The organism is Streptomyces sp. NPDC000594 (genome assembly GCF_040299965.1).
GTDB lineage: Bacteria > Actinomycetota > Actinomycetes > Streptomycetales > Streptomycetaceae > Streptomyces.
Window position 1 is genome coordinate 1 of sequence record NZ_JBEPCY010000012.1, and the last position, 112,515, is coordinate 112,515.

Annotated in this window: 102 protein-coding genes and 1 pseudogene; 45 read left to right on the forward strand and 58 right to left on the reverse strand. The window is 72.8% G+C overall.

Going from position 1 to position 112,515, the window contains the following annotated elements; translation table 11 throughout:
• Positions 1–169: 169 nt before the first annotated feature.
• The gene (locus ABT354_RS18320; protein WP_351495249.1) at positions 170–706 is read right to left on the reverse strand and encodes a DUF4245 domain-containing protein; all 537 of its coding nucleotides are present in this window, start codon (positions 704–706) and stop codon (positions 170–172) included.
• Positions 707–840: 134 nt separating this feature from the next.
• Between ABT354_RS18320 and glpX the strand changes: the two genes are divergently transcribed.
• Positions 841–1,872, forward strand: coding sequence for a class II fructose-bisphosphatase (glpX, locus tag ABT354_RS18325; protein ID WP_351494877.1), 1,032 nt, complete (start codon positions 841–843; stop codon positions 1,870–1,872).
• A gap of 109 nt (positions 1,873–1,981) precedes the next feature.
• On the opposite strand, the gene ABT354_RS18330 is transcribed toward glpX, so the two are convergent.
• Together ABT354_RS18330 and ABT354_RS18335 are read right to left on the reverse strand one after the other, a co-directional pair.
• Entirely contained in the window at positions 1,982–2,335 is a 354-nt protein-coding gene (locus ABT354_RS18330) for a WhiB family transcriptional regulator (RefSeq protein ID WP_351494879.1), read from the reverse strand.
• Positions 2,336–2,511: 176 nt separating this feature from the next.
• Complete coding sequence (locus tag ABT354_RS18335; protein WP_351494881.1) at positions 2,512–3,192, reverse strand: DUF1707 SHOCT-like domain-containing protein; 681 nt, start codon at positions 3,190–3,192, stop codon at positions 2,512–2,514.
• A gap of 283 nt (positions 3,193–3,475) precedes the next feature.
• Here ABT354_RS18335 and ABT354_RS18340 point away from each other — a divergent pair, with 283 nt between their 5' ends.
• Positions 3,476–5,158 (forward strand): fumarate hydratase, encoded by a 1,683-nt coding sequence (locus ABT354_RS18340; RefSeq protein ID WP_351494883.1) that lies wholly within the window; start codon positions 3,476–3,478, stop codon positions 5,156–5,158.
• Between the two features lie 101 nt (positions 5,159–5,259).
• Here ABT354_RS18340 and ABT354_RS18345 read toward each other — a convergent pair whose 3' ends face one another.
• Entirely contained in the window at positions 5,260–6,795 is a 1,536-nt protein-coding gene (locus ABT354_RS18345) for a ricin-type beta-trefoil lectin domain protein (protein ID WP_351494885.1), read from the reverse strand.
• Positions 6,796–6,940: 145 nt separating this feature from the next.
• Here ABT354_RS18345 and ABT354_RS18350 point away from each other — a divergent pair, with 145 nt between their 5' ends.
• The 4 genes from ABT354_RS18350 to ABT354_RS18365 all read left to right on the forward strand — a co-directional run bounded on the left by ABT354_RS18350 (position 6,941) and on the right by ABT354_RS18365 (position 13,079).
• Positions 6,941–8,338: a class II fumarate hydratase gene (locus tag ABT354_RS18350; RefSeq protein ID WP_351494887.1), complete on the forward strand. Its 1,398-nt coding sequence runs from the start codon at positions 6,941–6,943 to the stop codon at positions 8,336–8,338.
• A gap of 104 nt (positions 8,339–8,442) precedes the next feature.
• A complete protein-coding gene (gene fomD / locus ABT354_RS18355; RefSeq protein ID WP_351494889.1) occupies positions 8,443–9,123 on the forward strand; it encodes a cytidylyl-2-hydroxypropylphosphonate hydrolase in 681 nt (226 codons plus the stop codon).
• Positions 9,124–9,512: 389 nt separating this feature from the next.
• Entirely contained in the window at positions 9,513–11,393 is a 1,881-nt protein-coding gene (locus tag ABT354_RS18360; protein WP_351494891.1) for a SpoIIE family protein phosphatase, read from the forward strand.
• 222 nt (positions 11,394–11,615) lie between these two features.
• Positions 11,616–13,079 (forward strand): catalase, encoded by a 1,464-nt coding sequence (locus ABT354_RS18365; RefSeq protein WP_351494893.1) that lies wholly within the window; start codon positions 11,616–11,618, stop codon positions 13,077–13,079.
• Positions 13,080–13,169: 90 nt separating this feature from the next.
• Here ABT354_RS18365 and ABT354_RS18370 read toward each other — a convergent pair whose 3' ends face one another.
• Positions 13,170–15,434 carry a transglycosylase domain-containing protein gene (locus ABT354_RS18370; protein ID WP_351494895.1) on the reverse strand — a complete coding sequence of 755 codons (2,265 nt, stop codon included), beginning with the start codon at positions 15,432–15,434 and terminating at the stop codon, positions 13,170–13,172.
• A 347-nt stretch (positions 15,435–15,781) separates the two neighbouring features.
• On the opposite strand from ABT354_RS18370, the gene ABT354_RS18375 reads away from it, so the two are divergent.
• The 5 genes from ABT354_RS18375 to ABT354_RS18395 all read left to right on the forward strand — a co-directional run bounded on the left by ABT354_RS18375 (position 15,782) and on the right by ABT354_RS18395 (position 20,947).
• Positions 15,782–16,729, forward strand: a complete 948-nt coding sequence (locus ABT354_RS18375) for an SPFH domain-containing protein (RefSeq protein ID WP_351494897.1) — start codon at positions 15,782–15,784, stop codon at positions 16,727–16,729.
• A complete protein-coding gene (locus tag ABT354_RS18380) occupies positions 16,726–17,016 on the forward strand; it encodes a type II toxin-antitoxin system antitoxin (protein WP_351494899.1) in 291 nt (96 codons plus the stop codon). Before ABT354_RS18375 ends, ABT354_RS18380 begins: the two co-directional genes overlap by 4 nt.
• Before the next feature lie 154 nt (positions 17,017–17,170).
• Positions 17,171–17,782 carry a PadR family transcriptional regulator gene (locus tag ABT354_RS18385; protein ID WP_351494901.1) on the forward strand — a complete coding sequence of 204 codons (612 nt, stop codon included), beginning with the start codon at positions 17,171–17,173 and terminating at the stop codon, positions 17,780–17,782.
• A complete protein-coding gene (locus ABT354_RS18390) occupies positions 17,779–18,465 on the forward strand; it encodes an ABC transporter ATP-binding protein (protein WP_351494903.1) in 687 nt (228 codons plus the stop codon). Before ABT354_RS18385 ends, ABT354_RS18390 begins: the two co-directional genes overlap by 4 nt.
• Positions 18,466–18,490: 25 nt before the next feature.
• On the forward strand, positions 18,491–20,947 hold the full coding sequence (locus ABT354_RS18395) for an FtsX-like permease family protein (protein ID WP_351494905.1): 2,457 nt from the start codon (positions 18,491–18,493) through the stop codon (positions 20,945–20,947).
• A gap of 3 nt (positions 20,948–20,950) precedes the next feature.
• Here the strand turns inward: ABT354_RS18395 and ABT354_RS18400 are convergent, their stop codons facing one another.
• The gene (locus ABT354_RS18400) at positions 20,951–21,901 is read right to left on the reverse strand and encodes a LysR substrate-binding domain-containing protein (protein ID WP_351494907.1); all 951 of its coding nucleotides are present in this window, start codon (positions 21,899–21,901) and stop codon (positions 20,951–20,953) included.
• 250 nt (positions 21,902–22,151) lie between these two features.
• Between ABT354_RS18400 and ABT354_RS18405 the strand changes: the two genes are divergently transcribed.
• Positions 22,152–22,706, forward strand: coding sequence for a peroxiredoxin (locus ABT354_RS18405; RefSeq protein WP_351494909.1), 555 nt, complete (start codon positions 22,152–22,154; stop codon positions 22,704–22,706).
• Between the two features lie 4 nt (positions 22,707–22,710).
• The gene (locus tag ABT354_RS18410) at positions 22,711–23,244 is read left to right on the forward strand and encodes an alkyl hydroperoxide reductase (RefSeq protein ID WP_351494911.1); all 534 of its coding nucleotides are present in this window, start codon (positions 22,711–22,713) and stop codon (positions 23,242–23,244) included.
• Between the two features lie 104 nt (positions 23,245–23,348).
• Here the strand turns inward: ABT354_RS18410 and ABT354_RS18415 are convergent, their stop codons facing one another.
• The 4 genes from ABT354_RS18415 to ABT354_RS18430 form a co-directional block, all read right to left on the reverse strand.
• Positions 23,349–24,698 (reverse strand): AI-2E family transporter, encoded by a 1,350-nt coding sequence (locus ABT354_RS18415; protein ID WP_351494913.1) that lies wholly within the window; start codon positions 24,696–24,698, stop codon positions 23,349–23,351.
• 107 nt (positions 24,699–24,805) lie between these two features.
• Positions 24,806–25,540: an aggregation-promoting factor C-terminal-like domain-containing protein gene (locus tag ABT354_RS18420; protein WP_351494915.1), complete on the reverse strand. Its 735-nt coding sequence runs from the start codon at positions 25,538–25,540 to the stop codon at positions 24,806–24,808.
• A gap of 525 nt (positions 25,541–26,065) precedes the next feature.
• Positions 26,066–27,397, reverse strand: a complete 1,332-nt coding sequence (gene phoH2 / locus ABT354_RS18425) for an RNA 5'-3' helicase PhoH2 (protein ID WP_351494917.1) — start codon at positions 27,395–27,397, stop codon at positions 26,066–26,068.
• A 357-nt stretch (positions 27,398–27,754) separates the two neighbouring features.
• Entirely contained in the window at positions 27,755–28,516 is a 762-nt protein-coding gene (locus ABT354_RS18430) for an isoprenyl transferase (protein ID WP_351494919.1), read from the reverse strand.
• A 283-nt stretch (positions 28,517–28,799) separates the two neighbouring features.
• Here ABT354_RS18430 and mgrA point away from each other — a divergent pair, with 283 nt between their 5' ends.
• Positions 28,800–29,837: an L-glyceraldehyde 3-phosphate reductase gene (mgrA, locus tag ABT354_RS18435; protein ID WP_351494921.1), complete on the forward strand. Its 1,038-nt coding sequence runs from the start codon at positions 28,800–28,802 to the stop codon at positions 29,835–29,837.
• Between the two features lie 403 nt (positions 29,838–30,240).
• On the opposite strand, the gene ABT354_RS18440 is transcribed toward mgrA, so the two are convergent.
• The 3 genes from ABT354_RS18440 to ABT354_RS18450 all read right to left on the reverse strand — a co-directional run bounded on the left by ABT354_RS18440 (position 30,241) and on the right by ABT354_RS18450 (position 33,292).
• Positions 30,241–30,597, reverse strand: a complete 357-nt coding sequence (locus tag ABT354_RS18440) for a winged helix-turn-helix transcriptional regulator (RefSeq protein WP_351494923.1) — start codon at positions 30,595–30,597, stop codon at positions 30,241–30,243.
• Between the two features lie 77 nt (positions 30,598–30,674).
• Positions 30,675–32,282: a DUF2079 domain-containing protein gene (locus ABT354_RS18445; protein ID WP_502983442.1), complete on the reverse strand. Its 1,608-nt coding sequence runs from the start codon at positions 32,280–32,282 to the stop codon at positions 30,675–30,677.
• 224 nt (positions 32,283–32,506) lie between these two features.
• Entirely contained in the window at positions 32,507–33,292 is a 786-nt protein-coding gene (locus ABT354_RS18450) for a prepilin peptidase (RefSeq protein ID WP_351494927.1), read from the reverse strand.
• 87 nt (positions 33,293–33,379) lie between these two features.
• Between ABT354_RS18450 and ABT354_RS18455 the strand changes: the two genes are divergently transcribed.
• A complete protein-coding gene (locus ABT354_RS18455) occupies positions 33,380–33,751 on the forward strand; it encodes a DUF192 domain-containing protein (RefSeq protein ID WP_351494929.1) in 372 nt (123 codons plus the stop codon).
• Positions 33,752–33,811: 60 nt separating this feature from the next.
• Here the strand turns inward: ABT354_RS18455 and ABT354_RS18460 are convergent, their stop codons facing one another.
• The 15 genes from ABT354_RS18460 to ABT354_RS18530 all read right to left on the reverse strand — a co-directional run bounded on the left by ABT354_RS18460 (position 33,812) and on the right by ABT354_RS18530 (position 47,210).
• The gene (locus ABT354_RS18460) at positions 33,812–35,164 is read right to left on the reverse strand and encodes a hypothetical protein (protein ID WP_351494931.1); all 1,353 of its coding nucleotides are present in this window, start codon (positions 35,162–35,164) and stop codon (positions 33,812–33,814) included.
• A gap of 120 nt (positions 35,165–35,284) precedes the next feature.
• On the reverse strand, positions 35,285–35,926 hold the full coding sequence (locus ABT354_RS18465) for an OmpA family protein (RefSeq protein ID WP_351494933.1): 642 nt from the start codon (positions 35,924–35,926) through the stop codon (positions 35,285–35,287).
• Positions 35,926–36,534 (reverse strand): hypothetical protein, encoded by a 609-nt coding sequence (locus ABT354_RS18470; protein ID WP_351494935.1) that lies wholly within the window; start codon positions 36,532–36,534, stop codon positions 35,926–35,928. Before ABT354_RS18470 ends, ABT354_RS18465 begins: the two co-directional genes overlap by 1 nt.
• 23 nt (positions 36,535–36,557) lie before the next feature.
• On the reverse strand, positions 36,558–37,268 hold the full coding sequence (locus ABT354_RS18475; protein ID WP_351495251.1) for a pilus assembly protein TadG-related protein: 711 nt from the start codon (positions 37,266–37,268) through the stop codon (positions 36,558–36,560).
• The gene (locus ABT354_RS18480; RefSeq protein ID WP_351494937.1) at positions 37,265–37,498 is read right to left on the reverse strand and encodes a hypothetical protein; all 234 of its coding nucleotides are present in this window, start codon (positions 37,496–37,498) and stop codon (positions 37,265–37,267) included. Before ABT354_RS18480 ends, ABT354_RS18475 begins: the two co-directional genes overlap by 4 nt.
• A 234-nt stretch (positions 37,499–37,732) precedes the next feature.
• Positions 37,733–38,656, reverse strand: a complete 924-nt coding sequence (locus ABT354_RS18485; RefSeq protein WP_351494939.1) for a response regulator — start codon at positions 38,654–38,656, stop codon at positions 37,733–37,735.
• Between the two features lie 47 nt (positions 38,657–38,703).
• On the reverse strand, positions 38,704–40,107 hold the full coding sequence (locus ABT354_RS18490; RefSeq protein ID WP_351494941.1) for a sensor histidine kinase: 1,404 nt from the start codon (positions 40,105–40,107) through the stop codon (positions 38,704–38,706).
• Between the two features lie 66 nt (positions 40,108–40,173).
• On the reverse strand, positions 40,174–41,061 hold the full coding sequence (locus ABT354_RS18495; RefSeq protein WP_351494943.1) for a DUF5936 domain-containing protein: 888 nt from the start codon (positions 41,059–41,061) through the stop codon (positions 40,174–40,176).
• 10 nt (positions 41,062–41,071) lie between these two features.
• The gene (locus tag ABT354_RS18500) at positions 41,072–42,010 is read right to left on the reverse strand and encodes a type II secretion system F family protein (RefSeq protein ID WP_351494945.1); all 939 of its coding nucleotides are present in this window, start codon (positions 42,008–42,010) and stop codon (positions 41,072–41,074) included.
• 114 nt (positions 42,011–42,124) lie between these two features.
• Positions 42,125–43,465 carry a TadA family conjugal transfer-associated ATPase gene (locus ABT354_RS18505; protein WP_351494947.1) on the reverse strand — a complete coding sequence of 447 codons (1,341 nt, stop codon included), beginning with the start codon at positions 43,463–43,465 and terminating at the stop codon, positions 42,125–42,127.
• Positions 43,466–43,555: 90 nt separating this feature from the next.
• Positions 43,556–43,957, reverse strand: coding sequence for a TadE/TadG family type IV pilus assembly protein (locus ABT354_RS18510; RefSeq protein ID WP_351494949.1), 402 nt, complete (start codon positions 43,955–43,957; stop codon positions 43,556–43,558).
• Positions 43,954–44,364, reverse strand: coding sequence for a TadE/TadG family type IV pilus assembly protein (locus tag ABT354_RS18515; RefSeq protein ID WP_351494951.1), 411 nt, complete (start codon positions 44,362–44,364; stop codon positions 43,954–43,956). Before ABT354_RS18515 ends, ABT354_RS18510 begins: the two co-directional genes overlap by 4 nt.
• A gap of 31 nt (positions 44,365–44,395) precedes the next feature.
• Complete coding sequence (locus ABT354_RS18520) at positions 44,396–45,643, reverse strand: CpaE/TadZ family protein (protein WP_351494953.1); 1,248 nt, start codon at positions 45,641–45,643, stop codon at positions 44,396–44,398.
• Positions 45,644–45,650: 7 nt separating this feature from the next.
• Entirely contained in the window at positions 45,651–46,364 is a 714-nt protein-coding gene (gene cpaB / locus ABT354_RS18525; RefSeq protein WP_351494955.1) for a Flp pilus assembly protein CpaB, read from the reverse strand.
• A 21-nt stretch (positions 46,365–46,385) separates the two neighbouring features.
• Positions 46,386–47,210, reverse strand: a complete 825-nt coding sequence (locus ABT354_RS18530) for a hypothetical protein (RefSeq protein WP_351494957.1) — start codon at positions 47,208–47,210, stop codon at positions 46,386–46,388.
• 445 nt (positions 47,211–47,655) lie between these two features.
• On the opposite strand from ABT354_RS18530, the gene ABT354_RS18535 reads away from it, so the two are divergent.
• Together ABT354_RS18535 and ABT354_RS18540 are read left to right on the forward strand one after the other, a co-directional pair.
• The gene (locus ABT354_RS18535) at positions 47,656–49,335 is read left to right on the forward strand and encodes a chitinase (RefSeq protein ID WP_351495253.1); all 1,680 of its coding nucleotides are present in this window, start codon (positions 47,656–47,658) and stop codon (positions 49,333–49,335) included.
• 348 nt (positions 49,336–49,683) lie between these two features.
• Complete coding sequence (locus ABT354_RS18540; protein WP_351494959.1) at positions 49,684–51,027, forward strand: M14 family metallopeptidase; 1,344 nt, start codon at positions 49,684–49,686, stop codon at positions 51,025–51,027.
• Positions 51,028–51,136: 109 nt separating this feature from the next.
• On the opposite strand, the gene ABT354_RS18545 is transcribed toward ABT354_RS18540, so the two are convergent.
• The 4 genes from ABT354_RS18545 to ABT354_RS18560 all read right to left on the reverse strand — a co-directional run bounded on the left by ABT354_RS18545 (position 51,137) and on the right by ABT354_RS18560 (position 55,106).
• On the reverse strand, positions 51,137–52,597 hold the full coding sequence (locus ABT354_RS18545) for a GntP family permease (RefSeq protein WP_351494961.1): 1,461 nt from the start codon (positions 52,595–52,597) through the stop codon (positions 51,137–51,139).
• A gap of 134 nt (positions 52,598–52,731) precedes the next feature.
• Positions 52,732–53,142 (reverse strand): RidA family protein, encoded by a 411-nt coding sequence (locus tag ABT354_RS18550; protein WP_351494963.1) that lies wholly within the window; start codon positions 53,140–53,142, stop codon positions 52,732–52,734.
• A gap of 177 nt (positions 53,143–53,319) precedes the next feature.
• A complete protein-coding gene (locus tag ABT354_RS18555) occupies positions 53,320–54,072 on the reverse strand; it encodes an IclR family transcriptional regulator (RefSeq protein ID WP_351494965.1) in 753 nt (250 codons plus the stop codon).
• Positions 54,069–55,106 carry a sugar kinase gene (locus ABT354_RS18560; protein ID WP_351495255.1) on the reverse strand — a complete coding sequence of 346 codons (1,038 nt, stop codon included), beginning with the start codon at positions 55,104–55,106 and terminating at the stop codon, positions 54,069–54,071. Before ABT354_RS18560 ends, ABT354_RS18555 begins: the two co-directional genes overlap by 4 nt.
• Before the next feature lie 209 nt (positions 55,107–55,315).
• On the opposite strand from ABT354_RS18560, the gene ABT354_RS18565 reads away from it, so the two are divergent.
• Entirely contained in the window at positions 55,316–56,638 is a 1,323-nt protein-coding gene (locus ABT354_RS18565) for an amino acid deaminase (RefSeq protein ID WP_502983448.1), read from the forward strand.
• 12 nt (positions 56,639–56,650) lie between these two features.
• A complete protein-coding gene (locus tag ABT354_RS18570; RefSeq protein WP_351494969.1) occupies positions 56,651–58,264 on the forward strand; it encodes an N-acyl-D-amino-acid deacylase family protein in 1,614 nt (537 codons plus the stop codon).
• Positions 58,265–58,328: 64 nt separating this feature from the next.
• On the opposite strand, the gene ABT354_RS18575 is transcribed toward ABT354_RS18570, so the two are convergent.
• Positions 58,329–58,553, reverse strand: coding sequence for a hypothetical protein (locus tag ABT354_RS18575; protein ID WP_351494971.1), 225 nt, complete (start codon positions 58,551–58,553; stop codon positions 58,329–58,331).
• 167 nt (positions 58,554–58,720) lie between these two features.
• Between ABT354_RS18575 and ABT354_RS18580 the strand changes: the two genes are divergently transcribed.
• Complete coding sequence (locus ABT354_RS18580) at positions 58,721–58,990, forward strand: chaplin (RefSeq protein WP_351494973.1); 270 nt, start codon at positions 58,721–58,723, stop codon at positions 58,988–58,990.
• Between the two features lie 116 nt (positions 58,991–59,106).
• Here the strand turns inward: ABT354_RS18580 and ABT354_RS18585 are convergent, their stop codons facing one another.
• The 3 genes from ABT354_RS18585 to ABT354_RS18595 all read right to left on the reverse strand — a co-directional run bounded on the left by ABT354_RS18585 (position 59,107) and on the right by ABT354_RS18595 (position 61,218).
• The gene (locus ABT354_RS18585; RefSeq protein WP_351494975.1) at positions 59,107–59,967 is read right to left on the reverse strand and encodes a tyrosinase family protein; all 861 of its coding nucleotides are present in this window, start codon (positions 59,965–59,967) and stop codon (positions 59,107–59,109) included.
• Positions 59,968–60,092: 125 nt separating this feature from the next.
• Positions 60,093–60,578 (reverse strand): tyrosinase family oxidase copper chaperone, encoded by a 486-nt coding sequence (locus ABT354_RS18590; protein WP_351494977.1) that lies wholly within the window; start codon positions 60,576–60,578, stop codon positions 60,093–60,095.
• Between the two features lie 136 nt (positions 60,579–60,714).
• Entirely contained in the window at positions 60,715–61,218 is a 504-nt protein-coding gene (locus tag ABT354_RS18595; protein WP_351494979.1) for a hypothetical protein, read from the reverse strand.
• Between the two features lie 258 nt (positions 61,219–61,476).
• On the opposite strand from ABT354_RS18595, the gene ABT354_RS18600 reads away from it, so the two are divergent.
• Positions 61,477–62,703 (forward strand): cytochrome P450, encoded by a 1,227-nt coding sequence (locus ABT354_RS18600; RefSeq protein ID WP_351494981.1) that lies wholly within the window; start codon positions 61,477–61,479, stop codon positions 62,701–62,703.
• A gap of 50 nt (positions 62,704–62,753) precedes the next feature.
• Here ABT354_RS18600 and ABT354_RS18605 read toward each other — a convergent pair whose 3' ends face one another.
• On the reverse strand, positions 62,754–63,254 hold the full coding sequence (locus ABT354_RS18605) for a DUF5949 family protein (RefSeq protein WP_351494983.1): 501 nt from the start codon (positions 63,252–63,254) through the stop codon (positions 62,754–62,756).
• 118 nt (positions 63,255–63,372) lie between these two features.
• Positions 63,373–63,933, reverse strand: coding sequence for a DUF4352 domain-containing protein (locus tag ABT354_RS18610; RefSeq protein ID WP_351494985.1), 561 nt, complete (start codon positions 63,931–63,933; stop codon positions 63,373–63,375).
• Between the two features lie 429 nt (positions 63,934–64,362).
• Between ABT354_RS18610 and ABT354_RS18615 the strand changes: the two genes are divergently transcribed.
• The gene (locus tag ABT354_RS18615) at positions 64,363–64,605 is read left to right on the forward strand and encodes a hypothetical protein (RefSeq protein WP_351494987.1); all 243 of its coding nucleotides are present in this window, start codon (positions 64,363–64,365) and stop codon (positions 64,603–64,605) included.
• Between the two features lie 115 nt (positions 64,606–64,720).
• Here the strand turns inward: ABT354_RS18615 and ABT354_RS18620 are convergent, their stop codons facing one another.
• Together ABT354_RS18620 and ABT354_RS18625 are read right to left on the reverse strand one after the other, a co-directional pair.
• Positions 64,721–66,004 (reverse strand): NAD(P)-binding domain-containing protein, encoded by a 1,284-nt coding sequence (locus tag ABT354_RS18620; RefSeq protein ID WP_351494989.1) that lies wholly within the window; start codon positions 66,002–66,004, stop codon positions 64,721–64,723.
• A 137-nt stretch (positions 66,005–66,141) separates the two neighbouring features.
• Complete coding sequence (locus tag ABT354_RS18625) at positions 66,142–67,671, reverse strand: ATP-grasp domain-containing protein (RefSeq protein ID WP_351494991.1); 1,530 nt, start codon at positions 67,669–67,671, stop codon at positions 66,142–66,144.
• 211 nt (positions 67,672–67,882) lie between these two features.
• Here ABT354_RS18625 and ABT354_RS38085 point away from each other — a divergent pair, with 211 nt between their 5' ends.
• Positions 67,883–69,688, forward strand: coding sequence for a glycoside hydrolase family 26 protein (locus tag ABT354_RS38085; RefSeq protein WP_502983443.1), 1,806 nt, complete (start codon positions 67,883–67,885; stop codon positions 69,686–69,688).
• 6 nt (positions 69,689–69,694) lie between these two features.
• Here the strand turns inward: ABT354_RS38085 and ABT354_RS18635 are convergent, their stop codons facing one another.
• The 9 genes and pseudogenes from ABT354_RS18635 to ABT354_RS18675 all read right to left on the reverse strand — a co-directional run bounded on the left by ABT354_RS18635 (position 69,695) and on the right by ABT354_RS18675 (position 82,350).
• A complete protein-coding gene (locus ABT354_RS18635) occupies positions 69,695–70,855 on the reverse strand; it encodes a GNAT family N-acetyltransferase (RefSeq protein ID WP_502983449.1) in 1,161 nt (386 codons plus the stop codon).
• Entirely contained in the window at positions 70,852–71,520 is a 669-nt protein-coding gene (locus ABT354_RS18640; RefSeq protein ID WP_351494994.1) for a YveK family protein, read from the reverse strand. Before ABT354_RS18640 ends, ABT354_RS18635 begins: the two co-directional genes overlap by 4 nt.
• A 761-nt stretch (positions 71,521–72,281) precedes the next feature.
• Positions 72,282–73,463, reverse strand: a pseudogene (locus ABT354_RS18645) (glycosyltransferase); the annotation flags it as partial.
• A 6-nt stretch (positions 73,464–73,469) separates the two neighbouring features.
• Positions 73,470–74,306, reverse strand: coding sequence for a polysaccharide deacetylase family protein (locus tag ABT354_RS18650; RefSeq protein WP_351494996.1), 837 nt, complete (start codon positions 74,304–74,306; stop codon positions 73,470–73,472).
• Positions 74,296–76,185 (reverse strand): lipid II flippase MurJ, encoded by a 1,890-nt coding sequence (locus ABT354_RS18655; protein WP_502983450.1) that lies wholly within the window; start codon positions 76,183–76,185, stop codon positions 74,296–74,298. The genes ABT354_RS18650 and ABT354_RS18655 overlap by 11 nt, the downstream gene beginning before the upstream one ends.
• A 557-nt stretch (positions 76,186–76,742) precedes the next feature.
• Positions 76,743–78,233, reverse strand: coding sequence for an O-antigen ligase family protein (locus ABT354_RS18660; protein ID WP_351494998.1), 1,491 nt, complete (start codon positions 78,231–78,233; stop codon positions 76,743–76,745).
• 2 nt (positions 78,234–78,235) lie between these two features.
• The gene (locus ABT354_RS18665; protein ID WP_351495000.1) at positions 78,236–79,780 is read right to left on the reverse strand and encodes an exopolysaccharide biosynthesis polyprenyl glycosylphosphotransferase; all 1,545 of its coding nucleotides are present in this window, start codon (positions 79,778–79,780) and stop codon (positions 78,236–78,238) included.
• Positions 79,777–81,072: a glycosyltransferase family 4 protein gene (locus tag ABT354_RS18670; RefSeq protein WP_351495004.1), complete on the reverse strand. Its 1,296-nt coding sequence runs from the start codon at positions 81,070–81,072 to the stop codon at positions 79,777–79,779. The genes ABT354_RS18665 and ABT354_RS18670 overlap by 4 nt, the downstream gene beginning before the upstream one ends.
• Before the next feature lie 111 nt (positions 81,073–81,183).
• The gene (locus tag ABT354_RS18675; RefSeq protein WP_351495006.1) at positions 81,184–82,350 is read right to left on the reverse strand and encodes a DUF3344 domain-containing protein; all 1,167 of its coding nucleotides are present in this window, start codon (positions 82,348–82,350) and stop codon (positions 81,184–81,186) included.
• A gap of 397 nt (positions 82,351–82,747) precedes the next feature.
• Here ABT354_RS18675 and ABT354_RS18680 point away from each other — a divergent pair, with 397 nt between their 5' ends.
• The 6 genes from ABT354_RS18680 (at position 82,748) to ABT354_RS18705 (ending at position 87,289) form a co-directional block, all read left to right on the forward strand.
• Positions 82,748–83,041: a hypothetical protein gene (locus ABT354_RS18680; RefSeq protein ID WP_351495008.1), complete on the forward strand. Its 294-nt coding sequence runs from the start codon at positions 82,748–82,750 to the stop codon at positions 83,039–83,041.
• A gap of 177 nt (positions 83,042–83,218) precedes the next feature.
• Positions 83,219–83,629, forward strand: coding sequence for a rodlin (locus ABT354_RS18685; protein ID WP_351495010.1), 411 nt, complete (start codon positions 83,219–83,221; stop codon positions 83,627–83,629).
• Positions 83,630–83,921: 292 nt separating this feature from the next.
• Positions 83,922–84,332 carry a rodlin gene (locus ABT354_RS18690; protein WP_351495012.1) on the forward strand — a complete coding sequence of 137 codons (411 nt, stop codon included), beginning with the start codon at positions 83,922–83,924 and terminating at the stop codon, positions 84,330–84,332.
• 308 nt (positions 84,333–84,640) lie between these two features.
• Positions 84,641–84,871, forward strand: a complete 231-nt coding sequence (locus ABT354_RS18695; RefSeq protein WP_351495014.1) for a chaplin — start codon at positions 84,641–84,643, stop codon at positions 84,869–84,871.
• Positions 84,872–85,496: 625 nt separating this feature from the next.
• A complete protein-coding gene (locus tag ABT354_RS18700) occupies positions 85,497–86,708 on the forward strand; it encodes a pyridoxal phosphate-dependent aminotransferase (RefSeq protein ID WP_351495016.1) in 1,212 nt (403 codons plus the stop codon).
• A gap of 176 nt (positions 86,709–86,884) precedes the next feature.
• Positions 86,885–87,289 carry an SCO4983 family protein gene (locus ABT354_RS18705; RefSeq protein ID WP_351495018.1) on the forward strand — a complete coding sequence of 135 codons (405 nt, stop codon included), beginning with the start codon at positions 86,885–86,887 and terminating at the stop codon, positions 87,287–87,289.
• A 139-nt stretch (positions 87,290–87,428) separates the two neighbouring features.
• Here ABT354_RS18705 and ABT354_RS18710 read toward each other — a convergent pair whose 3' ends face one another.
• Entirely contained in the window at positions 87,429–89,318 is a 1,890-nt protein-coding gene (locus ABT354_RS18710) for a phosphoenolpyruvate carboxykinase (GTP) (RefSeq protein ID WP_351495020.1), read from the reverse strand.
• 477 nt (positions 89,319–89,795) lie between these two features.
• Here ABT354_RS18710 and trhA point away from each other — a divergent pair, with 477 nt between their 5' ends.
• Both trhA and ABT354_RS18720 read left to right on the forward strand, forming a co-directional pair.
• Positions 89,796–90,470 carry a PAQR family membrane homeostasis protein TrhA gene (trhA, locus tag ABT354_RS18715; RefSeq protein WP_351495022.1) on the forward strand — a complete coding sequence of 225 codons (675 nt, stop codon included), beginning with the start codon at positions 89,796–89,798 and terminating at the stop codon, positions 90,468–90,470.
• Between the two features lie 134 nt (positions 90,471–90,604).
• Entirely contained in the window at positions 90,605–91,285 is a 681-nt protein-coding gene (locus tag ABT354_RS18720; RefSeq protein ID WP_351495024.1) for a TetR/AcrR family transcriptional regulator, read from the forward strand.
• A gap of 58 nt (positions 91,286–91,343) precedes the next feature.
• Here ABT354_RS18720 and ABT354_RS18725 read toward each other — a convergent pair whose 3' ends face one another.
• Positions 91,344–93,359, reverse strand: a complete 2,016-nt coding sequence (locus ABT354_RS18725; protein ID WP_351495026.1) for a thioredoxin domain-containing protein — start codon at positions 93,357–93,359, stop codon at positions 91,344–91,346.
• A gap of 253 nt (positions 93,360–93,612) precedes the next feature.
• Here ABT354_RS18725 and ABT354_RS18730 point away from each other — a divergent pair, with 253 nt between their 5' ends.
• The 3 genes from ABT354_RS18730 to ABT354_RS18740 all read left to right on the forward strand — a co-directional run bounded on the left by ABT354_RS18730 (position 93,613) and on the right by ABT354_RS18740 (position 94,987).
• Positions 93,613–93,855 carry a type II toxin-antitoxin system VapB family antitoxin gene (locus ABT354_RS18730; RefSeq protein WP_351495028.1) on the forward strand — a complete coding sequence of 81 codons (243 nt, stop codon included), beginning with the start codon at positions 93,613–93,615 and terminating at the stop codon, positions 93,853–93,855.
• On the forward strand, positions 93,855–94,274 hold the full coding sequence (locus ABT354_RS18735; protein ID WP_351495030.1) for a PIN domain nuclease: 420 nt from the start codon (positions 93,855–93,857) through the stop codon (positions 94,272–94,274). Before ABT354_RS18730 ends, ABT354_RS18735 begins: the two co-directional genes overlap by 1 nt.
• A gap of 146 nt (positions 94,275–94,420) precedes the next feature.
• Positions 94,421–94,987: a Uma2 family endonuclease gene (locus tag ABT354_RS18740; protein WP_351495032.1), complete on the forward strand. Its 567-nt coding sequence runs from the start codon at positions 94,421–94,423 to the stop codon at positions 94,985–94,987.
• A 73-nt stretch (positions 94,988–95,060) separates the two neighbouring features.
• Here ABT354_RS18740 and ABT354_RS18745 read toward each other — a convergent pair whose 3' ends face one another.
• The gene (locus tag ABT354_RS18745) at positions 95,061–95,414 is read right to left on the reverse strand and encodes a hypothetical protein (RefSeq protein ID WP_351495034.1); all 354 of its coding nucleotides are present in this window, start codon (positions 95,412–95,414) and stop codon (positions 95,061–95,063) included.
• A 134-nt stretch (positions 95,415–95,548) separates the two neighbouring features.
• On the opposite strand from ABT354_RS18745, the gene ABT354_RS18750 reads away from it, so the two are divergent.
• The gene (locus ABT354_RS18750; RefSeq protein ID WP_351495036.1) at positions 95,549–95,998 is read left to right on the forward strand and encodes a hypothetical protein; all 450 of its coding nucleotides are present in this window, start codon (positions 95,549–95,551) and stop codon (positions 95,996–95,998) included.
• 148 nt (positions 95,999–96,146) lie between these two features.
• Positions 96,147–99,437, forward strand: coding sequence for an AAA family ATPase (locus tag ABT354_RS18755; protein ID WP_351495038.1), 3,291 nt, complete (start codon positions 96,147–96,149; stop codon positions 99,435–99,437).
• Between the two features lie 118 nt (positions 99,438–99,555).
• On the opposite strand, the gene ABT354_RS18760 is transcribed toward ABT354_RS18755, so the two are convergent.
• Together ABT354_RS18760 and mca are read right to left on the reverse strand one after the other, a co-directional pair.
• A complete protein-coding gene (locus ABT354_RS18760; RefSeq protein WP_351495040.1) occupies positions 99,556–99,879 on the reverse strand; it encodes a hypothetical protein in 324 nt (107 codons plus the stop codon).
• Position 99,880: 1 nt separating this feature from the next.
• Complete coding sequence (gene mca, locus ABT354_RS18765) at positions 99,881–100,762, reverse strand: mycothiol conjugate amidase Mca (protein ID WP_351495042.1); 882 nt, start codon at positions 100,760–100,762, stop codon at positions 99,881–99,883.
• A gap of 239 nt (positions 100,763–101,001) precedes the next feature.
• Between mca and ABT354_RS18770 the strand changes: the two genes are divergently transcribed.
• Entirely contained in the window at positions 101,002–101,406 is a 405-nt protein-coding gene (locus ABT354_RS18770; protein WP_351495044.1) for a DUF4307 domain-containing protein, read from the forward strand.
• Between the two features lie 228 nt (positions 101,407–101,634).
• On the forward strand, positions 101,635–102,132 hold the full coding sequence (gene greA / locus ABT354_RS18775) for a transcription elongation factor GreA (protein WP_351495046.1): 498 nt from the start codon (positions 101,635–101,637) through the stop codon (positions 102,130–102,132).
• A 202-nt stretch (positions 102,133–102,334) separates the two neighbouring features.
• Here greA and ABT354_RS18780 read toward each other — a convergent pair whose 3' ends face one another.
• From ABT354_RS18780 to ilvA, 3 genes are all read right to left on the reverse strand, one after another.
• Positions 102,335–103,192, reverse strand: a complete 858-nt coding sequence (locus ABT354_RS18780; RefSeq protein WP_351495048.1) for an ABC transporter permease — start codon at positions 103,190–103,192, stop codon at positions 102,335–102,337.
• Entirely contained in the window at positions 103,189–104,214 is a 1,026-nt protein-coding gene (locus ABT354_RS18785) for an ATP-binding cassette domain-containing protein (RefSeq protein ID WP_351495050.1), read from the reverse strand. The genes ABT354_RS18780 and ABT354_RS18785 overlap by 4 nt, the downstream gene beginning before the upstream one ends.
• Before the next feature lie 176 nt (positions 104,215–104,390).
• Entirely contained in the window at positions 104,391–105,626 is a 1,236-nt protein-coding gene (ilvA, locus tag ABT354_RS18790) for a threonine ammonia-lyase (protein WP_351495052.1), read from the reverse strand.
• Positions 105,627–105,781: 155 nt separating this feature from the next.
• On the opposite strand from ilvA, the gene ABT354_RS18795 reads away from it, so the two are divergent.
• The 5 genes from ABT354_RS18795 (at position 105,782) to ABT354_RS18815 (ending at position 108,497) form a co-directional block, all read left to right on the forward strand.
• Entirely contained in the window at positions 105,782–106,285 is a 504-nt protein-coding gene (locus tag ABT354_RS18795; protein WP_351495054.1) for a MarR family winged helix-turn-helix transcriptional regulator, read from the forward strand.
• Positions 106,286–106,594: 309 nt separating this feature from the next.
• Complete coding sequence (locus ABT354_RS18800; protein WP_351495057.1) at positions 106,595–107,137, forward strand: SigE family RNA polymerase sigma factor; 543 nt, start codon at positions 106,595–106,597, stop codon at positions 107,135–107,137.
• Positions 107,134–107,337 (forward strand): hypothetical protein, encoded by a 204-nt coding sequence (locus ABT354_RS18805; RefSeq protein WP_351495059.1) that lies wholly within the window; start codon positions 107,134–107,136, stop codon positions 107,335–107,337. The genes ABT354_RS18800 and ABT354_RS18805 overlap by 4 nt, the downstream gene beginning before the upstream one ends.
• Before the next feature lie 317 nt (positions 107,338–107,654).
• Positions 107,655–108,131 carry a ricin-type beta-trefoil lectin domain protein gene (locus ABT354_RS18810; protein ID WP_351495061.1) on the forward strand — a complete coding sequence of 159 codons (477 nt, stop codon included), beginning with the start codon at positions 107,655–107,657 and terminating at the stop codon, positions 108,129–108,131.
• 174 nt (positions 108,132–108,305) lie between these two features.
• The gene (locus ABT354_RS18815) at positions 108,306–108,497 is read left to right on the forward strand and encodes a DUF1059 domain-containing protein (protein ID WP_351495063.1); all 192 of its coding nucleotides are present in this window, start codon (positions 108,306–108,308) and stop codon (positions 108,495–108,497) included.
• A gap of 158 nt (positions 108,498–108,655) precedes the next feature.
• Here ABT354_RS18815 and ABT354_RS18820 read toward each other — a convergent pair whose 3' ends face one another.
• Positions 108,656–109,816: a cystathionine gamma-synthase gene (locus tag ABT354_RS18820; RefSeq protein WP_351495065.1), complete on the reverse strand. Its 1,161-nt coding sequence runs from the start codon at positions 109,814–109,816 to the stop codon at positions 108,656–108,658.
• An 87-nt stretch (positions 109,817–109,903) separates the two neighbouring features.
• Here ABT354_RS18820 and ABT354_RS18825 point away from each other — a divergent pair, with 87 nt between their 5' ends.
• Both ABT354_RS18825 and ABT354_RS18830 read left to right on the forward strand, forming a co-directional pair.
• A complete protein-coding gene (locus ABT354_RS18825) occupies positions 109,904–111,010 on the forward strand; it encodes a hypothetical protein (protein WP_351495068.1) in 1,107 nt (368 codons plus the stop codon).
• A gap of 297 nt (positions 111,011–111,307) precedes the next feature.
• Positions 111,308–112,426, forward strand: a complete 1,119-nt coding sequence (locus ABT354_RS18830) for a hypothetical protein (protein ID WP_351495070.1) — start codon at positions 111,308–111,310, stop codon at positions 112,424–112,426.
• Positions 112,427–112,515: the final 89 nt, after the last annotated feature.

Below are 112,515 nucleotides of genomic sequence, written 5' to 3' on the forward strand. Positions count from 1 at the left end.
AGCGCCCCTCGCTGTCCTGCTCCTCACCGTCCCGGGGGGCCTCGCCGTGCGGTTCGGCCCGGTCCCGCAGCCAGGCGAGCGCCGCCGTGCGGCGGCCCCCACGGTCATTCCCGGACCCACGGTCATTCCCGGACCCTCAGGCCTCCCGGACCCTCGGGCCTCCCGGGCCTCAGGCCCCCGGGGCCACCCTCTCCGGCGCGGGTCGCAGCTCGGTGACCATCCGGGCCAGCTGCTCCATCGGCGCCGTCCCCGTCACCACGGTGATGGAGCCCTTGTCCTCCCGGACCAGGGCGTCGTACTTGGGCCCCTCCCAGCGCTGCCAGGTCTCACCGTCGATCCGGCGCGTCTCACCGGTGTCCTCGGCCTGGTGGGTGACGCGCGGGACGAACTTGCCCTTGCTCTCGGTGGACTGCTCGACCGCCACATACTCCTGGTCCGGATCGAGGAAGCCCAGGTGCCAGGAGTCGTCCGCGTACCCCTTGTACGAGACCGAGGTGGCCTTCCACCCCTGCTTCTCCAGCCCCTGGGGCGCCAGCAGCGGATAGGGGGCGGCGCGCTGGGCCGTCACCAGCTCCACCTGATAGTCCAGGGCCTTGATCGGGTCGGCGTCGTCCTCGTCCGGAAAGAAGAAATAGACCACTCCGACGACCGCACCGATGGCCATCATCGAAAGAATCATGTCGCGGATCGTCTGTTTGCCTCGCATACCTGCCACGCCCCCATCGTCGCATCCCCCTCCCGCGCTCATACGTGGGCCCCGCTGCTCATTCTGTCGACAGCGGGATAGAGTCGAAGCACCCTCAATCACGGCCGTCGCGTCGTACAGAAAGGTGCGCTCCGATGACCGAGCACGCTATGCCGTCCCAACTGGAGGTCTCGCCGGAGGCCCCCGACCGCAACCTCGCCCTGGAGCTGGTCCGGGTCACCGAGGCCGCCGCCATGGCCGCGGGCCGCTGGGTGGGGCGCGGTGACAAGAACGGCGCCGACGGAGCGGCCGTGAAGGCCATGCGGACCCTCGTCCACACCGTCTCGATGAACGGCGTCGTCGTCATCGGGGAAGGGGAGAAGGACGAGGCCCCGATGCTCTTCAACGGAGAGCACATCGGCGACGGCACCGGCGCCGAGTGCGATATCGCCGTGGACCCGATCGACGGCACCACCCTGGCCGCCAAGGGCATGCCGAACGCCATCGCGGTGCTGGCCGCCGCCGACCGGGGCGCGATGTTCGACCCGTCCGCCGTCTTCTACATGGACAAGCTGGTCACCGGCCCGGAGGCCGCCGACTATGTGGACATCGACGCACCGGTCTCCGTCAACATCCGGCGGGTCGCCAAGGCCAAGAACTCCTCCCCCGCCGATGTGACGGTGGTGATCCTCGACCGGCCGCGCCACGAAGGCGTCGTCAAGGAGATCCGGGAGACCGGCGCACGGATCAAGTTCATCTCGGACGGCGATGTCGCGGGCGCGATCATGGCGGTCCGCGAGGGCACCGGTGTGGACATGCTGATGGGCATCGGCGGTACGCCCGAGGGCATCATCACCGCCTGTGCGATCAAGTGCCTCGGCGGCACCATCCAGGGCAAGCTGTGGCCCAAGGACGAGGCGGAGCGGCGCCGCGCCCTCGACGCCGGCCATGACCTCGACCGGGTGCTCTCCACGGACGACCTGGTCAAGGGCGACAATGTCTTCTTCGTCGCGACCGGGATCACGGATGGCGAGCTGCTGCGCGGGGTGCGCTACCGCTCGGAGACGGCGACCACGCAGTCCCTGGTGATGCGGTCCAAGTCCGGCACCATCCGGCAGATCGACTCGACCCACAAGCTCTCCAAGCTGCGGGCCTACAGCCAGGTGGACTTCTCCCGCGCCCAGTGAGCCCGGACCCCGAAAAAGGAAGAAGGGCCCCGAGGGCCCTTCTTCCTTGAGGGTGCGGCGGTCCGGCGCCGGCACCGGGGAGCACCCCGGCCGGCCCGGCACCTCCGGCTCAGGCCGCCGACTGCGCCTTCTTCACCTCGATGTCATGCCGCCTGCGCCGGGCCAGCACCACCCGGCGCTCGGCGGCGGTCAGCCCGCCCCAGACGCCATAGGGCTCGGGCTGGAGCAGGGCGTGTTCCCGGCACTGGACCAGTACGGGGCACCGGGCGCAGACCCGCTTGGCCGCCTCCTCCCGGGAGAGCCTCGCGGCCGTCGGCTCCTTGGAGGGGGCGAAGAACAGTCCGGCCTCGTCACGTCGGCAGACCGCCTCCGTATGCCAGGGCCCGTCCTGATCTTCCCTCGCGGGGACACGCTGTGGGGGTACAGCGGTCACCTGCGAGGACTGGTACGACAGTTGCAGCACGGTCTACTCCTGACGACGGCTTCGCGAGCGAGAGACGACGCAGCACTCCCTACCCGCTGTACGCACTCCTATGCACTGAGTGGCACACCGGTCTGAGGTGCGGAACCGCGCATGGGCGCCCACGGCCGAAAAGCGCTCCGGGGCGGAGCCGTCCGAACCGGGCGTCGCACGCCGCCTCAGCCGAGGAAGTACTTCCGCATCCGGTCCTGGAGATCGGCGACCCGCCGTCCCCGTCGGGGCCGGGCCTCGACGGTGCCGAAAACGGAGTAGCCATGGATCGTGACGACCGGGGCGTCCGGCTCCACCGATTCCAGGGTGCGCACCTCGAAACTGCCGAAGACGCCGTTCCCGTTCCCCCGCAGGGTGATGTTCTCCGGCACCCTGACCTCGACACTGCCGAAGATCGAGGTCGCGTTGATCACGGTGTGACGCTGCTCGAAGAGGGCCCGGGTGAGATCGATCTCGACACTGCCGAAGATCGCGAAGGCATTGGTGCGGCGGCTGACCCGCCAGCGGCCCTTGCGGACGGAGCTGGAGAAGACCGCCACCAGATTCTCGGCGGCGCCCCGCGGGCCGGGGACCCCGGCGGGCAGCGGCCGCTCCGGGGCCTCGCGCGCGGCGGGCAGATCCCGCACCAGTGGCTGAAGTTCACCCATCGTCTTGGCGGTGTAGACCGCCTCGATGCGCTCGGCATGCTCCTCGGCGTCCAGTCGGCCCTCCGCCAGGGCCTCCCGGAGGATGTCGGCGAACCGGTCCCGGTCGGCGTCCGAGGCGCGCAGGGTGTCGGTGGCCGGGGCGGCACCGGCGCCGGCGCCGGCGGGGACGACGGGCTGAGGGGGCTGCTTTTCGAGGTCCACGACCTCAGCGTAGCGAAACGCGATAGATCGCGACCAGGGGCAACACCCGGCGAAAACAGCCCGGATCACCCCGATCACACCGTCCGCGCTTCCCTCCGCAGCACCGCCGGGGCGCTCCCCGTACCGCCGGAAACCACCCCATGACCTGCCCGGATGCCGACTGAGCCTTACCTCACACGGGCGACTCCCCAGGGGCGCTCTACGCTGGGACGCGCGTCGCTCATCGCGACGCCACGCCGGGTCCGCCAGGCCCGCCGAGTCCGCTGAGTGAGGAATGGCCGTCATGCCGGAGTTTACGTACTCAGATCTGCTCCCCCTGGGAGAGGACACCACCCCCTACCGTCTGGTCACGGACCGGGGTGTCTCCACCGTCGAGGCGGGCGGCCGTACGTTCCTCAAGGTCGAGCCGGAGGCGCTGCGGCTGCTCGCCGCCGAGGCCATGAAGGACATCTCGCACTTCCTGCGCCCCGACCACCTCACCCAGCTGCGCCGGATCGTGGACGACCCGGAGGCCTCCGGCAACGACAAGTTCGTCGCGCTCGATCTGCTGAAGAACGCGAACATCGCGGCGGCCGGCGTGCTCCCCATGTGCCAGGACACCGGCACCGCGATCGTCATGGGCAAACGCGGCCAGAACGTCCTCACCGAGGGCGGCGACGAGGAGGCCCTCTCCCGGGGCGTGTACGACGCGTACACGGAGCTGAACCTCCGCTACTCCCAGATGGCCCCGCTGACCATGTGGGAGGAGAAGAACACCGGCTCCAATCTGCCCGCGCAGATCGAGCTGTACGCGACCGACGGCGGCGCCTACAAGTTCCTCTTCATGGCCAAGGGCGGCGGCTCGGCCAACAAGTCCTTCCTCTACCAGGAGACCAAGGCGGTCCTGAACGAGACCGCCATGATGCGCTTCCTGGAGGAGAAGATCCGCTCCCTGGGCACCGCCGCCTGCCCCCCGTACCACCTGGCCATCGTGGTCGGCGGCACCTCCGCCGAGTACGCGCTGAAGGCCGCGAAGTACGCCTCCGCGCACTACCTGGACGAGCTGCCGACCGAGGGCTCCCCGACCGGTCACGGCTTCCGCGACACCGAGCTGGAGCAGAAGGTCTTCGAGCTGACCCAGCGGATCGGGATCGGCGCACAGTTCGGCGGCAAGTACTTCTGCCATGACGTCCGGGTGGTGCGGCTGCCGCGCCACGGCGCCTCGCTGCCGGTGGCCATCGCCGTCTCCTGCTCCGCCGACCGCCAGGCCAAGGCGAAGATCACCGCCGAGGGGGTCTTCCTGGAGCAGCTGGAGAAGGACCCGGCGCGCTTCCTTCCGGACACCACGGACGAGCACCTCGCCGAGCAGGCCGGGGAGAGCGCGGGCGATGTGGTCCGGATCGACCTGAACCGGCCGATGGACGAGGTACTGGCGGAGCTGACCAAGTACCCGGTGAAGACCCGGCTCTCGCTGACCGGCCCGCTGGTGGTGGCGCGGGACATCGCGCACGCCAAGATCAAGGAGCGGCTGGACGCGGGCGAGGAGATGCCGCAGTACCTGAAGGACCACCCGGTGTACTACGCGGGTCCGGCGAAGACTCCCGAGGGGTACGCCTCGGGCTCCTTCGGGCCGACGACCGCCGGGCGGATGGACTCGTACGTCGAGCAGTTCCAGGCGGCGGGCGGCTCCAAGGTGATGCTGGCGAAGGGCAACCGCAGCAAGCAGGTCACCGACGCCTGCGGGGCGCACGGCGGCTTCTATCTGGGGTCGATCGGCGGCCCGGCGGCCCGGCTGGCGCAGGACTGCATCAAGAAGGTCGAGGTCGTCGAGTACGAGGAGCTGGGCATGGAGGCGGTCTGGCGGATCGAGGTGGTGGACTTCCCGGCGTTCATCGTGGTGGACGACAAGGGGAACGACTTCTTCACCGAGCCGGCGCCCGCGCCCACCTTCACCTCCATCCCGGTGCGGGGCCCGGGGCTGGGCTGAGGTCGGGGGCTGGGCCGTGCGCACGGGCCCCGGGGACCGATGACCCCCGGGGCCCGTGCCCCGCACTCAGTACTCAGTGGCGCAGTGGCTCGGTGCTCCGGTCAGGCGAAGCGCTGGTTCGCCGCTCCCGAGCAGCTCTGGAGCCGCAGCGCGTCCCGCGCCGACGCGTGGGTGACACACATCCCCCGGGCCGCGTCGGGCCGGAGGGTGTCCCCGTCCTTCACGAAGCGCTGGTTGGCGGCGCCGGAGCAGTTCCACAGGACCAGCGCGGCCCCCGCCCGGTAGTCGCCCCGGGGCACGTCCAGACAGCGGTCCTGGGTCAGCTCGCTGTGGACGGAGCCCCGGGCCGGGTCCTGCCACCAGCCCTGGTTGCGCCCGCCGTGACACTCCCAGCCGAGGATCGCGGTGCCGTTACGGGTGACCGCGCGGTCGATGTCGGCGCAGGCGCCCGTGGCGGCGTTGCGCAGCGGCTTGTAGTGGTCGTCCCAGGCGCCCGCGCGCAGCACCGGGCGGCCGTCGGAGCCGGACTCGGCGCAGCCGGCCTCGCGCAGCCCGGAGTCGTACAGCTGGGTGAGGCAGGAGGCGAAGGCGGCGTGGCCGCGGGCGTTGGGGTGGAAGGACTGGCGGACGGAGTTCTCGTCCGGCGGGAAGTGGCCCATGTCGATGTAGAGGCCGCGGACCCAGGGGTCCTCCATACAGACCTCATGGCCCTGGAAGAGGCGTGAGTTGTCGAGGTAGACGGCCCCGGTGGCGCGGGCGACCTCGCGCATGCCGCGCTGGAAGGCGGGGACGGCGGTGTTGCGGCCCCAGACGGTGTCGGCGTCGTAGCCCATGCCGCCGCAGATCAGCTTGCCGGGGAAGTTGGGATTGTCGCGGAAGTCGGGTCCGATGGGGCTCGGGTAGCCCATGACGACCAGCTTGTAGTCGCCGTCGGCGTAGCCGGCGTCCCGCATCACGGTGCGCAGATCGCGGACGGTGGACTGGACCTTGGGGACGAGCCGGTCGACCCTGGCCTGCCAGCCGCCGGAGTACTTGGGCTCGCAGGGGCCCTGGAGGGTCACATAGCGGATGACGCAGTCAGTCATCACGGGGCCGAACTGGAGGTCGTCGTTGGCGCCCGCGACCAGGAGCACCATCTTGATGCGGGTGTTGCGGGCCTTGATGGCGAGATTGTCGCTCTGGACGAGTTCATCGGCGTACTGCTTGGTGCCGCCGATCCGGATGTTGCCGGTGTACGCGCCGGAGCAGGAGACGTTGTACGTGATGTCGGCGGCGATGCCGGTGCGGTGGATGGCCGCGTCCGGGGAGCGGTGGCACCAGTTGTCGGGGCCGTCGGTGCCGGGTTCGTAGGTGCCGACGCCCTCGCCGGAGATCTCGCTGTCGCCGAGGGAGATCAGGCCGGTCTTGCGGGTGGCCAGGGGGCGTTCCGCGGGGCTGCCGTAGAGCTTGACCGCCTCCGCCGCCCTGACCGCCTCCAGCTGGGGCGGGAGCGGTACGGACGCGGTCCTTAAGCTCCCGGGGGCGGCGGGGGGTCCGGCGGCCCCGGCGGCCGGGGCGGTGAGCCCCAGGAGCCCCGCGGTCAGCGCGCCGGCGGCGAGTGCCGCCACCGCGCGAAGTCGTTTCCGGGTCTGTGTCATTGCGCCTCCGCGGTAGTGGGTTACCCCAGGTATTTACTGGTGGGTAGCGCGGATGGGAATAGGGCGTACCGGATCCGCGCTCAAGCGGACGCGGGCAGCGGCCCGCGACAACCGGGGCTGCCCGAGCCAGGAGGACGCGAGAGCGATGACCGAGAACGGCGACCGGACACGGGTCGAGCACGATTCCATGGGCGAGGTGCGGGTGCCCGTACACGCCAAGTGGCGGGCGCAGACCCAGCGCGCGGTGGAGAACTTCCCCGTCTCGGGACAACGGCTCGAACGGGCGCATATCGCGGCACTGGCCCGGATCAAGGGCGCCGCCGCCCGGGTCAACGCCGACCTGGGGGTGCTGGACCGGGAGACCGCCGAGGCCATCGCCGCCGCCGCCGAGGAGGTCGCGGAGGGCCGCTGGGACGACCACTTCCCGGTCGATGTGTTCCAGACCGGCTCGGGCACCTCGTCCAATATGAACACCAATGAGGTGCTGGCGACGCTGGCGGGTGAGCGTCTGGGCCGCCCCGTCCACCCCAACGACCAGGTCAACGCCTCACAGTCGTCCAATGACGTCTTCCCGTCCTCCATCCATGTCGCCGCGACCGCGGCCGTGACCGGGGAGCTGATCCCGGCCCTCGGTCATCTGGCGGAGGCGCTGGAGCGCAAGGCGGCGGAGTTCGCCGGGGTGGTCAAGGCGGGGCGTACCCATCTGATGGACGCCACCCCCGTCACCCTCGGACAGGAGTTCGGCGGGTACGCCGCCCAGGTGCGCTACGGCGTGGAGCGGCTGACCGCCGCCCTGCCCCGCCTCGCCGAACTGCCGCTCGGCGGCACCGCCGTGGGCACCGGCATCAACACCCCGCCCGGCTTCTCCGCCGCCGTGATCGCCGAGGTCGCCCGGGTCACCGGGCTGCCGCTCACCGAGGCGCGCGACCACTTCGAGGCGCAGGGCGCCCGGGACGCCCTGGTGGAGACCTCTGGCCAGCTGCGGGTGATCGCCGTCTCGCTCACCAAGATCTGCAACGATCTGCGCTGGATGGCCAGCGGCCCGCGCACCGGGCTCGCCGAGATCACCCTGCCCGATCTCCAGCCCGGCTCCTCCATCATGCCCGGCAAGGTCAACCCGGTGGTCCCCGAGGCGGTGCTGATGGTGGCCGCCCAGGTCACCGGGAACGACACCGCGGTCGCCGTCGCCGGGGCCGCCGGGAACTTCGAGCTGAATGTGATGCTCCCGGTGATGGCGAAGAACCTGCTGGAATCGGTCCGGCTGCTCACCAACGCCTCCCGGCTGCTCGCCGACCGGACCGTGGACGGGATCCGCGCCGATGTGGAACGGGCCCGGGAGTACGCCGAGTCCTCCCCGTCGGTGGTCACCCCGCTGAACAAGTACATCGGGTACGAGGAGGCCGCGAAGGTCGCCAAGCGGTCCCTCGCCGAGCGCCGGACGATCCGTGAGGTCGTCCTGGACGAGGGGTATGTGGAGCGCGGGGCGCTGACCCTGGAACAGCTGGACGAGGCGCTGGACGTGCTGCGGATGACCCGCCCGTGACGCGGGAGGGCCTGACGGCACCGGTGCGCGGACCGTCGGGGCCGCTGGGACCCCGGGAGGACGGCATCGGTGCGCGGACGGGGCCGTCCTCCTAAAATCTGCTCATGACAGGCACGGAACGCTTTCAGCGCTGGGCCCCCGGGGATCACATCCTCTGGCGATACCGGGGGCACGGCCCGCACCCCTCGGGACGGGAGCATGTGGACATCTGCCGCCCCGTGACCGTCGTCCAGGACAGTGCCGAGACGCTCGCCGTCTGGATGGCGCCGGGAACCGAGTGCGTCAAGCCGGTGCTGGCCGACGGCACCCCCGTACACCAGCAGCCCCTCGCGACCCGCTACACGGCACCGAGGACCGTGATGCGCGACCGCTGGTTCGGTACGGGGGTGCTCAAGCTCGCCCGGTCCGACGAGCCCTGGTCGGTCTGGCTCTTCTGGGATCCCGGCTGGAAGTTCAAGAGCTGGTACGTCAACCTGGAAGAGCCACGCACCCGATGGGCTGGCGGTATCGACTCCGAGGATCATTTTCTGGACATCTCGGTCTACCCCGATCGCAGCTGGCTCTGGCGGGACGAGGACGAGTTCGCCGAGGCCCAGCGGGCGGGGCTGATGAGCCACCGGAAGGCCCGCCGGGTGCGCGCCGCCGGGGCCGCCGCCGTGGAGGTCATCCGGGCCTGGGGACCGCCGTTCGCGGACGGCTGGGAGCACTGGCGGCCCGATCCCCGCTGGCGGGTGCCGGAGCTGCCGGCCGACTGGGGCAGCGTCCCCGCGCGGCTGGCGTCATGAGCGGGGGCCACGGCGGCGCCTTGGGCGGGTCTTCCCGGACCGGGTACGGGAGTCTTCGCGGGCCAGCTGCGAGGGTGTCCCCGGACCGGGTGCAAGATGTCCGACTCCCGTCCGGGAACCCGCTTCCGCGCAGAGGGGGCCATGAGACTCTTGATACGCCCCCTGGGGGCAAACGTAGGATCGTCGTCCGCAGGGCTGCGCCGCTCGGCAGGTGTGCGGTAACCATGGAGCGCAGCACCGGACCTGACCACACGTCATCATGAGTCACTTCGAGGGGGTGGAGCCGTGCCGGATGCCCGCCACCCTGTCGACGCCACCTTGAGAGCGGGTATACCGCCTCACGAGGCGTTTGCATCGCACACCCGGCCCAGACGGACGGAAGCCCACGCGTGACGGAGCAGCCCACCTCCCACGAAGGCCGACAGCCCTTGGCTGCCCGGCCGCAGGAACGCGCCCGGCCGCGCGCGGAGTCGGCCGGAGCCTCGGCCGCCGTGCCCGGCCCCGCCGTCCCCACCCCTGGCGGGCCACCGCAGGATCTCCAGGACCTCGCGGTGACGGCCCGGCGGGAAGGGGACCGACTGCGCTTCGTCGGCGCCGCCACCCGCAGGATCGCCCGGGGCATAGACCTGGACGAGATCGTGCTGGGGCTGTGCCGGGCGACGGTGCCGACCTTCTCCGACGCGATCCTGGTCTATCTGCGCGACCCCCTGCCGGTGGGCGACGAGCGCCCGGTGGCGCCGTTCGTGCTGCGGCTGCGGCGCACGGACCGGCTGCGTTTAGCTGAGGACGTGGTCGACTTCGGCGCCGCGGTGACCGCGGTGCCGGCCGTCGACCCCCACTACGACCTCACCCCCGCGTCCGATCTGTGCGAGGTCCGCTCCGGCGGGGCACTGTCGGAGGTGCTGCGCGGGGTGCGGCCGGTCTTCGGCGACTCCGCGGCGGCCCGGGCGGCCCTGCCGGAGCTGCTGGGGGCCGACCGCACGGTGCCCGCGGGCCATCGCGCCATCCTGGCCCCGCTGCGCGGGCGCCGGCGGGTGATCGGTGCCGCGGTCTTCCTGCGCCGCCCCGACCGGCCCGCCTTCGAGCCGAACGATCTGCTGGTGGCGGCCCAGCTGGCGACGCACACGGCGCTCGGCATCGACAAGGCGGTGCTGTACGGCCGGGAGGCGTACATCGCGGACGAGCTGCAGCGCACCATGCTGCCGGACTCGCTGCCGCAGCCCACCGGGGTGCGGCTGGCCTCGCGCTATCTGCCCGCCGCCGAGACGGCCCGGGTGGGCGGTGACTGGTACGACGCGATCCCGCTGCCGGGCAGCAGGGTGGCGCTGGTCGTGGGCGATGTCATGGGCCACTCGATGACCTCGGCGGCGATCATGGGCCAGCTGCGGACCACGGCCCAGACCCTGGCCGGTCTGGATCTGCCGCCGCAGGAGGTCCTGCACCATCTGGACGAGCAGGCCCAGCGGCTGGGCACGGACCGGATGGCGACCTGCATGTACGCGGTGTACGACCCGGTCTCGCACCGGATCACCATCGCCAACGCGGGCCATCCGCCGCCGGTGCTGCTGCATCTGGGCGGGCGGGCCGAGGTGCTGCGGGTGCCCCCCGGGGCGCCCATCGGGGTCGGCGGGGTGGACTTCGAGGCGGTCGAGCTGGACGCCCCGGCCGGTGCCACGCTGCTGCTCTACACCGACGGCCTGGTGGAGTCCCGGCTGCGGGACGTCTGGACCGGGATCGAGCAGCTGCGCGAGCGGCTGGCCGCCACCGCCCAGCTCACCGGGCCCGACCACTCACCGCCGCTGGAAGCGCTCTGCGACGATGTGCTGGACATGCTCGGACCGGGTGACCGGGACGACGACATCGCCCTGCTCGCGGCCCGCTTCGACGGGATCGCACCCAGCGACGTGGCCTACTGGTTCCTGGAACCGGAGGACGCGGCACCGGGCCGGGCGCGCCGGCTCGCCCGGCGGGCGCTCTCCCGCTGGGGGCTCGAAGAGCTGAGCGACTCGGTCGAGCTGCTGGTCAGCGAGGTGGTCGCCAACGCGGTGCGGTACGCGGAGCGGCCGGTGATGCTGCGGCTGCTGCGGACCGATGTGCTCCGGTGCGAGGTCGGGGACGACTCCCCGCAGCTGCCCCGGCAGCGCAAGGCCCGGGAGACGGACGAGGGCGGACGCGGCCTCTTCCTGGTCAACCGGCTGGCCCGGCGGTGGGGTGCCACCCGGCTCTCCAGCGGCAAGGTGGTCTGGTTCGAGCTGTCCACCCGGATCTGACCGGGCAGCGGCGACCTGAGCGGCGCGGGACCCCTGCGGGGGCCCGCGCCGCTGTCATTCCCGGCCGGACCATTCGCTCACTCGACGTGATCGACAAAGCGGGACAAATGTTGCCGACCCTCTGTCGGCGGAGTTGACTGGGGTACGCGCGGTGAAGCGGCCGACCGTATCCGGCCTGCCCCGCGCCCGACCTGCCCCGCCCCCTTCGACGGGAGGACGCTCGTGACCGAGTCAGCCCGTAAGGTTCCGTACACGACCGACAACGCCGGGATCCCGGTGGAGAGCGACGAACACTCGCTCACCGTCAGCCCCGACGGCCCGATCCTGCTCCACGACCACTATGTGATCGAGAAGATGGCCCAGTTCAACCGCGAACGGGTCCCGGAGCGGGTGGTGCACGCCAAGGGCGCGGGCGCCTACGGCTTCTTCGAGGTCACCCAGGACATCAGCCAGTACACCAAGGCCGTCGTCTTCCAGCCGGGCACCCGTACCGACCTGCTGGCCCGCTTCTCCACCGTCGCCGGAGAGCAGGGCTCCCCCGACACCTGGCGGGACCCGCGCGGCTTCGCGCTGAAGTTCTACACCGAGCTGGGCAACTACGACATGGTCGGCAACAACACGCCGATCTTCTTCATCCGCGATCCGCAGAAGTTCTCCGACTTCATCCACTCCCAGAAGCGCCATCCGGCCACCGGGCTGCGGAACAACGACATGCAGTGGGACTTCTGGACCCTCTCGCCCGAGACCGCGCACCAGGTCACCTGGCTGATGGGCGACCGGGGCATCCCCAAGTCGTACCGCTTCATGAACGGCTACAGCTCGCACACCTATCTCTGGGTGAACGGCGGCGGCGAGCGGTTCTGGGTGCGGTACCACTTCAAGACCGACCAGGGCGTCGACTTCTTCACCCAGGCCGAGGCCGATGAGCTGGCCGGGCACGACGCCGACCGGCACCGCCGGGATCTGCATGAGGCGATCGAGGCCGGGGACGCGCCGAGCTGGACCCTGAAGGTGCAGATCATGCCCTTCGACGCCGCCCCGGACTACCGCTTCAACCCCTTCGATCTGACCAAGGTGTGGCCGCACGGCGACTACCCGCTGATCGAGGTGGGGCGGATGACCCTCAACCAGAACCCCGAGGACTACTTCGTCCATATCGAGCAGGCCGCCTTCGAGCCCTCGAACCTGATCCCGGGCATCGGCCCGTCACCGGACAAGATGCTGCTGGGGCGGCTCTTCTCGTACCCCGACACCCATCGGTACCGGATCGGCCCCAACTACGCGCAGCTCCCGCCCAACCGGCCGCGGACGGCGGTGCGCTCGTACGCCAAGGACGGTCCGATGCGGTACGAGCCCTCCAACACCGCGATGCCGTACGCGCCGAACTCCTACGGCGGGCCCGCGGCGGATGTGGCCGCGTACGGCGAGCCGGCCGGCTGGTACAGCGCCGGTGACATGGTGCGGCACGCGTACACCCTGCACGCGGAGGACGACGACTGGGGGCAGGCGGGCACCCTGGTCCGGAAGGTGATGGACGACGCCGCCCGGGACCGGCTGGTCTCGAATGTGGCGGGCCATCTCCAGCAGGGCGTCTCCCGGCCGGTGCTGGAGCGGGCGTTCCAGTACTGGCGCAATATCGACCAGGACGTGGGCGACCGGATCGCCAAGACGGTCAACGGCGGCTGAGCACGGCACGCCCTGTGCCGAGGGCCCCGGGGAGATCGCTCCCCGGGGCCCTCGGTCCGTCCTGTCCGTCATGCGCTCCGCGTGCCGGTGTCAGCGGCGGAAGTCCTCGTCCTGCTGGCCGCCGGGCCGGTCCCCGCCGCCCGGCCGGTCCGGACGGCCGGTCGCGGAAGGGCTCCCGGTGGGCGTCGGCTCCTCCGGGCTCTCGGTGGGCGGGGCCGAGGAGGCCGGCGGCTCCTCCGGTTCCTCGGTCGCGGGCCGGGTGGCGGAGGAGGCGGGCGGAGAGGTCTTCTCCTCCTCCTCGCGGGTCGGCTCCTCGACGGGCTCCGAGGGTTCCAGGGAGGGCGTCATCGAGGGGGTGGCGGGCGTCCGGGGGACGGTGGGCGCCTTCACGTCCAGATCGAACCGGGCTCCGGCGTCGCCGCCGAGCGCCCTGGTGGTGTACGCCTTCCAGATCTCGGCGGGGATGCCACCGCCGTTGACCCGGCCCTCGCCGATGGTGTCGGTGAGGGAGACCTGGCGCTTGCCGTCGGGCGACGCGCCCAGCAGACCGACCACGGTGACCAGCTTGGGCGTGTACCCCGCGTACCAGGCGGTGACATTCCGCTCGGAGGTACCGGTCTTGCCCGCGGCCTGGTAGGCGCCCTGGGCGGCGGTGCCGGAGCCCTGGGTCACCACCTTCTGGAGGGCGGAGGTCACGGTGTCGGCGGTCTCCCGGCTGACGGCCTGGCCGCCGATGGGGTCCTTGAGGACGGCCTTGCGGACCCGGTGCTCGGCGGAGTTCACGATCGAGGGCGTGACCTTCTTGCCGTGGTGGGCGAGGGTCGCGTAGACCCCGGCCATGTCCCAGGTGGAGGCGTTCATCGTGCCCAGCGACATGGCGGGCCGCTCCAGGAAGCCGCTGCCGTCGCGCATGCCCATGGCGAGCGCGGTGTCCTTGGTCTTCGCCGGGGTGACATCCACGATCATCTGGGCGTACACCGAGTTGACCGAGTTGTTGGTGGCCTCCTGGATGCTGATGGGGCCGTGGTCCCGGTCGTTGATGTTCTCGGGGGCGAAGGGGATGTCGCTCCCCTCGACCGGGCGCTTGCTGTCGCCGTCGTAGATCGTCTCCAGGCCGATGTCGTCGCCGTCCTGCGTCTTGGACTCGTTCTCCAGCGCGGCGGCGAGCACGACGGGCTTGAAGGTGGAGGCGGGCTGGTAGTCGCGGCGGGTGGCGTTGGAGAGCCAGTGCTCGGTGGCGCCGACCCCGCCGTAGAGGGCGACGACCTCACCGGTCTCCGGGTCCACCGAGGTGGCGCCGGCCTGGACGGTGGCGTGCTTCTTGTTGCCCTTGCGGTCGAGCTTGGACTCCAGCTGGTCGCGGACGGAGCGCTCCAGCGCCTGCTGCCGGCCCTTGTCGATATTGAGGGTGATCGTCCAGCCGCCGGCCCGGATGTCCTCCTCGCTGATGCCCTGGCGCTCCAGCTCGGAGTTGGCGGCGTCGACCAGATAGCCGACCTGGCCCTCCATACCGGGGGCGGCACGGGGCTCCTTGGGCACCGGGAAGGTCTGCTCCCCGCGGGCGGACGGCTCCAGCCAGCCCTCCTCGACCATGTTGTCGAGGGTGTACGCCCAGCGGTCCTTGGCCAGCCGCTTGCCGGTGTCCGTGGCGATGGCCCAGTCGTACTGGTTGGGCGCCTGGAGCAGCGCGGCGAGATAGGCGCCCTGGGCGAGGGTCAGCTCATCGGCGTCGACCCGGTAGTACGCCTGGGCGGCGGCCTGGATGCCATAGGCGCCCCGGCCGTAGTAGCTGGTGTTGATGTACCCGGCGAGGATCTCTTCCTTGGTCTTCTCCCCGTCGACCTTGAGGGAGATCACCAGCTCCTTGAGCTTGCGGCTGAAGGTCTGGTCCTGACTGAGGTAGTAGTTCTTCACATATTGCTGGGTGATGGTCGAGCCGCCCTGCTTGCCCTTGCCGGTGACGGTGTTGAGCAGGCCGCGGGTGGTGCCCTTGAGGTCGACGCCGGAGTCCTTGAAGAAGCTCTTGTTCTCGGCGGCGACAAAGGCGTACTGGACGTCCCGGGGTATCCGCTCCAGGCCGATGATCTCGCGGTTGAGCTGGCCGGTGCGGGCGAGGATGGATCCGTCGCGGTACTTGTAGACGTTGCTCTGGAGCTCGGCCTCGGCGTTGGCCTTGGGCACCGGGGTCATCACATAGACCGCGTAGAAGGCACCCATACCGAGGACGCAGACGCCGAGGAAGGTGCCCAGCAGCTTCTTCCAGGTGAAAAAGCGCCGCAGTCCACGGGGCCTGGCCGCCTTCCTGGCGGTGCGTGCCTCGCGCTCCCGCTCCCGTCGCGCATCCGCTCGGCCCATCGCTCGCTCCGCTCCGCTCTTCCGTTCCAGGTCCGTGCCGCCCCCCGTTGCGGGCAGCTCAGCAAGCTAACACCGGCGGCTGTGACAAAGGTCGACCGATCCGGACTTTCCCGACGTGACAATCAGCACCCTGATGCACCGGCGTTCGGCTGAACCCTCTCCCCTCCCTCTGCCCGCCCTCTCCACGCCCTCTCCCCTGAACCGACTCCCGATGGGTGCACAAGGTTGCCGCATCGATTAATGTGTAATCACATTGCTAGCGATGAGCTAGCCCGCCGGTGCTCCCCCATGGAGCCACCGGCTTCGGGAGCCCGTGGGGGCACGATCGAGGAACGACGGGGGACGCCATGGCGAGCAAGATCACCTGGACCGAGGAGGGCCGCCGGGAGGACGCGGCGATACGACGGGAGCCGCAGATCAGAGAATTCCCGGCGCGGAGCATCGCCGGCGGGGCCGCGCTCCTGCTCGGGCTGGGCGGGCTGGGTGTCGGGGTCGCCCTGATCGCACTCGGCGCGGTCGCCGGGGCCACCGCGGCCAAGGTGACCCTGATCCTCACCGGGGTGCTGCTGATCCTGGCCGCCTTCTTCTCCCTGTGCGGGCTGAACAACGTCGCCCCCGGCGAGGCCCGGGTCGTCCAGCTCTTCGGCCGCTACCGGGGCACCATCCGCACCGACGGGCTGCGCTGGGTCAACCCGCTCACCTCCCGTGAGGCGATCTCCACCCGGGTGCGCAACCACGAGACCGCGGTACTGAAGGTCAATGACGCCTACGGCAACCCGATCGAGCTGGCCGCCGTGGTGGTCTGGCGGGTCGAGGACACCGCACGGGCCCTGTTCGAGGTGGACGACTACGAGGAGTTCGTCTCCACCCAGGCCGAGGCCGCGGTCCGGCACATCGCGCTCGAATACCCCTATGACGCCCATGGCGAGGACGATCTGTCGCTGCGCGGCAACGCCGAGGAGATCACCGAGAAGCTCGCCGCCGAGCTGCTCGCCCGGATCGCCCAGGCCGGTGTCCAGATCATCGAGTCCCGCTTCACCCACCTCGCCTATGCTCCGGAGATCGCCTCCGCGATGCTCCAGCGGCAGCAGGCCGGTGCCGTGGTCGCCGCCCGCCGCCTGATCGTCGAGGGCGCGGTCGGTATGGTCGAGGAGGCGCTCCACCGGATCGCCGAACGCGACCTCGTGGAACTGGACCCGGAGCGGAAGGCGGCGATGGTCTCCAATCTGCTGGTGGTGCTGTGCGGTGACCGCTCGGCCCAGCCGGTACTGAACACGGGCACGCTCTACCAGTGACCCCGCCGCCGGAGCGCAAACAGGTACTGCTGCGGCTCGACCCGGTGGTGTACGAGGCGCTGGCCCGGTGGGCTTCGGACGAACTGCGCAGCGCCAACGCGCAGATCGAGTTTCTGCTGCGGCGGGCGCTGGCGGAGGGGGGACGGCTGCCGGGCGGGGTGGCGCCGATCGCCCGGCGGGGCAGGCCGCCCAAGCCGCCCGTACCGTCCGGGGATCCGCCCGCACCGTCCGGAAATCCGCCGGCGGCGGACCCGCCCGCGGACGGGGCGTCCCCGCCGCCGGAGTGACCCCCGCCCCAGTACGGCACAGGGTCGGAAGCACCCATTCCGGGCGGTACTCGACAGGGGCGGAAGCACCGGCGCGGAACACCGTTCCCGGTGCCCCCATCCGCCCCCTCAGCACGGTACGCCTCGGGTATACACACCACGTACAGTGCTGGGCATGTCCATCGGTCACACCCTCCTCGCGCTGCTGGAGTCCGGCCCGCGCCACGGCTACGACCTCAAGCGGGCCTTCGACGAGAGGTTCGGCCACGACCGCCCGCTCCACTACGGGCAGGTGTACTCGACCATGTCGCGGCTGCTGCGGAACGGCCTGGTCGAGGTGGACGGAGTGGAGCCGGGCGGCGGGCCGGAGCGGAAGCGGTACGCCATCACCGCCGCCGGGGTCACCGATGTCTCCCGCTGGCTGCACCAGCCCGAGCGGCCGGAGCCGTATCTCCAGTCGACGCTCTACACCAAGGTGGTCCTCGCCCTGCTCACCGGGCGCGGCGCCGCCGAACTGATCGACCGTCAGCGGTCGGAGCATCTGCGGCTGATGCGCATCCTCACCGACCGCAAACGCCAGAGCGGCCTGGCGGACCAGCTGATCTGCGACCACGCCCTGTGCCATCTGGAGGCGGATCTGCGCTGGCTGGAGCTGACCTCGGCCCGGCTGGACCGGCTCGCCACCGAGATCGGCACCGGGACCGGGACCCTGCTTGGGCCCGGCTCGGAGCCCGAACCGGAGCCCGTACCGGCCGTCGTGGAGCCCCGGCGGGAGCCCTCCGCGTGATCCCCGCCGGTTCGCTCCTCGTCGCCGAAGGACTGCACAAGAGCTTCGGCCGCACCACCGCCCTCGACGGGGCCGAATTCTCCATCCACCCCGGCGAGATCGTCGCCGTCCTCGGCCCCTCCGGCTCCGGCAAGTCGACCCTGCTCCACTGCCTCGCCGGGATCGTCGCCCCCGACACGGGCACGGTCAGCTACGACGGGCACGAGCTGAGCGCCCTGCCCGACCGCGAACGCAGCGCCCTGCGCCGTACCCACTTCGGCTTTGTCTTCCAGTTCGGCCGCCTGGTGCCCGAACTGACCTGCGTCGAGAATGTGGCCCTGCCGCTGCGTCTCGCGGGGGTACGGCGCCGGGCCGCCGAGCGCACCGCCCAGGAGTGGCTGGAACGGCTGGAGGTCGCGGACATCGGCCGCCACCGCCCCGGCGAGGTCTCCGGCGGCCAGGGCCAGCGGGTCGCGGTCGCCCGCGCCCTGGTCACCTCACCCCGGGTGATCTTCGCCGACGAACCCACCGGCGCCCTCGACTCGTACAGCGGGGAACGGGTGATGGAGCTGTTCACCGAGGCCGCCCGGTCGGCCAGTACCGCCGTCGTCCTGGTCACCCATGAGCCCCGGGTCGCCGCCTACTCCGACCGGGAGATCGTGGTCCGTGACGGCCGCACCCGGGATCCGGACCTGCCCCTGTGACCGGACCTGCCCCTGTGAAGAGCCCGTGAGAACCCTGCCGAACCGACGGCCCCCGACGGCCGGCCCCCTTCCCCCCACCGCCCCCGGACCACTCCACCGCTGGGCCATCGGGCTGGGGCTCGGCCTCCGCTTCGGCGCCTTCGGCGGGCGCGAGGGGTGGACCCGCAACGCGCTCACCGCCGTCGGCGTGGGCCTCGGCGTCGCCCTGCTGCTGATCGGTTCCGCCCTGCCGCGAATCATCGACAACCGTGAGCAGCGGACGAACGCCCGGCTGGCGAGCGCCCTGTTCCTGGCCTCGGCCGAACCGGTGACGCCCTCCGCGACCTCCCTCGTCACGACCGATGTGTCCACCGAGTACCGGTCCGAGAGCGTCACCGGGCATCTGCTGCGCCCGGACGGCGACCGGCCCGCGCTGCCGCCCGGACTCGCCCGGATGCCCGCGCCGGGCGAGATGGCGGTCTCCCCCGCGCTGGCCCGGCTGCTCCGCTCGACCGAGGGCGCGGCACTGGCCGAGCGGCTCGGCCACCGGATCACGGACACCGTCGGCCCCGCCGGGCTGCTCGACCCGGGCGAACTCCTCTACTACGCGGGCAGTGCCACCCTGACCCCCGGGGAGGAAACCGTCCGCACCGAGGGCTACGGCGGCGAGGAGCTGGGCACCTGGCCGGTCGACTTCGCCTTCGGCGCGCTCGGCACCCTGGTCACGGTGGTCCTGCTGGTGCCGCTCGGGGTCTTCATCGCCACCGCCCTGCGCTTCGGCGGCGAACGCCGGGAGGCCCGGCTGGCCGCGCTGCGGCTGGTCGGCGCGGACACCCGGACCGTCCGCCGGGTCGCGGCGGGCGAGTCGCTCTTCGGCGCCCTCCTCGGGATGGCCGTCGGGCTGGTCCTCTTCGCCGCCGCCCGGCTGCTGGCCGGGTCGGTACGGATCTGGGGGGTGAGCGCCTACCCCTCCGATGTGGTGCCGGTGCCGTATCTCGCGGTCCTGGTGACGGTGGCGGTCCCGGCGATGTCGGTGGTGACGGCGCTGATCGCCACGGGCTCGGTGGCGATCGAACCCCTGGGGGTCGTCCGGGGCTCGGCGCCCCGCCCCCGCCGGCTCGGGTGGCGGCTGCTGATGCCCGCGGCGGGGGTGGCGATCCTGCTGCTGTCGGATCCCCTCGCCCGGCGGGCCGGGCAGGAGGGGATCCGACCGGTTCCGCTCGCGGTCGGTGCCACCCTGGTCCTCCTGGGGGTCGTCGCACTCTTTCCCTGGCTGATCGACGCGGTGGTGGGACGGCTGGGCCGCGGACCGCTCTCCTGGCAGCTCGCGGTGCGCGCGCTCCAGCTGCGCGGCGGCGGCGCCGACCGGGCGATCGGCGGGATCATGGTCGCCGTCTCCGGGGCCATCGCCCTCCAGATGGTCGTCGCCGGGATGCACGAGGAGCTCAGACGGGTCACCGGGAGCAGCCCGGCCTGGGGTCTGGTCCATCTCGCCCAGGCCGATCCGGAGCCGGCCGGGCGGATGGAACGTGAGCTGCGGAGGACCCCGGGGGTCAGCGGAGTGCTGGCCCTGACCACGCTCACGGCCCGGCCGTCCGGACCCACCGCCGGGTCCGCGGACCGGGCGGCCACCGGGGAGGCCACCGGGGACGAGCCCGCGCCGACCGCCGCCCTGACCATCGCCGACTGCTCCGTCCTGCGGCAGCTGGCCCGGATCACCTCCTGCACGGACGGCGACACCTTTGTCGCCCACAGCCGCTCCGACAGCTGGTCCAACGACTGGGTGGACCGGACCGCGCGCAAGGGGGAGCGGATCCTGCTCGGCCGGCTCTCCGACCAACCGGAATCCACCGGGCGGTGGACCCCCTGGACCCTTCCCGAGGACTCCCCCACCGTCACCGCCCGCACGGACATCGCGGGGTGGGAGTACACCGGCGTCTACGCCACCCCCGGGGCCGTCGCCCCCGAGGTCGTGCGGTACGGGGAGACGGAGCTGGTGGTCAGGCTGGACGAGGGCGTGCCCGACGCCGAGGACCGGGTCCGTGACGCCGCCGCCCGGATCGATCCCGCCCTCCGGATCTGGAGCAGCCGCACACCGGAACGGGACCGGGACTACCTCAGCGTCCGGACCGGGCTGCTGGCGGCGACGGCCGCCACGATGGTGCTGATCGCGGCGTCCATGGTGATCGCCCAGATCGACCAGGTGCGGGAGCGCCGCCGGCTGAACTCCGCACTGCTGGCGTTCGGTGTACGACGCTCCACGCTGATCCGGTCCCAGTTCTGGCAGACGGTGGTCCCGGTGCTCCTGGGGACGGTGGTCGCGGCCGGGGGCGGGGTGCTCCTGGGCAGGGTCCTGCTCCGGATGATCGGCAAACCCCTGGCGGACCCCTGGCTCTTCCTGCCGGTGGCGGCGACGGGTGCCGGGGTGATCCTGCTGGTGAGCCTGGTGAGTCTGCCGGTGCTGTGGCGGACGATGCGCTCGGACGGCCTGCGCACCGAGTAGCCGCTACCCCTGACCGTCGGCGATACGGACCGGCAGCGTGGTCAGCGCCCGGCGCAGCGCCCCGGCGAACTCCTCGAACTCGCCCTGCCGGGCCGCGCCCGCCCGCATGGCGAGGGCGATCCTGCGGGACGGGGCCGGCTCCGCGAAGTACCCGGTCTGGAGACCGGCCCGGCCGGTCTCCACCTCGACGGCGGTCCTCGGCAGCAGGGTCACCCCGAGCCCGCCCGCTACCAGCTGCACCAGGGTGGGCAGCCCGGCGGCGGTGGTGGTCACGGGGGTGTCGTCCCCGCGCCCGGCCTCCCGGCAGATGTCCAGGGCCTGGTCGCGCAGGCAGTGCCCCTCGTCAAGCAGCAGCAGCGGCAGCTCGCGCAGCGCCTCCCGGGGCAGATCGGCCCGCCCGCCGAGCCAGTGGTCCCCCGGGGTCACCAGGACGAAGTCCTCGTCGAAGAGGGGCAGCTCGGTCACCCCGGGCACCCCCAGCGGCACCGCGAGCAGCAGCAGATCCAGCCGCCCGGTGGTGAGCCCGTCCAGCAGGGAGGCGGTCTGCTCCTCATGGACCTGGATATCGAGATCGGGGTAGTCGCCATGGACCAGCCGCAGCACGATGGGGAGCAGATAGGGCGCGACGGTGGGGATGACCCCGAGCCGCAGCACCCCGGTGAAGGGCGCGCGCACCGCCTCGGCCTCCTCCATCAGCGCCCCGACCGCGTCCAGCACGGTCCGCGCCCGCCCGGCCAGCCGCTCCCCCGCCGGGGAGAGCAGCACCTTGCGGGTGGTGCGCTCCAGGAGCTGCACCCCGAGCACCTCCTCCAGCGCGGAGACCGCCCCGGAGAGCGCGGGCTGGCTCATGCCGATCGCCGCGGCGGCGTCCCGGAAGTGCAGATGCTCGGCGACGGCGGTGAAGGCACGCAGCTGGACGATGCTGGGCTGCTTGGCCCGGTGCGTCTGGCTCATGGGGTGTTCTCCTCCGTCGTCACGGGACCGTCCTCCCGCAGGGCCTCCCGCGGGCCTCCCGCGGGCCTCCCGCGGGCCTCCCGCGGGCGTGCTCCCGGGTGGGTGCTCCCGCGTTCGTACTCTCTCGTACGAGCCTAATGGATTGATAGGACGCCCTGATCACAGTGACCTGATTGATCGATTTCCGTGAGCTGTGAGGGGTGTGACAGGGTGCAGATGTCCAACCCCTTATGCACCCTGGAGTAACACTGTGCTCACTGTCGGCGACCAGTTCCCCCCGTTCGAGCTGACTGCCTGTGTCTCGCTGGAGAAGGGCAAGGAGTTCGAGGTCATCACCCACAAGTCCTACGAGGGCAAGTGGAAGGTCGTCTTCGCATGGCCCAAGGACTTCACCTTTGTCTGCCCCACCGAGATCGCGGCCTTCGGCAAGCTGAACGACGAGTTCGCCGACCGTGACGCGCAGGTCCTGGGCTTCTCGGGCGACTCCGAGTTCGTCCACCACGCCTGGCGCAAGGACCACGCTGACCTGCGTGACCTGCCCTTCCCGATGATGGCCGACGGGAAGCACGAGCTGATGCGCGACCTCGGCATCGAGGGCGAGGACGGCTACGCGCAGCGCGCCGTCTTCATCGTCGACCCGAACAACGAGATCCAGTTCACGATGGTGACCGCCGGTTCCGTGGGCCGTAACCCCAAGGAGGTCCTGCGGGTGCTGGACGCGCTCCAGACCGACGAGCTGTGCCCGTGCAACTGGAGCAAGGGCGAGGACACCCTGGACGCCGGCGACCTGCTGGCCGGTGAGTGATCACATGTCCCTCGACGCGCTGAAGTCCGCGCTGCCGGAGTACGCCAAGGACCTCAAGCTCAACCTGGGCTCGGTCATCGGCAACAGCCCGCTCTCGGAGCAGCAGCTCTGGGGCACCGTGCTCGCCACGGCCATCGCCTCGCGCAGCCCGATCGTGCTGCGGGAGCTGGAGCCCGAGGCCAAGGCGCAGCTGAGCCCGGAGGCGTACACCGCCGCCAAGGCCGCCGCCGCCGTCATGGCGATGAACAACGTCTACTACCGGACGCGCCATCTGCTCTCCGACAAGGAGTACGGCAACCTCCGGGCCGGTCTGCGGATGAATGTCATCGGCAACCCGGGTGTGGAGAAGGTCGACTTCGAGCTGTGGTCGCTGGCCGTCTCCGCGATCAACGGCTGCGGTATGTGCCTCGACTCGCACGAGCAGGTGCTCCGCAAGGCCGGGGTGGAGCGGGAGACCGTCCAGGAGGCGTTCAAGATCGCTTCTGTGGTCCAGGCCGTGGGGGCGACCCTCGACGCCGAGGCCGTGCTGAACGCGTGACCGTCCGCTCCCCGTGAGCGTACGAGGGCCCCGTCGCCCATCAGGTGAGTACCACCGGATGGGGGACGGGGCCCTTCGTCGTGACCGTCGCCGTCAGCGGGGCATCAGCCGGGTTCCCCCTGCTGCGGCACCTGCTGCGGTACGGGTTGGGGCACTTGCCGCGGTACGGGGGCGGGCTCCAGGGTCTTCGCCCGCTGCCGGGCCGCCGCCGCGGCGGCCAGCGCGTTCTGCTGCCGGACATGGGCGTGCAGATGGACCACGACCGTATTGACCACCGCCACCAGCGGTACGGCGACCACCGCGCCGCCGATCCCGGCGATCACCCCGCCCACCGCGACGGAGAGCACCACCGCGAGGGGATGGACCCGTACCGCCCGGCCGAGGATGAACGGCTGGAGCACATGGCCCTCGATCTGCTGCACGGCCAGCACCACGATCATCACCATCAGCGCGGTGAACACCCCCTGGGTGACCAGCGCGACCACCACCGCGAGCGCCCCGGAGAAGACCGCGCCGACCAGCGGGATAAAGGCGAAGAGGAAGATGAAGACGGCCAGCGGGACCGCCATCGGGACATCGAGGAACCAGATCCCGAGGCCGATGAAGACGGCGTCGATCAGTGCCACCAGGACGGTGCCCCGCACATAGGCGGTGAGCGTCGCCCAGGCACGCGGCCCCGCGCTCGCGACCCCCGGACGCGCCTGGGCCGGGACCAGCTTGAGGGCCCACTGCCAGATCCGCTCCCCGTCATGGAGCAGGAAGAGCGTGGAGAACATCGCGAGCAGCGCCCCGGTGAGGAACTCCACCAGTACCGTCACACCCTGGAGCCCCGCCGAGGTGATCTCGTCGGTGTTGCTGGCGATGGTGTCGCTGAGATTGTCGGCGATGTCGTTGATCTGGCTCTCGGAGACATGGAAGGGGCCTTCCAGCGCCCAGAGCTTCAACTCCTCGATACCGTCCCGGACCCGGGCCGAGAGGGTGTCCAGATTCTCCATCACCTGCCAGATGACGAACCAGCCGACCAGCGCCATCACCAGGAATCCCGCGATGGCGGTGACCGCGGTGGCCAGCCCCCGGGGCAGCCCGATCCGCTTGAGCCGGGCCACGGTGGGGTGGAGCAGCGCGGTGATCAGCAGGGCCGCCACAAAGGCGAGCACCACCAGCTGAACGGCGCTGATGACCCGCATCAGCACCCAGAGGGTTCCGGCGAGGACCAGCAGCCGCCAGCCCGCCTCGGCGGCGACCCGGATGCCCCAGGGGATCACCGTGACCGGTTCGGGCCGGTGGCCGGCGCCTTCGACGGCCGGAGGCTCCTCGGCCCCCGCCGCCGGGGCGGTCTCCACCGGGGGGCCGGGCTCCGGCTCCTCGTCCGTGTCCCGCCGTTCGCCCATCCGCTCGGCGAGCCGGACGATCCCCGCTCCCAGTCCCGCGTACCAGCGCGGCAGTCGTGGCATGTCGTTCCCTCTTCCCCCATGGCGCTCCCCCGAGAACGAAGACGGTACACGCAACGGAGCCCCCCACCGCCATCGCGATGAAGGGCTCCGCCCGGCTCGGGACCGGCTCAGTACCAGCGGTTGGCCTGCCAGAACGACCAGGCGCCACAGGGGCTGCCGTACCGCTCGTTCATATAGCTGAGGCCCCACTTGATCTGGGTGGCGGGGTTGGTCCGCCAGTCGGCACCGGCCGAGGACATCTTGGTGCCGGGCAGCGCCTGGACCAGGCCGTACGCACCCGAGGACGGGTTCTGGGCCTTGTAGTTCCAGGTGGACTCGTGCATCACGATATTGCTGAAGCACTGGAACTGGTCGCCGGGGATGATCTGCCGGGCGATGGACTTGACCTGTTCCACGGTGTACGAGGACTGCTGGGCGAAGCTGCCGGAGTCGCGGGCCGTGTCACGGCTGGCGCGCTCGGCCTTCTCCTTCTCGCGCTTCTCCTTCTCGGCCTTCGCCTTGGCCTTGGCCTCGGCGTCCTTCTTGGCCTGGGCGTCGGCGGCGTCCTTCTTGGCCTGGGCGGTCTGGGCAGCCTTGACGCGCGCCTCGTCCTCCGCGGCCTTCCGGGCGGACGCGTCGGCGGCGGAGGCCTGGGCGTCGGCCTGCTCCGCCAGGGACGAGACCTGCACCTGGGCCTGCTGACCCATCGGTATATCGGCGAGGAGGGTCGCGTCGGCGGCCGTTGTCTCAAGATTCTGGCTTGAGGACTGGGGGTCGCCCGAGGCGACGCCGACGACGGCTCCGACGGTGGTGACCGCGGTGGCTGACGCCACGGCGAATCCCCGGACCGAGATCCGGCTCACACGGTTTCCTTCCAGCATCACCCGCACGGTGACCCCGCGGGTGAATCGTGCCCCTGGCGCGGGCCTCCTCATGCATGGGGTCACAGGAGGCGCTGGCCCGTGGTCAACTCCCGGCGGGAGAGGCCGATACAGCTCGCGGGCGGCACACGACGGCAGGTGTTGAGTTGTACGGCGATGCCGTCGACACCACGGATGGTGCCCTTGTGTCGTGTGCGGGGCCTGACGGAAGCAAGACTCTGCCGGAACCGGCGGGCGCAAGGCAATTCTTCGTTGCGTGGGAAAGGTCACACCCATTCGGGTCTGGAGTTCGGCGGAAAACCTCCCCTGGCCCGATGTCGCCCCAGTACGCTGCTCCGTTCCGCACCGGCGCCGTCCGGTACCAACTGGTGCCGCACGGAGCGGAGTCCGCCGGGGCGGGCCCGGCGGACTCCTTCAGGACAACGGGGCGCTCCTCAGGACATCAGCGCCCTCTTCCTGACATCGGGGTGTTCCTGCGGGACAACCCGCGTCAGGGGACAACCCGGGTCATCCGTAGGAAAGCGGCCCTTCCTCCAGCATCTCGGTCACCAGCGCGGCGATCGGGGAGCGCTCCGAACGGGTCAGGGTGACATGGGCGAAGAGCGGATGGCCCTTCAGCTTCTCCACCACGGCGACCACACCGTCGTACCGTCCGACCCTCAGATTGTCCCGCTGGGCCACATCGTGGGTGAGGACCACCCGCGAGTCGGCCCCGATCCGGGAGAGCACCGTCAGCAGGACATTGCGCTCCAGCGACTGGGCCTCGTCCACGATGACGAAGGCGTCATGGAGCGAGCGGCCCCGGATATGGGTGAGCGGCAGGACCTCCAGCATGCCGCGGCCCAGCACCTCCTCGATCACCTCGCGCCCGGCGACCGCCGAGAGGGTGTCGAAGACCGCCTGCGCCCAGGGGCTCATCTTCTCGGCCTCGGTGCCCGGCAGATAGCCCAGCTCCTGGCCGCCCACCGCGTACAGCGGCCGGAAGACCATCACCTTCCGGTGCTGCTGGCGCTCCAGTACCGACTCCAGACCGGCGCAGAGCGCCAGCGCCGACTTGCCGGTGCCGGCCCGGCCGCCGAGCGAGACGATCCCGACCTCCGGGTCGAGCAGCAGATCGAGCGCGATCCGCTGCTCGGCGCTGCGGCCGTGGATGCCGAACGCCTCCCGGTCGCCCCGCACCAGCCGGACCCCGCCGTCGGGGGTGACCCGGCCGAGTGCCTTGCCCCGCTCCGACTGGAGGACCAGACCGGTGTGGACGGGCAGCGACCCGGCCTCCGGGACGTACAGCCGCTCCTCCGTATAGAGCAGATCCACCTGTTCGGCGGAGAGCGGCAGCTCGGCCATCCCGGTCCAGCCGGAGTCGGTGATCGCCAGCTCGGCCCGGTACTCCTCGGCGAGCAGACCCACGGAGGACGCCTTGATGCGCAGCGGCAGGTCCTTGGAGACGACCGTGACGTCGTACCCCTCGGCCTGGAGGTTACGGGCCACCGCGAGGATCCGTGAGTCGTTGTCACCGAGCCGGAAACCGGCGGGGAGCAGGGCGGGGTCGGAGTGGTTCAGCTCGACCCGGAGCGTGCCGCCGAGATCGCCCAGGGGGATGGGGGCGTCCAGGCGTCCGTGCCGGATCCGGAACTCGTCCAGCAGTCGCAGGGCCTGGCGGGCGAAGTAGCCCAGCTCCGGATGGTGTCTCTTGGCCTCCAGCTCCGTGATGACCACGATCGGGAGCACGACTTCATGCTCGTCGAAACGGGTCGGTGCGTTCGGGTCGGCCAGCAGGACGCTGGTGTCGAGAACATAGGTGCGCCGGTCGGGCAGGCGGCGCTTTGTGCTGTTCACCACGGAAGGACGTACCCCCTCGGATGAGGTGCGGCGCGGTGCGACGCCGTCGTGGGCCAGTCGGCCGCGCTGCCGGGGAGCGGCAGCCGGCCGCCCCGCCTGGGGCGGGGGAGGGACCGGGATTCCGGCCACTGTGCGCGGGCCGGCTCCCGACCCGTGGTCCGGTCCGCACCCGGGGTGCGTTCCTTGGTGCGCAAAGGGCCTCCCGGGTGGGCGGTCAGGGCCGCCCACTTGCGAGTGCGACGTACGTGGATCGGACGTCGACCTGGAGGGGATATGCCCTCGAACACCCGCCGCCATGCCGGTCGTCGGGACGACGGGCCGATGAACAGCGGGTGATGTGGTGTGGTGAAAAGCCGATCAGTTGCCGTAACGGCGGTGCCGGGCCGCGTAGTCGCGCAGTGCGCGCAGGAAGTCCACCTTGCGGAAGGCGGGCCAGAAGACCTCGCAGAAGTAGTACTCGGAGTGGGCGCTCTGCCAGAGCATGAAGCCGGACAGACGCTGCTCCCCGCTGGTGCGGATGACGAGGTCGGGGTCGGGCTGGCCCCGGGTGTAGAGGTGCTCGGAGATGAGGTCGATGTCGACGGTCTCGGCCAGTTCCGCGACGCTGGTGCCGCGTTCGGCGTGGTCCAGCAGGAGGGAGCGGACCGCGTCGGCGATCTCCTGCCGTCCGCCGTAGCCGATGGCGACGTTCACCAGTATCCCGGTGTGGTCGAGGGTGTCCTGCTCGGCCTCCTTCAGCACCGTCTGGGTGCGGGCGGGGAGGATGTCGAGGGTGCCGACATGGTGGACCCGCCAGCGGCCGTCGGCGGCGAGCGCGCGCACCGCGCCCTCGATGATGCCGAGCAGCGGGATCAGCTCGTCGTCCGGGCGGTCCAGATTGTCGGTGGAGAGCAGCCAGAGGGTGACGACCTCGACATCGGTCTCGGCGCACCAGCCGAGCAGCTCCTGGATCTTGCTGGCGCCGGCCTTGTGACCCGCCTCGGGGGTGCCTCCGGAGGCGCGGGCCCAGCGGCGGTTCCCGTCGAGGATGACTCCGATGTGCTTGGGCACCTGGGCGTGGTCCAGGCGGCCTTCCACCCGACGGGCGTAGAGCCTGTAGACCAGGTCACGCAGGTTCACGGAGTCCACCTCTCGGTTCTTCGGTTCTGTCGGGCCCGTCCGCCACGAGGTGCCCGGAGGCCGGGGCGATGGCGGTGGCGGTGGCTCGAACGGATCGCTGAGGGGGTACGCCCCCGGGCGCGACGGCACGGGTGCCGGGCCCGGACACCGGCGTCTCCGACCGGGCCGGAGACATACGGCACTCCCCCGCGCCGTACGGCATCCCCTGAGGTCGTCAGCGTACTGCGCGCCGCCCGGCGCCACCCAACCCGGTCTGTCACAAGTCCGTGATAAAGAGGGATGTGTGATTGATTCCTCGACCTACCTCGCTTCCGCCGACCGTTACGACACGATGGAGTACCGCCGCAGCGGCCGTTCGGGGCTGCTGCTGCCCGCCGTCTCGCTGGGTCTGTGGCACAACTTCGGCGACGACCGCACCCTGGAGTCGCAGCGCGCGATCCTGCGCCGCGCCTTCGATCTGGGGATCACCCACTTCGACCTGGCGAACAACTACGGACCGCCGCCGGGCTCCGCCGAGCTGAACTTCGGCAAGATCTTCGCCCAGGACTTCGCCCCGTACCGGGACGAGCTGATCGTCTCCACCAAGGCGGGCTATCTGATGCACCCCGGCCCGTACGGGGAGTGGGGTTCGCGGAAGTACCTGCTCTCCTCGCTGGACGCGTCCCTGAAGCGGATGGGTCTGGAGTACGTCGATGTCTTCTACTCGCACCGCTTCGACCCGAACACCCCGCTGGAGGAGACGATGGGGGCGCTGGCCTCCGCCGTCCAGCAGGGGAAGGCGCTCTATGTGGGCGTCTCCTCGTACAACTCCGAGCAGACCGCCGAGGCGGCCCGGCTGCTGCGGGAGATGGGCGTACCGGCCCTGATCCACCAGCCCTCGTACTCGATGATCAACCGCTGGACCGAGGACGACGGGCTGCTGGACACCCTGGAGGCGGCGGGGATGGGCTGTATCGCCTATGTCCCGCTGGCGCAGGGACTGCTCACCGGGAAGTACCTCCAGGGGATCCCGGAGGGGTCGCGGGCCACCCAGGGCAAGTCGCTCGACCCGGGGCTGCTCTCGGACGAGGTGCTGCGCCGGCTGCGCGGGCTGAACGGGATCGCGGCCCGGCGCGGCCAGTCGCTGGCGCAGCTGGCGCTGAGCTGGGTGCTGCGGGATCCGCGGATGACCTCGGCGCTGATCGGGGCGTCCAGCGTGGCGCAGCTGGAGGAGAATGTGGCGGCGCTGGCGGGGGCGGAGCTGAGCGCGGCGGAGCTGGCGGAGATCGATGAGTTCGCCGTGGACACCGAGGGTGTGAACATCTGGGCCAAGCGGGGCTGAGCCCGGCCGACCCACCGATCCACCGACCCGTCGCTGCCCCGGGGCCCCGACCTGCCGGGCCGGGTCGCCCTGGGGCCGGGAAAGAAACCGGGCCGGTCCGTGGGGGGGGATACGGACCGGCCCGAGGGGGGGTTTCCACCATAACGCGTCACTCGTGATCGTGCGCGCCACCGGCGGGACGTCCGCGTGTCGCGGCGACGGCGGCGCTCGGACGCCCGGGGCCGGGGCCCCGCACGGGCGGGGCGGACCGGCCGGTGTGTCCCCCGGGGCGCCGTCCCCCTGAAGGGTGACGCACCCCGGGGCCGGGGGTTGACGCCCGGGCCGGGCACCCACCGGGTCGCGGTGCCGGGCGCGGTGTCCGACACCGTGCCGGGCCCGGCGGGGCGGGCCGTCGGGCGGGGTGTCAGGCCACGTCGTCCTGGGTCTTGTTGGCGATGATCTGCGCCATGTACGTGGTGCCCCAGTCACCCAGCGGGCCCAGCGCCGCGTTCAGCTCCCGGCCCAGGTCGGTGAGGGAGTACTCGACCCTCGGGGGCACCTCCCGGTACACCTCGCGGTGGACGATCCGGTCCGCCTCCAGCTCGCGCAGCTGCTGGATCAGCATCTTCTCGCTGACCCCGGTGACACTGCGGCGCAGCTCACCGAAGCGCAGGGTGCCGAGATCGTGCAGGGCCCACAGGATGAGCGGCTTCCACTTCCCTCCGACCACATCGACAGCGGCGTCCAGTCCGCACTGATAGGACGGCTTGCTCCTGGTCACGGCCACTCCCCTGAGGTCGGTACGGAGGTTTCCGCCAGTACACCACCGGCGGAGGGCGAGGGGCCACAGCGGAACGGTCAGGGGCCGCCCCGGCCCGTGCCGGTGGGGCCGGTACGGCGCAGCAGGGTGATGCCGTCGCGCTCGGCGACCCGGCGGTAGCCGTAGGAGCGCTGTGCGGCCGCCAGCTCGGCGGCCTGCTGCTCGGCGGGGTAGGGCCAGTGCCCGGTCCGGTACGGCCAGGCCTCCGGCGCGTGGCGGTCGTGGACGATCCATTCGGCGGTGGGGCGCGGCAGCCGGTCCCGGTCGTAGCGGTAGAGCCGGGCGTCGACCGGGAAGGCGGGGAAGAGGACCACCTCGCACCGGGAGGTCAGCTGGGGCACCAGCCGGTTGGAGGCGGCGACGGTCGCCCCGTCGGGGATCCTGGCGAGCAGCGCGCGGGCCGCCTCGGCATGGGCGGTGGTCCGCCAGGTGGCGCGCTGGGCCAGCTGGGCGAGGGGGAAGGACGGTACGAGGACCAGTGTCACCGCCAGCGCCACGGCGAGCGAGGCCCGGACATGGCGGACCGCGGCCGGCGGGGCGCCCGGGGTGTGCCACGGCCGCAGCGCGTCGATCAGGGCGGCGACCACCACCGGCATCAGCACCGCGCTGTAGTGGAACGAGGTGCCCCAGTGGAAGCCGTTCTGGGAGAGCATCCGCCAGGCGAGGGTGGGCACGGTCAGCAGGGCGATCGGGGACCGCAGGGCGAGCAGCGCGGAGGGGGCGAAGACCAGGATCAGGGTCATGGCCTTGATGTCCGGCCGCAGGGCGTCCAGGGGGGCGAAGGCGACCGTGGTGAGGAGCGAGGTGTGGGCTCCCTCGGCGAGGTTGGCACCGTGGGCGTACCCCCCGGCCGGGTGGAGGGCGGGCAGGAGGACCCGTACCTCGACGGCGGAGGCGAGCACCCCGCAGGCCGCCGTGACCGCTCCGAGGCGGCGCGGGCCCTGCCAGGCGATGACGGCGCCGACGGCGGCGAGGGTGAGCCCCAGGTCCTCCTTGACCAGGACGAGCGGCGCGGCCCAGGCGACGGCGGCCCGCCAGCGCCGGCGGCCCAGCGCGGTGGCGGCGCAGGAGAGCAGCGGGACGGCGAGCGCGACCTCGTGGAAGTCGAAGGCGGCGGCGGAGGCGATGCCCCAGCTCGCCCCGTAGACCAGGGCGACGGCATGGGCGGCGCGGCGGCCCAGCGCGGTCAGCGCCCAGGCGCAGAGGGGGACGACGGCGAGGGCGAGCAGCGCGGACTGGGCGACCAGCAGACAGAGCGGGGACGGCCAGAGGCGGTAGAGGGGGGCGAGGACGGCGAGCGCGGGGTGGAAGTGGTCGCCGAGGAGGTTGAAGTCCTCGCCGCGCAGCGGGGCGAGCGGGGGGCGGAGATGGGCGTAGGCGCGGACGGCCTGTTCGAAGATGCCGAGGTCGTATCCCGTGGTCCGCAGCAGGAGATGGCGGCGGACGGCGACGGTGGCGTAGAGGGTGAAGAGGGCGGCGGCCCAGCCCCAGGGGAGCGGGACGGTGGGGAGGCGGGCCGGGAGGCGGGATCCGGCCGGGGGCGCGGGGGCCGGGGTCACCCGGGGTGCGGGACCGCCCTGAGCAGCCTGGTGGTCAGTCCGGTTGCCGGCCTGACGATCAGCCTGACTGTCAGAGGATGTCCGCATAAGTCATGACTCTAGAGGGGGCGTCGAAAGCCCGGGAGCCTCAGCCGGGGGTGTGTCCCGGCTCAGCCCGCCACCCCCCTGCGGAGGGCCCCCGCAGACCGGCTCAACGCGCAACCCCCCTGCGGAGGACCCCGGCGACCGACTCAACCAGGTACCCCCCTGCGGAGGGCCCCCGCGGACCGGCTCAACCAGGTACCCCCCTGCGGAGGGCCCCGCAAAATGACTCAACCAGGTACCCCGTACCCACCGAGCAGCAGCCCCGCCAGCGCCCCGCCGATCATGAACGGGCCGAACGGGATGGCCGTCCGCCGCCCCGCCCGCCCCAGCGCCATCAGCCCGAACCCGTACACCGAACCGAAGAGGAACCCGGCGAAGGCCCCCAGGAACAGCGTCCCCCAGCCGTACCAGCCGAGGACCACCCCGAGCGGCAGCGCCAGCTTCACATCGCCGAACCCCATGCCCCCGGGATGGATCACGAAGAGCAGGAAGTAGGCGCCCCCGAGGACGAGCCCGCCGAGCAGCGCCCGGCGCCAGGAGCCCGCCGCCCCCGGCACCACCGCCGCGAGACCCAGCAGGACCACGGCCGCGCCGGCGAGCGGCAGGGTCAGCCGGTCGGGCAGCCGGTGCACCCGGCGGTCGACCAGCGCCAGCAGCACCGCGACGGGCGTGAGCGCCAGCCAGACCGCCAGTTCGGGGCGGGGCCCGGTGGCGGCGGCGAGCGCGGCACAGGCGAGCGCGCCGACCCAGGCGGCGGCCGGGACACCCCTCTCCGGCCGCTCCCCGCCCGCGGCGCCCCCCGGACCGCCCCCGGGCACCCGGGCGGAGGCGCACTCCCGGCAGCGCACCCCGCCGAGCCAGCCGCGCACCGACCCCCCGAAGGAATGACCGGCCGGGCAGGCGGCGCGCCACTCCTCGTCCGGGCGGACGGAGAGCCGGTACGCGGCGCGCGGGACCAGCAGCCCGGTGACGGCTCCCCACAGGGCGGCGACGGTGATCAGCGTGGCGTACACGGCGACGAGCGTAGGACGCCCGACCGGGCCCGTCATGGGTCCGGGGGCCCACTCCCCCGCCGGGCGGCCGGGCGCTACGGTCGGCCCATGGCGCGAGGACGGCGATGGCGGGACGGCACGGCCGAGTTGTGGACCCCCGGGCGGGCGGAGCCGCTCCCCCTGGAGATCGCGGCGAGCCGCGCGGCCCGGCGGCGCGGACTGCTGGGACGGGACGGCGTCACCGGCGCGATGCTGATCACCCCCTGCGGCGGGGTGCACACCTTCCGGATGCGGTTCACCATCGATGTGGCCTATCTCGACCGCGAACTGCGGGTGCTGGATCTGCACACCCTGCCCCCGGGACGGCTGGGCCGGCCCCGGCTCCGGGCCCGTCATGTCCTGGAGGCGGAGGCCGGCGCGCTGGCCGCCTGGGGGGTACGGGCGGGTACCCGGCTGCGGATCGACGTGCCCGGGGAGTGACCCGTACCGGCGAGGAGTGCCACGGACAGGAGCGACCCGACCAGGTGTGACCCGTCGCCCTCACAGGCTGGCGTGACGGCCCCGCTTGCGGCCGAGGCCGAGGCGGGCGAGGGCGGTCCAGCCGAGGAGGCCGAGGACCAGGGCGGTGCCGAGGCCGATCCCGGCGACCCCGACCACGGTCAGCAGCGCCTTCCGGGTGTCATCGTCGTCGTCCAGGGCCGCGCCCTCCCCCGCGGCGGCGGACGCAGCCCGCTCCCTGTCCTTGTCCAGCACCCCGAAACCGGCCGGGAAGGGGTCCCCGTCGTACTCCGGGGCGCCCTGGGGCTCCCCCTCGATGTCCACCCGCAGGATCAGCGGCAGATCGTCGGGGATCGCCCGGTCGGCGGAGACCCGGATGTAGTACCAGCCGGCGAACCGCATGCCCCGGGTCTCGTCGTCGTCGGAGGACCGGTTGGCGAAGGCGACCGGCTCGGTCGCGAGGGAGACCTGGGTGGTACGGGTGCGGTGGTCGCCGTCGGCGTCCTGGACATGGCCCCGCGCGGTGTTGAAGACGGTGATCCGCACCCCGTCGTAGACCGCCCGCCCCGGCGGCTCCTTCCCGCCGAACTCGGCGTCCACGAAGAGCTGCTGCCCCCAGTCGAGGGGCACCCGGTAGAAGCGGCTCTCACCGCGCCCGATGCCGTCGCTCGACACACCCTGTCCGATCGTGGCGGCGTCGTTGAACCCGCTGCCGCCCCGGACCGGCTCGGCGTCCCCTCCCACATGCCCGGGGGTGTGGCTGTGGGTGCTCACGGGGGCGTCGGGGACGGCGGAGCCGCCCTTGAGCCCCGGCTCGACCATGTACTTCAGCTCGATGGGCCACTCGGCGGCGGACCCGGAGGTGGGGCCGATCCACTCGACCGAGTAGAGATACCGGCCCTCCGCCTGGCAGGCCCGGCCGGGGCCGATCCGCCGGGTGAGATAGTCGGCGATCGGCAGCGAGGTGGACCCGCCGAAGACGATGTCCTTGCGGTCGCCGCAGGCGGTGCCGTCCGGGGCGACCAGGGAGACCCGTATCCCGTCGGCGGCACCCACCTTGCGGCCGGGCGGCGGGGCCAGCACGGCGGAGAGATAGGCGTTGGAGGTGGCGTCCAGCTCCACGTGGTAGAACTTCTGGTCGCCCGGGGCGATGGTGTCGGTGTACGTACCGGGCACCAGCCGGGGCGCGACGGCGGCGCGCGGCGAGGGGCTGCCGATCACCGCCCGTGCCTGGGGGTCGGTCTGATAGCCGGTGAGCCTGCCGCCCATGACCGCCTCGGCGGTCATGGGCGTCTGGAGGAGCGCGCAGGACACCCCGACGGCGAGTCCCCTCCTGAGGGTCGTCACCCGTGCCGCCACCGCTCCGACGGCCGCAGCCGTCCTGCCCCGCCTCATCCGCGTGCTCCTCGGCCCACTCGTTCGACAGTCGGCCCGCAGCGTACTGCGGGCCGACCGCCTCCCGTACAGCCGCCGCGGCCGGGATGTGCGGGAGGGACCTGTCCTCCGGCGCCGGGATCAACTCCCTCCGTCGGTGGGGAAGGAGACCTCCACCCTGCGGTTCTTCTTCCGTCCCTCCTCGGTGGAGTTGTCGGCGATGGGGAAGTCCTCGCTGTACCCCCGGACGATGTACGTGACGGCGGGGTCCTCCAGTTGATCGCCGAGCATGCCGTGGACGGCGTCGGCGCGCTTGCGGGAGAGGATCCGGCCGTGCCGGTAGCTGCCGAGGTTGTCGGTGAAGCCGAAGACCCTGACCTGCTGGGCGTCGTTCTTCCGGATCTCCTCGGCGATGGCGGAGATCCGGCTGTTGGCCTGCGGGCTCAGATCGGCGCTGTCCTTGCCGAAGAGCACCTCCGCCTGGAGGGCGAACTTCAGTGAGGTGGTGGTCTGCTCGCGCCGTTCCTCACCGCCCTCGGACTCCACGATGGAAACGATGTCGAGGACCCGGGGGCGCTCCAGGGTGGCGCCCTCGCGCATCCTCAGCTCGGGGTCGTCGCCGTCGATCTCCGGCGGGGTGTAGGTCCGGCCGGCCGGGACCAGGGGGTCGTCGGGGTCGTCCGCCGCCGCCGCGGAGGAGTGCAGCTGGACACCGGCGACCAGCAGGATCACGGCGAGGGTGACGGCCGCCGGCCGCCGCCGTGCCGCGCTGGGGCCCGCCATCAGCTCAGCTCGATCGTGGCGGTGGGCATCAGGGGGATCTGGAGGTCGACCGAGCCGGTCTCCTTGGGCGGGGCGGGGAACTGGGCGAAGAAGTCCACACTCTGGCCATCGGCGAAGGCGGTGAGTCCGGTGGTGGTCAGCGGAAAGCCGTCGGTGTCCCGCAGCACGTAATAGCGCTTCTTGTCCGTCTTGTCGACCAGGGTCATTCCGGCGAAGGACCGCCCGGTCCGCTTGACCTGGGTCTCCTGGCCGTTCCACTGGACGGGTGGCGCCTGCGACTTTCCGCTGGTGTTCCTGACGGTCCCGGTGAGGGTCAGGAAGCCGCCGTCGTCGCGCTCGGCGCGGGTGACGGTGAACTCGAAGCCATTGCTCCCCTTGACGGTGGCCAGGGCGTCGACGGGCTGCTCGGGGGCGCCCTCGCCGTCGTCCTTCTGCTGCGGCTGGCGCTCACCCGCCGGGGTGGCCGAGGAGACCGCGCCGCTCCCGGTGTTCTTCTTGTCCGAGCCGTCGTCGTCACCGCCGCACGCCGTCAGGGCGAGCCCGAGCACGGCGGCGGCCAGTGCCGCGGTCACCGCCCGAGCGGTACCGGCTCCGTACAGCTTTCTCATCAGTGCTGGTCCTTTGCGTTCGGTCACAGTCGGTCCCGGTCGAGGCGGACGGTGAAGAGGTCGGACATCTCGGGGAAGAGATCCGGGCGCGCGGGGTCGAGGTCGAAGTCCCGGTCGTCGCAGCGGAGCAGGCCGGGGGCGACGGGCTCTTCCGGCTCCCCGGGCTCCTCGGGTTCTCCCGGCTCCCCGGGCCCGCCCGGGTCCCCGGTCTCCTCGGGCGGTTCCGGAGTGCCGGAGGGCTGCTCGGAGGGCTCGTCCGAGGGCTCGAAGAGACAGCGGGGCTCGACCACGGCGGTGGCCCTGGAGACGGCCCGCCCGCTCTCGGTGCCCGGCACCAGGGTGTCCCCCACCGGCTCCACGGCCTGGGTCTCGACGGTGTACCCCCAGCGGCCGTCGGGGAGTTCGGCGCACTCCCGCACGGTGGTGCCATTGGCGGCGGCCAGTGCGTGGGCCGCCGCACAGCCGTCGTCGGCCCGGTCCTGGGCGCCGTCGCCGAAGAAGTCCCGCAGGAAGTCCGGGTCCAGGATGTTCTCCAGGAAGGACCCCTCCAGGGAGTCACGGGACTCCTGGGCGGCGGCGAGCGCGGCGGCGTCCGCCCCGGACTGGGTGCCGTTGCGGTTGGCCCCGGCCTGCCCCACGGCGAGGAAGACCAGGGCGAGGAAGAGCGTCCCCACGATCATCGTGAGATAGAGCGGGGCAGCCTGCCCCGCGTCGCGCCCACGGCCCTCGATCAGCTGCCGAGGATCTCCTGGACCTGGTTGGACAGCCCGTTGGCGATGTCGTCGGCGACCCCGGAGCCCACCAGCGCCGCGATGATCGCCGCCACCAGCACGATCACGCCCACGTACTCGACCGAGTCCTGGCCCTCGTCCCGGCGGTCCTTCACCGCCCGGCCGATCTCCGCCCACCGCGCCGCCATGTGGAGACGGGCCCTGACCACGGCCTTCAGCGTCATGTTCGACATTGGCTACCCCTCCGGCGCCGACAGCGCGATGACCGCGCGGCAGTTGCGAGTCCCTGGCGCCGCCCACCGGGTCCCGGTCCTGCGACCGGCCGCCCCGGACGGCGGCGTGAGCACTGTACGCCCGAAGGACGCCGCCGGACATGGGCCCTGGGGCCCAACTCCCCTCGGAGGAAGCGGAACCTTCCCCGGGGACCGGTCCGGGAGGGGTCGTGGGGTCCGCCGGACGGTGGTCGCTCATACCGGCCCGGCCCCCCTCCGTGCCAGCCGGTGCCAGAGGGCGATGGCCTCGCCCCGGCTGCCGGTGTTCAGCTTGGCGAAGATCCGGTTGATGTGGTTCTTGACCGTCTTCTGGCTGATGAAGCAGGCCGCGGCGATCTGCTGATTGGTCATGCCCGCCGCGATCAGCTCCATCACCTCGGCCTCCCGCCGGCTCAGCCCGGTCAGCACGGTGCCCCGCTCCCCGTCGGGTCCCGCAGACGAATGTCCCACAGTCGCTTGCGAAAGCGAAGAGAAGGAGAGGCATTCGGCGGATGCGGAATCCGTATATCCGTCAAGCGGGGCAAGGGTCATGACACCCGATCGGAGATCCCCGGTGAGGTCATGATGTGCGGAAGCAGACGATATGGATGCCGCGGACGATATGGAGGTACCCGACGGGTACCGTGGCGGTCCCGCGCGGTCCGGGGCCCCGGTGAGCGCCCGGACGGCAGACGGAGACAGGACCGCACGGCCCGCCGCGGTCTCCCGTACCGAGGTGATCAGTTCATCGGCGGTGAACTCGCCATGGACCAGATAGCCCGCGGCACCCCCGTCCAGCGCCGCGCGGACGGTCGGGGCCTCCCCGCTGTACGTCATCATCAGCACCGGGGCGAGCCCGGCCAGCCGGGGCAGGACCGTCAGTCCGTCGGCGCCCGGCATCCGGACATCGAGCAGGACGGCGTCGGGGCGATGGCGCTCCGTCTCGGCCAGGGCCCGGCGGCCGTCGGCGGCCTCGGCGACCACATCGAGTCCGGGGTGGGCGCGGAGCAGAGCGGTCAGCCCGGCGCGGACGACCGGATTGTCGTCGGCGACCACGATCCGCAGTGGTCCGGTGCGGTGGTGGGGCGGGGGATGGGGATACGGGTACGGGGGCGGGGGCCCGGCGGCGGTGTCCGGCACGGCCTCGGCCTCCTCTCGGCAGACGGGGTACGGGGTACGGGGGTGCTTCACGGCAGGGACAGGGGCAGATCCGGCGGCGGCGACAGATCCAGGCGGGGTGACGGCTCCGGCGACGGCCCCGAGGGCCGAGACAGGGGCAGGGGCAGGGGCAGCTCCAGGCGTACCTCCGTACCGTGCCCGTCCGCGCCGCCGCCGACACGGATCCGGGCCCCGATGGACCCGGCCCGCTCGGCCATGCCCACCAGGCCGAAGCGGCCGGCCCGGCGCAGGGCGGCGAGGGTGGTGCCGGGCGGCAGTCCGGGCCCTTCGTCGGTGATCCGGACGGAGAGCGCGCCGCCGGTCGTCCCGGCCGTCACGGTCACCGGGCCGGATCCGCCGTGGCGGTGGGCGTTCTCCAGCGCCTCGGCGGCGATGGTCAGCAGCTGACGGGCGACGGCGGCGGGCAGCGGGGGGACGGGGCCGGTCTGCCGCAGCTCGGCCCGGACCCCCGTACGGCGGGCGAACTCCCGGGTCCGGGCGCGGAGCAGGGCCACCACATCGACCGCCGTGCCCTCGGGGCCGTACGGCTCCCCCGCCGATTCCGCCCCGGAGTCCCGGCGCAGATCGAAGAGGATGTCCCGGGACTCGGCGGCGGCCCGGCGGGCGGCGCGGGAGACCAGATCGGCCTGTTCCCGTACGGTGCCGGGGTCCGTCCGGCCGGCGCTGTGGGCCAGCCCGTCGGCGGCGAGCGCCAGGCCGTGCAGGGTCTTGGCGACCGAGTCGTGCATCTCCCGGGCGAGCCGGGCCCGCTCCTCCGCCACCGCCTCGGCGGCGGCCAGCCGGGCGCGGGTCTCGGAGAGCGCCTGGCTCGCCGTGCCGAACCGCAGCATGAGGGTGCGCAGCGTACTGCCCAGCGCTCCGGCCAGCACGCACAGTCCGGGCAGCAGCAGGGCGGTGTAGTGGGCGTCGGCCCGGTCGTTGACCACATAGGCCCCCGCGACCAGCGCGGACTGGAGCACGGCGAGGACCGCGCCGCCGAGCGGCCCGGATATCAGCCCGCCCAGCAGCGGGGTGCAGAGGGTGACATAGGCGAGGGTGGAGTCGGGTGAGGCGGTGACCAGGAGCAGCGCGCCGAAGGCCATGTCCGCGCCGAGCAGCCAGGGGTGGCGCAGCAGGACGGGCCCGAAGCGCTCCCAGTCCCGTAACAGGGCGTACGAGGTCATGAAGGTGACCAGGGCCGCCGCGCCGACCAGCCAGGTGGCGGGGCCGGGGGCGGTTCCGGCGAGGGCGAAGGGCACCGCCAGGGCGATCATGGCCAGCCGGCAGCCGAAGACCTGGCGGCAGAGCGCCTGGAGGGCGTTGACCTGGAGCGGGAGCGACGGATGGCGCGGGGCTGCGCCGGGATCCGACACGGGTACGTCGGGGTCCGGGGGGAGTACGGAAGGGTCCGGCGGGGGTGCGGTGGGGGCCATGGGGTCACCTCCTGGTCGCGGTCGGGCCCGTACCCCCGTACGGGAGGGGGGAGCGGGCGGGGGGCGTCAGCCGCCGAGGACATCGCCGAGGTCGACCCCGGAGCCGTAGTAGAAGCTGGCCACGATCAGGATCAGCGTGGCGGGCAGCATGACCAGCGTGACGACCAGGGTGGACTTGGGCACCGCGCGGGCGGCCTCCCGGCGGGCGTTCTGGGCGTCGGTGCGGCGCATGTCGGTGGCGATCTGGATGAGGGTGTCCACGATGGGGGCGCCCAGCTCCTCGCCCTGCTGGAGCGCGGTGACGAACATCGACACCTGTTCGGAGTCATTGCGGCGGCGCAGCTGGTCGAAGGCGTCCCGGCGGCTGACGCCCATGTCCATCTGGCGCAGGGTGATGCGCAGTTCATCGGCCCAGGGGCCGGCGTACTTGTCGGCCACCCGGTCCAGCGCCTGCCGGAAGCCGAGTCCGGCGGAGACCACGACGGCGAGGACATCGAGGAAGTCGGGGAGGGTGCGTTCGATGTCGGCGCGGCGGCGGCGGATCGCCGCCCGGATGATCACATCGGTCCAGAAGAGGCCGAAGACCAGCAGGAAGGCGCCGATGGCGAACTGGCCCCTGGCCGTCATGGAGAGGGCGGCGAGGACGCCGAGGAAGCCGTAGACGGCGCGGCGGGCGGCATAGCGGTCGACGGTCATCCCGCCGGGGTTCCCGGCCATGTCGAGCCTGCGGCGCAGGGCGTCCACCCGTTTGGGGCCCATGGCGCGGAGCACGGCGGGGGCGTAGCGGATCCCGAGCCGGTCGATCACGGAGCCGACGGCGGTGGTGCGGGTGGCGCCGACTTCGAGGGCGAGCGCCAGATCGCCGGGGAGGCGGGCGTCGGCCCGGTACATCCGTATGCCGTGGAAGATCCCGTACACGGAGAGGGCGAGGAGGGCGGCGAGCAGAAGGGCCATGGGTGTCTCCTCAGACCTGGATCCGGGAGATCCGGTGGATCAGGAAGGCGCCGAGGCCGTAGAGGCCGAAGGCGATGAGGGTGGCGGCCTGGCCGACCACGGAGCCGGTCATCCGGTCCAGGGCGCCGGGGGCCATGCTGTTGATCATCAGCAGAAAGCCGAGGCCGAGCAGGGGGACGGCGACGGCGGTGACCTTGATCTGGGAGAGCATGGTGGTGACCTCCCGGCGGGTCTCCTTCCGTTCCTCCAGTGACTGGGTGAGGTTCCGCAGGGAGCTGACGACCTGTCCGCCGGCCCGGTTGGCGAGGATCAGGGTGGTGACCAGGACCATCAGCTCGCGGGACGGGAGTCGTTCGGCGAGGGCGCCGAGGGCGTCGTCCAGGCTCTGGCCGACGGCGAGCTGGTCGGCGACGATGGCGAGTTCGCTGCCGGCGGGGTCGTCCAGCTCCTCGGCGGCCATGGCGAGGGCGGTGCGCAGGGCGAGTCCGGCCTGAGTGGCGTTGGCGAGGACCCGGGTCAGCTCGGGGAGCTGGTTGATGAAGGCCTCGGTGCGCTTCGCCCGCTGCCAGGCGAGATGGCCGCGGGCGCCCCAGAGGGCGAGCAGGGCGGCGACGACGCCGAAGAAGGGGGCGAAGACGGCGCCGACGACCAGGTAGACGGCGACGACGACGGCGAGGACGGCGAGGGTGTACTCGCCGGGGGTGATGTCGAGTCCGGTGGCGGCGATCCGGCGTTCCAGGCGGCGGCCCCGGGCGGTGGCGCGCAGCCGGCGGTCGAGGGCGTGGAAGCGGCGGCGCCCGGGGCCGGCGGTCAGCTCCCCGGTCTGGGTCATCCGCTCGACCAGGGCCTGTCGCTGGGCCCGGCCCGAGGCATAGGTATGGACGCCGAGGACGGCGAGCACACCGGCGAGGAGGGTGACTCCTGCCGTCAGGAGCGGGAGGTTGTCCATGGCGGGCGGGGACCTTCTTCGTTCGGGGCTCGGGGCGATACGGCCCGGTGCGGCGGTACGGGCGCCGCGCGCGGGGCGCCGGGGCACGGGACAGGGGGGCCTGGGTACGGGGGGTCAGAGGACGGTTCCGCGGACGGCGAGCCCCTCGTCCGAGTCGGCGACGCCGAAGACCGGGGGCAGCGGCTCGTTCTTCAGATAGAGGCGTTCGGCGACCCTGCGGGGTACGGGGTAGTAGGCGAACTGGCCGTGGACCCGGCCGTCGGCGGACATCGGGCGGGCGTGGAAGCGGCAGACGGAGACGATCCGGTACTCCTCCCGGCCGGTGGAGTCGACGAGGGCGACCTCGGTGACCCGGCGGGTGCCGTCGGCGTGCCGGGTGAGCTGGACGATGACATCCACGGCGCTGTTGATCTGGTCCTTGATCGCGGCGAACGGGATGTCGACCTCGGACATGGAGGCCAGCGTCTGGAGCCGCATCAGGGCGTCCTCGGCGCTGTTGGCGTGGACGGTGGCGAGGGAGCCGTCGTGGCCGGTGGACATGGCCTGGAGCATGTCCAGGGTCTCCCCGCCGCGGACCTCGCCGACGATGATCCGGTCGGGGCGCATCCGGAGGGAGTTGCGGACGAGGTCGCGGATGGTGACCCGGCCGTTGCCCTCCACATTCGGGGGGCGGCTCTCCAGGGTGATCACATGGGGCTGCTGGAGCCGGAGTTCGGCGGAGTCCTCGATGGTGACGATCCGCTCGCCCTCGGGGATCAGTCCGGAGAGGGAGTTGAGGAGGGTGGTCTTCCCGGTGCCGGTGGCGCCGGAGACGATCACATTGAACTTGGCCCGGACCAGTCCGGCGAGAAGAAGGGTCATCTGCTCGTCCAGCGAGCCGATGGCGATCATCTCCTGGAGGGTGAAGGCACGGGGGAAGCGGCGGATGGTGAGGATGGGGCCGCTGAGGGAGAGCGGGGGGATGATCACATTGACCCGCTCCCCGGACGGGAGCCGGGCGTCGACCATGGGGTTGGCCTCGTCGACCCGGCGGTTGACGGTGGAGACGATCCGCTCGATGGTCTGCATCAGCTGGTCGGCGGAGGAGAAGCGGAGCGGCAGCAGCTCCAGCCGGCCGCCGCGCTCCACATAGACCTGTTCCGGGCCGTTGACCATGATCTCGCTGATGGAGGCGTCCTCCAGGAGCGGTTCCAGGATGCCGAGGCCCAGCGCCTCGTCCACCACCCGGCGGATCAGCTGGGAGCGTTCGACGGTGGAGAGGACGGGGCCCTCACGGCTGATGATGTGGCCGAGGACCCGCTCCAGCCGGGCCCGGCGCTCGGCCGCCGCCAGGGAGGACATCTCGGCGAGGTCGATCTCCTCCAGCAGCTTGGCGCGGTAGACGACGACGAGGCGGTTCTCCTCGCTGTGGCCGCTCACCGGCTCGGGGCTGCTGATCCGCGCCCGCAGGCTCATGTCCTCATCTCCCTGGTGGTACGGGGTCCTGCCGTCGGTCGGGGTGCTGGGGGTTCTCAGTCTCGGGGGCGGCGGGCGGCGGGCGGCTGCTCAGTCGCAGGGCATGGTGACGCTCCGCTCGGCCGTGCCGAAGTCGAAGAGGGGGATCAGCGCGGGGACCTCCACCGAGACGGTCGCGGTGACCTGCTCGCCGCAGCCGGGGACACCGACGGAGGCCCCGTCGCGGAGCCAGCCGCTCATCGACGCCAGACCGGCCTCCTGGGCCTGCCCGGCGTCGGCGTCGGGCAGGGCGGCGGCACGGGCCGCCGCGCGGGCGGCGGTCCCCGCCTGCTGGGCGGTGTACGCGACGACCCCGAGCTGGAGGGCGGCGAGGGCCACGATCAGCAGCAGGGTGAGCACCCCGGCGTACTCGATGGCGGCCTGCCCGCGCTCGCGCTCACCCCGTACACCCATCAGGACTGCCCGGTCCCGCCGTTCCCGTGGGCCCGTCATGGCCACTCCCCCGGCTTCTCGTAGGGGGCGGCGGCCTCTCCGGTGAACTCGAAGGGCAGATCCGCCGCGCCCGGCAGCAGCAGCGGTACGGAGAGCGTCACCCGGGCCCGGTAGAGGTCGCCGGAGGCGCCGCAGTCGGGCTCGGCCGTCCAGGCCCCGGGGAGATCCTCCAGGATCGCCGCCGCACAGGCCGCGTCGTCCCCTCCGGCGGCGCCCGCGCGGGCCCCCTTGTCGGCGGCGTTCCCCGCCAGCGAGAAGGTGTAGCCGATGAGCGCGGCCTGCCAGAGCAGCGCGAAGGTGATCAGGATGACCGGCAGGGTCCCGGCGAACTCGACGGCGGCGGCGCCCCGGTCGTCACCCCGGCGGGGCAGCCGGTGCCACCGCCGCCCGTGCTCGGATCCCCTCACCCCGCACACCCCCTCACCCGGCCGCGGGCCGTCATCGCGACCGTGCCCGCCGGACCCGGACCGAACCCCGGTCCCCCCGGAATCTGCCCTGCTTCTGCTCGTTCTCCCCCTCCGCGACCAGTCCCAGTTCGCCCGCCAGCGCCCACAGCGCCTGCTTCACGGTGGACTTGGCCTCCAGATCCTGCATCCGGCCGGCGTCCACCACCGGCTGGAGTTCCTTGTAGGCGGCCGGGACGGTGGTCCGGGCGACCCGGGTGCCGGTGATCTTCTCGATCAGCGCGGGCTGGATCTCGGTGGCGCGGTTGTGACGGTTGACCACGGCCACGGTCCCCTCCGCCTTGCGGATCTGGAGCCGGTCCCAGAGCCGGACCATGCGCTTGGCGCCCCGTACCGCGATGACATCGGGAGTGGTGACCAGGAGTGCGATATCGGCCATTTCCACGGCGGCGGCGTTGGCGTTGTGCATCTGGGTGCCGCAGTCCACGACCACCACCTCGTAGCGGTTGCGCAGGGCGCTCACGATCTGGCGCACGGCCCGGTCGTCCACCTCCTCGCCGCGCTCCCCCTCGGCGGGGGCGAGCAGCAGACCCATCCCGGTGTGGTGGGCGAAGAGGGCGTCCTGGAGGACCCGGGGCGAGATGTCCTGGATCCCGGCGAGGTCGGCGGCGGAGCGCCGGAACTGGACATCGAGATAGGACGCCACATCCCCGGACTGGAGGTCCAGATCGGCCAGGGCGACGCTCCGCCCGGAGGCCTGGGCGGCCAGGGCCAGCTGGACGGCGGTCACGGTGGTGCCGACCCCGCCCTTGGCCCCGCAGACGGTGACCACGGTGCCGCCGGGCCCGGTGAAGGTCTCCGCGCCCTGGCCGAGATGGCGCCGTACCCCGGTGGACCAGCCGGCCGCCGCCTGGATCCGCTGGGCCAGTTCCTCGTACGAGAGCGGCAGCCCCACCAGTCCGCGCGCGCCGGAGTCCATGGCCGCCGAGTAGAGACCGGGCGAGGCGTCCACGGTGACCAGGACGACGCCGACGGCGGGGAAGCGCAGGGCCACCTCCCGGATCAGTTCGAGGGCGGGCACCGGTCCGATCCGCTCATGGACGAGGACGACCTCGGGCAGTTCGTCCAGCGACTCGGCGGCGAGCCGGGCCAGGGTGTCCAGGAGCGTGGTGGAGTCGCCCACCGGGGCGGCGGGCTCCGCGTCGGGGAGCTGGCTGAGGAGGGTGGTGATGGAGCGGGCGGCGTCGAGGTCGCCGACCGCGGGCAGAACGCGTGTGCTCATGCAGCCCTCACCTGTTCTTGTCTTCGTCAAGGGTGTAGGTGCTGTCGCCGGAGCGGGCGGCGCCGGAGCCGCCCCTGGCGAGCAGGGCCAGCCGGACGTGCTCGGCGAAGGACTCGGCGTGGGCGACCCGCTGGGCGTCCTGGGTGCCGAGGGCGAAGGTGATGGGCACCGCCTCGCGCACCCGGGTACGCCGGTCCTCGCCGCGCTGGTCGAAGGGGGTGAGCCGGCCGACGTCGATGACCCGGGCCCCGGCCACGATCAGCCGGGACTGGTCCGGGGCGCCGTCCGTCTCCCCGGCGAAGGTGGCGTAGATGTTGACCCGGTCCCCCGGGGTGATCTTGCCCGCGACCCCGGTGGCGGCGTCGATCATGATGGCGATCTCCTGCTGGCCCTCCGCCAGGGCCGGCCGCGCCACGATCATGTCGTCCTGGAGCAGGGAGCCCTTGCGCAGCTCGGTGACGGCGATCTTCCCCCGGAGCGCCGAGAGATCGGTGACGGCGGTCCCGGGGAGCCAGCGGCGGGGCATCGACACCTTCTCGAACTGGGACGCCCGCAGGGTGGTGTACGGGGCCACGTCCGAGGCCACCCGGTAGGCGGAGACCTCGGGTCCCACCTTGGAGTTCACATCATTGATCACCGATATCACGCCGGCGAACGCGCCCAGGGCGCACAGGACCGAAACCAACAGAAGAATGACGCCGCGTCGTTGGCGTGAATTCATGAGCCGCTTGACCTCGTTCGTTTAGGCGGGGGTGCCGTGCTTGAGGACGCCGGACTCCCGGCCCTGCTGCCCTTCGCCCGCGAGCGGGGCCGAGCAGAATCCGCAGCGGTCACCGATGAGTTCGACACCGCACCAGGTGCACACCTCTCTCCGTACCGACGCCACCAGCTGGTAGAGGACCGAGATCTCCGGCAGGAAGGCGGCGAACTCGACCAGCTTCCCGGTGCCCCACCAGCCGGGCGACTCCTCCGGCAGCGGGACCTCCTCCATGCCCTGGGCCCGCCATTCGGGGACGAGGGTGTGCTCGATCCAGTCGGACTGCAACTGCCCCTTGGCGAGCGCCATCCGGGTGGGGAACTCGGGGCCGCCGGGCACCTCGCCCCCGCCGCCGATCCTGATCAGCTCGGGGGCGGGGTTGGTCCGTACCGCGAAACGGGCGCCGGGCAGCCAGGACTTGGCATGGGCCTTCATGCTCACCGGCACCCGGTCGAGACGGGTCACGGAGGAGAGCTGGGCCCCGGCGTAGATGTAGTGGGAGAGCAGCCGGGCGGCGGAGGCGATGACCCCGGGCCCGAAGTCGCAGACGGACAACTGCCGCAGCTGACGGGCGAGTACGGCGGTGCCGAGCGGGGGCAGGTCCACCTTGAGCAGGGCGATGCGGTTGCTCTCCAGGACCGACCGTACGGTGTGCAGCCGCCGCTCATGGGCGACGGGGACGGTCGACGGATAGACCGCCACCACGGAGCCGTGCTGTTCGAGCAGCAGGCTCATGTCGGACAGGGCGGCGTCCAGGGACTGGTCCTGGGGGGAGTGCAGCAGGGCGGCCGTGGGTGTGTGCTGGTCCATCGGCGGTAGCACCAGATCTGCGCTGGTGACAGCTATTGCGGTCGGCACGCTGGTTCCCCGTTCGGCTCCGGTCGCCGGGGGTCCCGTGACCGCAGATACGTACTGCTCGCTGCTCCTGCACGAGCACTGTATCCGCGACTTCACAGGCAGAGAACACCTTGCCGCACCCAGCGCCGCGTCCCGTGCACGCTCCGCACAGAGCAAACGTGAGCAAAGGCTGACGTTCCCCCACACGCGTGGCAGGGGAGGGGAAGGGCCCCCGGAGCGGCGCATGGCCAAAAACCGATGTCCCGTCCCGGGGGTCAATCCCCGGCCGGGGTCTTGACAGATGCATTGGTCTGGACCAACTTTACGCCCAACGGTGGCCACCGTTCATCCCCCTCCTGCTTCTCTCCCCTCCCCCCAACTCCCCCACTGGAGGCAGCACGTGGACCGCAGCACAGCCATGCGGAGATGGCTCGGCGGGGGTCTGTCCCTCGCCCTCGGCGCCGGACTCTCCCTCACCGCGATGACCGGAACCGCCCAGGCGGCCGACATCAATGTGGCCAAGAACGCCGGCTTCGAGAGCGGGCTGTCGAGCTGGACCTGCTCCGGCGGCAGTGGCGCCAATGTCACGACGCCGGTACGCACCGGAACGTCCGCCCTGCGGGCGACCCCCGCCGGCCACAACAACGCCCGCTGTTCCCAGACGGTGGCGGTCAAGCCCAACTCCACGTACCAGCTCTCCGCCTGGACCCAGGGCGGCCACGCCTATCTGGGCGCGAGCGGCACCGGTACCACGGACGTCTCCACCTGGTCGGCGGGGAGCGCGGGGTGGCAGCAGCTCTCCACCAGCTTCCGTACCGGCGCCTCCACCACCTCGGTGACCGTCTACACCCATGGCTGGTACGGCACGCCCGCCTACCTCGTGGACGATGTGAGCGTCTTCGGCCCCGACGGCGGGGGCGGCCAGGACCCGGATCCCGTGGTCCCGCCGGTACCCACCGCCCTCGCGGCCGGTGCGGTGACCTCGTCCACCGTCGCCCTCAACTGGGGCACCTCCAACGGCGCCACCGGCTACAACGTCTACCGCGACGGCACCCGGGTGCAGTCGGTGACCGGCACCTCGGCGACCGTGACCGGGCTGACCGCGAACACCTCGTACCAGTTCCAGGTCACCGCCACCAACAGCGCGGGTGAGTCCGCCCGCTCCACCGGTGTCACCGCCCGCACCTCGCCCGACACGGGCCAGCCCGACCCGGTGGTGCCCCGGCACGCGGTGACCGGCTACTGGCAGAACTTCAACAACGGCGCCACCGTGCAGAAGCTGCGGGACGTCCAGAACTCGTACGACATCATCGCCGTCGCCTTCGCCGACGCCACCAACACCCCCGGCCAGCTGACCTTCAACCTCAGCCCGGCCCTCGGCTACTCCTCGGTCGCGGAGTTCAAGTCCGACATCGCCGCCAAGAAGGCCGCCGGCAAGTCGGTCATCATCTCCGTCGGCGGCGAGATCGGCAATGTCACCGTCAACAGCGACGCCTCCGCCACCGCCTTCGCCAACAGCGCCTGGGCGCTGATGCAGGAGTACGGCTTCAACGGCCTCGACGTCGACCTCGAACACGGCATCAACTCGACCTATCTGACGAAGGCGCTGCGGCAGCTCTCCGCCCTGGCGGGCCCCCGGATGGTGCTCACCATGGCCCCGCAGACCATCGACATGCAGTCCACCTCGACGGAGTACTTCAAGCTCGCGCTGAACGTGAAGGACATCCTCACCGTCGTCAACATGCAGAACTACAACAGCGGTTCGATGCTCGGCTGCGACGGCAAGGTCTACCACCTGGGTTCGGTGGACTTCCTGACCGCGCTCGCCTGCATCCAGCTGGAGAACGGGCTCGACCCGTCCCAGGTGGGCCTCGGTGTCCCGGCCTCCACCCGGGGCGCGGGCAGCGGCTATGTCAGCCCCTCCGTGGTGAACGCCGCGCTGGACTGCCTCACCCGCGCCACCAACTGCGGCACCTTCAAGCCCCCGCGGACGTACCCGAGCCTGCGCGGTGCGATGACCTGGTCCACCAACTGGGACGCGACGGCCGGGAACGCCTGGTCGAACGCGGTGGGACCGCACGTCAAGGCGCTGCCGTAGGGTTCGCGTCCGGGAACGGCCGGCGGCCGTCCCCGACCGGGGAACCCTGAGCACCACCTCTCCAACGCAGCAACAGTCCCTGGGCCCGTCCGGCATCGCGCCGGGCGGGCCCTTGGGGTACCCGGGACCGGGACTTCGGTATGCGCGGGACCTCGGCACAGGCGGGCCCTCGGCGCACGCGGGACCGGGCGCCGGGCAGGGGTCCCGTACGCGTGGAGCCATCCGGCGGCCGAAGCGCGCCTCTTGACCTGACCATGTCAGCACTCCACGATGTGTGCCCACACCGCACCTGTCCCACCGCGCCACCGGTGCGCCCCGGCAACCCCCCACTCCACCCCAGGAGACAGCATGCGACTACGGATACGCGGCAGCGGCCGGAAGGCCGCCGCCCTCAGCGCCCTGCTGGCGCTCGCGGTGGCGGCGCCCCTCACCGCCAACGCGGCGCCTCCGCCGGACCCGAAGCCCTCCGCCGGGCAGGCGGCCGTCGCCGATGAGCTGATCCGGCAGTACGAGATCAAGGGCAAGGCGACCCGGGCCTCCCGCAACGCCATCGCCGCCGTCGGGGTGGCGATCGACGAGGCGGACGCCCGCTCCACCGTGGTCAGCGCCGACGGCGGCCAGGCCAGACGGCTGCGCGAACTGGGGTACGAGCTGTCGGTGCTGCCCGCGCCGCCCGCACGGACCGGCGGCGAGCCGGTGAGGGCGATGGACTTCCCGCCCGCCGACGCCCGCTACCACAACTTCGCCGAGATGACCTCGGTCATCAATCAGCGGGTCGCCCAGTACCCGAACATCATGAGCAAGCGGGTCATCGGCCGCAGCCATGAGGGACGCGAGATCGTCGCCATCAAGATCAGTGACAATGTGGCGACGGACGAGAACGAGCCCGAGGTGCTCTTCACCCATCACCAGCACGCCCGGGAGCATCTGACCGTCGAGATGGCGCTCTATCTGCTCCGGGAGTTCGGTGAGGACTACGGCACCGACGCCCGGATCACCAACGCCGTCAACAGCCGGGAGATCTGGATCATCCCGGACATCAACCCGGACGGCGGCGAGTACGACATCGCCACCGGCAGCTACCGCAGCTGGCGCAAGAACCGGCAGCCCAACACCGGTTCGACCTTTGTCGGCACCGATATGAACCGCAACTGGAACTACCGCTGGGGCTGCTGCGGCGGCTCCTCCGGCTCCTTCGGCTCGGACACCTACCGGGGACGGACCCCCGAGTCCGCGCCCGAGGTGAAGGTCGTCGCCGACTTCGTGCGCAGCCGGGTGGTGGGCGGCGCCCAGCAGATCAAGACGGGTATCGACTTCCACACCTACAGCGAGCTGATCCTCTGGCCGTTCGGTTACACCACCGCCGACACCGCCCCGGGGATGACCCAGGACGACCGGAACGCCTTCGCGGCGGTCGGTCAGAAGATGGGCGCGAGCAACGGCTACACCCCGGAGCAGTCCAGCGATCTGTACATCACCGACGGGTCGATCGACGACTGGCTCTGGGGCAACCAGCGGATCTTCGGCTACACCTTCGAGATGTACCCGACCGGCTTCGGGGGCGGCGGCTTCTACCCGCCCGACGAGGTGATCGAGCGCGAGACCAGCCGCAACCGCGACGCGGTGCTCCAGCTGCTGGAGAACTCGGACTGCATGTACCGCTCCATCGGCAAGGAGGCGCAGTACTGCTGAGGCACCGCTGAGGCTGAGGCACCGCTGAGGCACTGCCGAGCCGTACGACGGCCGGGGCGGGCCGCCCGGGGAGCACCCCCGGGCGGCCCGCCCCCTTGTACGGACCCCGCTAGACGACCAGGCTGAGCGCCGCGGCGACCACGAACCCGGCCACGGAGAGCACCGACTCCAGGACCGTCCAGGTCTTGAGGGTGTCCCGCTCCGAGATGCCGAAGTACTTGGCGACGATCCAGAATCCGCCGTCGTTGACATGCGAGGCGAAGATCGAGCCCGCCGAGATGGCCATGATCACCAGGGCCAGGAAGGGCTGGGAGTGGTCCCCGCCCTCCACCAGCGGCAGCACGATGCCCGCCGTGGTGACGATCGCGACCGTCGCCGAGCCCTGGGCGACCCGCAGCACCAGCGAGATCAGATAGGCGAGGACGATCAGCGGCAGCCCCACGTCCTCGAAGGTGTCGGAGAGCGCCTGGGCGACCCCGCTCGCCTTGAGGACGGCGCCGAAGACCCCACCGGCGCCGACCACCAGCAGGATGTTGCCCACCGGCTTCAGCGAGGAGGTCGACACCTGCTCCAGGGAGGCCCGCGACCAGCCGCGCCGGATGCCCAGCAGGTAGTACGCGAGGATCAGCGCGATCGTCAGCGCGACGAACGGGTTGCCGAAGAACTCGATCACCGAGCGGAGCGTGGACGGGTCGAGCCCGATGGAGGAGAAGGTGGCCGCGAGGATCAGCACCAGCGGGGTGCCGATGATGAGCAGCACGGTGGAGAGGGCCACCGGGGACTCCTCCGCGGTGCCGCGCTCGGCGGCGACCGCCGCCTTGGCCTCCTCGGCGGCGTCCAGCATGTCCTGCGGCACCTCGACGAAGACCCGCTTGCCGATCCAGTCGGAGAAGACCCAGGCGGCGGCGACGGCGGGCAGTCCCACGACCACGCCCATGAGGATGACCCAGCCCAGCGAGACATCGAGCAGTCCGGCGGCGGCGACCGGGCCGGGGTGCGGTGGCAGGAAGGCATGGGTCATCGAGAGTCCCGCCAGCAGGGGCATGGCATAGAGGACGACCGATTTGCCGGAACGTTTCGCCGCAGCGTAGACGATGGGCGCGAGGACGAAGATGCCCACATCGAAGAAGACCGGGATACCGAAGATCACACCGGTGAGGCCCATCGCCAGCGGGGCGCGCTTCTCCCCGAAGAGATCGAGCAGCCGGCGGCTGAGCACCTCGGCGCCGCCGGAGACCTCCAGGATGGCGCCGAGCATGGTGCCGAGGCCGATGATGATGGCCACATGGCCGAGGATGCCGCCCATCCCGTTCTCGATGACGGATTCGGCGGCGGAGCGCTGGACCGTACCGAAGAGTTCGGTGACGGAGAGACCGGCGGCGAGGCCGACGGCTATGGAGACGGCGAGCAGCGCGACGAACGGCTGGAGCCGGAGCTTGATGATCAGTACGAGGAGGAGCGCGATGCCGAGGGCGGCGACGGTCAGCAGGCCCGCTGTCCCGTCGATCAGCAGCAGCAGTCCTCCGGTGTGCGGTGGCGCCTCGGGTGCGGCGCCGGCAGCGAACAACATGTACGACCCCAATGTCGGTGGAGGGTTTCGGGGTAGGGCGGAGCGCGGCACGGCGCTCCGGAGGGGAGCACCGTGCCGTGCGGTGTTGCGCTGTGGGGGATGGGTGGAGCGTCAGTCGGTGCCGGGGCGGCGGATCAGCCCAGGACCGCCAGGGCGTCGATCTCGATGAGCAGCCCGGCGGGCAGGCCGACGTAGACCGTGGTGCGCGCGGAGGCCGGGGCGGTGAGGCCCTGGGCCTCGAAGTACTCGTTGTAGATCTGGTTCATCTCGGCGAAGTGGTCGACGTCGGTGAGGTAGACGCGGGTCATCATCACGTCGTCCCAGCTCGCGCCGCCCTCCTCCAGGATCGCCTTGACGTTGGCGAAGGTCTGGAGGGTCTGCTCGCGCAGGGTGGGGCCCGCCGGGGTGGGGGCCTGGCCCTCGACCGCGGGGAGGAAGCCGACCTGGCCGGCGACCTGGAGGATGTTCCCCTTCTTCACCCCGTGGGAGAACTTGGCGGGCGGGGTGGTGTGGGTGGCGGGGGTGAGCGCGATCTTCTCGGTCATGTTCTGTCCTGTCCTTGCGTACCCGGCCGGTCCGGCCGGTGGAGGGTGGTGCGGTACGAGGGTGCTGCGGTACGGAAGTGGTGCGGTACGAGGGTGCTGCGTTACGAGAGTGCTGCGGTACGGAAGTGGTTCAGTGCGGGGACGGTTCGGTGCGGGAGCGGCCAGTGCGGGAGCGGTTCAGTGCGGGGTGACCGAGCCGGAGTACTCCCGGCTGATGGCGTCCGCGGTGCGGCGCACCAGGGGGAGCAGGGTGAGCAGTTCCTCGGCGGTGACCACCACGTTGGGCGCGGAGACCGACATGGCGGCGACGACCCGCCCGGCGGCGCCCCGGATGGGCGCCCCGATGCAGTTGATCGACTCCTCGTGGCCGCCGAGGTCGGTGGCCCAGCCCTGGTCGCGCACGGCCGCCAGCTCCTTGAGGAAGGCGGCGGCGCTGGGCGTCGAACGGGACGTGTACAGCGGGTAGTCGAGCTTCTCGGCGATGGCGCGCCGCTCGTGCTCGGGGAGGTCGGCGAGGAGGAGTTTGGCCACGGCGGCGACGGTGATGGCGACCGGTTTGCCGATCCGGGAGTACATCCGTACCGGGTAGCGGCTCTCCACCTTGTCGATGTAGAGGACCTCGCTCTCCTCGTACACGGCGAGATGGACGGTGTGCCCGATCTGTTCGTTGAGGGTGACGAGATGGGGGTGGGCGATCTCCCGGACGTCCAGGTTCTCCACGGCCTCCTGGGCGAGGGCGAAGAGCCGGGCGCCCAGGCGGTAGCGCTGGTCCTGCTGGCGGTAGACCAGCCCGTGGTCATGGAGGGTGCGCAGCAGCCGCAGCGCGGTGGATTTGTGGACGCCGAGGCGTTCGGCGACCTGTCCGAGGTCGGCGGGGCCCTCGGCGAGCAGCGGCAGGATGCTCAGGGCGCGGTCGACGGTCTGGCTCATGGTGCGTGTCCCTCCTCCTCCCCGGCGGTGGTCCAGCCGGGGCCGAGTCGAAGTGTCCCCCAGGCGTCGTCGGCGAGGGCCGCCAGCCGGTCGGCGTGGCCGGTGGCGGGCGGTACGGCGACATCGCCGGGGACGGTGAGGGCGGCGGCGGCCATGAGATGGCCGTGGCGGAGGCGGTCCCGGGCGGGGAGGGCGCGCAGCAGGGCGGAGAGATATCCGGCGGCGAAGGCGTCCCCGGCGCCGACGGGGGCGGCGATCTCCACGACGGGGGCGGGTTCCCCGGTGACGGTCCCGGCGGTGTCGGTGGTGTCGGTGGCGCCGTCGTAGACGCCGGTGAGGGGTGCGGTGCCGAATCCCGTACGGGCGTACTCGACGGCGCCGTCCGCGCCCCGCTTGACGACCACGGCGGCGGGTTCGGGCAGGGCCGCGCGGATCGCCTCGGCCCCCTCGACCCCCCAGGCGTCGGCCGCCTCGTCCTCGCCGACGAAGACCAGGTCGGCGCCGCGGGCCAGGTCGAGCAGGATCCGGCCGCCGCCGGGGACCCGCCAGAGCCCCGGGCGGTGGTTGACGTCGAAGGAGACCAGGGGCCTGCCGGGGCGGCGGGCGGTCAGCCGGCGCATCAGGGCGAGGCAGTCGTCGGAGAGGGCGGCGGTGATGCCGGAGAGATGGAGCACCCGGGTCCCGGCGAGGGCGGCGGCGGGGACGGTGGCCGGGGACATCGCGGAGGCGGCCGAGCCGCGCCGGTAGTAGACGACCTCATGGGCGTCGGTGGAGCGGTCGGTGGCGGTGCGGAAGTAGACACCGGTGGGGCGGTCGGGGTCCCGGCCGACGCGGGAGGTGTCGACGCCATGGGCGGCGATCTCCCGGATGAGATGGTCGCCGAAGCCGTCGGTGCCGACCCGGCCGACCCAGCGGGCCCGGTGTCCGGCGGCGGCCAGCGCACAGGCCACATTGGACTCGGCGCCGCCGATGGAGCGGTCGAAGGAGGGCACATCGGCCAGCCGGCCGGGCCGGGAGGGAAGGAACGTGACCATGGACTCGCCGAGGCAGATGACATCGGTGTCGGTGACATCCACGGCTGCGGTTCCGGTCAGGCTGCTCACCTGGGGCTCCTCAACGGGTCCGGTGCCGGTTCCATTGACCCGGCGCTGGGCCGGATGTTAGACAGCAACGAGCGATATGCGCAATGAGCGTTGCAGACAGTGCAACGCGTACGGTCCATGTCGCCCCTTTGCCGTTCGTCATGCCGCCCGAAGGAGGCACCGTGACCGCCGACCAGCCCGGTCAGCCGGAACAGCCCGAACAGCCGGACACCCACCGGCTCGAACGCGTCGACCACCGGTTCAAGGCGCTGCCCCCGGACGCCGACGGGCTGACCACCGGCGAGCTGGCCGCCCAGCGCCGCAACCTCTTCACCGGCGGCTTCACCACCCCGGTCCTCGCCCTCTCCGCCGAGTCGGTCGAGCACAACCTCACCCTGCTCCAGACCTACTCCCGGCGGCACGGGCTCTCCTTCGCCCCGCACGGCAAGACCTCCATGTCGCCGCAGCTCTTCGACCGCCAGCTGGCCCACGGGGCCTGGGGCATCACGGTCGCCGTCCCCCACCAGGCCCGGGTCTGCCGCGCCCACGGGATCTCCCGGATCTTCCTCGCCAATGAGGTCGTCGACGCCGCCGCGCTGCGCTGGCTCGCCGGGGAGCTGGCCGACCCCGACTTCCGCTTCATCTGCTACGTGGACTCGGTCCGCGGCGTGGAGCTGATGAACGAGGCCCTGACCGGCGCCGATGCCCCCCGCCCGCTGGATGTGGTGGTGGAGCTGGGCGCGGGCGACGGCGCCCGCACAGGAGCCCGTACCGAGGCCGACTGCGCCGCCGTCGCGGACGCCGTGGCCGCCGCCCCCGCCCTGCGCCTCGTCGGCGTCGCCGGATACGAGGGCGAGGTCCCCGACGCCGACGGCGAGCGGGTCCGCACCTGGCTGCGCCGGCTGAACGCGCTGGCCGCCGCCTTCGACACGGACGGCCGGTTCGCGGAGACCGACGAGATCGTGGTCAGCGCGGGCGGCAGCGCCTGGTTCGACGCGGTCGCCGATGTCCTCGCCGAGCTGCCCCCGCTCTCCCGGCCGGTGCTGAAGCTGCTGCGCTCGGGCGCCTATGTCTCCCACGACGACGGCCACTACCGCCATCTCACCCCCTTCAACCGGGTCCCCGAGGAGGGCGCGCTCCAGCCCGCCTTCCGGCTCTGGGCCCAGGTGGTCTCCCGCCCCTCGCCCGAGCAGGCGTTCCTCAACGCGGGCAAGCGCGACGCCGCCTACGACCTCGACCTGCCCGAGGCCCAGGTGGTCCGGGACGGCCGCACCGGCGAGATCCGCCCCGCCACCGGGATCACCGTCACCGGCCTCTCCGACCAGCACGGCTGGGTGCGCACCGAGCCCGGCGCCGCGCTGGAGGTCGGCGACTGGCTCGGCATGGGGCTCTCCCACCCCTGCACCTCCTTCGACAAGTGGCAGCTGATCCCGCTGGTCGAGGCGGACGGCACCGTCACCGACTACATCCGCACCTTCTTCTGACAGGGGACGTCCATGGACCTGGTCATCCGCAACACCCGTGTCATCGACGGCGGCGGCGGCCCCTCGTACCGTGCCGATGTCGGCGTGGACGGGGGCAGGATCGCCGCGATCCGCCGCGAGGGCGAGTCCGCGCTCACCGGCCGGCGCGTCCTCGACGCCTCCGGCCTCGCGCTCTCCCCCGGCTTCATCGATATGCACGCCCACAGCGATCTCGCCCTGCTGCGCGACCCGGCGCATGAGGCGAAGGCGGCCCAGGGGGTGACCCTGGAGGTCATCGGCCAGGACGGGATCTCCTACGCCCCGGTGGACGACCGCACCCTGGAGGGGGTGCGCCGCGCCATCAACGGCTGGAACGGTGGCGGTCCCGGCGACGACTCCGTCGACTTCGACTGGCGGACCGTCGGCGAGTATCTGGACCGCCTCGACCGGGGCATCGCCGTCAACGCCGCCTATCTGATCCCCCAGGGCACCGTCCGGATGCAGGTGGTCGGGTGGGACGACCGCCCCGCCACCGACGACGAGCTGGACCGGATGCGGCGGCTGGTCGCCGAGGGCCTCGAACAGGGCGCCGTCGGCATGTCCTCCGGCCTGACCTACACCCCCGGGATGTACGCCAAGGACGCCGAGCTGACCGAGTTGTGCCGGGTGGTGGCCGCCTACGACGGCTACTACTGCCCGCACCACCGCTCCTACGGCGCCGGGGCGCTGACGGCCTACGAGGAGATGGTGCGGCTCAGCGCCGACGCGGGCTGCGCCCTCCATCTCGCCCACGCCACCATGAACTTCGGCGTGAACAAGGGCCGGGCGGGCGATCTGCTCGACCTCCTGGACCGGGCGCTCGCCGACGGCGCCGACATCTCGCTGGACACCTACCCGTACACCCCCGGCTCCACCACGCTGGTCGCGGTGCTGCCCAGCTGGGCGGCGGAGGGCGGCCCGGACGCGCTGCTCGCCCGGCTCGCCGACGACACCACCGCCGAGCGGATACGCCACCATCTGGAGGAGATCGGCTCCGACGGCTGCCACGGCGTGCCCATGGAGTGGGAGACCATCGAGATCTCCGGGGTCACCGAGCAGCGGCTCGGGGGGTATGTCGGGAAGACCATCGAGGAGTCCGCCCGGGAGCGGGGCGAGGACCCCTGGGTGACGGCCCGCCGGCTGCTCATCGAGGACCGGCTGGGCTCCACCATCCTCCAGCATGTCGGCCATGAGGAGAACGTCCGGGAGATCATGCGCCACCGGGTCCACACCGGCGGCAGCGACGGCATCCTCCAGGGCGCCAAGCCGCATCCGCGCGCCTATGGCACCTTCCCGCACTATCTCGGCCGCTACGCGCGGGAGCTGGGGGTGCTCTCCCTGGAGGAGACGGTCGCCCATCTCACCTCCCGGCCCGCCGCCCGGCTGCGGCTGCCCGACCGGGGTCTGGTCCAGGAGGGATACCGCGCCGACCTGGTCCTCTTCGACCCGGAGACGGTGGCGGCGGGCTCCACCTTCGAGGCGCCGCGCACCCTGCCTACCGGGATCCCGTATGTCCTGATCGACGGACGGTTCGTCATCCAGGACGGGGTCCGCACGGATGTCCTGGCGGGCCGCTCGGTCCGCCGGGTCCCGGCCCGCAAGGGCTGAACCTCGACCGGGGGGCGGGTACGGCGCGAACGCCGCCCGCCCCCCGGTCGTCAGCTCCGGGTGATCAGGCCTTCGGGACGAGCCCGAGCTGGCCCAGCAGATCGGTGGCGGGCGCCAGCACCCCGCCCGGCGGGGGCTTGAGGAGATTCCGGTCCACCTCGCCCGCGGCGGTCGCCGTGGCACGGGAGGGAGCGGCGGAAGCCGGGACGGCGACCGTCAGCGGGACGGAGAGGGCGCAGACGGCGGCGGCGAGGGCGGCGGCGCGCTGGGAACGGATCGAACGGATCATGCGCTGTCCAACGCCCGAGAGCCCCACGGGTCACGTTGGACACCTGTGCCACTACGGCAAGCGCGGTCACTTTCGCCTTCCGCCGTTACCGCCCGGGGGTCGCGGCGTTGAAGCAGCGTAAGGCCGCAAGTCCTGTGGCTGGTGTTTCCAAAGTGCAAGGAGAACTGATGTCGCGTATCGCCAAGGCAGCCGCCGTCATCGCGGGCTCGGGAGCCCTCCTGGTCGGCGGGGCCGGTCTGGCCGTCGCCGACGCCGGAGCGCAGGGCGCCGCCGTGGGCTCGCCCGGTGTGCTGTCGGGGAACCTGGTCCAGGTGCCGGTCCACATCCCGGTCAATGTCTGTGGCAACACCATTGACATCATCGCGCTGCTCAACCCGGCGTTCGGCAACACCTGCGTCAACGCGTCCGACGCGCCGCAGCCGGCCTACGGCCACTGAGCGGTACCCACCCCGAGCATCGAGGTCCCCCCGTCGTCTCCCAGGACGGGGGGACCTCGTTCGTCTCCGGCCCCCGCCCGGCGGGCCCGGTCACCCCTGCCCGGTGGGGCCCGGTGCTACGCGTACCGGTAGAGACGGCTGTGGTCCAGCAGCGCCGAGGGCCGTACGTCCCAGGGCGGCATCGGATCGTCCAGCGCGAAGATCCGCCCGGCCTGCGGGTCCCCGGCGGGCAGCCGGGTGTGCGGCAGATAGGGGGCGGCCCGGGGGTGGGCCCTGCGCCAGCGCACCCAGAGCAGATCGATATAGGCGTGGTGGAGCCAGAAGACCGGGTCATTGGGGGAGGTCGCGCCGGTCATCAGCCCGCCCACCCAGCGGTGCACCCGGTTGTGCAGGCGCCAGCGCTCCCCGTCGACGTTCCACCCCTCCACCGCATTGCGGAAACCCGAACGCACGGTCGAGTTCCAGGGCGGTGCGTCATAGACCGGCTGCCCCAGGGCCCGGTCCACATCGGCACGGGTGGGCAGGGCGAGCGGATCCGAGGGGCGGCCGAGGTTACGGGTGAGATAGCGGCCGTCGGAGATGCGCGAGTTGATCCGCCAGCCGCCATGGCGGTGGGCGAACGGGCCGTCCATCACCTGGCGGTCGCCGATCCGCCCGGTGCCGCCGAGGAAGTCGTCGGCCCAGAGGGAGGAGACGGGCGAGCGGTCGGCGGTCCAGTCCCAGTAGGGGACGGTCACCGACGGGTCGATCCGCTGGAGCGCCTGCTCGAACTCCAGCAGATACCGCCGGTGCCAGGGGAAGAACGAGGGGGTCATATGGGCCGGCCGGGGCCGGGCCTCGGCGTCGGTGACATAGAACTCGCCGTGCATCCGGACGAACTCGTCGTACTCGCCCCTGCGCTTCAGCTCCAGCACGGCCTCGATCAGCCGCCGCTTCTCGCCGGGGGTGAGATCGCGCTGGTTCTTGCGGATGTGCACCGGGGTCCGCTCCTCGGGTCGCTCGGTCCGATCTCTCGGCCGGGTCGCTCGGCCGGGTCTCTGGTTCAGGTCGCTCGGTCAGGTCGCTCGGTCAGGTCGCTCGTTCGGGTGACGGAGACCGGGGTTCAGTGGCCGTGGCCGTGGGCAGGGGTGAGCGCCAGCCGCTGCGGTCCCAGCTCGTCCACGGCGGCGCGGGCCAGCGCGCGCAGGGTCGGGTGGGACTCGTAGTGGTCCACCGCGCTCAGATAGCTGCCGTCGGCGCGGCGCAGCACCGGGAGCGGACGGCCGTCGATCCGCACCTCGGCACTGGGCGCGCCACGGGCCGCGCCGGGGCCGCCGCCCGCCGGGACGAGGACGGTCGTCCCGCCCTCGATCCGCCGCCCCCGGTAGATCTCGGCGAAGCGCTCGGACCCGGGGGCCGCCGGGTCCGGCCGCTCCCGGTCGTCGCGGCTCTCCCCGTCGCCGGTGGTGTCGCTCCCGTCGCGGACGGTGTCGTCGGTGCGGTGGGCGAGGAGCGGGGAGAGCGCCCCCGCGGCGGCGCCCAGGACCGAGACGGTGAAGAGCCCGCGCAGCACGGCACGGCGGGCGCGGGTACGGGTACGGGGTCGCATGGGCCCCTCCTTCCGGTGGTCGCTGTGGTTCCCGCGGTCCTCGCAGCTCCTGCGGTTCCCGCGCGACGGCGGGTACGGCGGTACGGGTACGGGCTCCGCGCGCGCGGCGGCCCCGTACCCGTACCGGTGACCCGGCTCAGCCGAAGAGCAGCGCCGCCCCGGGAGCCCCCTGGAGCGCCGGGGTGAGCAACGCGGCCTGCGGCAGTACCGGGGTGGGCTGCCCGGCCAGCTCGGGGCGGGGCGCCGAGACGGGCGCGCCCAGGTCGAGACCGGGCGAGGTCAGCGACAGCTCCTCGGCGACCGAGGCGAGCGTGGCCACCCCCAGATTCCCCTCCTGGAGCGGGTGCTCCAGGGGGAGCGCGGCGACCGTACGGGGCAGCTCGGCGGTGAGCGGGATCTGCGGCAGCAGCCGCTCGGGCAGCAGCCGTCCGGGCGAGTGCCGGGGCCCGTCCGGCGCCCCGGGCACCGGCACGGGCACCCCGGTGGACAGCTTTGGCGCCTGGATCGGCACCACCGTCTCCAGACTCTCCAGCGGCAGGATCACCGGCACCGAGGTGCCCGCGACGGCGGGCGCGGCGCCCACCGCCGATGCCATACAGGCCAGTACCGCCGCGAGAGTCCCGCGCGTTGTCGACTTCATCGGTCCCTCTGTCCCCTCATGTCTGCTCGGTGTCCCGCACCGCCCCACCGTGCCGGTGGTCGCCGGGTCCTCCGCCGACATCAACGAGCCGGACGGCGGAATCACTGCAAAGTTCCCCCCTCCGCAGCAGTGCACGCGGGCGCGCGGCGGTCGCGCGAAGGGGGTAAATCCCGCGCGTCCCGGGCCGCGCCGGGGGTGCGGGGGCGCCCGGGTGGGCCAGCATGGCCGCGCCCCCGCCCCCCTCCAGGAGGTCCCGCCGTGCCCGCTCCCGCCCGCTCCGCCCTGGCCGACCTCGGTGACCCGGCCTTCTGGGCGCTCCCCCGCGACCGCCGGCTCATCGCCTTCGCCCGGCTGCGCTCCCTGGACGCGCCGGTCCGCTTCGGTCCGCCGCCCGGCTGGTGGGCGCTGGTGCGCCACGCCGATGTACGGGAGGCGAGCCGCTCGCCCCGGGAGTTCGCCAGCGCCCCCGGGGTCACCGTTCCCGAGCCCGCGCCCTGGGCCAAGGCGCTCTTCGGCAACTCGATGGTCAACATGGACGGCGCCGACCACGCGGCGCTGCGCCGGATCGTCTCCCGTGCCTTCACCCCCCGGCTGCTGGCGGCCACCGAGGAGAGTGTGCGCGAGCGGGCCGACCGGATCGTGGCGGAGGCGGTACGGGAGGGCCCCGGCGACTTCGTGAGCGCGGTCGCCTCCCGGATGGCGTTCGGGGTCATCTGCGATCTGATGGGGATCCCGGAGCCGTACCGGGAGGGGATCGCCCGGCGGGTCGACGGCGCGTCCGAGCATGTGGGGGTCGCCCGGCGCGGGCTGCGGATCCCCGGGAGCGGGCTGCGGGCGCTGGCCCGGCTCCAGTGGCTGATGGGCCGGCTCGCCCGGGAGCGCCGCCGCCGGCCCACGGACGATCTGATCTCCGCGCTGGTCACGGCGGATGTCGACGGCGATGCGCTCACCTCACGGCAGCTGGGCGCCTTCTTCTCGCTGCTGCTGGTGGCCGGGGTGGAGACCACCCGTAACGCCCTCGCCCATGGGCTGGACCTGCTGACCCGCCATCCGGAGCAGCGGGCGCTGCTGGAGTCGGACCCCGGGCGGTACGCGGACGGCGCGGTGGAGGAGATCGTCCGTCACTCCACACCGATCATCCAGTTCCGGCGGACGGTGGTGAGCGAACGGACGCTCGGCGGACGGGTGTTCCACCCGGGGGAGAAGGTGGTCCTGCTGTACGCCTCCGCCAACCGCGACGAACGGGTCTTCGACGACCCCGACGCCTTCGACATCACCCGGGACCCCAACCCCCATCTGGGGTACGGGGGCGGGGGCCCGCACCACTGTCTGGGTGTCCATCTGGCCCGGCAGGAGATGAAGGCGCTGTTCTCGGCGCTGCTCACCCGGGCGCCGGGGATCCGGGCGGCGGGGGCGGCGCGGCTGGTGGACTCCCGTTTCGACAACCGGGTGGGGGCGCTCCCCTTCGACCTCGGCACCGGCTGACGGGCCGGGGCCGCGCTGTTGGCCGTGGGCTGTGGGCTGTGGGCGATAGGTCAGCGCAGTCGGCCGATGGTCACCAGGGCGTGTCCGGCGGCGAGCAGGATGTCCTCGCGCCCGACATAGGAGTGGAGCATCTCCTCGGTGACGGGGTGCCCGGGGACCGCCTGCGGCCAGGGCACACTGCCGATGATCAGATGAGCGTGGCCCCGCTGGGCGGCGGCGTCCAGCCACTCGGGCGGCGCGGGGCACTGGGCGCTGACCGCGGGGAGGTTGAGGACCGCGTACCCGCTCTGGAGCAGCAGCCGTACGGGCGAGGAGGAGCCGGGGGCGGTGGCGTCGACCATTCCGCCGCCGGTCCGCAGCCCGGCCTCCTGGATCAGCGCGGCCATGGCGGCGACCGAGGCCTCGGGTCCGGCCGCGCCGTCGCCGAGCGAGTAGAGCAGCAGATACGGGGTGTCGTACCCGGCCCCCGGGTCCCCGGTCCAGGCGAGCAGCGAGACCGTGCCCAGATGGCCGCGGTGGACGGTGCTTCCGGCGGAGTGCGCAAGAGTCATGGCTCGGCACCCTAGCCCCGGCCCGCCGCCCCGCCGCACCCCGTTCACCCGCCCGGGGGCACCCCCGCGCACCCGAGCGAACCCGCGCACCCCGGGCGGACGATCCGCCCGGGCGAGGTCAGCGGGTCGGGGGAAAGCGGAGCTGCCAGGTGGCCCGGTGGGGGCCGAGGGTGGCGTGGAGGCGGGCGAGACGGGTGCGGTCGGGGAGTTCGAAGACCAGCCAGCCGTCGCGCTGCTCGCCGACCGCCAGGGTCCTCCACGCCAGCGGGCGACCCGTCGTCAGGGTCCCGGTGGTGACCGGGGGGTGGCGGCGGCCCTCCGTGTCCTCGGCGCGAACCCGGGCGCGGGAGGCGTCGAAGGGCCGGCCGCCGAAGTTGAGCGCGGTGATCCGGGCGCCGACCCGGCGTTTCCCCGCGGCCGGTCCCGGGTCGGCGGCGCGGGCCGTCACCGCGGGGTCGACCTGACCGGTCACCGTGAGCCGCAGATGCTCCCCGTACCCGGAGCCCGTAAGGTCCACCGGGTCGCCGACCCAGACCACCGCACCGGGCCCCTTGGCGTCGAGCCGCCCGGCACCGGGCCGGGCCGCCGGGCGCTCCCCGGCGGTGCCGAAGGGCCCGGGCAGGGTCTGACAGGCGGTGGCCCCCAGCGCGAGCGCCGACAGGAACAGCGCCGAAGCCATGTGTCGCATCGCTCCCCTTGGGCAGACGGCCGGCCCTCGGCGGTACGGGTACCCCTCAGCGGGCCGGCGGGCCGGCGGACGGTACGGGCCCCGTGGACCGACAGGCCGTTTTCCGTATCATCACCACCCCGGGCGCCCGGCGCGGCCCTTGGACGCCGTGTCGCGCACATGTCGTGCCCCGTATCGCCCGGGGGGACGCACCGGAGCACCCGGAGCGCCCGCGGACACCGGGGCGGACACCGGGGCGGACGGCGGTACGGAAGCGCACGGCGGTACGGGAGCGGGCAGAGGTACGGGAGCGTGCGGGGAGGCGGCCGGGGGCGGACGGTGCGCACCGGCTCACTCCGGAGCGCCTCCGGTGGCGCCCCGCGCTTCCGGTCTCCCCCCGCGAGCCGGTGACGCCGCCGGACCGCGGGCCGTTGGCGACGCATGGCGAGAACTTCCCCCGCTGCCCCGGGGCAGCGCCCCCCTCGGCGACCCCAGGGCCCTTCCCCCGCCGCCCCCCGGCCCGCCGGGCGCGACGAGAGCCCCATCTACGAACGGCTGGCCCGGGAGTGGGCCGGCTCCGGCCGTACCCTGCCCGGGGTGCCCGACCGGGAGTGGGCGCGGCTGATCCGCTACCCGGAGCTGCTGCGCCGCCCGGCCGCACCGCGTCCCCCCGGCCGGTGGTGACCGCCGTGCGCCCGCACCCGGGCCCGTGACGACACACCCGTAACGACCGCACCCGTAACGACGCACCCGGGTGGGCCGGGTCGCCTGGAGCGGCCCGGCCCGTGCACCGGGCGGCTCAGCCCTTGCGCACCGAGCCCGGGGAGCCCGACCCCGGGGAGACGAAGGCGGGCGTCGCGGGCCTCGGCAGCCGTACCGCCGTCCTGGCCCGCAGCCGCCTGCGCACCCCCGTGACCAGCCGGTGCGCGGTGAAGGTGGCCCCGTGCACAAAGCGCATCGCCGGGCCGAAGGAGGGCGCCGTCAGCAGCCCGGCGAAGAAGAGGCCCGGGCAGGAGGACTCGAAACCGGCGCTCAGCTCGGGCGCCCGCCCGCCACCCGCCGTGGTGATGATGGTCCGCCGCAGCGAGGTGTCCAGCAGATCCAGCCGGGCCAGATCCGGCGTGAAGCCGGTCGCGGCGATCACATGGTCGGTCTCCACCGTCATCGCCCCGCCGCCCGGAGTGTTCAGCCGGAGCACCACCCCGCCGCCCCGGGCCTCGGCGCTGCGCAGCCCGTGGCCGAGGAGCGCGGGCACCCGCCGCTCGTAACGGTCCCTCAGCCACCAGGCCCCCGCCGGGCCCAGCGCGGTCCTGGCGATGTGCTGCCGGGCCGACCCGGGCAGCTGCCGTACCGCCCAGGGCGCCTCCGACCAGACCCAGCTGGACCAGCCGGTGCCCAGACCGCTGTGCGGGGTCCGCAGGGTCCGCAGCGGGCCGCGCTGGAGCGGTTCGGGCGGTGTGTTCCAGTTCAGCCGGGCGCGGCGGGCCACCAGCCGGGGCCGGGCGCCCTGTTCGGCCAGGAGGGTCGCGGTCTCCAGGGCCGCCTGCCCGGCGCCGAGCACGGTGACGTCCAGCCCCCGGAAGCAGCTGAGGTCCCGGTGGCCGCTGCTGTGGGAGGCCAGCGTCGGGGGCAACCCGGCGAGCTGGGCGGGGACGGTGACAAAGGGCATCACCCCCACGGCGAGGACGGCGGTACGGGCGAGCACGCGCTCACCGTCGGCGGTCTCGATCCCGAAGCCGTTCCCGGCGGGCGCCACCCGGACGACGGTCCGTTCGTCGACCCCGGGCACGGCGTGCTCGGCGAACCACATCCCGTACTCGGTGAAGGCGGCGACGGGCAGCGGACGCCCGTGCACCGCCTCGAACCCGTGCTCCTCGCTGAAGTGGCCGAGGGTGTGGGCGCCGGACGGGTCGGAGAGATGGGACGCCCAGGGTTCCGACTTGAGGAACATGCCCTCGGGCATATGGTCCCGCCAGGAGGCCATGGTCCTGCCGAAGACCTTGAGGCTCAGTCCGGCGGCTGCCGCGTGCGCCGCGATGGAGAGCCCGTAGGGGCCGGCGCCGATCACTGCCAGGTCGTACATGGTGGGTCCGTTCCTTCGGTCGGTCGGGGTGGGAGCACCGGGGCGCCGGGGCTCCCGGGAGGGAGAAAGCACGGGGGTACAGGGGTACGGGGATATGGGGGTACGGGTACGGGTCCGGGGGCCGTCCGGCCGGAGCCTCACCGGGGGCGGGCGGCCACGTCGGCGGTCGCCGGAGCGGGCACGGAGGCGTGCGGCACAGGCCCAGCACCGGCACCGGCACCGGCAGCAGGGCCGGGGCCGGGGCCGGGGCCGGAAGGCACGGGGACGGCGACGGGGAGAGGGCCGGACGACGGGCCGGTCGGGGCGGGCCGCAGCCGGTCGGCGGCCTTGGCGGTGCCCCGGGCGACCCAGGCCCGCGCCATGGCGAGGAACGGCCCGGGGTCGTCCGCCGCGTACCAGGCCGTCTCGGTGCCGGGCCGCCCACCGCCCGGCACCGGGGCCCGCAGGGCGCGCCGCCACACGGCCGGCCCCCGGCCGCGTACCGACGCGAGCGCCGACAGCAGGGCGTAGTTCTCCGCGACGAAGACCCGGCCGGGGCGGGCGGCGTGCGCCGGGACGGGCCGCCCGGTGAGGTCGAGATAGAGCGCCCGGACCACATCCAGCTCCGGTCCGCCGCCGCCCGGCGCCCCGCCGGACCCCGCGAAGAGCCGGAACTGCGCCCCGGGCCGGGGGTTGGCGTCCAGCAGCTGGAGCACCCCCGTCGCCCGGTCCCGCCGGAAGTCGAGATCCAGGATGCCCCGGTAGCCGACATGGGAGACCAGCCGGAGCGCGGCGGCGGCCAGCTCCGGGCGGTGCTCCCACCTGCCCTTCGCGGTGAGCCCGGCCCGGGGCGGCCAGGACAGCTCCTTGCGCCCGCTGCCCCCGGCCAGCAGGACCGGGTCGGCGCCGCCGCCGAAGCAGCCGTGGAAGAACCAGTCCGTGTCCGGCCCGTCGGGGAGATAGCGCTGGAGGAGCAGGGCGCTGCCCGCCGCCCCGGCCCGTGCGCAGAGCGCCCGTACCGCCGCCGGGGTGCGGACCACGGTGGTGCTGCGCAGCCCGGTCGCGGCCGGGAGCAGCCAGGGGCGGCTCCACTTCGCCACCAGCGGCAGCCCCAGCCGGCGGACCGCGCCGGGCACGTCGTCCGCCCCGGCGATCAGCAGACCGGCGGGGTGCGGGATGTCGGCCGCCGCGCAGACCGCCGCGAGCGCCGCCTTGTCGGCGAGGAGTCCGGGCAGCCCGGGGGGCTGGGCGGGCAGCAGGAAGCGGTCGCCGAGCCGGCCCGCGGCCTCGGCGGTGTGGACGGCGCTCAGATCGTCCATGGCGATCAGGACGGCGGGCCGGCCGATGCGTTCGGAGACCCGGCGCAGCAGGGTTACGGTCTCCTCGGGCCCGATGGCCCCGCGCCCGCCCCGGCCCGCCGCGCCCGCCGGGCCGGCCGCCGGGAGGAGTCCGGGTACGGGGTGCGCGGCGCGGAGATGGCGGGAGCGGGTGACCGGGCTCGCCGCCGACTCGACCACGGCGTGCACCTCGACACCGGCCCGGCCCAGGGTTCTGACCGCGCCCAGGGTGCCGTGGTGGAACGGGTTGCGGTCGAGGCGGAGCACCAGTGCGGGGACCCCGGAGTCAAAGGGCGCTCCGGCCGGAGCCGGGGATCCGACGGGCGGCATCGGCGTCACTGCCTTTCTCATCTGTTCCCGGCCGGGACGGGCCCGGCCGATGACGCGAATGGGGTACTGACGTGCTGTCAGCGCTGTCAATCTGCGCATAAGTAGGAATTACTTCATACGGTCGACCTGATGCCGTTTTTCTGTGGCGGCACACACCGACCCGGACAGCTTTCCGTGCTTGCTGTGCTTTCTGTGCTTGCTGCGCTTTCCGAGCTCCTCAAGGAGGAACACCATGGCCCGTCGTCGCCGTCGTCTCACCACTGTCTGCGTCGGGCCCGTCGCCATCGGCCTGCTGGCCTCCGGAGCCGTATTCACCCAGCAGGCGGCGGGGGTCACCCAACCCGATACGGTGAATACCCGGGCGCCACGCGGCGCGTCAACGGTCGCGATGGGCGCCTATCTCGATTACGGGCCCGCCGGGGTGCTCCGGATGAACCAGCTCTCGCAATGGCTGGGGGGCCGGGAACTGCGGGTCGGGCACACCTATCTGCCCGGTGACCGCTGGAGCAACATCGAGGGAGGGCTCGGTTTCCTGGCGGACTGGGCGCGCTGGCGGCAGGAGGCGGCGGACCGGCTCTTCGTCCTGAACGTCCCGATGCTCGACCGGAACGAGGCCCGGGTCCCGGACTGGCTGGTCCGCTGGAAGCTGCGGGCGGGCGCGGCGGGCCGCTTCGACCACCACTTCCGGGCGCTGGGCGAGCGGCTGGTCTCGCTCGGGGTGCCGGACACGGTGATCGTGCTGGGCTGGGAGATGAACGGCACCACCTATACGCATCGCTGCGGACCGGACCCCCGGGCGTGGCGCATGTACTGGCGGCGGGCGGTCACCGCGATGCGTTCCGTTCCGGGGCAGCGGTTCCGTTTTGATTTCGCACCCAATCGGGGGCGGGACGCGGTGCCCTGGACCCTGTGTTACCCGGGTGACGACGTCGTGGACATCATCGGTATGGACTCGTACGACCAGGCACCGGGCCGGACTTTTGAGGAACAGGCGTCGACTCCCTTCGGGCTCCACGATCAGGTGGCATTCGCCAGGGCGCACAACAAGGAGATCTCCTATCCGGAGTGGGGGTTGTTCCGCAATGGCGACAACCCCGATTACATGCGGGGAATGCTGGAGTGGATCGAGCGGCACAGGCCGCTTTATCAGACCATCACGGATTACTGTCCGCATGGTGTCTGGCAGTGCGATGACAACCCCAAATCGTCACGAGTGTTCCACGAGATGCTGGCGAAGCCGGTCACGGTGACGCCGGTGTCCCCGGTGGCGCCGGTGGTGCCGAGTCCGGTGGCGCCGACGCCGGTCCCCGGGGTGACGCCGGGAGAGGTCCCGCTGCCCGGGGCGGCGGAGCCTGTCCCGGCGGGCGGGCCCGGCGCGCCGGGGCCGTCGTCGGCCCCGGCCACGGTCCAGACGCTCCCGGCCCCGGCGCTCCCGCTCCCGACACCGACTCCGACTCCGACTCCGAGCCCGGTGCCGACTCCCACCGCGACCCCGACCCCGACACCGGCGCTGTCCTCGGCACCGACATCGACGCCGACGCCGCATCCGGTCCCGGTGGCCGCGCCGGGGCCCACCCGTACCGCCCCGCCGGCGGCCGTGACCCCGGCGGCCCAGCTCTCCGCGCCACCGCTCGTTCCGCCATCCGTACCTCCGTCGGCGCCACCCGCCGTGCTCCCTCCGGTCAGGCCGTCCGTACCGCCCTCGACTCCAACGCCGCAGCCCGCCCGGACGACACCCTCCGTGACCGCACCGACGCCGACGGACCCCTCGGGCACGGCGGGCCTCCCGGCGGCGGCCCCGGCGACCGGACCGGCACCCCTGGCACCCGGCCTGCTCAAGCCCGATCCGAAGCCGGTGCCGCCGGCCGCCGCGCCGGGCGTGACGGCCCGGCAGCTGAACTCACGGCGCTGGTGCGTACCGGTGGCCCTCGGGCCCTGGCTCTCCCGGTGGATCGACCCGGAGAGCTTCTGTGTCGAGCTGCCCCCGTTCGTCGGCGGCTCCTTCATCTGGTGGCGGGAGACGACCCCGGGGCGGTGACACCGGCTACTCCCGGGGACGGTGGCGGGCGGCCCGCAGATCGCCGACGCGGGCCCGCCACTCCTCGGCGGCGGGCAGCCGGGCCCGTACGGTCCGTGCGGCACGGTCCCGCAGGGCGGCGCGGGCCGCGTGCAGCCGCAGCGCCGGTTCCAGCGCCGCCGGGGCCAGCAGCAGCCGCTGATTGCCCACCTCCTCGGGGTGCCAGTGGCTCTTGTACGGCTCCCGGCCGCGCAGCATGCTGAGCGTCCGCCGCCCCGAGCGGGCCGCCCGGTCCGCCTCCTGGCGCAGCAGCATCGCCGTCACATCGACCTTCCGCTCGCGCAGCGCCGGATCGGCACCGTAGAGATAACCGCCGGTCAGCGCGGCGGAGTCCAGGGCGACACTGGCCGCCACCACCTCGCCGCCGCACCGGTACTCGGTCAGGACGGCGTCCCCGTCCGGGGCCATGCGGCAGGCCGCCCGGGTGAGATGCTCGGCGAAGCGGGGGCGCAGATGCTCCACCGTCACCCCGCGCCCCCGCCACTGGAGTTCATGGAGCCGCAGCAGCCGTCCGACCGCCTCCGGGATCTCCTCCCGGGGCACCGGGCGGGGTTCGATGCCCAGGGCGTCGATCCGGCGGAGCTTGGCCCGTACCCGCTGGGCGGGCTTGGCGGCGAGCCGCTTCACCAGCTCGTCCATGGGGACGGCGGGCAGTTCGAGACAGACCGAGTCGGGCAGCCGCCGTTTGCCGCCGGGCCAGCTGGCGTAGAGCGCCTCGGCGGCGGCGCCGGGCCGGACCTCGCGCAGATCGATCACGGCATGGCGGGCGGCCCGCCCGAGCCCCCGGGCGAGCGCGGCGGCGCCGCACCCCTGGTGGGCGTCGTCCACGAGGACGTCCCCGTAGTCGGAGACGGCGCCCCCGAGGAGCACCAGCAGCGGCAGCGGCCGGTGGACCAGCATCAGCGGGGCGGCGGCGATCAGCCGGCCGTCGAGGCGGACCAGGACCGTCCGCAGCCGTCCCCGGGCCCCGTACGCGAGCCACCAGGACTCCAGCCAGGCATGGCTCTGGAACGGGGTGGCGCTGGAGCAGCGCCGCTGGAGGGCGTCCCACTCGGGCCGCAGCCGGGCGAAGGCGTGCGGGTCCCGGCAGAGGGTGACCCGCAGCCCCGCCCCCGCTTCCCCCATCAGACCCGCTCCCGCGCGACGGCGTCGCCCGCCCCGGCCGGGGCGGGCAGCGGCACGGCGGCGGGCCGGGGCCGGGGGCGCGGCCGGATCAGCAGCACCAGCCCGCCGATCAGGCCGCCCGCCGCACAGCCGACGACCGCGCCGAGGCGCGGCCCGGCCGAGACGGGCTCCCGGGGCGGGATGGCCTGCGAGAAGCCGACGAGCTGGACACCGGTGCTCTTGGTGACCTGATTGCCGCTCACGAAGACGGCGTCCGCGACGGCGTTGGCGATATCGGCGGCCTCGGCGGGCCGCCGTGAGGTCCCCGTGATCGCGATCATCGGCGAGTCGGGCGAGGTCTCGGCGCGCACCCGGGTCCGCAGCACCTTGGCGGGGAGCCCGGCGGCGACCCGCGCGTAGGCGATGGTGGAGTCGCTGGTGGCGATCCGCCCGTACGCCTGCGCGAAGCCGAGCGCCGCGCCGGCGGGGGCGTCCTTGGTGGGCACGGCGACGACATAGCTGGTGGCGGCGTACTGGGGCGGCACGACCACCCCGTACCCGACCCCGGCGGCGGCCCCCGCGAACGCGCAGACGGGCAGCGGCCACCAGCGCAGCACCGCGCCGATCCGCGCCCGCAGGCGCCGCTTCTCGCGGGGGGCGGTGGTCTCCTGCTCGTTGGTGTCGGTCATGTGCGTGCTCTCCCGGTCGGGTCGGTCGTTTCCGTTACGTCGTCGGTACGGGTCCCAGCGGTGTGTCCCCCGGGTCCGGCCGGGCGCCCCGCGCCGGTCCGCGCCCCGGCGGTGGGCGCCCTCGCGGGGACGGGATCGCCCGGGACGGTCGCCTCGGCCACGGGCGGGTCACCCACGGCGGTCGCCCCCGGTACTGCGGTGGGGTCCACCACAACGGCCGGTTCGGCCACGGCGGTCGGGGGCGGCGCGGCAGCGCGGTACGCCGCGACCGTCGGGCCCGCCAGGGCATCCGCGTCTGCCACAGCGGGCAGCTCCACGACGGTCGCGGGGCCCCTCACGGGGGCCGGATCACCCACGGCCGTCGGGTCCGCGCGGGCGGACAGGGCACCCTCGGCGGCGGGCACCGCCATGGCAAGCGGGGTGCCCACTGCGGTCGCCCCCGGCGCGGCGGTCGAGGGCGTCACGGCAGCGCGGCCCTCCGCCAAGGCGCTCGTGTCCGCCCCAGCGGTCGTGCCCCACGCGGCGGAGCCCGCCCTGCCGGACCGGTCCGCCGGAGCGATCGGGGCGGCCACGGCGCCCGGGTCGGGCGCGGTGGTGGGGTCCGGCGGGGCCAGGGCGCGGCGAGGGTGGGGGCGGCGGGTGCGGGGGGTGGTGGTGAGGCGGGTGTACAGCTCGGTCAGGCGGGCGCCGCCGTGGGCGATGTCGTAGTGGCGGACGGCGGGCGGGACCTCCAGGCGGCGGGGGGCGCGGGTCCGTTCGTCGCGGAGGGCCGCCGTGAGGCCCGCCGGGGAGGTGTCGACCCGGCGGGCGCCCGGGGCCTGGTCGCCGGGGAGGTCCTCCACGGCGGGGCAGGGCCCGTGGAGGACCGGCAGCCCGGCGGCGAGGGCCTCCACCACGGCGAGACCGAAGGCCTCCTCCCGGGAGGCGGAGACAAAGACGTCCACGGCCGACAGCAGCGCGGGCACACTCGGCACGGAGCCGCCGGGTGCGGCCCGCCGCCCGTTGGGCCGGGCGGATCCCGGCCCGCCGCGCCCCGGGTGCCGCACCGCAGCCCGGGGCCCGCCGCACCCGGACGCATGGGACGGACAGCCGCCGGGCACCCGGGGTCCCCCGCATCCGGCGGGACCGGCGACGGGACCGGGGGCAGGACCGGGGGCGGGGCGCGCCGGGGGTGGTTCCGGGGCGCACTCGCCCAGGAAGCGGATCCGGTCGCCCGCCCCCAGCCGGACCGCCAGGGCCTCCAGCGCGGGGCGTTCCGGCCCGTCCCCGGCGATCAGCAGCACCGTGCCCGGCAGCACCGCCACCGCCCGGACGACCGCGTCGAACCGCTTCCCCGGCACCAGCCGGCCGACCCCGCCCACCGCGAACGCCCCGTCCGGGATGCCGAGCGCGGCCCGGACGGCGGCCCGTGCCCGGGGGTCGAAGCGGAAGCGCGCCGCGTCGATCCCATTGGGGACGACATGGATCCGTTCCCCCGCGACCCCCCAGGCCCGCAGCCGGCCCGCCACCGTGTGCGAGACGGCGACCGTGGCCGACCCCAGCCGTTCCGTCCCCAGATAGAGCGCCCGCGCGGCCCCGGTGAGCGGGCGCCCCTCGATCTCCGACTCGCCGAGCGAGTGCTCGGTGGCCACGGTGGCCCGTACCCCCGCCATCCGCGCGGCGACCCGACCGTACACACACGCCCGGTACAGATGGGTGTGGACCAGGTCGTACCGCCCCCGCCGGATCAGCGCGGTGAGCCGGGGCAGGGCCCGCAGATCGCGGTTGCCGCGCATCCCGAGGTGATGCACCCGTACCCCGTCCGCGCGCAGCCCCTCCGCGACCGCGCCCGGGTTGGTCAGGGTCACCACCTCGCACTCCAGCGGCAGATGGCGCAGGAGCAGCCGCAACTGCTGCTCCGCCCCGCCCACACCCAGCCCGGTGATGACATGCAGCGCCCTCATCGGCCCTCACGCCCCCAGCCGGTGACGCAGCCGCTTCACCCGGAGCCGCAGGACCCGGTCGGCCTGGCTGACATGGGTCCGGGGCAGGGCGTACGGATCCTCCGGTCCGCTCCCGTCCCCCGGTCCGCTCCCGTCTCCCGGTCCGCTCCCGTCTCCCGGCGCGGGCGGGCGGATGGCACAGGCATAGCCGTATCCGGCGGCCCGTACCGCCGCGCGGGCCCGGAGGTTCACCGTCCCGTACGGATAGCAGAACCCGCTCGGCGCGGTACCGGTCAGCTCCCGCAGCCAGGCCCGGCTGCGTACGGTCTCGTCGGCGAGGAGGTCGTCCCCGACGGTGGTCAGATCGACGTGGTACAGCCCGTGCGAGCCGATCTCCGTACCCGCCGCGAGCGCGGTCCGCAGATGGCGCTCGTCCACCAGGGACCGGCGCGGCCCCGCCGGGTCCCAGTCGTTGCGCCCGCCGAGCCGCCCGGCCAGGACGAAGAGGGTCGCCGTGCAGCCGTGCCGCCGCAGCAGCGGCAGCGCCTCCTCGGTGAAGTCGGTGTATCCGTCGTCGAAGGTGAGGCCGACCAGACCCCGGTCCCGGCCCTCGGCGCGGGCGCGCAGCAGGGTGGCGACGGTGACCCCGGTGAGCCCCATCCGGGTCAGCGCGCGCAGCTGGCGGTCGAGCCGCGCGGGGGAGACCGTGATGCCGTACGGGTCGTCACCGGGGTCGGCGACGGCGTGGTACATCAGGATCCACGGCCGGCGGCGGGTGCGCTCGCCCCGGGCCACGAGCCCCGCGCGGCCGGCGGGTGCCGGGCCGGCGGGGGGCGCGGCGGCGGTCACGGTCTCAGCGGACATGGCGGAACCTCCGTCGGGCGAGGGCCAGCAGATGGACGACCTCCGGGGCGCGCACGGCGTGCCCGGTGGCGGCGAAGGCGGCGGTCACCGCGGCCGTGCCGAGCACCAGGCCCGGGAGCGCCGCGCCGGTCAGCGGGGCGACCAGCAGCCCGGCGGCGGCCCCCGCGGTGGTGGCCGCGGCGAGCCGGGCGAGGGTGAGGGTGACGGCGCGCACCTCGACGGCGACGACCCGGGGGCCGAGCCCGCGCAGCAGCAGCACGGCGGTGACACAGATCCCGGCGGCGTTGGCGGCGGCGATGCCGTGGATCCCGAGGGCGTCGACGGTGAGGGCGCCCGCGCCGATGGTGACGGCGAGTCCGACGGCCATCGCGGCGGCGGGGAACCAGGTGGGCCGCCCGGAGGAGAAGAAGGGGCGGCCGAGCGCGCCGACGAGGGTGTGGCCGATGAGCCCGAGGGCGTAGACCCGCATGACGGAGGCGGTGGCCCCGGTGTCGTGGTGGTCGAAGGCGCCGCGTTCGAAGAGGACCTCGACGATCTGCGGGGCGCAGCCGAAGACGATCGCGGTGCCGAGGAGGACGACGAGTCCGGCGAGGGCGAGGTCGTGTTCGACCCGGCTGCGGGCGCGTTCGTGGTCGCCCTCCGCCACCGCCTGGGCGACGACGGGGAAGGTGACGGTGCAGAACATCAGGGAGAGCACCATCGGCATCTGCGCGATCTTCTGGGCGTAGTTGAGATGGGAGATCGCCCCGCCGGGGAGTGCGGAGGCGAGATGGCGTTCGACCAGGACCTGGGCCTGCCGGCTGATGGCGAAGAGCACGATGGGGGCGAGGAGGGCGAGGCCGACGAGGGGGACCGCGGGCGGGCGCGGGCGCCTCCCGAGCCCGCGCAGCGCCTCCCTCAGATGTCCCGTGCGTCCCTTGCGGCCCGTGAGCCCCGTGCGCCGGGGCGGGGCGACATGGCGCAGCACCGAGGGGAGCTGGACCAGGACCATCAGCAGCCCGCCGACGGCCACCCCGGTCGCGGCGCCCCGTACCCCCCAGAAGGAGTTGAGGAGGAGCGCCGTGCCGATGATGCCGACATTGGAGGCGATGTAGACGGAGGCGGGCGGCAGGAAGCGGCCGTGGGCGCGGAGGGCGGCGCTGAAGTATCCGGCGAGTCCGTAGGTGAGGACGGTCAGCGCGGTGAGGCGGGTGCAGTCGACGGCGAGCGCGGGTTCGGGGAAGCCGGGGGCGAGGGCGTGGACGAACTGGGGGGCGAGGACGACGAGGGCGCCGGTGGCGGCGGTGAGCACGGCGAGGAAGCGGGGGAAGGTGGTACGGAGCAGTTCCCGTACGGGGTCGCCGGTGTGCGTGCGGGCCGCGCGGGCGGCGATGGCATGGCTGAACGCGGGGACGAGGAGCAGCGCCATGGCGTCCTCGATGAGGAGGGTCGCGGCCATCTCGGGGACGGTCCAGGCGATGAGGAAGGCGTCGCTGTCGGTGCTGGCGCCGTAGATCTGGGCGATGGTCTGGTCGCGTACGAGCCCGAGGGCGGCCCCGGCGACGGTCAGCCCGGCGGTGACGGCGGCGGCCCGCGCGAGGACGTTCCCGAGCCGCCCCCCGGCCTCCGGCACACCGACCTCCGGCCCGGACCCGGAGGGGGCCCCCGGCACGGGCGCCGCTCCGGTGGCCGGGTCCCCGGACAGGGCCACGGGCACGGCCCCCGGCGTGGGTGCGAGCGCGCTCGCGGCTCCGGAGAGGGGCACGTCCCCGGGTACGGGCGCTGCCCCGCCCGGCACCGGTACGGGTGCGGCTCCCGGCACGGACCCGGGCGAGGCACCTGGCGCCAACGGCGGGACGGTCACGGGTACAACCCCGGACCCCGCCCCCGGCACGGGCATCGCACCGGCCGCGCAGGGGGCGCCCGGCACGGACTCCGCGCCGGGGCCGAACACACCGGCCGCTCCGGACGCGGGCACGGACTCCGACGCCGGTACGGGCACGGCCCCGGGCCCAGGGCCCGCCCCGGGCCCCAACGCACTCGCCGCCCCCGGCACGGCCATCGCACCGGACGCGGGCACGGACAAGGCATCCGACACCTGCGGGGATCCGGTCCCCGACACGGGTACGGCATGGGGCACGGCCCCGGGCCCAGGGCCCGCCCCGGATCCGGTCGCGCTCGCCACCCCGGACCCCGCCCCCGGCACGGGCATCGCACCGGCCGCGAACGGGGCCCCCGACGCCGACTCCGCGCCGGGGCCGAACGCGGTCGCCACTCCGGGCACGGGCCGGGGCAGGCCCTCCGGCATCGGCGCGGGACCGCCGGGTCTCCGCCCGTTCAGGGCCCCGCCCCGCCGGGCGGGGGACCACCACCGGATCCCCGTACGGCGGCCCGTACCGCCCGGTGGCCCCCCGGGGCGCGGGGCCCCGGAGGGTTCCGGGGGGCGCGGGGTGGTGGTCATCGCGGGGCGGCCCCGTCACGAGCGGCCCCACCGAGCGGCGCGCCAGGCGCGGGAGACACGGGCGCCAGCGCCCACCACGCGGCCAGGCCCAGGACGATCCCGGTCAGCACCGTGGAGGGCCCGCCGATGTCCGCGTACAGGAAGTCGACCGTCTGCCAGACCATCAGCCCCACCGCCGCGAGCCCGCAGTCCGCCGCGGTACGGCGCCCCGCGCCCGCGCGGCGGCGCAGCCTCCGTACCGCCCCGATCAGCAGCGCCCCCCAGCTCCCCGCGAACGCGACCAGCCCGATCAGCCCCTGCTCGCTGAGGATCAGCAGATACATGTTGTGCGGCGAGAGCAGCGGCTGCCGCCTAAAGGCGTGCCCCGCTCCGCCGGTCTCGCCGCCGGAGGAGAGCGCGATGGAGGCATGGCCGTCCCGGTGCGCCGGGAAGCCCTTGAGGCCGACCCCGGTCACCGGCTCCTCGCGCCACATGGAGACCGCCGCCGCCCACATGGTGTAGCGGTCGTTGACGGAGCGGTCGGGCGCGGCCGTGACCTGGGTGATGCTGCCGAGGCGCTGGGCGATCTGCTCGGAGCCGACGCCGAGGCCGCCCACCAGCACCACCCCGGCCGCGGCGAGCACCGCCAGCGTTCCCACGGCCCGGCGCAGGCCGGTCAGGACCAGCATCACCAGGGCTCCGGCGGCGGTCGCGATCCACACCCCCCGGCTGAAGGAGAGTGCCAGCGGTACGGTGAGGGCGCCCGCGGCGACGGTCGCGGCGGGGACCAGCAGCCGGTGTGCCCCGGTCGGCGGGCGCAGTGCGAGGGCGGCGGCGGCGAGCAGCCCGTAGCCGACGACGGTGGCCATGCCCATCACATCGGTGGGTCCGAAGGTGCCGACGGCCCGGACGCTCTCGCCCATGTAGAGCGCGCCGGTCCCGGTGGCGTACTGGTGGACGCCGACCGCTCCCTGGACGAGTGCGAGCACCACCAGCGCCCCGGTGACCGCGCGGAAGTCCCGGGCGTCCCGCAGGAGCAGCAGCACCGCGCCGGGCACCAGGACGAAGACCTGGAGATAGCGGACGAGTCCGGGCAGCGCGGCCCCGGGGTCGGCGGCGGTGACCACGGCGACCGCGACGGCCGCGGCGGGCAGCGCGAGGACGGCGGCGGCGAGCGGGGTCAGCGGGCGCCTTCGCTCCCGTACCACCCGGATCAGACACCAGAGGACGAGCAGCGCGGAGGCGATGTCCGCGGGGGCGATCCGGCCGGAGCCCGCCTCGCTGCCCCTCGGCAGGGGCGCCGCCAGCAGCAGCACCGTCACCAGCAGGGGCAGGAGGACGGCCCCGTGCGCGGCCGTCCTGGCGGCCCGGCGGGCGGGGGTGTCGCCCCGGGCGTCCGGCTCCGTCCAGCGGGCGAGCGCGGTACGGACCCGGGGGATGACCACGGTACGGACCCAGGGGGCCCACCGTGCGTGCGCGGCCTCGTCCGCGGCCGGGGCGAGGGCCATCGTCAGCTTCCTCCGAGCCGGAACAGCGACACGGCCGTGCGGGCGATGATCCGCACGTCCTGCCAGGGGGTCCAGGTGTCGATGTAGAGGTTGTCGAAGCGGGCCCGTTCCTCGATGGAGGTGTCGCCGCGCAGCCCGTGGATCTGGGCGAGCCCGGTGACGCCGACCGGCATCCGGTGGCGGGCCTGGTAGCCGGGGTGGGCCCGGCTGAACCGGGAGACGAAGTAGGGGCGTTCGGGGCGCGGCCCGACCAGGCTCATGTCGCCGCGCAGCACATTCCACAGCTGGGGAAGCTCATCGAGCGAGGTGCGCCGCAGCAGATGGCCGGTGGCGGACATCCGCCGGTCGAAGGCGACGTTCCAGCGGGTGGCGGACTCGCTCTCGTCGACCGGGCACAGGGTGCGGAACTTCAGCAGGGTGAACGGGCGGCCGTGGAGCCCGACCCGTTCCTGCCGGAAGACGACCCCGGGCCCGTCGGCGATCCGTACCGCGAGCGCGCACGCCGCCAGCACGGGCGCGGCCAGGACCAGGGCGACGGCGGCGAGCAGGATGTCGAGGACGCGTTTGACGGCGCGTCCGAGGGGCCGGTACGGGCCGTCCCGCAGGGGCAGGACGGCGAAGCCCCACACATGGTCGTGGCCGCCCGCCCGCCACCAGCTCCCGGCCGCCGCACCGCCGTCGACCAGCCACAGCCGGCAGCCGTGCCGGGTGAGCAGCCCGATCAGCGCGGCCGCCCGCGGGTCGGGAGCGGGGCCGGGGTCATGGGTGAAGAAGGCGTCCCCGACCCCGTCCCGGACCACCGTCCGTTCGACCTCCTGCGGGGTGGTGAGCACCGGCGGCGCCGGGGAGCCCTCCTGACGGGCGGTCACCACGGTGACGGGGGCGCCGGTGTGCGGGGCCGGGGCCCGGGGCGGTTCGCCGGGGGCGGGGCCGTCCGGGGCGGGGACCCGGATCCGGGCGACGGGCCGCATCCCGTACTCGGGGTGGCCCTGGAGGGCGCCGGTGACCTGGCGGGCGATCGGCCCGTCCCCGATCACCAGGGCGGAGCGGGGCCGGTGCGCGGCGGCCCGGCGGGCGCCCCGGTGGGCCATCGCGCGGGCGGCGCAGCAGAGCACCGTATGGAGGGCGGCGGCGAGCAGCGCGGCGGCCGGGGCGAGGGCTCCGCCGTGGCCGAGGAAGCGCAGCCCTTCGGCGAGGATCAGCCACTGGAGCAGGGCGAGTCCGGCGACGGTGGGGATCTCGGCGAAGGCGGACGGGACCAGCCGGGGGCGGTACAGGCCCCGGCAGGCGTACAGCGCGGGCTGGAGCAGGGCGAGCGGGAGCAGGGCGGCGGCGAGCGGGGCCGGTGGCGCGGGGGGTGCCAGCAGGGCCCAGGTCAGCAGCGGGGCGAGGACATCGGCGGCGATCAGCCCGGCGGGGCCGGTGCGCGGCGCCGGCCGGCGGGCGGGCGCCGCGACGGTCCTCCCGGGCGCGGCGGCGGTCGTCTTCCCGGGCGCGGCCGCCGTCTCCCGGGCGGTGTGGGGCGCTGGAACGCTCTCCGTCGTCATCGTGTCGCGCTCTTCCTCGTCGGGGGGCGGGGGGAGGAAAGAAGGAGGTCCTGGTAGAGGCCGAGGACGGCGGCGGCGGTCCGCTCGGCGTCGCCGTTGGCCCGTACATGGGCACGGGCCTCGGCGCCGAGCGCGGCCCGCAGGGGGGCGTCCCGGAGCAGGGCGACGACGGCGGCGGCGAGGGCGCGTGGATCGTCGGGGGGTACGAGGCTGTGGGCGGCGTGGCCGGGCGGCAGGCTCTCCCGGGCGCCGCTGACATCGGTGACGACGACGGGCCGGGCGCAGGCCATGGCCTCCAGCGGGGCGAGGGCCATGCCCTCCCAGCGGGACGGGAGGACGACGAGGTCGGCGGCGCGGAGGAAGGGCACGGTGTCGGTGACGGCTCCGGCGAGGATCACTCCGGGGGGCGCGGACCGGGCGAGCCGGGGACCGTCGGGGCCGTCGCCGACGAGGAGCAGGGTGGCGCCGGGGATGTCGCCGCGGACCCGGGGCCAGGCGTCGAGGAGGACGTCCTGTCCCTTCTGGCGGCAGAGGCGGCCGACGCAGACGACGAGGGGGGTGCCGGCGGGGATGCCGGGCAGCAGGGGCAGGGCGGCACGGGCGGTTCCCCGGTCGGACCCGGACCCGGCGGTCGCGGCTTCGGGTCCGGTACCGGGGTCGGTGTCCGGATCTGCGTCCGTGTCTGTGTCCGTCCCCGTCCCCGTCTCCGGGTCCGTATCCGGGTCGGGGGCTCCGGCGGGGCTGAAGCGGGCCAGGTCGACCCCGTTGCGGATCACGGCCCAGCGGGCGGCGATCCCGGCCTCCTCCCCGTCCCGCCGCTCGCCCTCGCTGACGCAGAGGGTCCGGGTGGACCAGCGGGTGCCGTACCGCTCCCAGGCGAGGGCGGCCCGCGCGGCCCGGCCGGTGACGGCGTGGAAGGACCAGGCGTGCGGCTGGAAGACGGTCGGTACCCGGCCCCGGACGGCGAGCCGGGCGACCAGCCCGGCCTTGGCGCTGTGCGCGTGGACCAGGTCGGGGCGGCTGCGCCGGACGATCCGGGCGGCGGCGAGGACTTCGAGGGGGAGCCGGGGTCCGGGGGCGCGTTCGGCGCTCCAGTGGTGGACCCGGGCTCCGGCGGACGCGGCGAGCCCGGCGAGTTCCCCGTCGGGCGGGCAGGCCACCACGGTCGTGACACCTGCGGCGGTGTGCGCCCGGACCAGGTCGGTGACCACCCGGGGCACCCCGCCCTCGACGGGCTGGACCAGATGGAGGATCGTCAGGGGGCTCGGCCCGGGGCGGCTCGGTTGCGGCACGTGCGGCTCTCTCGGGTACGGGCGGTACGGGGGCGGTACGGGCGGTGCCCGCGATACGGGGCGGGGCGGTACGGGGTGGTGACCGGCGGCGATGGTCGACGGCGATGGCGGTCAGCGGCGGGTGTCCGCCTGGACGAAGAGCACACCGAGCGCGTAGGAGCGGCTCTCGGCGGTGAAGCGGAAGGTCGCGCTGGTCCCCCCGGGCCGGAGCGCGGGCCCGATGTCGAAGAGATCGGAGTCGTATCCCAGGGTGTTGGTGTACGAGGGCCTCCGGGTGTGGGTGTCGTCGCCCGGACCGCCGATGGTGGAATTCATCAGGTCGTCGGCGGGGTTGTGGGCGTCGGTGAGGCGGAATTCCTTCGGCGCCCCGCCCGTATCGCCCGCGTCTCCCGTGCCGCCCCCGGCGCCCGTATCACCCGTATCGCCCGTTCCTCCGACGCGCACCGTCACGGAGTCCCCGGTACGGCCCCGGTCCCCGTCGTAGGCGACCAGTCCCACCCGTCCGGTGGCCCGTTGCGGAATACGGAGACCGGGGAGGGTGATCTCATGGGCACCACGGGCCGTGTCAATGGTCTCGAATCCGTCCCAGATGGAGATCTGGCGCAGGGGTTCGGTGAAGTTCTCATAGGCCACGACCAGGGTCCAGCCGCCCCACGCACCGGCGGCGGAATGCCCCATGGCGACATTGATCTGAGCCACCGTATAGAGCCCGGCCCCGGCCTCCCGGACCAGCGGGGTGATATCGGCGGACGCCTGGAAGGCATCCGTTCCATCGGCGGCCCGATGGGCGATACGGGTATCCGCGAGTACTTGTTTGTAACTGCCGCCCTCTTCGGCGACCAGGACCCGGCCATTGTCGTCGGAGGGTTTCTGCTCGCCCGCGAGAAGATTTCCGCCCCAGTAGAGCCGGGCATAGCTGACCTTGGCGTTCTTCGGGAGAACGAGTGCGGCACGGCTGGAGTTGTAGGTGTTCAGATCGTCGTCCTCGTCGATGTAGTACATCTCGAAGTCGCCGTTGACACCCGTGCCCCCGGTCCGCGCGTCGGAGCAGCTCGGTGTGGAGAGGACCGGAGCGGTGCAGGTGATGGAGGAGTTCGCGGCCCGGACGACACCACCGCGCTGGACGGCCTGATAGCGCTGGGTGAAGGGAATGCTCGCCGATTCGGGCTGGCCGGAGACATCGACGGCGCCGAGCGGTGCGGCCGAGAGCGCCAGCAGGGACAGTGCTCCCAGGGTTCCCGCGATTCCCAGGGCGCCGAAACGGGTCGGCTTCGACATGACGGGCCCTCCGTGCTCTCCATGCTCGATGCTGGATCAAGATGACAAAAGCAGGAGTGCAGTTTGTCAGAACCTAGTTGGAAAACACGTAAGACTCGCGCGTCGTCCGTACGGCGGCCGGGCATCCCGGCTTTCCGCGCTTTCCCGGACTTCCCTGACCCGCTGTTTTCCTGGGCTCCCCGGCTTCTTCGGCTTACCTGACCCGCCCCGCCGCCGGGGCCATTCCGTCGCGGAATGGGAGCGGCCGGCCGGAGGCGGTTCGCCCGGTGGGCCCTTTCGACGGACAGTCCGACCATCCGTCGATATGAGAAACGGGGCAGGGGTTTCCCTGCCGCCGGGGAGTCGTTGTTCAGACCGACGGCGACGACGACCGTCGCCGGAGAAGGGACGCGCAGTCATGAAGTACACCAAGGTCGCCGCGCTGGTCGCCGGGTCGGTCGCGGCGCTCGGCGCCGCCTCGCCCGCGCTGGCGGCGACCACGCCGAACCTGACTCCCACCAGCCTCAACGGCGGTGTGGACCAGGTCTTCCGGCAGAGCCCGCTGCTCAACGGCGGCAGCGGGGACCTGGTGACCGATGTCGCCACCACCGCCTCCCAGCTGGGACCGGTCAAGGGCACGGCGCCGCAGCACCTGCTGAAGACGGCGGGCGCGGTCACCCCGCTGCTGGGCGGGGTGCAGCTCGGCGGCTGAGCCGCCGGACCGGGCGCCACCGGGGGCGCGGCAGGCGAACGTCGTGCCCCTCCGCGCGCCTGCCTCAGGCCGGAGCCCCCGAAGTGATCCATTGGAGTGAACCGGCGGAACCAAACATGCGGGGCGAAGTTGCTCAGGGCGCTCCATGTGCGGGCATCCACGACAGAAGGACGGAATATGCTCAAGAAGGTTATGGCGACCGCCGCGGTCACCCTCTCCGTGGCCGGCGCGGGCGCCGTGATGGCGCCGCAGGCCATGGCGGTCGGGGACGACCACGGCACCACCTCGGTCAGCGGCAACGGCTCGGTCCAGGCGTACGGCAACTCCGAGACGCACGGCGACCTCAGCCCGCAGCTCGGCCTGGTCCAGGGCTCGCTCAACAAGCCCTGCATCGGCCTGCCGCTCAAGGCGAACCTCGGCTCCCTCATCGGCGCCATCCCGGTCACCGTTCAGGACATCTCGGTCCTGTCGGCGCCGCAGAACCAGCAGTGCACCGAGAACTCGACCCAGGCCAAGGGCGACGAGCCGCTGTCGCACATCCTCAGCAACATCCCGGTGCTGTCGGGCAACGGCATCGCCAACAACTGAGCCCAGCCGCCCGCCCCATGGCCCCGGCACCCTCCGGAGTCCATGGGCGCGCACGGGCCAACCACCCCGGTCGTCCCCGTGGCGCCGGGGTGGTCGCGCTGCCCGGCCGCGCCCCGCGGTCCCGGGAGCCCGTTCTCCCCACGCCCGTTCCCCCGAACGGCCCTGCGCCACCACCCCGTACACATGCCGTCCGGCCTTTGCGTCGTTCGGGTGAAGAGGCGGAACCAAACGGGCCGGGGGCAGTTGATCAGGTCGCTCCACGATCGATCGTTCACAGCGAAAAGGAACACTCGTGATCAAGAAGATTCTGGCCACCGCCGCGGTCACCGCTTCGATGGTGGGCGCGGGCGCCACGATGGCCCCCCAGGCCATGGCCGTGGGCAACGACAACGGCACCACCTCGTTCAGCGGCAACGGCTCGACCCAGGCGTACGGCAACTCCGCCACCCACGGCGACCTGAGCCCGCAGCTCGCGCTGGTCCAGGGCTCCCTGAACAAGCCCTGCATCGGTCTGCCCGCGAAGGCGAACGTCGGCTCCCTCATCGGCCTCATCCCGGTCACCGTCCAGGACATCCCGATCCTGTCGGCGCCGCAGAACCAGCAGTGCACCGAGAACTCGACCCAGGCCAAGGGCGACGAGCCGCTGTCGCACATCCTCAGCAACATCCCGATCCTGTCGGGCAACGGCGCCGGCAACAACTGAGCCACCGGCCCGTGAGAGCCCCCGAGCGGCCTCGCACGCTCGGGGGCGCCTCCCTGGTCATCGCATTCCCCGGCGGGTCGAAAATCGTCGGGATGAAAATCCGATGGCGAATCCAGTGATTTAATTCCGCCCACGTCAATAAATCACCGTGCTGCATACGGGTGAATTTCGAACGGGCGGCCATACGAAGGTTTCCTACCGGGAACCCCCTCGTTAACAGGTTTGCGGGGGTGCCATGCACAGGGATCTGTCGACGCAGCGCGAAGGCCGTGACTGCGTACGCGCCCTCCGCTGAAAGGATCAAGAAAATGAACAAGAAGGCTGCCGCGGTCGCCGCAGGCGTCATCATGGCTCTGGGCACGGCCGCTCCGGCGATGGCCGACGCGGGCGCGAGCGGTGCCGCCGTGGGCTCGCCCGGCGTGCTCTCGGGCAACGTCGTCCAGGTGCCCGTGCACGTGCCCATCAACCTCTGTGGCAACTCGATCAACGTGGTCGGCATCCTGAACCCCGCCTTCGGGAACACCTGCGTCAACGCCTGACCTGCGTGACGACGGCCGGCCCCGCGCCGGCCCCGGAGGACCGGCCCAGGCCGGAATTCCCAGACCCCGGGATATGCGACAGCGCATCCCGGGGTTCTTTCTTTCCCGTAACCCCCTTTTCGCCACCCTTTACAGAAAACCAAAAAGGCGGCACAGGGAGATCCATCGACGGCGCCCCGAGATTGCGGCTCGGATTCCGGCTCAGATTCTGGCATCGCGATAATCCCGGCATTCCCGGATCTTCGCGCCACCGGGCCACCACCGGCCCGGATCCGGAAATTCCACCATCCCGGGCCGCCCCCGCGGACCGCTTCCCGCGCCGCCCCGGGCGAAAAGGACCGCCGAGAGCGGGGGACGCCGGGACGGGGCCGACCATGCCCGGACGGCCGGGCCCGGCGGGGCACCTCCCACCCCCGCGCCGGGCCGGGGTGACGAGGACAACACCCATTCGGCGTTCCCGCCCCGCCACGGCATGAACCGCAGGCGGCGGACGGCTGCCGATCACGTATTCCAAGGGAGTTCACCCCCACCACCACCCCGAGCCGCCCCATGCCGTTTCCGGCGGTCGATCGACCGGGACGAAAAGGGCCCCCGATCTCCATTCGCCCCCCTTAAGCTCACGGGCATGCAGGTGATCCAGTCGACGAAGCTCGCAAATGTCTGTTACGAGATCCGGGGCCCGGTCCTTGAGGAGGCGATGCGGCTGGAGGCAGCAGGCCATCGCATCCTCAAGCTCAACACCGGCAACCCGGCGGCCTTTGGATTCGAGTGCCCGCCCGAGATCCTGGAGGACATCCTCCGCAATCTCGGCGGGGCGCACGGCTATGGGGACGCGAAGGGGCTGCTGGCCGCCCGGCGCGCGGTGATGCAGCACTACCAGACCAAGGGCATCGACCTCGATGTCGAGGACATCTACCTCGGCAACGGCGTCTCCGAACTGATCCAGATGTCGATGCAGGCCCTGCTCGACGACGGTGACGAGGTCCTGGTCCCCGCCCCCGACTATCCGCTGTGGACCGCCTCCGTCTCGCTCGCCGGCGGTACCGCCGTGCACTACCGCTGCGACGAGCAGTCCGACTGGATGCCCGACCTCGCCGACATCGAGCGCAGGATCACCGACCGCACCAAGGCCCTGGTGATCATCAACCCCAACAACCCCACCGGCGCGGTCTACGACGACGAGATGCTGCGCGGGCTGACCGAGATCGCCCGCCGCCACAACCTGATCGTCTGCTCCGACGAGATCTACGACCGGATCCTCTACGACGGCGCCACCCACACCCCGACCGCCGCCATCGCCCCCGATCTGATGGTGCTGACCTTCAACGGTCTCTCCAAGAACTACCGGGTGGCCGGATACCGCTCCGGCTGGCTCGCGGTCTGCGGCCCGAAGGCCCATGCCTCCTCGTACATCGAGGGGCTGACCGTCCTGGCCAATATGCGGCTCTGCGCCAATATGCCCTCCCAGCACGCGGTGGCCACGGCACTCGGCGGGCGGCAGTCCATCGACGATCTGGTGCTGCCGGGCGGGCGGATCCTGGAGCAGCGGGACATCGCCTATGACCTGCTCACCCAGATCCCCGGGGTGACCTGCGTCAAGCCCAAGGGCGCGCTCTATCTCTTCCCCCGGCTGGACCCCAAGGTCTACCGGATCAAGGACGACCGGCAGATGGTCCTGGACCTGCTGCGGGCCGAGAAGATCATGGTGGTGCACGGTACGGGGTTCAACTGGCCGGAGCCCGATCACTTCCGGATCGTCACCCTGCCGGCGGCGAAGGAGCTGGCGGACGCGGTGACCCGGATCGGCGCCTTCCTGGACGGCTACGGCCAGCCCTGAGGCCGCGCGCCCCCGGCCCCGGCGGTCCTGATCGCCCCCGGGGCCGACGGCCCGGACGGCCCCGGTTCGGCGATCTCCGGCCCCGGAGATCATTTCCAGCCAGTCCTGACTTCACTCAACTTTAGACTGGATCCAATGTAGGATGGTCTCCTGACCGAACGCAGGAGGCCATCCCCATGTACGAGCCGATCCGCACCAAGTCGGTCCACACGATGGCCGACCCCGCCGACGACTACCCCCACCGCTCCCGCGAGGAAGAGCTGGACATCCAGCTCGCCGGCCATCTCTCCGCGCTCCTGGCCGTCACCGACGAGCTGGGGCTCACCGACGCCGCCGAGCTGATCGCGGCCCAGGTGGGCAGGTTGCGCGGGGCCCCGCCGGTCCGGCACGCGGGTCACAGCCGCGCCCCCTCCCGGGATCTGCACCGCAGGGCGCACGCGCTCGCGGGCCGGGCGCTCGTGGTGGCCGCCTCCCGCGCCGACACCGCCGTCGCCGTCCTCGCCGCCCGGCGGATGGACGCCCACGCGGCCGCGCTGGACGCGGCGGAGCTGGACGCGTCGCGCCTGGTCGGCGCCCACTGACGGCCCCGGTCCACGGCCGCGAAGGCGCGTGGACCGGGTGCCCTCGCTGTCGCTCCCGGGCGGGGATCCCTCCCCCAGGCCCCTGCCCGGGAGCGATTCCCCCGCCCCCTGACCGCGCGGTACGGGGCGGAGCGGCGGCTCAGCCGAGCCGGGCGACCAGCGCGCGGTACTCGTCCCACAGCTCCTTGGGCGTGTGGTCGCCGAAGGTGTTCAGGTGCTCGGGCACCAGCGCCGCCTCCTCACGCCAGACCTCGGTGTCCACGGTGAGCAGGAACTCCAGCTCCTCGGCGGTCAGGTCCAGGCCCTCGGTGTCCAGCGCACCGGCGGTGGGCAGCACACCGATGGGGGTCTCCACACCCTCGGCCGTGCCCTCCAGCCGCTCCACGATCCACTTCAGCACCCGGCTGTTCTCGCCGAAGCCCGGCCAGACGAACCGGCCGGCGTCGTCCTTGCGGAACCAGTTGACGTAGTAGATCTTCGGCAGCTTGTCGCCGTCGCCCCGCTCCACGGCGTCCTGGCCGACCTTGACCCAGTGGGCCATGTAGTCGCCCATGTTGTAGCCGCAGAAGGGGAGCATCGCGAACGGGTCGCGGCGCAGCTCGCCCACCTTGCCCTCGGCGGCGGCGGTCTTCTCGGAGGCGACGTTCGCGCCCAGGAAGACCCCGTGCTGCCAGGTGAAGGACTCGGTGACCAGCGGGACCGCGCTGGCGCGGCGGCCACCGAAGAGGATGGCCGAGATCGGCACGCCCCGGGGGTCCTCCCACTCCGGCGCGATGGTCGGGCACTGGGCGGCGGGGACGGTGAAGCGGGCGTTGGGGTGGGCCGCCGGAGTGGTGGACTCCGGGGTCCAGTCGTTGCCCTTCCAGTCGATCAGATGGGCCGGGGTCTCCTCGGTCATCCCCTCCCACCAGATGTCGTTGTCGTCGGTGAGGGCGACATTGGTGAAGACGGAGTTGCCCCAGAGGGTCTTCATGGCGTTGGCGTTCGTGTGCTCACCGGTGCCGGGGGCGACCCCGAAGAAGCCCGCCTCGGGGTTGATCGCGTACAGCTGGCCGTCCTCGCCGAACCGCATCCACGCGATGTCGTCGCCGATGGTCTCCACCGTCCAGCCGGGGACGGTGGGCTCCAGCATGGCGAGATTGGTCTTGCCGCAGGCGGAGGGGAAGGCGGCGGCGACGTACTTCGCCTCGCCCTGCGGCGGGGTGAGCTTGAGGATCAGCATGTGCTCGGCGAGCCAGCCCTCGTCGCGCGCCATGACCGAGGCGATGCGCAGCGCGTAGCACTTCTTGCCGAGCAGGGCGTTGCCGCCGTAGCCGGAGCCGTACGACCAGATCTCCCGGGTCTCGGGGAAGTGGGAGATGTACTTGGTGGAGTTGCACGGCCACGGGACGTCCTGCTCGCCCTCGGCGAGCGGGGCGCCGAGGGTGTGCACCGCCTTGACGAAGAAGCCGTCCTCGCCCAGCTCGTCCAGGACCGCCTGGCCCATGCGGGTCATGGTGCGCATGGCGACCGCGACATAGGCGGAGTCGGTGATCTCGACGCCGATCGCGGAGAGCGGGGAGCCCAGCGGGCCCATGCAGAAGGGGACGACGTACATCGTCCGGCCGCGCATCGAGCCCCGGAAGATGCCCTGCTCGCCCGGGCCCTCGCCGGTGGTGCCGGCACCGGTGGCGCCCTCGCCGGTGAAGATGGCCTTCATCTCGGCCGGCGCCTTCCAGTGGTTGGTCGGCCCGGCGTCCTGCTCCCGCTCGGAGCAGATGAAGGTGCGGTCCTCCACGCGGGCGACATCCGTGGGGTCGGAGGCGGCGTAGTACGAGTTGGGGCGCTTGACCGGGTCCAGCTTGCGGAAGGTGCCCCTGGCGACGAGTTCCTCGCAGAGGAGGGTGTACTCGGCCTCGGATCCGTCGCACCAGACGACCCGGTCCGGCTGGGTGAGCTCCGCGATCTCGTCCACCCAGGTGATCAGTGCCTTGTGATCGGTGGGGAGGTCGGTGGGGACGGTGATGGGAGCCGCGATGTCGCGCGCCACGATCGCTCCTAAAAGAGGGGTGAGGGGATGCCCTGTGATGGTGTGACTTGTCTGACTGCCCCGTGGGGGCCTCGACCCGGATGCTTCGTAGCCCGCTCATCCGGTGCCGACCGCACTCATCTGATCATCCGTGGCTCATGCGCATATGTCCAGGGGGGCTCTCACGTGAGCATCGCCACTCGCGTCGCGCGCATGTCACGGTGACCGCGGACCCGGTATACACCGTTTCGTTGGTGGATCTCCCCCGCTCCACCCGGGAAAACCGCCACCCGGGAGGGGGTACGGGTGCCGAGAATCGACCGCGAGGAAGGAGGCGGGGCGCCCGGAGCGGACCGAAAGGGGCCCCGGAGCCGTCATCCGCCCGTACCCGACAACGCCCGAACGGGGGACCCGTCGACCGGCCGTGCGGCACCCCGTACCGCCTCCGGGGGACAACCCGTAAGCCGCTACCTACGGTTCCGTAGGTACCATCCCCCTATGACCTCTGCCGCGCCCGAAGTGACCGCGATCGACCCACCTCCGGTGAAGCCCCGACTCCGCGGCTGGCTGCATGCCGGGATGTTCCCGGCGGTGCTGGTCGCCGGACTGGTCCTCACGGCGTTCGCCAACTCCACCACCGCGCGCGTCACCTGCGCGATCTACACGCTCACCGCGTGTCTGCTGTTCGGGGTGAGCGCGCTCTACCACCGGGGCGAGTGGGGCCCGCGCGGCGAGGCCGTGCTGCGCCGCCTCGACCACGCCAATATCTTCCTGATCATCGCGGGCACCTACACCCCGCTGACCATGCTGCTGCTCCCGGAGGCCAAGGCCACCTGGCTGATGTGGGCGGTCTGGGCCGCCGCGACGGCGGGCATCGCCTTCCGGGTCCTCTGGGTCGGCGCCCCGCGCTGGCTCTACACGCCCTGCTACATCGCGATGGGCTGGGCCGCGGTCTTCTTCCTCCCCGACTTCCTGCGGGCGGGCGGGATAGCGGTCCTGGTCTGTGTGGTGGTCGGCGGGCTGCTCTACAGCGTGGGCGGGGTGGTGTACGGCATCAAACGGCCGAATCCCTCACCGCGCTGGTTCGGCTTCCATGAGGTGTTCCACTCCCTCACCCTCGCCGCGTTCGTCGTGCACTATGTCGGTATATCGCTGGTCGCCTACCAGAGTTGAGATCCCGCGCCCCGGCGACGGACGGCGGCCGGGACGGCAGCGCGCGCGGCGCGTCGGAGCGGCGGCGCGGGGACCGGGGACACGGCGGAGCGCGGTCCCGCCCTCCCCCACCCCTCGTACACGACAATTCCGTTATGTCCGCCATCGCCCCACCGCCCTCCGGTCACCCGTCCGACGCCCCGCCGTCCACCGGGGCGGACGATCCGGCCCTGGGCCCGCCGGCCCCGCGCCCGCCGGGTCTGCGGGAGCGGAAGAAGGTCCGGACCCGGCTGGCGATCCGGCGCGCGGCATACCGGCTGATCACCGCGCAGGGGTACGAGGCCACCACGGTCGAGCAGATCGCGGACGCGGCCCAGGTCTCCCCCTCGACGGTCTTCCGCTACTTCCCGGCCAAGGAGGACATCGTCGTCTCCGGCGGATACGACGCCCTCCTCGCGGCCGGGGTACGGGCCCGGCCGGCCGACGAGGACCCGCTGGACGCGGTGCGGCACGCGCTCACCGGCACCCTGACGGCCCTGCTGGGCCGGCGGCGCGAGGAGACCGTGCAGCGCACCCGGCTGATGGCCGAGGTCCCGGCGCTGCGCGCCCGGATGACCGAGGCACTGGCCGCCACCACGACGGAGCTGCTGGCCGGCGCCCTGGCCGAACGGACCGGCCGCCCGGCGGACGATCTGGCGGTACGGGTCGTCACCGGCGCGGTGCTGGGGGTCCTGCGCGAGGTGTTGCTGCACTGGGCGGCGGGGGACCACCGGGAGGACCCGGTCCGGCTGGTGGACCGCTCCCTGCGCGAACTGCGACAGGGCCTGCGCCTCTGACCGCCCCGCCCCCACCGCAGGCGTGCCCATGAGGGTGCCCATGGGCACCCCCGCCCGCTCAGGAACCCGGGGTCAACTCCGCCGTCAGCGCTTCCGTGTCCGTGACCGGGCGCCGGCAGACGAAGCCGCGGCAGACATAGGCCGCGGCCCCGCCGTCGACCAGCGGCCGGTCCCGCAGCAGCGGGAACTCCCCACTGTCCGGCTCCCCCGCCGCCACGACCGCGCCCGGGGCCAGGGCGAGCAGCGCCGTACGGTGCAGCTCCCGGGCGAGCGGGTCGTCCACCGCGCCGACGACCGCCACCTCACGGGGCCCGTCGAGCAGCGCCTCGGCGACCGCGAGTCCCCAGCCGATGAAGCGGGGGACCCTCGGCCCCAGCGCCTTCACCACCCCGAGGGCCCGCTCGGCCGCGGTGCGATGGGCCTCGGAGCTGGTGTGGGCGGCGTACGAAAGCAGCGCGCCCGCCGCCGCCGTCCACCCCGAGGGCGCGGCGTTGTCGGTCGGGTCCTGCGGGCGGCGGATGAGTTGCTCGGCGTCATGGGCGGTGTCGTAGAGGGTGCCGCCCTCCCCGGTGAACCGGTCGAGGACGATGTCCAGGAGCAGCCCGGCGAACTCCAGCCAGACCCCCTCCCGGGTGACGGCGGCCAGCGCGAGGAAGCCCTCGGCGACATCGCCGTAGTCCTCCAGGACCCCGGCGTTGGTCCCGGCCCGGCCGTCGCGGGAGGTGCGGCCGATCCGCGCCGAGCTGTCCAGGTGGAGCCGGACCAGCAGATCGGCGGCCTCGGTGGCCCGCTCGACCAGATCGGGCCGGTCGAAGCAGGCCCCGGCCTCGGCGAGGGCGGCGATGGCCAGCCCGTTCCAGGCGGCGACCACCTTGTCGTCGCGCTCGGGGCGCTCCCGCAGCTCCCGTGCGGCCAGCAGCCGCTCCCGGAGACCGGGCTCCGGCTCCGCGCCGGGCAGCCGCAGCACCGACGTACCGTGCTCGAAGGTCCCCTCCCCGGTCACCCCGTACAGCTCGGCGGCGCGGCTCCCGTCCTCGTCGCCCAGGGCCTCGCGCAGCTGCTCCGGTGTCCAGACATAGAACGCGCCCTCGGAGCGGACGCCGTTCCCGTCGGCGCTGTCGGCGTCGAGAGCGGAGGCGAAGCCTCCCTCGGGGGTACGGAGTTCCCGGACCATGAAGTCGGCGGTCTCCAGCGCCACCCGGCGGGCGAGCGGGGAGCCGGTGGCACGCCAGAGGGTGGTGTAGACCCGACAGAGCAGTGCATTGTCGTACAACATCTTCTCGAAGTGCGGGACGGTCCACTCGCGGTCCACGGAGTAGCGGGCGAAGCCGCCGCCGAGCTGGTCGTAGATCCCGCCCCGGGCCATCGCCTCGGCGGTGTCCACCGCCATCTGGAGCGCCCCTTCGGCCCCGGTGCGCGCATGGTGCCGCAGCAGGAACTCCAGCACCATGGACGGCGGGAACTTGGGCGCCCCGCCGAACCCCCCGTACCGCTCGTCGTAATCCCGGCTCAGCCCGAGCAGCGCCTGCGCCTGCTCCTCGGCGCCGGGGGTGCCCTCCCCGCCATGGGCGAGCGACCGCCCGGCGAGATCCCGCCGGATCCTGGCCGCGACCTGCGCCACCTCGTCCCGCCGCCCGTCCCAGGCGGCGACGACCCCCTCCAGCACCTGCCGGAAGGAGGGCATCCCGTGCCGCTCCTCGGGCGGGAAGTAGGTCCCGAAGTAGAACGGCTCCCCGTCCGCCGTCATGAACACGGTCATCGGCCACCCACCCTGCCCGGTCGCCGCCTGCACCGCCTCCATATAGACCGCGTCCACATCGGGCCGCTCCTCCCGGTCCACCTTCACCGGGACGAAGTGCTCGTTGACATAGGCGGCGGTCGCCTCGTCCTCGAACGATTCATGGGCCATGACATGACACCAGTGGCAGGCGCTGTACCCCACGCTCAGCAGCACGGGGACATCCCGCCGCCGTGCCTCCTCGAAGGCGGCCGGCTCCCAGGGCCACCAGTCGACGGGGTTGTCGGCGTGCTGAAGCAGATAGGGGGAGGTGGCCTGCGCGAGTCGGTTGGGCATGGCCCCATCCTCGCGCACCGGCCTCCGCTTCACCCATGCGGCACGGGGCAGCGCGGGCGACGGAGGGGCGATGGCCGGCGGGGGCGGAGAAGCATTCCCCGGCCGACGGCCGGCCGGGCCCGCCGTCCGCACCAACACCACGTCACCCACCTGCGGCACGCCGGCACCGATGAGAGCAAGAACAGCAAACGATATCGCAACTCAAGACAGAGTGATATCGTTTACCGTATCTGATCATCCGAGGAGGGCCGGCATGGCAAGGACAGTGATCGACCTCGACGAGACCATGGTCGCCGAGGCCATGCGGATCTTCGGGACCAAGACCAAGGCCCAGGCTGTACGGCTCGCCATGGAGGACGCCGTCAAACGGCACCTGCGGCAGGAGGGCTTCGACGCCATGGACTCCGGCGACTTCGACTTCAGCGAGATCGTCGAGAGCACCGGCCCTCGCCACGCCGACGGAACTCTGAAGCGCGACGGTGGCCGGGCCGCCTGATGCAGGACCGCTTCCTGATCGACAAATCAGCTCTGGCACGCTGGACGAAGCCGGGCGTGCGAGAGGTGCTGAAGCCTCTCCATGAGCGCTACCTGCTCGCAGTCTGCCAACCCACCGAGTACGAGATGATCCACTCGGCCCGGGACACCGCCGAGGCAACGCGCATCAGCACCTGGCTCCATGCCTTCGACTACCTGTCCAGTGACGACGCCACTTTCAGCCGCGCACTGGAGGTGCAGCGCCACGCTCTCAACGCGGGGTTCCACCGGGCACTGTCACTCCCCGACCTTCTCATCGCCGCCACAGCGGAACTGAACCGGCTGACCGTCCTCCACTACGACGGCGACTTCGACATGATCGCCTCCCTCACCGGCCAACCCACCGAGTGGGTCGTGCCACCAGGCAGCGCCGACCGCTGAACAGTGCTGAGAGCACTACAGATGGCCGGACGGGACGCCGGGGGGAAAGCCATCGTTCTTCCGGAATCGGGCACGTTGACATCACAGGACAGTAGGCTGATCCCAGCAGCTCCGGAACGGCTGAGGCTCCTCGAAGGAGGCACACCATGACCGCCGAGATGGTGGCGCCCGCGTGGATGCACACCCAGATCAGCGCGGAGCAGTACGACTCCTGGTCCGAGGAGCAGTGTGCCGGAATCGAGATCGTGGACGGGATGGTCGTCGTGAGCCCGAGCGCCTCCAAGCGGCACAATCGGCTCGCCCGGATCCTGGCCAATGCCCTGGACGCCGCAGCAGGCCCCGACTGGAACGCCGACACGGACTTCGACATCCGCTTGCAGGACGTTCCGCTCACCAACCGACGTCCGGACGTCATCGTCTACCGGGCGGAGACCATCGACCTCACACCCACCCGCCCCGAACACGTGCTCCTGGTCGTCGAGGTCGTGTCTCCCGGCTCGGAGACCACCGACCGGATCGTGAAGGTGGACCAGTACGCCAAGGCCGGAATCCCCTTCTACTGGCGGGTCGAGCAGGCCGCGACAGGCGTACCCATCATCTACACCTACGTTCTCGACCCCGCTACCAAGGCCTACCGGGACGGCGAGATGTTCACCGGCGCGATCGACACCGGCGTGCCCTTCTCCGTCGGCGTGGATCTGGGAACCACCTGACGGCCGGAATTCGCTGGGGCGGTACGCACCAACAGCTCGCGCGGGCCACTGGATCGGCAGGGCCCCGCAGGGCTCAGCGGAAGGTGTGGGTGACCTCGATCGCCCCCACGATGTGCGCGTTGAACTCGGGCAGCTCCTCCGCCGGGACCCACAGCTCCAGGATGGTCCGGCCGCCCGCCCGGCGTACCGGGTAGCGCGCCAGGAACGCCGACTCCACCTCGAAGCGGGTGACAAAGCCCGCCCCGTCGTGCCGGACGTTCCAGTCGCGCGCGATCCGGATCGCGTACTCCTCGTTCAGCACCGGATAGAAGATCGGCTGCTCCGGCAGGCGCGGGGGCCACGCGCGCCACTCGGCCGCCCGCACCAGATCCAGCTCGACCGGGCCGGTGGGGCGCCAGAGGGTCGTGGTGGGCGGCGGGGCGGACATGCGGATCTCCTCGCAGCGGGCCGGGGGTCATGGAGATCGCGACGATACGGTCCTCCGGGCCCCGGGCGCGATCGATTTGCCCCCGCCCCGGCGCGCCGGCAACCGCGGCGGAGGCTCGCGTCGTCCCTCCCCCTGTGACCACCCGTACCCGCCCGCCCTGGCTCTCGTTCGCGCTCGCGCCCGTACTCGGCGGGATCGCCGGGTACGGGGCCGACCGGCTGTCGCGGGCGGCGCGGCGGGCGTGCCGGACGGTGGTGCGGGAGCACGGCTCCCTGCTGGACTGGTGGTCCTGGCAGACACCGCTCTCCGTGCTCGCCGGGGCCGCCGCCGGTCTGACGGCCTGCGCGGTCGCCTCGCTCGCGGTACGGAGGGGCCCGCGCCCGGTCAGGATCGCCGCCCCCGTCGCGGCGTTCACCGTGGCGCTCACCGCGCTGACGGTGTGGCACTTCATCTGGATCGGCACCCCCGCCCACGCCGCGAGCGACACCTGGCCGGGCAGCTGCGCCCCGGGCAACACCCCCCACTGGGCCCCGGACGGCCTGCCCACCGGACCACCCCTGGGACGGCCCTGGCCCGTCGAATGACCCGTTCCGGAAGGCCCGGTGACGCTCTGTCGGCGCCGCGCCACTCAGGCCGTATGACATGCACGCCACAGAGACAACACCTCGCTTCCCGGACCGCCAGCCCCCAGACTCGACCCCAAACGGAACCCGACGAGGGAGGGGGACCCCGATGCGGGAGAGTCACCGGACCGAGGTGGAGCGGCTGTTGACGCGCGCGGTGAAGGAGGAGGTCCGCACATCCGGCGGACGGAGTGACGAAACGATCCTGCTGACCCGCGCCCGAGCCGCGCTGGACTCCATGGCGGCCGGCGCCGCCGAGGAGTACGCCGCCTACGAACGGTCGCTGGCCGCCGACGAGGCCACCCACCGTCCGCTCTCCGCCCGCTTCAGCCGGGCGAGCGTGGGCACCCCCGCGCTGGTCACGGCGGTGGCCGCGGCGGCAGCCGCCGGCGCGGACCTCGCCCTCGGCACCGGCCCCGGCACCGCCCTGGGCGCCGGGGCGGTCGTCGCGGTGGCGGGCGCGGCGACCACGGTCCTCACGGTGACCGCGGGCCACTGGCCCGCCGCCCACCGCCGCGCCGGTGCCCTCACCCGCCCCGGCGGCACCGAACAGCTGCGGCTCCAGTGGCTCACCGCGCTGGAGGTCCGCGGCATCCGCCCCTTCCTGGACCGGCAGCGGATGCCCACCGCCGCCACCCGGGCCCCCGGCCGCACCGGCATCGGGACCGGGGCCGGGATCGGTACCGGGGCCGGGATCGGGACCCGGACCGCCGCCGCACTCCGCGGCCAGGATCGGGGCGCCACCGCCCGCCGCCGCGCCACCCTCGCCCACTCGTTCACCCAGCTGCCGGAACCGGAAGGTCCGTTCAGCGGCCGCCGGGAGGCCGTGGAGCAGATCGGCCAGTGGGTCAGGGCGGCCCGCGCCGCCACCGAGACCCGCCCCACCGTGGTCGTCCTGCACGGCCCCGCCGGCTCCGGCCGCACCACCCTCGCCCTGCACGCCGCCCACCGGCTCAAGGACCTCTTCCGGGGCGCCTGCCCGGTCGATCTGCGCGGGGCCAGCGCCGACCCCCTCGCCACCCGGGACGCCCTGCTCCATCTCCTCAACCGGCTCGGCGCCCCCCGTGAGCAGCTGCTCTTCCGGGAACGCTCATCCCCCGACCAGCAGGTGCGGCGGCTCGCCGAGCTGTACCACCAGCATCTGACCGGACAGCCGGTGATTGTCCTGCTGGACGACGCCGCCGACCCCGAGCAGGTGCGCGTCCTGCTGCCGGAACGTTCCGACAGCCTGGTCCTGGTCACCGCCGCCGCGCCGCTCCCGCTGCCGGAGTCCGCCCCGGCCTGGGTCCACCAGCTGCCGGTGGAGCCGCTCGACGGCGCCGGGGCCGAGGAACTGCTGCGGGCGGTACGGGCAGGGCGCGCCGGGGAGCCCGGCGCGGAGGGCCCGTACGACGGCCAGGCCGAGGACCGGGTACGGGAGCTGTGCGGCGGGCTCCCCCTGGCGCTGCGGGTCGCGGGCTCCGCGCCCACCCCCCGTACCGCCCTCCGGCTCGCCGAGGACCTGGCCCGCAGCCCGGAACCCGGCTCAGCGGAACACCCGGACCCCGTGGAGCGCGCGCTGTGGCTCGGCTACCGGGACCAGCCCGAGCAGGCCCGCCGGCTGCTCCGCCGGCTCGCCCTCGCCGGACGGGCCTCCCTCGGCGCGGCGGCGGCAGCGGCCCTGCTGGCGACGGAGGAGCGGGAGGCCCGGGAGCTGCTGACCGCGCTGGCCGACGCCGGACTGCTCGACCGGGTCCGCGCCAGCCGCTACCGGCTCCATGACACGGTCCGCGCCTTCGCCCGCGCCCGGCTGCTGGACGAGGAGGACGCCGTCGAGCGCGCCGCCGCCCAGGAGCGGCTGATCCGCAACCACGCGGATCTCGCGGAGGCGGTGGTCCGGATGGTCGACGGCAAGATGTCGACCCGCGCCGACCGGTTCGGGGCGCATGGCTTCTCCTCGCTGGAGTCGGCGCTGCGCTGGCTGGACGAGGAGTCCAGCTTCATCACCTCGGCGCTGCGCCAGGCGGCGGGGGTGGACGAGCGGGCGGTGCTCCGGCTGCTGGGCGCGCTCGCCGACCACTGTCTGCTGCGGGGCGACCTCTACCGGCTCGGGGAGATCGGCGAGCTGGCGCAGAGCCTGGACGCGGGCTGGCTGGAGCGTTCGGTGGGCTGGCGTACCGGTATCGCCGCCCGGCAGCTCGGTGAGCTGGACAAGGCCCGGACCACCCTGTCGTCGGTGGTCGGCCGCTATCGGGACGACCAGGACGACGCGGGCGCCGCGCTCGCCCTGTGCTCCCTCGGAATCACCCTGCACCACCAGGGGAATCTCACCGAGGCCGCGGCGAAGCTGACCGAGGCGGTCGCGCTCCAGGCCCCGGCGGAGCAGGCCGAGGACCGGGCCTGGTCGCTGCACGCGCTGGCCGCCGTCCGCCGCGATCAGGCGGCGCTGACGGAGGCCTTCTCCCTGCTGGCGACCGCGCTGGAGCTGCACCGGGAGGGCGAGTCGCTGCACGGCGAGGCCTGGACCCGCTTCCAGCTCGGCCAGGTCCATCTGCGGACGGGCGAGGTGCCGGCCGCCGAGGTGGAGCTGCGCGGCGCGCTGGAGCTGTACGGGCGGACCGGCGACGGGCGCGGCACCGCCTGGGCCCTGACCCAGCTGGCGCGGGCCCGGCTGGTCGACGGCGACGCCCCGGCCGCCGTCGAGGGGCTGCGCGAGGCGCTGACCCGCCACCGGGAGAACGAGGATCTGCGCGGTGAGGCGTGGACGCTGTACTACCTCGGCCAGGGGCTGGAGGAGGAGGGCGATCTCGACCAGGCGGTACGGGAGCTGGAGCGGGCGCGCACGATGTTCTCGCGGATGCGCGATGTGTACGGGCTGGCCTGCGCCCGGCACCACTCGGGCCGGGTGACCCGGGACCAGCGGGCGGCCCGTACCGGCGGGCTGCGCAACTCCGGTTTCGCCCGTCAGCTGCTGGTGGACTGCCGCCATGACTTCCGCCGGATCAAGGTCGCCCATGGGGAGGCGTGGACCTGTCTGGAGCTGGCCCTGATCGACGCGGGCAACAACCGGGGCGAGCAGGCGCTGACCCTCTGCGACGAGGCGGTGGAGCTGTTCGCCTCGTACGGGGACGAGCGCGGCGGGGACTGGGCGCGCTTTCTGCGCTGCACCCTGCTGCCGTATGCCTCACCGGGCGGGATCGAGGTGGGGACGGCCGTCGCCCAGGAGGAGCTGTCCGCGCTGGTACGGGCGGGTCACCCGGCCCGGGACGGCATGCTGACGGAGTGCGCGGAGGCGCTGGCCGTGCTGCTGGAGCGGGGGGTACGGCTGGAGGACGGCTGGCGGGCGTGGGAGCTGGGTCTGGTGCCCAACCGGCACGCGCGCGAGGTCATGGGCGTACGGGTGGACCGCCCGGCGCGTTAGGTCGTGCCGACGGCCCGGGGATCGAGTACGGGGCCGGGGCGGCCCGGGGATCGGGTCCAGGACCGGGCGGTCCGGGGATCGGGTACGGGGCCGGTACGCGCGTACCGGCCCCGCTCGCTCAGACCTTCTTGCCGGGGCGGGCCGGACCGGCGGCGGCCTGCGCCTCGCCCCGCTCCGGTGCCTGCTCCCCGGTGTCCTTCGCCGTGCCCCGCGCCGTGCTGCCCGGCGCCGTCTTCTTCCCCTTGTCGGCCCCGTCCACCGGAGCCTCCTCGAAGTTGACCCGGCCCATGTGCCGGTTCAGCGACTTCATCAGGAACCAGACGCCCACGGCCAGCCCCGCGAAGACCAGGAAGCCGAGGACACCGGGGGTGACCTTGTCCTTGTCCAGCTCCTTGGCCAGCGTGGCCGCGTGCATCATTGCCAGGTTTGCGCTTCCGCTCATATCAGGCATTCTCGCGGATGCCCGCGAAGAGGTCGTCCTCGGGGAGGGAGGTATCGACCAGAGACTTCGCCAGCTCGTACTCCTCGGTGGGCCAGACCTCCTTCTGGATGTCCATCGGCACCCGGAACCAGCCGCCGTCCGGATCGATCTGGGTGGCGTGCGCGATCAGCGCCTTGTCCCGGATCTCGAAGAACTCGGCGCAGGGAACGTACGTGGTCAGGGTGCGCTCGACCCGCTCGAACTCCTTCCACCGCTCCAGCCACTCCCCGTACGGGGACTCCAGGCCGCGCTCCAGCAGGGCCTCGTGCAGGGCGACCGTACGGGGACGGTTGAAGCCCTGGTTGTAGTAGAGCTTGCGGGGCTGCCACACCGGGCCGAAGTCGTCCTCCGGGAAGCGCTCGGCGTCGGCCGCGCCCTCGAAGGCCACCATCGTGATCTTGTGGGTCATGATGTGGTCGGGGTGGGGGTAGCCGCCGTTCTCGTCGTAGGTGGTGATCACCTGCGGTCGGAAGGAGCGGATGGAGCGGACCAGCCGGCCCGCCGCGGCCTCCACGTCCTCCAGGGCGAAGCAGCCCTCGGGCAGCGGGGGCAGCGGGTCGCCCTCGGGGAGCCCGGAGTCGACGAAGCCCAGCCACTCCTGGCGTACACCGAGGATCTCGCGGGCCTCGTCCATCTCCTTGCGGCGGACCTCGTGGATGTTCTCCTCGATGTACCGGTCGCCCTGGAGCTTGGGGTTGAGGATGGAGCCGCGCTCACCGCCCGTGCAGGTCACGACCAGCACGTCCACCCCCTCGGACACATACCTGGCCATCGTGGCCGCGCCCTTGCTCGACTCGTCGTCAGGGTGGGCGTGAACGGCCATCAGTCGCAGCTGCTCAGTCAAGACTCGATCCTCAATGGTTCGTCGCGGGCCGCCGAGCCTCCCCATGGCACGGGGTGGCGGTCGGTCGGCGGCGGGCAGGCTTCTATAGTGACCGAATCCGGGGGCGGAAAATTCCAGGTACGCCCCGCGACGGAGAATCACGGAGAATCACCGGCGGGCGCCCTGGGCGGACTCGTCCGGGATGCCCGGGAGCCGGGAAATCTCCGGGAATGTCCCGGTCCATGCCGAGAGGAATGACCATGAGCGCGGTGCGTGAGCAGCTTCCCGAGGGCCGGTACGGCCGCTCGGCCGACGAGCGTGCCGACCGCAAGCTCAAGATCCTCGGCGCGGTGCTGGGCACGGGCTTCCTCGCGATGGTGGGCTGGTTCGGCTACGACTACATCGTCGAGCAGGAGATCAGCGCCGAGGTGATCAAGTTCGATGTGACCACCGACCGTGAGGTCCAGGTCCATCTGGAGATCCGCAAGGGCGCGGACACCACGGGGAGCTGTACGGTCCGCTCGCGCGCCGAGGACGGCGCGGAGGTGGGCCGGGTCGACCTCCGGGTGACGGAGACGGGCGAGACCCGGATCGACCGGATCGTCAAGATCCGCACGACCGCGAAGGCGACCAGCGCGGAGCTGGTCCGCTGCGGTGCCGGGTAACGCCTGGTCCCACCCGGTCACACCGCTGAGGGGCTCCCACGGAGGGGCTCCCGCCGGGGGTGTTCTTTTCGGACGACCCCGCTGACCTGCGCTGACGCAATTCTGATGGTTTTTGTCCTCCCCCTTCTGCCACGAAATTGTTAGGCTCGTGGTTTCGCCCATCCATGATGGCTGCATGCTTCTGGGTAGGGCGATGCTTTGTATTCCCAGTACCTACGAGGAGCACCTGTGACCCAGACCAGCGAGAACGTCACCTGGCTCACCCAGGAGGCGTACAGCCAGCTCAAGGCCGAGCTGGAGTACCTGTCTGGTCCCGCGCGCATCGAGATCGCCAAGAAGATCGAGGCCGCGCGCGAGGAGGGGGACCTGCGGGAGAACGGCGGGTACCACGCGGCCAAGGAGGAGCAGGGCAAGCAGGAGCTTCGCGTGCGCCAGCTGACCCAGCTCCTGGAGAGCGCGAAGGTCGGTGAGGCCCCGGCGGACGACGGCATCGTCGAGCCGGGCATGGTCGTCACGATCGCCTTCGACGGCGACGAGGACGACACGCTGACCTTCCTGATGGCGTCCCGCGAGTACGCCAGCTCCGACATCGAGACGTACTCCCCCCAGTCCCCGCTGGGCACCGGGGTCAACGGCAAGCAGGTCGGTGAGACGGCGGAGTACGAGCTGCCGAACGGCAAGAAGGCGTCGGTGAAGATCCTCGCCGCGAAGCCCTACACAGCCTGACCCCACCCGCTCCACCAGGGCCCCGGGCACCCCCGGGGCCCTTCGCCGTTCCCGGCCGGTCCTTACGGCATGTCGTACTCCGGCGCCCGGTGCGTTCCTCCATCAGCCCGAAGGTCATCGCGGGCAGCGGCTCCGGCGCGAGCAGGGAGGGTGGGGTGCCCGCCGCGCCCCCGTGAGTGCGGCGGGCACCGGTCGGGTGGGGTCAGCCGGCGGCCTCGCGGTATTTGCGGACGGCGAGGGTGCGGAAGACCACCAGGATCAGGACGGACCAGAGGATCGAGGCCAGGACCGGGTTCTGGAGGGGCCAGGCGTCGGGGGTCTCGTAGCCCGGGGGGAAGTTGCCGAAGAGCCGGCGGCAGGCCTGGACCGTGGCGCTGAAGGGGTTCCACTCCGCGACATGGCGCAGAAAGGACGGCATCTGGCTGGGGTCCACAAAGGCGTTCGAGATGAACGTCAGCGGGAAGAGCCAGATCAGACCGCCCGAGGTGGCCGCCTCCGGGGTGCGGACGGAGAGGCCGATCAGGGCGCCGATCCAGGAGAAGGCGTACCCGAGCAGAAGTAGCAGCAGAAAGCCGAGGAGCACCTCACCGAAGCTGGTGTGGGTGCGCCAGCCGACCAGCAGGGCGACGCCCGCGAGGACGATCAGGGTGAGCGTGGTCTGCACCAGATCGGCGAAGGTGCGGCCGGTGAGGACCGCGCCCCGGGACATCGGCAGCGAGCGGAAGCGGTCGATCAGCCCCCGGTGCATGTCGTCGGCGATCCCCGCGCTCGCGCCCGCCGTGGCGAAGGTGACCGTCTGGGCGAAGATGCCCGCCATCAGGAACTCGCGGTACGCCTGTGCCGATGTGGTGCCGCCGACCTGGATGGAGCCGCCGAAGACATAGGTGAAGAGCACCACGAACATGACCGGCTGGATCAGCCCGAAGATGACCATCTCGGGGATCCGGGTCATCCGGATGAGATTGCGCCGGGCGACCACCAGAGAGTCGGCGAACGACTGGACGACTCCCCCGCGCGGCCGGGGCCTCGGGCGCGCGGTGGTCTCGGTCGGCGCGGTCATGCGGATCCCTCCTTGGCTCCGGTCCCGGTGGTGCCGTCGTCCCCGGCGTCCCCGGCGGCCGCCCCCGCCCCGTCCTCGGGCTCCTGGGCCGTATGGCCGGTGAGCGCGATGAAGACATCGTCCAGGGTGGGTCTGCGCAGCCCGATGTCGTCGATCTCCACACCCCGGCCGTCCAGCTCCCGGATGACCTCGGCCAGCAGCCGGGCGCCGCCCGCGACCGGCACGGTCAGCCGGCGGGTGTGGTCCTCGACGGCGACCTCCCCGGTGCCGAAGCCGAGCAGCACCTCACGGGCGGTGGCGATCCGCGCCGGGTCGTGGACGACGACCTCGACCCGTTCGCCGCCGGTACGGGCCTTCAGCTGGTCGGCGGTGCCCCGGGCGATGACCCGGCCGTGGTCCACGACGCAGATCGTGTCCGCGAGCCGGTCCGCCTCCTCCAGGTACTGGGTGGTCAGCAGCAGGGTCGTACCGCCCCGTACCAGCTCCTGGATCACTTCCCAGAGAAGCTGCCGGTTGCGCGGGTCAAGGCCGGTGGTGGGCTCGTCCATGAACATCACGGGCGGCGACACCACCAGCGCGGCGGCCAGGTCGAGCCGGCGGCGCATCCCGCCGGAGTAGGTCTTGGCGGGCCGGTCGGCCGCCTCGTCCAGATGGAAGCGGTCCAGCAGCTCGGCCGCCCGCCGCTTCGCGTCCCGCCCGCTGAGCTGGTAGAGCTGCCCGACCATGCGCAGGTTCTCGCGGCCCGTCAGATACTCGTCCACGGCGGCGAACTGTCCGGAGAGGCCGATCGAGCGCCGGACCTCGTTGGGGTGGGCCAGCACATCGATCCCGGCGACCACCGCCGTTCCCCGGTCGGGCCGGAGCAGCGTGGTCAGCACCCGCACCGTGGTGGTCTTGCCCGCGCCGTTCGGGCCGAGCAGGCCGAGGACCGTGCCGTCGGGGACATCGAGATCGACGCCGTCCAGCGCCTTGACCTCGCCGAAGGTCTTGACCAGCCCCTCCGCGTAGATGGCGCCGGGCATAGGGGCTCCCAGGGAGAGGGGGACGGATGAATCACCGCAGGGGTCGATCAATACCCCAGAATGCCCTCAATACCTAAGAAATGGCATCATTTCACTCACCCGACCCCGCCACCCGGGGCGCCCGGACCACACGGACGCCCGGACGAAGCGCCAGGCCGACCCGACGCCCGGCGGCCTCAGCGGATCACCGTCACCGTGTACCCCGCCGCCCCCAGCCCCGCCGCCACCTCCTCGCAGTGCTCCGGGCCCTGGGTCTCCAGCTGAAGCTCCACCTCCGCCTCGGTGAGCCCCAGCCGGGGATCGGTCCGCACATGCCCCACATCCAGCACATTCGCGTCCAGCACCGTCAGCTCCTTGAGCAGCGCCGCCAGCGCCCCCGGGCGGTCCGTCAGCCGCAGCCGCAGCGAGAGATAGCGGCCCGCCGCCGCCATGCCGTGCCGCAGCACGCGCTGCATCAGCAGCGGATCCACATTGCCGCCCGAGAGCACCGCGACGACCGGCCCCGGAAAGTCCTTCGGATCGCTCATCAGCGCCGCCACCGGTGCCGCCCCGGCGGGCTCCACCACCAGCTTGGCCCGCTCCAGACAGAGCAGCAGCGCCCGCGAGAGCGCGTCCTCGGAGACCGTGCGCACCTCGTCCACCAGCTCGCCGATGATCCGGAACGGCAGATCGCCGGGGCGTCCCACCTTGATCCCGTCGGCCATCGTCATGGGCGACGCCACCGTGACCGGACGCCCCGCCGCCAGCGAGGGCGGATACGCCGCCGCGCCCGCCGCCTGCACCCCGATCAGCCGGACATCCGGCCGGACCGCGCGGACCGCCACCGCGATCCCCGCCGCGAGCCCTCCGCCGCCGACCCCGACGACGATCGTCCGTACCTCCGGGCACTGCTCCAGGATCTCCAGCCCCACCGTCCCCTGCCCCGCGATGATGTCCGCGTGGTCGAAGGGGTGGATGAAGACCGCGCCGGTCCGCTCGGCGTACCGCTGGGCCGCGTCCAGGGTCTCCTCGATGATCTGGCCCTGGAGCCGTACGTCGGCGCCGTACTCCCGGGTCGCCGCCACCTTGGGCAGCGGGGCGCCCACCGGCATGAAGACGGTGGACCGCACCCCGAGCAGCGAGGAGGCCAGCGCCACCCCCTGGGCGTGGTTGCCGGCCGAGGCGGCGACCACCCCGGCGGCCCGCTCCTCCGGCCGCAGCCCGGAGATGCGGACATACGCCCCGCGCAGCTTGAACGAGCCGGTGCGCTGGAGGTTCTCGCATTTCAGATGGACGGGTGACCCCACGAGCTGCGACAGATGCCTGCTGCCCTCCATGGCGGTGACGCGCGCGACCCCCGAGAGCATCTTCTGTGCCCCCCGGACATCATCGAGGATCACCGGGCGAAAGGTGTCTGACGTGCTGAAGCTCATGACGCCAAGTCTCGCAGCTCATACGGGGAACGGCCGCCGGGCACCCCGCGCGCGCCCACCCTTCCTGTGGGTTTTCCCAACCGCGTCCGGACCGCCCCGACGCCGCGTACTGTGTCCCCCACAAATCTGACCACCGCACGAGAGAGCCCTTGGCCATGCCCACTTCCCAGGACATGACGACCCATCTCGACCCTGGCCTCCTCGATGCTCTCCAGCACCAGGTCGCCCTGTTCGCCCGGCGCGCGGAACAGACCCGCCTCGGAGGTGTGGGCCAAGTCCGCAACTCCATGGACCGCGCCGCCTATCTGCTGCTCAACCGACTCGACCGAGAAGGCCCCATGGGGGTGAAGGCCCTGGCCGCCGGGATGGGCATCGACTCGTCCACCGTGACCCGACAGGTGGCGCCCCTGGTCGACACCGGCCTGGTCAAACGCACATCGCACCCGGAGGACGGCCGCGCGGTCGTGCTCCAGCTCTCCCCGCGCGGCCAGGCCCGGCTGGAAGAGGTCCGTTGTTCCCGGCGCGAGCTGATGGCGCAGGTGACGGACGGCTGGAGCGAGGACGAGCGGGAGTCCTTCTGTTCGCTGCTGACGCGCTTCAACACCGCGCTCTCGGCCCGGCAGACGGGACTGCCACTGGAGCAGGCGGGCGCCTCATGACGGTACGCCGCCGTATCGCCCGGCGGCCGTAGCGCGGTTGACGCACGCCCCGTCGAACGGATGTCCCTGGTACGCCGACCACCCGGGCCCCCCGTTCGGCGGTGGGTGCCGGCCGATCCCGGTCCCCCGGGACCGCGACCGGCCGCCGCACCGCCCGTACCCCCGCCGCACCGCCGCCGGGTCACCGCCCGTACCCCCGTCACGTCCCCCGGACCCACCGTCGTGTCCCCGGGACCGTCGCCGTCCTCCCTCTTGACCCCGGGTACCGGGCTGTCCGTAGATGAGGAGGTGAGCACGCGGCGGGCTGCGGTGAGACCCCTGCGTGCCCGTGAGTTCGAGGATTTCGTCACGGGCGCGGCCGGGCGGCTTCTCCATGTCGCCACCCTGCTGACGGCCGAGTCGGCGACGGCCAATCCGCGCGCCCGGCGGCTGCTCGTCCGGGCACTCGCCGGAACCTACGCACGCTGGCACCGGCTGCGCGGCGAGGACCCGTACAGCGTCACCCGCGAGGATCTGATCACCCGGTTCGCCCGGGGTCATGGACGGTGGTCCCCGCAGCGGTGGACCACCCGGGGACGTCGACCGGACCACGGCGTCCTGCGTACGCTCACCGCGCGGGAGCGTCTGGTTGTCGTACTGCGTTTGTACGAATTGGTCGGCGACGAGCAGACGGCGGCGCTGGTGGGGCTGCCGGTGGAGCGGATGCGGGAGATCTGTCGCGGGGCCGTGGCCAGGATCTGCGCCGCCGAGGAATCCCGGCCCGGGGAATCCCTACCCACGGAACCGGCGGTCGGCACCCGTCCGGGGGAGGCCGCTTCCGCCGGGCGCCCGGCGGGGAAGCCGGTGCCATGACCCGGCGCAAGGAGGAACGGGTCCGCCGGATGCTGGCGGGGCCGCCCGTGCCACCGCCCCCGGGGTTCGCCGCGCGGGCCGAGGCGGCGGGCGAACGGCTCCGTCGGCGGCGCCGGGCCCTCGGGGGGACGCTGGGCGCCCTGCTGCTCGCGGCGGCGACCGCCTCCGCCGTCTGGGCGGCCTGGGGCTCCCGGCCCTGACCCGTACCCACGCTCACCCGTACCCAGGCTCACCCGTACCGGGGCTGATCGATCCGTACCCACCCGTACGCGTGCACAGCGGGCGGGCCTCCCGGGGTGACACTGGCCGGATCCCGCAGGCCGGGCGGCGGCACACCGTCCGGCGTCAATCCGATCATCCGCCAAGTACTTCGTTCGGTCGAATACGTTGCGCAGGGTAATCGGATGCCTCGATATCGCTGATACCAATCTCCCTGCGCTCGTATCCGAGCCGAACACCCTCCTTCCCAGGCCGCGCGTGAGACACGCCCGACCTGTGCCGAGAATGGAGTCCGCGCATGGGAATCACCCTCCACAAGCCCCTCGCCCTTGTCGCCCTGGCGGCGATGGCTTCCCTGCTGCCGGCCACCGGGGCGGCGGCCGCGCCCACCGCCCAGCAGGCCATGACCCCCGGCCTGTACTGCCTCGCCAACGCCTGGGGCAGCCCGGACGTCTCCAGCCAGCCCTGCGACACCAACGACCCCGGCCAGCGCTGGACCGTCTCGGGCAACCAGATCTCCCTCACCGACGCGCCCGGCTACTGTCTGGCCAACACCTGGGGCACCACCGAGGTCTCCAGCAAGCCGTGCGACGCCAACGACGAGGGCCAGTACTGGGATGTGACGGGCCAGCAGATCTCGCTCACCTTCGCCTCCGGCTACTGCCTGGCCAACACCTGGGGTGCCACGGACGTCTCCAGCAAGCCGTGCGACACCAATGACCCCGGCCAGCACTGGGTGGTCTTCAAGGACCAGATCAGCCTGGCGCTCGTCTGATCCCCACCGGCTGATCCTCTGATCCTCACCACCGTGCCCGGGGCGGGAGCACCCCTCCCCGGGCACGGCCGTGTGCCGGGCGGGTCCCGCACACGACCGGCCGCACACGGCCGGCCGGACCCGGAGGGGCATACCCTGGGACACAACGGCACCTACCGCACCAAGGAGGTCGCCATGACCAGGAAAGTCGCCGACTGCCGCCGCTTCCCGAGCGAGTCGGGCTGCACGCTCACCATCTCGGGCAGCGAGGACGAGGTCGTACGGGCCGCCACCGAGCACGCCGTCTCGGTCCACGGCCATGAGGACACCCCGGACCTGCGCGAACAGATCCGTACCCTGCTGGAGGACGAGAAGGCCACCGTCTGAAACCGGACGGCGAAGGGCCGTCCGACGCGAGCCACGAAAAGCGAAGGGCCGTCCGACCCGGCCGCGAACGGCGAAGGGCCGCCGGGCACGGTCCCGGCGGCCCAACAGCCCGCTGGCCCGACAGCCCGACGGCCCGGCGGCCGTACACACACCCCGGCTCAGCTCAGCGCCTGCTCCAGATCGGCCAGCAGGTCGTCGATCGCCTCGATCCCCACCGAGAGCCGGATCAGATCGGCCGGGACCTCCAGCGCCGAGCCCGCCACCGACGCGTGCGTCATCCGGCCCGGGTGCTCGATCAGGGACTCCACCCCACCGAGGGACTCCCCCAGCGTGAACAGCCGCGCCCGGTCGCAGACGGCCACGGCCGCCTCCTCGCCGCCCTCGACCCGGAACGACACCATCCCGCCGAACGCCTTCATCTGCTTGGCGGCGATCTCATGCCCCGGGTGCTCCGGCAGCCCCGGGTAGAGGACCTGGGTGACCTTGGGATGCCGGGTGAGCATCTCCGCGACCCGCCCCGCGTTCTCACTGTGCCGGTCCATCCGCACCGGCAGGGTCTTGATCCCGCGCAGCACCAGCCAGGAGTCGAACGGGCCCGCGACCGCGCCCATCGCGTTCTGGTGGTACGCCAGCTCCGCACCGATCTCCGTGTCCGCGGCGATCAGCGCACCGCCGACCACATCGGAGTGACCGCCCATGTACTTGGTCAGCGAGTGCACCACGATGTCCGCGCCGAGCGCGATGGGCTGCTGGAGATAGGGGCTGGCGAAGGTGTTGTCCACGACCAGCAGCGCCCCCGCGCTCCGGGCGATCTCCGCGAGCACCGCGATATCGGTGATCCCGAGCAGCGGGTTGGAGGGGGTCTCGACCCAGATCACCTTGGTCGCCGGGGTGATGGCCGCCCGGACCGCGGCCGGGTCGGAGGTGTCCGCGACGGACCACTCCACACCCCAGCGGGCCACGACCTTGGCGAAGAGACGGAAGGTCCCGCCGTAGGCGTCGTTCGGGATGACCACATGGTCGCCCGGCTTGAGCACCGCCCGCAGCAGGCAGTCCTCGGCGGCCAGCCCCGACGCGAAGGCGAGGCCGCGACGGCCGCCCTCCAGCGCCGCCAGATTCTCCTCCAGAGCGGTACGGGTGGGATTGGCGCTGCGGCTGTACTCATAACCGCCGCGCAGCCCGCCGACGCCGTCCTGCTTGTACGTGGAGACCTGGTAGATGGGCGGGACGACCGCGCCGGTCAGCGGGTCGGCGGTGTTGCCCGCGTGGATGGCGAGCGTTTCGAGGTGCTGGGAGCTGCTGCTGTCCTGGTGGCTCATGGCCCGAGGGTAGCCGCGCCCGGGGGGCCGGCGGCGGGCGGCTCCGGGGCGTGGCTGGTTGTCGGTGGCGTCCGGGACAATGTCCCCATGGAGATTCTCTGGTTCCTGATCGCGATGGGACTGATGACGGCCCTCATCCTTCCCTGGCTGCTGCGCCGCCGGACGGTGGGCGTCCACCAGGTGGCGCCGGACGCCCCCGACGCGGCGGACCCGGTCACCTATGGATTTCTGCGCCAGGAGCTCCAGGACATCCGGCTTCCCGGACCCGACCAGGACCTCATGGACGTGCTCGACCTCGTCCAGCAGACCCAGGACTGGCGGGCCGCCTCCCAGCTGCTCGCCGGCACCCCCAAGGACGGCGAGCTGCGCTGGCAGCGGGTGCAGGCGTTCGCGGGGGCGGCGGCGCTGGAGCTGAAGCAGAAGCCCGGCGCGGGCGGGGCGTGGCTGCGCACCTGGCGGCTGGAGTCGCCGAAGGACGCGGGCGGCGCCCAGGTGCACGCCGAGTTCCTGGTGCAGCAGGCGTGGCGCTCCTCCGCCGTCGGCTCGGACGACTTCCGGATCATCCTGGAGGAGGCCCGCGCCGCCTGCGAGGAGGCGACGCTGCTCGCCCCGGGTGACCCCGTTCCGTACATCGTGGAGCTGGCCATCGCCCGGGGGCTCGGCTATCCGCACGAGCGGTTCGACCAGGTGTGGGCGAAGGTGATCGACCGCGCACCGCAGCACATGGGGGCGCATCTGGCGGCCCTGCACTACTGGTGCGAGAAGTGGTACGGCAGCCGTGCGGAGGCGGACCGCTTCGCGACCTCGGCGGCGGCCCGCGCCCCGCAGGGCTCGCTGCTGGCGGCGCTGCCCCTCTTCGCGGTGTACGAGCACCTCCCCGATCTGGTCATCGTGCGGGACTTCTACCGGACCGCGGTGGTGGGCCGGGCGATGGAGGGCGCGCTGTACGCGGTGCACGCGGCCCGCGCGGACGATCCGGTACTGCCGCACGTCCGGCATCTGCTGATCCACTTCCTGATCGGCGGGGAGCGCTGGGGCGAGGCGATGCAGCAGCTGGTCCGGGTGGACGGCCATGTGGGCGCGCTCCCCTGGACGGCGACGGAGGACCCGGCGGCGGCGTACACCCTCCACCGCAATCTCGCGGTGGCGGGATACGAGGCGAACGGGGGCAGCCCGGCGACGCTGGCGCCCTGACCCCCCGGGCCCCGCCGGTACCGCCGGTACCCCGAGTCCCGCCGGTACCCCGGGCCCGGCGACGGCGGCCCGTGGGCGGTGGCGGCCCGATCCTGCCAAGGGGGGCGCGGTGGCCCGGAGGCGTGGTTGCCAGTGGAGGCCGCGTGGAGTGATACTCCGACCACCCCGCACCAGTTCGCCATGGATCCGTCACCCCGCGCTCACACCGCGGTCCTGTCCGATGGGTCCGCGGTGGGCCCACTCCGAGGGGCAGCGGGCCGGGGACGCGCCTCCGCGGCCACGGAAAGGTCCGGATCCATGCCCCTCTTCTCGCGCCGACCCCCGTCCGGTGGCGGCTCCGTACCGGCCTCCCGATGGCGGCCCGGCGGGCCGCCCGAACCCGGCCCGATGGCCCGGTTCCGTACCGGCCCCGTCTTCGGTCTGCGGCTCGGCCGCCGGGCCGACCGCCCGGTGAGCCCCGAGCGGGTCGCCGCCCTCGGACTGCTCCCCCGGGAGCGCCAGAACACCGCACGGGCCGCCCCCGACCCCGCGCTCGACCGGGTGGTGGCGGCGGCGCGCTCCGGGGACTGGCGGCCCGGCGCGGACTTCCTGGACGCCACCGCGGAGAGCTGGGAGCGCCGCACCGCCGTGATCGGGGAGCTGGCGGGCGCCGCCCGGCGCGACGACGTCTGGCTCCAGCGCTGGCGCTCCGACCGGCCCGATGACCCCGGCGCCGCCGCGGTGCAGGCCAAGGCCATGATCGACCTCGCCTGGGAGATCCGGGGCGGGGCGCCGGACGGGCAGATGTCCCCGAAGCAGTCGGAGGGCTTCTTCCGGATCCTCAGCCGCGCCGGCCAGGACATCGCCCGCGCCAAGGCCCTGGGCGCCCGGGACCCCTCCCCCTATGTCGCCGACATCTGGCGCGGGATCGGTCTGAACCGGCCGCGCGAGGAGATGGACCGGCTGTGGGGCCATGTGGTCGCCCTGGCCCCGTACCACCTCCCGGCCCACCGCAGCGCCCTCCACTACTGGTCCGCGCATGGACACGGCTCCCGTGAGCTGGCCTTCTCCTTCGCCGGACGGGCCGGGCTCGCCGCCCCCCGGGGCACCCTGCTCAGCTCGCTGTGGCTGACGGCGTGGTGGGAGCACCAGGAGGGGGAGGGGGACGGACGGGAGTTCCGCGAACGGGAGGTGATGGCCGCCGTCGAACGGCTCCAGGAGGACGCCGCCGCCGCCGACCCGGCCCACCCCGGGCTCGCCGAGATCCGCCATGTCCTCGCCTACTTCCTGATACGGCAGGGGCGGGCCGGTCCGGCGCTGGAGCAGTTCCGCCGGGTCGACGGGCATGTGGGCGCCTTTCCCTGGAACGCGTCATCGGACCCGGCGGCGCTGTACTGCTCGTACCGCGACCGGGCGATCAACCTCTCCGGCCGCTGACGGGACGCGGACCTCCCGGGGCACCCGGGGCACCGGCAGTGCGGGCGGGCAGGCGGACGCCCAGCCGGGCGGACGGGGGAATTCCGACA

What these genes read in the sequence shown, in the direction of transcription:
- ABT354_RS18725 (WP_351495026.1), bottom strand. Translation starts at nt 93,359, where the DNA reads ATGCCCAACCGACTCGCGCAGGCCACCTCCCCCTATCTGCTTCAGCAC.
- ABT354_RS18785 (WP_351495050.1), bottom strand. Translation starts at nt 104,214, where the DNA reads ATGCCCGGCGCCATCTACGCGGAGGGGCTGGTCAAGACCTTCGGCGAG.
- ABT354_RS18555 (WP_351494965.1), bottom strand. Translation starts at nt 54,072, where the DNA reads ATGAGCCAGACCGTCGACCGCGCCCTGAGCATCCTGCCGCTGCTCGCC.
- ABT354_RS18345 (WP_351494885.1), bottom strand. Translation starts at nt 6,795, where the DNA reads ATGACACAGACCCGGAAACGACTTCGCGCGGTGGCGGCACTCGCCGCC.
- ABT354_RS18490 (WP_351494941.1), bottom strand. Translation starts at nt 40,107, where the DNA reads ATGGCCCCCACCGCACCCCCGCCGGACCCTTCCGTACTCCCCCCGGAC.
- ABT354_RS18625 (WP_351494991.1), bottom strand. Translation starts at nt 67,671, where the DNA reads ATGAGAAAGGCAGTGACGCCGATGCCGCCCGTCGGATCCCCGGCTCCG.
- cpaB (WP_351494955.1), bottom strand. Translation starts at nt 46,364, where the DNA reads ATGAATTCACGCCAACGACGCGGCGTCATTCTTCTGTTGGTTTCGGTC.
- ABT354_RS18580 (WP_351494973.1), top strand. Translation starts at nt 58,721, where the DNA reads ATGTCGCGTATCGCCAAGGCAGCCGCCGTCATCGCGGGCTCGGGAGCC.
- ABT354_RS18745 (WP_351495034.1), bottom strand. Translation starts at nt 95,414, where the DNA reads ATGTCCGCCCCGCCGCCCACCACGACCCTCTGGCGCCCCACCGGCCCG.
- ABT354_RS18620 (WP_351494989.1), bottom strand. Translation starts at nt 66,004, where the DNA reads ATGTACGACCTGGCAGTGATCGGCGCCGGCCCCTACGGGCTCTCCATC.
- ABT354_RS18410 (WP_351494911.1), top strand. Translation starts at nt 22,711, where the DNA reads ATGTCCCTCGACGCGCTGAAGTCCGCGCTGCCGGAGTACGCCAAGGAC.
- ABT354_RS18680 (WP_351495008.1), top strand. Translation starts at nt 82,748, where the DNA reads ATGAAGTACACCAAGGTCGCCGCGCTGGTCGCCGGGTCGGTCGCGGCG.
- ABT354_RS18590 (WP_351494977.1), bottom strand. Translation starts at nt 60,578, where the DNA reads ATGCGACCCCGTACCCGTACCCGCGCCCGCCGTGCCGTGCTGCGCGGG.
- ABT354_RS18480 (WP_351494937.1), bottom strand. Translation starts at nt 37,498, where the DNA reads ATGTCGAACATGACGCTGAAGGCCGTGGTCAGGGCCCGTCTCCACATG.
- ABT354_RS18340 (WP_351494883.1), top strand. Translation starts at nt 3,476, where the DNA reads ATGCCGGAGTTTACGTACTCAGATCTGCTCCCCCTGGGAGAGGACACC.
- ABT354_RS18815 (WP_351495063.1), top strand. Translation starts at nt 108,306, where the DNA reads ATGACCAGGAAAGTCGCCGACTGCCGCCGCTTCCCGAGCGAGTCGGGC.
- fomD (WP_351494889.1), top strand. Translation starts at nt 8,443, where the DNA reads ATGACAGGCACGGAACGCTTTCAGCGCTGGGCCCCCGGGGATCACATC.
- ABT354_RS18545 (WP_351494961.1), bottom strand. Translation starts at nt 52,597, where the DNA reads ATGTTGTTCGCTGCCGGCGCCGCACCCGAGGCGCCACCGCACACCGGA.
- ABT354_RS18730 (WP_351495028.1), top strand. Translation starts at nt 93,613, where the DNA reads ATGGCAAGGACAGTGATCGACCTCGACGAGACCATGGTCGCCGAGGCC.
- ABT354_RS18565 (WP_502983448.1), top strand. Translation starts at nt 55,316, where the DNA reads ATGCCGCCCGAAGGAGGCACCGTGACCGCCGACCAGCCCGGTCAGCCG.
- ABT354_RS18705 (WP_351495018.1), top strand. Translation starts at nt 86,885, where the DNA reads ATGTACGAGCCGATCCGCACCAAGTCGGTCCACACGATGGCCGACCCC.
- ABT354_RS18570 (WP_351494969.1), top strand. Translation starts at nt 56,651, where the DNA reads ATGGACCTGGTCATCCGCAACACCCGTGTCATCGACGGCGGCGGCGGC.
- ABT354_RS18595 (WP_351494979.1), bottom strand. Translation starts at nt 61,218, where the DNA reads ATGAAGTCGACAACGCGCGGGACTCTCGCGGCGGTACTGGCCTGTATG.
- ABT354_RS18350 (WP_351494887.1), top strand. Translation starts at nt 6,941, where the DNA reads ATGACCGAGAACGGCGACCGGACACGGGTCGAGCACGATTCCATGGGC.
- ilvA (WP_351495052.1), bottom strand. Translation starts at nt 105,626, where the DNA reads ATGAGCTTCAGCACGTCAGACACCTTTCGCCCGGTGATCCTCGATGAT.
- ABT354_RS18615 (WP_351494987.1), top strand. Translation starts at nt 64,363, where the DNA reads ATGGCGAGAACTTCCCCCGCTGCCCCGGGGCAGCGCCCCCCTCGGCGA.
- ABT354_RS18540 (WP_351494959.1), top strand. Translation starts at nt 49,684, where the DNA reads ATGCGACTACGGATACGCGGCAGCGGCCGGAAGGCCGCCGCCCTCAGC.
- ABT354_RS18650 (WP_351494996.1), bottom strand. Translation starts at nt 74,306, where the DNA reads ATGTCCGCTGAGACCGTGACCGCCGCCGCGCCCCCCGCCGGCCCGGCA.
- trhA (WP_351495022.1), top strand. Translation starts at nt 89,796, where the DNA reads ATGACCTCTGCCGCGCCCGAAGTGACCGCGATCGACCCACCTCCGGTG.
- ABT354_RS18685 (WP_351495010.1), top strand. Translation starts at nt 83,219, where the DNA reads ATGCTCAAGAAGGTTATGGCGACCGCCGCGGTCACCCTCTCCGTGGCC.
- ABT354_RS18805 (WP_351495059.1), top strand. Translation starts at nt 107,134, where the DNA reads ATGACCCGGCGCAAGGAGGAACGGGTCCGCCGGATGCTGGCGGGGCCG.
- ABT354_RS18660 (WP_351494998.1), bottom strand. Translation starts at nt 78,233, where the DNA reads ATGGCCCTCGCCCCGGCCGCGGACGAGGCCGCGCACGCACGGTGGGCC.
- ABT354_RS18385 (WP_351494901.1), top strand. Translation starts at nt 17,171, where the DNA reads ATGTCCATCGGTCACACCCTCCTCGCGCTGCTGGAGTCCGGCCCGCGC.
- ABT354_RS18465 (WP_351494933.1), bottom strand. Translation starts at nt 35,926, where the DNA reads ATGGCGGGCCCCAGCGCGGCACGGCGGCGGCCGGCGGCCGTCACCCTC.
- ABT354_RS18825 (WP_351495068.1), top strand. Translation starts at nt 109,904, where the DNA reads ATGGAGATTCTCTGGTTCCTGATCGCGATGGGACTGATGACGGCCCTC.
- ABT354_RS18530 (WP_351494957.1), bottom strand. Translation starts at nt 47,210, where the DNA reads ATGGACCAGCACACACCCACGGCCGCCCTGCTGCACTCCCCCCAGGAC.
- ABT354_RS18375 (WP_351494897.1), top strand. Translation starts at nt 15,782, where the DNA reads ATGGCGAGCAAGATCACCTGGACCGAGGAGGGCCGCCGGGAGGACGCG.
- ABT354_RS18550 (WP_351494963.1), bottom strand. Translation starts at nt 53,142, where the DNA reads ATGACCGAGAAGATCGCGCTCACCCCCGCCACCCACACCACCCCGCCC.
- ABT354_RS18500 (WP_351494945.1), bottom strand. Translation starts at nt 42,010, where the DNA reads ATGGACAACCTCCCGCTCCTGACGGCAGGAGTCACCCTCCTCGCCGGT.
- ABT354_RS18770 (WP_351495044.1), top strand. Translation starts at nt 101,002, where the DNA reads ATGAGCGCGGTGCGTGAGCAGCTTCCCGAGGGCCGGTACGGCCGCTCG.
- ABT354_RS18810 (WP_351495061.1), top strand. Translation starts at nt 107,655, where the DNA reads ATGGGAATCACCCTCCACAAGCCCCTCGCCCTTGTCGCCCTGGCGGCG.
- ABT354_RS18510 (WP_351494949.1), bottom strand. Translation starts at nt 43,957, where the DNA reads ATGACGGGCCCACGGGAACGGCGGGACCGGGCAGTCCTGATGGGTGTA.
- ABT354_RS18655 (WP_502983450.1), bottom strand. Translation starts at nt 76,185, where the DNA reads ATGCCCGTGCCGGGGGCGGGGTCCGGGGTTGTACCCGTGACCGTCCCG.
- ABT354_RS18735 (WP_351495030.1), top strand. Translation starts at nt 93,855, where the DNA reads ATGCAGGACCGCTTCCTGATCGACAAATCAGCTCTGGCACGCTGGACG.
- ABT354_RS18505 (WP_351494947.1), bottom strand. Translation starts at nt 43,465, where the DNA reads ATGAGCCTGCGGGCGCGGATCAGCAGCCCCGAGCCGGTGAGCGGCCAC.
- ABT354_RS18320 (WP_351495249.1), bottom strand. Translation starts at nt 706, where the DNA reads ATGCGAGGCAAACAGACGATCCGCGACATGATTCTTTCGATGATGGCC.
- ABT354_RS18460 (WP_351494931.1), bottom strand. Translation starts at nt 35,164, where the DNA reads ATGAGGCGGGGCAGGACGGCTGCGGCCGTCGGAGCGGTGGCGGCACGG.
- ABT354_RS18370 (WP_351494895.1), bottom strand. Translation starts at nt 15,434, where the DNA reads ATGGGCCGAGCGGATGCGCGACGGGAGCGGGAGCGCGAGGCACGCACC.
- ABT354_RS18780 (WP_351495048.1), bottom strand. Translation starts at nt 103,192, where the DNA reads ATGACCGCGCCGACCGAGACCACCGCGCGCCCGAGGCCCCGGCCGCGC.
- ABT354_RS18605 (WP_351494983.1), bottom strand. Translation starts at nt 63,254, where the DNA reads ATGACTCTTGCGCACTCCGCCGGAAGCACCGTCCACCGCGGCCATCTG.
- ABT354_RS18455 (WP_351494929.1), top strand. Translation starts at nt 33,380, where the DNA reads ATGGCGCGAGGACGGCGATGGCGGGACGGCACGGCCGAGTTGTGGACC.
- ABT354_RS18675 (WP_351495006.1), bottom strand. Translation starts at nt 82,350, where the DNA reads ATGTCGAAGCCGACCCGTTTCGGCGCCCTGGGAATCGCGGGAACCCTG.
- ABT354_RS18495 (WP_351494943.1), bottom strand. Translation starts at nt 41,061, where the DNA reads ATGGCCCTTCTGCTCGCCGCCCTCCTCGCCCTCTCCGTGTACGGGATC.
- ABT354_RS18400 (WP_351494907.1), bottom strand. Translation starts at nt 21,901, where the DNA reads ATGAGCCAGACGCACCGGGCCAAGCAGCCCAGCATCGTCCAGCTGCGT.
- ABT354_RS18755 (WP_351495038.1), top strand. Translation starts at nt 96,147, where the DNA reads ATGCGGGAGAGTCACCGGACCGAGGTGGAGCGGCTGTTGACGCGCGCG.
- ABT354_RS18700 (WP_351495016.1), top strand. Translation starts at nt 85,497, where the DNA reads ATGCAGGTGATCCAGTCGACGAAGCTCGCAAATGTCTGTTACGAGATC.
- ABT354_RS18445 (WP_502983442.1), bottom strand. Translation starts at nt 32,282, where the DNA reads ATGCGGACATCCTCTGACAGTCAGGCTGATCGTCAGGCCGGCAACCGG.
- ABT354_RS18760 (WP_351495040.1), bottom strand. Translation starts at nt 99,879, where the DNA reads ATGAGCGGAAGCGCAAACCTGGCAATGATGCACGCGGCCACGCTGGCC.
- ABT354_RS18535 (WP_351495253.1), top strand. Translation starts at nt 47,656, where the DNA reads ATGCGGAGATGGCTCGGCGGGGGTCTGTCCCTCGCCCTCGGCGCCGGA.
- ABT354_RS18795 (WP_351495054.1), top strand. Translation starts at nt 105,782, where the DNA reads ATGCCCACTTCCCAGGACATGACGACCCATCTCGACCCTGGCCTCCTC.
- glpX (WP_351494877.1), top strand. Translation starts at nt 841, where the DNA reads ATGACCGAGCACGCTATGCCGTCCCAACTGGAGGTCTCGCCGGAGGCC.
- ABT354_RS18560 (WP_351495255.1), bottom strand. Translation starts at nt 55,106, where the DNA reads ATGGTCACGTTCCTTCCCTCCCGGCCCGGCCGGCTGGCCGATGTGCCC.
- ABT354_RS18720 (WP_351495024.1), top strand. Translation starts at nt 90,605, where the DNA reads ATGTCCGCCATCGCCCCACCGCCCTCCGGTCACCCGTCCGACGCCCCG.
- ABT354_RS18665 (WP_351495000.1), bottom strand. Translation starts at nt 79,780, where the DNA reads ATGACGACGGAGAGCGTTCCAGCGCCCCACACCGCCCGGGAGACGGCG.
- ABT354_RS18740 (WP_351495032.1), top strand. Translation starts at nt 94,421, where the DNA reads ATGACCGCCGAGATGGTGGCGCCCGCGTGGATGCACACCCAGATCAGC.
- ABT354_RS18610 (WP_351494985.1), bottom strand. Translation starts at nt 63,933, where the DNA reads ATGGCTTCGGCGCTGTTCCTGTCGGCGCTCGCGCTGGGGGCCACCGCC.
- ABT354_RS18695 (WP_351495014.1), top strand. Translation starts at nt 84,641, where the DNA reads ATGAACAAGAAGGCTGCCGCGGTCGCCGCAGGCGTCATCATGGCTCTG.
- ABT354_RS18470 (WP_351494935.1), bottom strand. Translation starts at nt 36,534, where the DNA reads ATGAGAAAGCTGTACGGAGCCGGTACCGCTCGGGCGGTGACCGCGGCA.
- ABT354_RS18640 (WP_351494994.1), bottom strand. Translation starts at nt 71,520, where the DNA reads ATGACCGACACCAACGAGCAGGAGACCACCGCCCCCCGCGAGAAGCGG.
- ABT354_RS18520 (WP_351494953.1), bottom strand. Translation starts at nt 45,643, where the DNA reads ATGAGCACACGCGTTCTGCCCGCGGTCGGCGACCTCGACGCCGCCCGC.
- ABT354_RS38085 (WP_502983443.1), top strand. Translation starts at nt 67,883, where the DNA reads ATGGCCCGTCGTCGCCGTCGTCTCACCACTGTCTGCGTCGGGCCCGTC.
- ABT354_RS18830 (WP_351495070.1), top strand. Translation starts at nt 111,308, where the DNA reads ATGCCCCTCTTCTCGCGCCGACCCCCGTCCGGTGGCGGCTCCGTACCG.
- ABT354_RS18415 (WP_351494913.1), bottom strand. Translation starts at nt 24,698, where the DNA reads ATGCCACGACTGCCGCGCTGGTACGCGGGACTGGGAGCGGGGATCGTC.
- ABT354_RS18575 (WP_351494971.1), bottom strand. Translation starts at nt 58,553, where the DNA reads ATGATCCGTTCGATCCGTTCCCAGCGCGCCGCCGCCCTCGCCGCCGCC.
- ABT354_RS18820 (WP_351495065.1), bottom strand. Translation starts at nt 109,816, where the DNA reads ATGAGCCACCAGGACAGCAGCAGCTCCCAGCACCTCGAAACGCTCGCC.